Annotated in this window: 119 protein-coding genes and 1 tRNA gene (1 of these 120 running past the window's edge); 58 read left to right on the top strand and 62 right to left on the bottom strand. The window is 62.1% G+C overall.

Annotated features, from left to right (window positions below; genetic code table 11):
* The first annotated feature begins 41 nt into the window (after positions 1–41).
* From F812_RS0104850 to F812_RS0104835, 4 genes are all read left to right on the top strand, one after another.
* Positions 42–404 carry a copper-binding protein gene (locus F812_RS0104850; RefSeq protein ID WP_020084835.1) on the top strand — a complete coding sequence of 121 codons (363 nt, stop codon included), beginning with the start codon at positions 42–44 and terminating at the stop codon, positions 402–404.
* A gap of 98 nt (positions 405–502) precedes the next feature.
* Entirely contained in the window at positions 503–1,282 is a 780-nt protein-coding gene (locus tag F812_RS0104845) for a response regulator (protein WP_020665363.1), read from the top strand.
* Positions 1,283–1,303: 21 nt separating this feature from the next.
* Complete coding sequence (locus F812_RS25965) at positions 1,304–2,641, top strand: ATP-binding protein (protein ID WP_083929073.1); 1,338 nt, start codon at positions 1,304–1,306, stop codon at positions 2,639–2,641.
* A 188-nt stretch (positions 2,642–2,829) separates the two neighbouring features.
* The gene (locus tag F812_RS0104835) at positions 2,830–3,021 is read left to right on the top strand and encodes a hypothetical protein (RefSeq protein ID WP_020084832.1); all 192 of its coding nucleotides are present in this window, start codon (positions 2,830–2,832) and stop codon (positions 3,019–3,021) included.
* A gap of 201 nt (positions 3,022–3,222) precedes the next feature.
* On the opposite strand, the gene F812_RS0104830 is transcribed toward F812_RS0104835, so the two are convergent.
* The 6 genes from F812_RS0104830 to F812_RS0104810 form a co-directional block, all read right to left on the bottom strand.
* Positions 3,223–3,540 (bottom strand): H-NS histone family protein, encoded by a 318-nt coding sequence (locus F812_RS0104830; RefSeq protein ID WP_020084831.1) that lies wholly within the window; start codon positions 3,538–3,540, stop codon positions 3,223–3,225.
* A 334-nt stretch (positions 3,541–3,874) separates the two neighbouring features.
* Positions 3,875–4,306 carry a hypothetical protein gene (locus tag F812_RS26960; protein WP_020665362.1) on the bottom strand — a complete coding sequence of 144 codons (432 nt, stop codon included), beginning with the start codon at positions 4,304–4,306 and terminating at the stop codon, positions 3,875–3,877.
* Between the two features lie 30 nt (positions 4,307–4,336).
* Positions 4,337–4,855: a hypothetical protein gene (locus F812_RS26955; RefSeq protein ID WP_020084829.1), complete on the bottom strand. Its 519-nt coding sequence runs from the start codon at positions 4,853–4,855 to the stop codon at positions 4,337–4,339.
* A gap of 44 nt (positions 4,856–4,899) precedes the next feature.
* Complete coding sequence (locus tag F812_RS26950) at positions 4,900–5,373, bottom strand: DUF411 domain-containing protein (protein WP_020084828.1); 474 nt, start codon at positions 5,371–5,373, stop codon at positions 4,900–4,902.
* Positions 5,370–5,894 carry a signal peptidase II gene (gene lspA, locus F812_RS22585; protein ID WP_020084827.1) on the bottom strand — a complete coding sequence of 175 codons (525 nt, stop codon included), beginning with the start codon at positions 5,892–5,894 and terminating at the stop codon, positions 5,370–5,372. The genes F812_RS26950 and lspA overlap by 4 nt, the downstream gene beginning before the upstream one ends.
* Positions 5,891–8,065: a heavy metal translocating P-type ATPase gene (locus tag F812_RS0104810; protein WP_020084826.1), complete on the bottom strand. Its 2,175-nt coding sequence runs from the start codon at positions 8,063–8,065 to the stop codon at positions 5,891–5,893. Before F812_RS0104810 ends, lspA begins: the two co-directional genes overlap by 4 nt.
* Positions 8,066–8,132: 67 nt before the next feature.
* Between F812_RS0104810 and F812_RS0104805 the strand changes: the two genes are divergently transcribed.
* The 3 genes from F812_RS0104805 (at position 8,133) to F812_RS25265 (ending at position 11,581) form a co-directional block, all read left to right on the top strand.
* Entirely contained in the window at positions 8,133–8,549 is a 417-nt protein-coding gene (locus tag F812_RS0104805) for a MerR family transcriptional regulator (RefSeq protein WP_020084825.1), read from the top strand.
* Between the two features lie 556 nt (positions 8,550–9,105).
* Positions 9,106–9,876: a hypothetical protein gene (locus F812_RS0104800; protein ID WP_156827262.1), complete on the top strand. Its 771-nt coding sequence runs from the start codon at positions 9,106–9,108 to the stop codon at positions 9,874–9,876.
* A gap of 298 nt (positions 9,877–10,174) precedes the next feature.
* Positions 10,175–11,581, top strand: coding sequence for an AAA family ATPase (locus F812_RS25265; RefSeq protein WP_020084823.1), 1,407 nt, complete (start codon positions 10,175–10,177; stop codon positions 11,579–11,581).
* Positions 11,582–11,599: 18 nt separating this feature from the next.
* Here F812_RS25265 and F812_RS0104790 read toward each other — a convergent pair whose 3' ends face one another.
* On the bottom strand, positions 11,600–12,157 hold the full coding sequence (locus F812_RS0104790) for a hypothetical protein (RefSeq protein ID WP_156827261.1): 558 nt from the start codon (positions 12,155–12,157) through the stop codon (positions 11,600–11,602).
* Between the two features lie 54 nt (positions 12,158–12,211).
* The gene (locus tag F812_RS0104785; RefSeq protein ID WP_020084821.1) at positions 12,212–13,855 is read right to left on the bottom strand and encodes a PDZ domain-containing protein; all 1,644 of its coding nucleotides are present in this window, start codon (positions 13,853–13,855) and stop codon (positions 12,212–12,214) included.
* A 261-nt stretch (positions 13,856–14,116) separates the two neighbouring features.
* Here F812_RS0104785 and F812_RS0104780 point away from each other — a divergent pair, with 261 nt between their 5' ends.
* The gene (locus F812_RS0104780; protein WP_020084820.1) at positions 14,117–14,473 is read left to right on the top strand and encodes a DUF6915 family protein; all 357 of its coding nucleotides are present in this window, start codon (positions 14,117–14,119) and stop codon (positions 14,471–14,473) included.
* Positions 14,470–15,606 (top strand): DUF6878 family protein, encoded by a 1,137-nt coding sequence (locus tag F812_RS0104775; RefSeq protein ID WP_020084819.1) that lies wholly within the window; start codon positions 14,470–14,472, stop codon positions 15,604–15,606. Before F812_RS0104780 ends, F812_RS0104775 begins: the two co-directional genes overlap by 4 nt.
* 178 nt (positions 15,607–15,784) lie before the next feature.
* On the opposite strand, the gene F812_RS0104770 is transcribed toward F812_RS0104775, so the two are convergent.
* The 7 genes from F812_RS0104770 to F812_RS0104740 form a co-directional block, all read right to left on the bottom strand.
* Positions 15,785–16,330: a hypothetical protein gene (locus F812_RS0104770; protein WP_156827260.1), complete on the bottom strand. Its 546-nt coding sequence runs from the start codon at positions 16,328–16,330 to the stop codon at positions 15,785–15,787.
* An 88-nt stretch (positions 16,331–16,418) separates the two neighbouring features.
* Complete coding sequence (locus F812_RS0104765; RefSeq protein WP_156827259.1) at positions 16,419–17,546, bottom strand: hypothetical protein; 1,128 nt, start codon at positions 17,544–17,546, stop codon at positions 16,419–16,421.
* Positions 17,547–17,860: 314 nt separating this feature from the next.
* A complete protein-coding gene (locus F812_RS0104760) occupies positions 17,861–18,181 on the bottom strand; it encodes a hypothetical protein (RefSeq protein WP_020084816.1) in 321 nt (106 codons plus the stop codon).
* Complete coding sequence (locus tag F812_RS0104755; RefSeq protein WP_020084815.1) at positions 18,181–19,890, bottom strand: type IV secretory system conjugative DNA transfer family protein; 1,710 nt, start codon at positions 19,888–19,890, stop codon at positions 18,181–18,183. Before F812_RS0104755 ends, F812_RS0104760 begins: the two co-directional genes overlap by 1 nt.
* A 76-nt stretch (positions 19,891–19,966) precedes the next feature.
* Positions 19,967–20,692 carry a hypothetical protein gene (locus tag F812_RS0104750; RefSeq protein ID WP_020084814.1) on the bottom strand — a complete coding sequence of 242 codons (726 nt, stop codon included), beginning with the start codon at positions 20,690–20,692 and terminating at the stop codon, positions 19,967–19,969.
* A gap of 160 nt (positions 20,693–20,852) precedes the next feature.
* Positions 20,853–22,232, bottom strand: a complete 1,380-nt coding sequence (locus F812_RS0104745; protein WP_020084813.1) for a hypothetical protein — start codon at positions 22,230–22,232, stop codon at positions 20,853–20,855.
* A 59-nt stretch (positions 22,233–22,291) separates the two neighbouring features.
* Entirely contained in the window at positions 22,292–22,639 is a 348-nt protein-coding gene (locus F812_RS0104740; protein ID WP_020084812.1) for a hypothetical protein, read from the bottom strand.
* Between the two features lie 330 nt (positions 22,640–22,969).
* Here F812_RS0104740 and F812_RS0104735 point away from each other — a divergent pair, with 330 nt between their 5' ends.
* The 3 genes from F812_RS0104735 (at position 22,970) to F812_RS0104725 (ending at position 25,072) form a co-directional block, all read left to right on the top strand.
* On the top strand, positions 22,970–23,905 hold the full coding sequence (locus F812_RS0104735) for a hypothetical protein (RefSeq protein ID WP_020084811.1): 936 nt from the start codon (positions 22,970–22,972) through the stop codon (positions 23,903–23,905).
* A gap of 303 nt (positions 23,906–24,208) precedes the next feature.
* On the top strand, positions 24,209–24,784 hold the full coding sequence (locus F812_RS0104730) for a hypothetical protein (RefSeq protein ID WP_156827258.1): 576 nt from the start codon (positions 24,209–24,211) through the stop codon (positions 24,782–24,784).
* Positions 24,785–24,844: 60 nt separating this feature from the next.
* Positions 24,845–25,072 carry a hypothetical protein gene (locus F812_RS0104725; RefSeq protein WP_020084809.1) on the top strand — a complete coding sequence of 76 codons (228 nt, stop codon included), beginning with the start codon at positions 24,845–24,847 and terminating at the stop codon, positions 25,070–25,072.
* 83 nt (positions 25,073–25,155) lie between these two features.
* Here F812_RS0104725 and F812_RS0104720 read toward each other — a convergent pair whose 3' ends face one another.
* Positions 25,156–25,602 carry an ankyrin repeat domain-containing protein gene (locus tag F812_RS0104720; protein ID WP_342446739.1) on the bottom strand — a complete coding sequence of 149 codons (447 nt, stop codon included), beginning with the start codon at positions 25,600–25,602 and terminating at the stop codon, positions 25,156–25,158.
* A gap of 139 nt (positions 25,603–25,741) precedes the next feature.
* Positions 25,742–25,888 carry a recombinase family protein gene (locus F812_RS27260; RefSeq protein ID WP_083929072.1) on the bottom strand — a complete coding sequence of 49 codons (147 nt, stop codon included), beginning with the start codon at positions 25,886–25,888 and terminating at the stop codon, positions 25,742–25,744.
* A 707-nt stretch (positions 25,889–26,595) separates the two neighbouring features.
* Here F812_RS27260 and F812_RS22575 point away from each other — a divergent pair.
* Together F812_RS22575 and F812_RS0104710 are read left to right on the top strand one after the other, a co-directional pair.
* Positions 26,596–26,949, top strand: a complete 354-nt coding sequence (locus tag F812_RS22575) for a plasmid mobilization protein (RefSeq protein ID WP_020084807.1) — start codon at positions 26,596–26,598, stop codon at positions 26,947–26,949.
* Positions 26,946–28,358 (top strand): relaxase/mobilization nuclease domain-containing protein, encoded by a 1,413-nt coding sequence (locus F812_RS0104710; protein WP_020084806.1) that lies wholly within the window; start codon positions 26,946–26,948, stop codon positions 28,356–28,358. The genes F812_RS22575 and F812_RS0104710 overlap by 4 nt, the downstream gene beginning before the upstream one ends.
* A 65-nt stretch (positions 28,359–28,423) precedes the next feature.
* Here F812_RS0104710 and F812_RS0104705 read toward each other — a convergent pair whose 3' ends face one another.
* On the bottom strand, positions 28,424–28,780 hold the full coding sequence (locus F812_RS0104705; protein ID WP_156827257.1) for an ankyrin repeat domain-containing protein: 357 nt from the start codon (positions 28,778–28,780) through the stop codon (positions 28,424–28,426).
* Positions 28,774–29,988, bottom strand: coding sequence for a hypothetical protein (locus F812_RS0104700; protein WP_020084804.1), 1,215 nt, complete (start codon positions 29,986–29,988; stop codon positions 28,774–28,776). Before F812_RS0104700 ends, F812_RS0104705 begins: the two co-directional genes overlap by 7 nt.
* Positions 29,989–30,020: 32 nt before the next feature.
* Between F812_RS0104700 and F812_RS0104695 the strand changes: the two genes are divergently transcribed.
* Positions 30,021–30,884 (top strand): sigma-70 family RNA polymerase sigma factor, encoded by an 864-nt coding sequence (locus F812_RS0104695; RefSeq protein WP_020084803.1) that lies wholly within the window; start codon positions 30,021–30,023, stop codon positions 30,882–30,884.
* Here F812_RS0104695 and F812_RS0104690 read toward each other — a convergent pair.
* A complete protein-coding gene (locus F812_RS0104690) occupies positions 30,881–31,270 on the bottom strand; it encodes a helix-turn-helix domain-containing protein (protein ID WP_083929070.1) in 390 nt (129 codons plus the stop codon). The genes F812_RS0104695 and F812_RS0104690 overlap by 4 nt on opposite strands.
* 330 nt (positions 31,271–31,600) lie before the next feature.
* Here F812_RS0104690 and F812_RS26365 point away from each other — a divergent pair, with 330 nt between their 5' ends.
* Positions 31,601–32,092 (top strand): hypothetical protein, encoded by a 492-nt coding sequence (locus tag F812_RS26365; RefSeq protein ID WP_156827256.1) that lies wholly within the window; start codon positions 31,601–31,603, stop codon positions 32,090–32,092.
* A gap of 398 nt (positions 32,093–32,490) precedes the next feature.
* On the opposite strand, the gene F812_RS0104685 is transcribed toward F812_RS26365, so the two are convergent.
* The 3 genes from F812_RS0104685 to F812_RS0104680 form a co-directional block, all read right to left on the bottom strand.
* Positions 32,491–33,039 carry a hypothetical protein gene (locus F812_RS0104685; protein WP_156827255.1) on the bottom strand — a complete coding sequence of 183 codons (549 nt, stop codon included), beginning with the start codon at positions 33,037–33,039 and terminating at the stop codon, positions 32,491–32,493.
* Positions 33,040–33,203: 164 nt separating this feature from the next.
* Positions 33,204–33,467 (bottom strand): hypothetical protein, encoded by a 264-nt coding sequence (locus F812_RS26360; protein ID WP_156827254.1) that lies wholly within the window; start codon positions 33,465–33,467, stop codon positions 33,204–33,206.
* A 214-nt stretch (positions 33,468–33,681) separates the two neighbouring features.
* The gene (locus F812_RS0104680) at positions 33,682–34,236 is read right to left on the bottom strand and encodes a hypothetical protein (protein WP_020084800.1); all 555 of its coding nucleotides are present in this window, start codon (positions 34,234–34,236) and stop codon (positions 33,682–33,684) included.
* Positions 34,237–34,280: 44 nt separating this feature from the next.
* Between F812_RS0104680 and F812_RS26355 the strand changes: the two genes are divergently transcribed.
* The 12 genes from F812_RS26355 (at position 34,281) to F812_RS26350 (ending at position 42,370) form a co-directional block, all read left to right on the top strand.
* Complete coding sequence (locus tag F812_RS26355) at positions 34,281–34,928, top strand: hypothetical protein (protein ID WP_156827253.1); 648 nt, start codon at positions 34,281–34,283, stop codon at positions 34,926–34,928.
* Between the two features lie 91 nt (positions 34,929–35,019).
* Entirely contained in the window at positions 35,020–35,382 is a 363-nt protein-coding gene (locus tag F812_RS0104670) for a type II toxin-antitoxin system RelE/ParE family toxin (protein WP_020084798.1), read from the top strand.
* Complete coding sequence (locus F812_RS0104665) at positions 35,379–35,714, top strand: helix-turn-helix domain-containing protein (protein WP_020084797.1); 336 nt, start codon at positions 35,379–35,381, stop codon at positions 35,712–35,714. Before F812_RS0104670 ends, F812_RS0104665 begins: the two co-directional genes overlap by 4 nt.
* 308 nt (positions 35,715–36,022) lie before the next feature.
* Positions 36,023–36,703 (top strand): transcriptional repressor LexA, encoded by a 681-nt coding sequence (gene lexA / locus F812_RS22570; protein WP_051113768.1) that lies wholly within the window; start codon positions 36,023–36,025, stop codon positions 36,701–36,703.
* Positions 36,704–36,707: 4 nt separating this feature from the next.
* Positions 36,708–37,658 carry a CBASS oligonucleotide cyclase gene (locus F812_RS0104655; RefSeq protein WP_020084795.1) on the top strand — a complete coding sequence of 317 codons (951 nt, stop codon included), beginning with the start codon at positions 36,708–36,710 and terminating at the stop codon, positions 37,656–37,658.
* Positions 37,655–38,155, top strand: a complete 501-nt coding sequence (locus tag F812_RS0104650; protein ID WP_020084794.1) for an HORMA-1 domain-containing protein — start codon at positions 37,655–37,657, stop codon at positions 38,153–38,155. Before F812_RS0104655 ends, F812_RS0104650 begins: the two co-directional genes overlap by 4 nt.
* A complete protein-coding gene (locus F812_RS0104645; protein WP_020084793.1) occupies positions 38,152–39,054 on the top strand; it encodes an AAA family ATPase in 903 nt (300 codons plus the stop codon). The genes F812_RS0104650 and F812_RS0104645 overlap by 4 nt, the downstream gene beginning before the upstream one ends.
* A complete protein-coding gene (locus tag F812_RS0104640) occupies positions 39,051–40,217 on the top strand; it encodes a hypothetical protein (RefSeq protein WP_020084792.1) in 1,167 nt (388 codons plus the stop codon). The genes F812_RS0104645 and F812_RS0104640 overlap by 4 nt, the downstream gene beginning before the upstream one ends.
* Complete coding sequence (locus F812_RS0104635) at positions 40,211–40,771, top strand: 3'-5' exonuclease (RefSeq protein ID WP_020084791.1); 561 nt, start codon at positions 40,211–40,213, stop codon at positions 40,769–40,771. The genes F812_RS0104640 and F812_RS0104635 overlap by 7 nt, the downstream gene beginning before the upstream one ends.
* Before the next feature lie 33 nt (positions 40,772–40,804).
* A complete protein-coding gene (locus F812_RS25945) occupies positions 40,805–41,086 on the top strand; it encodes an ECs_2282 family putative zinc-binding protein (protein WP_020084790.1) in 282 nt (93 codons plus the stop codon).
* A 5-nt stretch (positions 41,087–41,091) separates the two neighbouring features.
* Complete coding sequence (locus tag F812_RS0104625) at positions 41,092–41,559, top strand: hypothetical protein (RefSeq protein WP_026867848.1); 468 nt, start codon at positions 41,092–41,094, stop codon at positions 41,557–41,559.
* A gap of 250 nt (positions 41,560–41,809) precedes the next feature.
* Entirely contained in the window at positions 41,810–42,370 is a 561-nt protein-coding gene (locus F812_RS26350; protein ID WP_156827252.1) for a hypothetical protein, read from the top strand.
* 1,029 nt (positions 42,371–43,399) lie between these two features.
* On the opposite strand, the gene F812_RS22565 is transcribed toward F812_RS26350, so the two are convergent.
* The gene (locus F812_RS22565) at positions 43,400–44,032 is read right to left on the bottom strand and encodes a recombinase family protein (protein WP_020084788.1); all 633 of its coding nucleotides are present in this window, start codon (positions 44,030–44,032) and stop codon (positions 43,400–43,402) included.
* Between the two features lie 147 nt (positions 44,033–44,179).
* Here F812_RS22565 and F812_RS0104615 point away from each other — a divergent pair, with 147 nt between their 5' ends.
* Complete coding sequence (locus F812_RS0104615) at positions 44,180–44,563, top strand: hypothetical protein (protein ID WP_020084787.1); 384 nt, start codon at positions 44,180–44,182, stop codon at positions 44,561–44,563.
* Here F812_RS0104615 and F812_RS0104610 read toward each other — a convergent pair.
* On the bottom strand, positions 44,541–45,368 hold the full coding sequence (locus F812_RS0104610) for a hypothetical protein (protein WP_156827251.1): 828 nt from the start codon (positions 45,366–45,368) through the stop codon (positions 44,541–44,543). The genes F812_RS0104615 and F812_RS0104610 overlap by 23 nt on opposite strands.
* A gap of 126 nt (positions 45,369–45,494) precedes the next feature.
* On the opposite strand from F812_RS0104610, the gene F812_RS25940 reads away from it, so the two are divergent.
* Complete coding sequence (locus F812_RS25940) at positions 45,495–45,770, top strand: type II toxin-antitoxin system ParD family antitoxin (RefSeq protein WP_083929069.1); 276 nt, start codon at positions 45,495–45,497, stop codon at positions 45,768–45,770.
* A 763-nt stretch (positions 45,771–46,533) separates the two neighbouring features.
* Positions 46,534–47,112: a hypothetical protein gene (locus F812_RS0104600; RefSeq protein WP_020084784.1), complete on the top strand. Its 579-nt coding sequence runs from the start codon at positions 46,534–46,536 to the stop codon at positions 47,110–47,112.
* Positions 47,113–47,131: 19 nt separating this feature from the next.
* On the opposite strand, the gene F812_RS0104595 is transcribed toward F812_RS0104600, so the two are convergent.
* The 9 genes from F812_RS0104595 to F812_RS0104555 form a co-directional block, all read right to left on the bottom strand.
* Positions 47,132–47,656 (bottom strand): GIY-YIG nuclease family protein, encoded by a 525-nt coding sequence (locus F812_RS0104595; RefSeq protein WP_020084783.1) that lies wholly within the window; start codon positions 47,654–47,656, stop codon positions 47,132–47,134.
* A gap of 253 nt (positions 47,657–47,909) precedes the next feature.
* Positions 47,910–47,987: transfer RNA gene (locus F812_RS0104590), tRNA-Pro, on the bottom strand.
* 37 nt (positions 47,988–48,024) lie between these two features.
* Positions 48,025–48,768 (bottom strand): 4'-phosphopantetheinyl transferase family protein, encoded by a 744-nt coding sequence (locus F812_RS22560; RefSeq protein WP_156827250.1) that lies wholly within the window; start codon positions 48,766–48,768, stop codon positions 48,025–48,027.
* A gap of 188 nt (positions 48,769–48,956) precedes the next feature.
* Positions 48,957–49,508 carry a MerR family transcriptional regulator gene (locus F812_RS25930; protein WP_020084781.1) on the bottom strand — a complete coding sequence of 184 codons (552 nt, stop codon included), beginning with the start codon at positions 49,506–49,508 and terminating at the stop codon, positions 48,957–48,959.
* A 635-nt stretch (positions 49,509–50,143) separates the two neighbouring features.
* On the bottom strand, positions 50,144–50,464 hold the full coding sequence (locus tag F812_RS0104575) for an integration host factor subunit alpha (protein ID WP_020084780.1): 321 nt from the start codon (positions 50,462–50,464) through the stop codon (positions 50,144–50,146).
* 188 nt (positions 50,465–50,652) lie between these two features.
* Complete coding sequence (locus F812_RS0104570) at positions 50,653–51,630, bottom strand: beta-ketoacyl-ACP synthase III (protein ID WP_020084779.1); 978 nt, start codon at positions 51,628–51,630, stop codon at positions 50,653–50,655.
* Between the two features lie 43 nt (positions 51,631–51,673).
* Positions 51,674–52,732, bottom strand: coding sequence for a phosphate acyltransferase PlsX (gene plsX / locus F812_RS0104565; protein ID WP_026867846.1), 1,059 nt, complete (start codon positions 52,730–52,732; stop codon positions 51,674–51,676).
* 214 nt (positions 52,733–52,946) lie between these two features.
* Positions 52,947–53,477 (bottom strand): YceD family protein, encoded by a 531-nt coding sequence (locus tag F812_RS0104560; protein WP_020084777.1) that lies wholly within the window; start codon positions 53,475–53,477, stop codon positions 52,947–52,949.
* A 20-nt stretch (positions 53,478–53,497) separates the two neighbouring features.
* Positions 53,498–53,980, bottom strand: a complete 483-nt coding sequence (locus F812_RS0104555) for a ubiquinol-cytochrome C chaperone family protein (RefSeq protein ID WP_198011137.1) — start codon at positions 53,978–53,980, stop codon at positions 53,498–53,500.
* Between the two features lie 264 nt (positions 53,981–54,244).
* On the opposite strand from F812_RS0104555, the gene F812_RS0104550 reads away from it, so the two are divergent.
* Positions 54,245–54,670 carry an outer membrane protein assembly factor BamE gene (locus F812_RS0104550; RefSeq protein ID WP_026867845.1) on the top strand — a complete coding sequence of 142 codons (426 nt, stop codon included), beginning with the start codon at positions 54,245–54,247 and terminating at the stop codon, positions 54,668–54,670.
* Positions 54,671–54,672: 2 nt separating this feature from the next.
* Positions 54,673–55,041, top strand: coding sequence for a bleomycin resistance protein (locus F812_RS0104545; RefSeq protein WP_020084774.1), 369 nt, complete (start codon positions 54,673–54,675; stop codon positions 55,039–55,041).
* A 74-nt stretch (positions 55,042–55,115) separates the two neighbouring features.
* Here F812_RS0104545 and F812_RS0104540 read toward each other — a convergent pair whose 3' ends face one another.
* The 6 genes from F812_RS0104540 to F812_RS26345 form a co-directional block, all read right to left on the bottom strand.
* Entirely contained in the window at positions 55,116–57,272 is a 2,157-nt protein-coding gene (locus tag F812_RS0104540) for a sodium-translocating pyrophosphatase (RefSeq protein ID WP_020084773.1), read from the bottom strand.
* Positions 57,273–57,784: 512 nt separating this feature from the next.
* Positions 57,785–58,126: a hypothetical protein gene (locus F812_RS0104535; RefSeq protein WP_026867844.1), complete on the bottom strand. Its 342-nt coding sequence runs from the start codon at positions 58,124–58,126 to the stop codon at positions 57,785–57,787.
* A 226-nt stretch (positions 58,127–58,352) separates the two neighbouring features.
* Positions 58,353–58,700: a RidA family protein gene (locus F812_RS0104530; protein ID WP_020084771.1), complete on the bottom strand. Its 348-nt coding sequence runs from the start codon at positions 58,698–58,700 to the stop codon at positions 58,353–58,355.
* Positions 58,701–58,798: 98 nt separating this feature from the next.
* The gene (locus F812_RS0104520; RefSeq protein ID WP_020084770.1) at positions 58,799–59,377 is read right to left on the bottom strand and encodes a GDYXXLXY domain-containing protein; all 579 of its coding nucleotides are present in this window, start codon (positions 59,375–59,377) and stop codon (positions 58,799–58,801) included.
* Positions 59,374–60,471, bottom strand: coding sequence for a DUF2157 domain-containing protein (locus F812_RS0104515; RefSeq protein ID WP_020084769.1), 1,098 nt, complete (start codon positions 60,469–60,471; stop codon positions 59,374–59,376). The genes F812_RS0104520 and F812_RS0104515 overlap by 4 nt, the downstream gene beginning before the upstream one ends.
* 410 nt (positions 60,472–60,881) lie before the next feature.
* Positions 60,882–61,097: a hypothetical protein gene (locus F812_RS26345; RefSeq protein ID WP_020084768.1), complete on the bottom strand. Its 216-nt coding sequence runs from the start codon at positions 61,095–61,097 to the stop codon at positions 60,882–60,884.
* A 194-nt stretch (positions 61,098–61,291) separates the two neighbouring features.
* Here F812_RS26345 and F812_RS0104500 point away from each other — a divergent pair, with 194 nt between their 5' ends.
* From F812_RS0104500 to F812_RS25250, 4 genes are all read left to right on the top strand, one after another.
* Complete coding sequence (locus F812_RS0104500) at positions 61,292–62,689, top strand: cytochrome ubiquinol oxidase subunit I (RefSeq protein WP_020084767.1); 1,398 nt, start codon at positions 61,292–61,294, stop codon at positions 62,687–62,689.
* A gap of 4 nt (positions 62,690–62,693) precedes the next feature.
* Complete coding sequence (cydB, locus tag F812_RS0104495) at positions 62,694–63,707, top strand: cytochrome d ubiquinol oxidase subunit II (RefSeq protein ID WP_020084766.1); 1,014 nt, start codon at positions 62,694–62,696, stop codon at positions 63,705–63,707.
* 102 nt (positions 63,708–63,809) lie between these two features.
* The gene (locus F812_RS0104490; protein ID WP_156827248.1) at positions 63,810–64,520 is read left to right on the top strand and encodes a hypothetical protein; all 711 of its coding nucleotides are present in this window, start codon (positions 63,810–63,812) and stop codon (positions 64,518–64,520) included.
* On the top strand, positions 64,517–66,106 hold the full coding sequence (locus F812_RS25250; protein WP_020084764.1) for a sensor histidine kinase: 1,590 nt from the start codon (positions 64,517–64,519) through the stop codon (positions 66,104–66,106). The genes F812_RS0104490 and F812_RS25250 overlap by 4 nt, the downstream gene beginning before the upstream one ends.
* A gap of 12 nt (positions 66,107–66,118) precedes the next feature.
* On the opposite strand, the gene F812_RS22540 is transcribed toward F812_RS25250, so the two are convergent.
* The gene (locus F812_RS22540) at positions 66,119–66,523 is read right to left on the bottom strand and encodes a response regulator (protein WP_083929068.1); all 405 of its coding nucleotides are present in this window, start codon (positions 66,521–66,523) and stop codon (positions 66,119–66,121) included.
* A gap of 139 nt (positions 66,524–66,662) precedes the next feature.
* Here F812_RS22540 and trmFO point away from each other — a divergent pair, with 139 nt between their 5' ends.
* The 3 genes from trmFO to F812_RS0104465 all read left to right on the top strand — a co-directional run bounded on the left by trmFO (position 66,663) and on the right by F812_RS0104465 (position 69,829).
* On the top strand, positions 66,663–68,075 hold the full coding sequence (gene trmFO, locus F812_RS0104475) for a methylenetetrahydrofolate--tRNA-(uracil(54)-C(5))-methyltransferase (FADH(2)-oxidizing) TrmFO (RefSeq protein ID WP_020084762.1): 1,413 nt from the start codon (positions 66,663–66,665) through the stop codon (positions 68,073–68,075).
* A 51-nt stretch (positions 68,076–68,126) separates the two neighbouring features.
* Positions 68,127–69,281 carry a GNAT family N-acetyltransferase gene (locus F812_RS0104470; protein ID WP_020084761.1) on the top strand — a complete coding sequence of 385 codons (1,155 nt, stop codon included), beginning with the start codon at positions 68,127–68,129 and terminating at the stop codon, positions 69,279–69,281.
* A 122-nt stretch (positions 69,282–69,403) separates the two neighbouring features.
* Entirely contained in the window at positions 69,404–69,829 is a 426-nt protein-coding gene (locus F812_RS0104465) for an HIT family protein (RefSeq protein ID WP_040497955.1), read from the top strand.
* Between the two features lie 10 nt (positions 69,830–69,839).
* Here F812_RS0104465 and F812_RS0104460 read toward each other — a convergent pair whose 3' ends face one another.
* Positions 69,840–70,337 (bottom strand): hypothetical protein, encoded by a 498-nt coding sequence (locus F812_RS0104460; protein ID WP_156827246.1) that lies wholly within the window; start codon positions 70,335–70,337, stop codon positions 69,840–69,842.
* A gap of 125 nt (positions 70,338–70,462) precedes the next feature.
* Entirely contained in the window at positions 70,463–71,896 is a 1,434-nt protein-coding gene (locus F812_RS0104455; RefSeq protein WP_245257631.1) for an alpha/beta hydrolase, read from the bottom strand.
* Positions 71,897–72,167: 271 nt separating this feature from the next.
* On the opposite strand from F812_RS0104455, the gene F812_RS22535 reads away from it, so the two are divergent.
* The gene (locus tag F812_RS22535; protein WP_020084757.1) at positions 72,168–72,839 is read left to right on the top strand and encodes a pyroglutamyl-peptidase I; all 672 of its coding nucleotides are present in this window, start codon (positions 72,168–72,170) and stop codon (positions 72,837–72,839) included.
* 35 nt (positions 72,840–72,874) lie between these two features.
* The gene (locus F812_RS0104445) at positions 72,875–74,263 is read left to right on the top strand and encodes a TIGR03808 family TAT-translocated repetitive protein (RefSeq protein WP_020084756.1); all 1,389 of its coding nucleotides are present in this window, start codon (positions 72,875–72,877) and stop codon (positions 74,261–74,263) included.
* Positions 74,264–74,464: 201 nt separating this feature from the next.
* On the opposite strand, the gene F812_RS0104440 is transcribed toward F812_RS0104445, so the two are convergent.
* Positions 74,465–75,136, bottom strand: coding sequence for a hypothetical protein (locus F812_RS0104440; protein WP_020084755.1), 672 nt, complete (start codon positions 75,134–75,136; stop codon positions 74,465–74,467).
* A gap of 273 nt (positions 75,137–75,409) precedes the next feature.
* On the opposite strand from F812_RS0104440, the gene F812_RS0104435 reads away from it, so the two are divergent.
* From F812_RS0104435 to F812_RS0104420, 4 genes are all read left to right on the top strand, one after another.
* On the top strand, positions 75,410–77,554 hold the full coding sequence (locus tag F812_RS0104435; protein ID WP_020084754.1) for an AsmA family protein: 2,145 nt from the start codon (positions 75,410–75,412) through the stop codon (positions 77,552–77,554).
* Between the two features lie 195 nt (positions 77,555–77,749).
* Positions 77,750–79,291 carry a M23 family metallopeptidase gene (locus tag F812_RS0104430; protein WP_156827245.1) on the top strand — a complete coding sequence of 514 codons (1,542 nt, stop codon included), beginning with the start codon at positions 77,750–77,752 and terminating at the stop codon, positions 79,289–79,291.
* Positions 79,292–79,352: 61 nt separating this feature from the next.
* The gene (locus tag F812_RS0104425) at positions 79,353–83,435 is read left to right on the top strand and encodes a M4 family metallopeptidase (RefSeq protein WP_083929066.1); all 4,083 of its coding nucleotides are present in this window, start codon (positions 79,353–79,355) and stop codon (positions 83,433–83,435) included.
* A gap of 70 nt (positions 83,436–83,505) precedes the next feature.
* Positions 83,506–84,495: a hypothetical protein gene (locus F812_RS0104420; RefSeq protein ID WP_020084751.1), complete on the top strand. Its 990-nt coding sequence runs from the start codon at positions 83,506–83,508 to the stop codon at positions 84,493–84,495.
* A gap of 230 nt (positions 84,496–84,725) precedes the next feature.
* Here the strand turns inward: F812_RS0104420 and F812_RS0104415 are convergent, their stop codons facing one another.
* On the bottom strand, positions 84,726–85,472 hold the full coding sequence (locus F812_RS0104415; protein WP_020084750.1) for a bestrophin-like domain: 747 nt from the start codon (positions 85,470–85,472) through the stop codon (positions 84,726–84,728).
* Positions 85,473–85,676: 204 nt separating this feature from the next.
* Positions 85,677–86,450: an SDR family oxidoreductase gene (locus F812_RS0104410; RefSeq protein WP_026867840.1), complete on the bottom strand. Its 774-nt coding sequence runs from the start codon at positions 86,448–86,450 to the stop codon at positions 85,677–85,679.
* A gap of 116 nt (positions 86,451–86,566) precedes the next feature.
* On the opposite strand from F812_RS0104410, the gene F812_RS0104405 reads away from it, so the two are divergent.
* On the top strand, positions 86,567–87,469 hold the full coding sequence (locus tag F812_RS0104405; RefSeq protein WP_020084748.1) for a LysR family transcriptional regulator: 903 nt from the start codon (positions 86,567–86,569) through the stop codon (positions 87,467–87,469).
* A 34-nt stretch (positions 87,470–87,503) separates the two neighbouring features.
* Here F812_RS0104405 and F812_RS0104400 read toward each other — a convergent pair whose 3' ends face one another.
* The 3 genes from F812_RS0104400 to arfB all read right to left on the bottom strand — a co-directional run bounded on the left by F812_RS0104400 (position 87,504) and on the right by arfB (position 89,182).
* Positions 87,504–87,860 (bottom strand): cupin domain-containing protein, encoded by a 357-nt coding sequence (locus tag F812_RS0104400; protein WP_020084747.1) that lies wholly within the window; start codon positions 87,858–87,860, stop codon positions 87,504–87,506.
* A gap of 93 nt (positions 87,861–87,953) precedes the next feature.
* Entirely contained in the window at positions 87,954–88,736 is a 783-nt protein-coding gene (gene otnI, locus F812_RS0104395) for a 2-oxo-tetronate isomerase (RefSeq protein WP_020084746.1), read from the bottom strand.
* 23 nt (positions 88,737–88,759) lie between these two features.
* Positions 88,760–89,182, bottom strand: a complete 423-nt coding sequence (arfB, locus tag F812_RS0104390) for an alternative ribosome rescue aminoacyl-tRNA hydrolase ArfB (protein ID WP_020084745.1) — start codon at positions 89,180–89,182, stop codon at positions 88,760–88,762.
* A 150-nt stretch (positions 89,183–89,332) separates the two neighbouring features.
* On the opposite strand from arfB, the gene F812_RS0104385 reads away from it, so the two are divergent.
* The gene (locus F812_RS0104385; protein WP_020084744.1) at positions 89,333–89,677 is read left to right on the top strand and encodes a hypothetical protein; all 345 of its coding nucleotides are present in this window, start codon (positions 89,333–89,335) and stop codon (positions 89,675–89,677) included.
* A 9-nt stretch (positions 89,678–89,686) separates the two neighbouring features.
* Here F812_RS0104385 and rfbD read toward each other — a convergent pair whose 3' ends face one another.
* The 7 genes from rfbD to F812_RS0104350 form a co-directional block, all read right to left on the bottom strand.
* Complete coding sequence (gene rfbD / locus F812_RS0104380; RefSeq protein ID WP_020084743.1) at positions 89,687–90,574, bottom strand: dTDP-4-dehydrorhamnose reductase; 888 nt, start codon at positions 90,572–90,574, stop codon at positions 89,687–89,689.
* Between the two features lie 131 nt (positions 90,575–90,705).
* Positions 90,706–91,110: a hypothetical protein gene (locus F812_RS0104375; protein ID WP_020084742.1), complete on the bottom strand. Its 405-nt coding sequence runs from the start codon at positions 91,108–91,110 to the stop codon at positions 90,706–90,708.
* A 155-nt stretch (positions 91,111–91,265) separates the two neighbouring features.
* Positions 91,266–92,471: an ABC transporter permease gene (locus F812_RS0104370; RefSeq protein WP_020084741.1), complete on the bottom strand. Its 1,206-nt coding sequence runs from the start codon at positions 92,469–92,471 to the stop codon at positions 91,266–91,268.
* 1 nt (position 92,472) lies between these two features.
* Positions 92,473–93,177 (bottom strand): ABC transporter ATP-binding protein, encoded by a 705-nt coding sequence (locus F812_RS0104365; protein ID WP_026867839.1) that lies wholly within the window; start codon positions 93,175–93,177, stop codon positions 92,473–92,475.
* A gap of 34 nt (positions 93,178–93,211) precedes the next feature.
* The gene (locus F812_RS0104360; protein ID WP_020084739.1) at positions 93,212–94,531 is read right to left on the bottom strand and encodes an efflux RND transporter periplasmic adaptor subunit; all 1,320 of its coding nucleotides are present in this window, start codon (positions 94,529–94,531) and stop codon (positions 93,212–93,214) included.
* A gap of 296 nt (positions 94,532–94,827) precedes the next feature.
* Positions 94,828–96,441 carry a phytoene desaturase family protein gene (locus F812_RS0104355; protein WP_198011136.1) on the bottom strand — a complete coding sequence of 538 codons (1,614 nt, stop codon included), beginning with the start codon at positions 96,439–96,441 and terminating at the stop codon, positions 94,828–94,830.
* A 45-nt stretch (positions 96,442–96,486) separates the two neighbouring features.
* Positions 96,487–96,771 carry a hypothetical protein gene (locus F812_RS0104350; protein ID WP_020084737.1) on the bottom strand — a complete coding sequence of 95 codons (285 nt, stop codon included), beginning with the start codon at positions 96,769–96,771 and terminating at the stop codon, positions 96,487–96,489.
* 179 nt (positions 96,772–96,950) lie between these two features.
* Between F812_RS0104350 and F812_RS0104345 the strand changes: the two genes are divergently transcribed.
* Positions 96,951–97,886, top strand: a complete 936-nt coding sequence (locus F812_RS0104345; RefSeq protein WP_020084736.1) for a YiiG family protein — start codon at positions 96,951–96,953, stop codon at positions 97,884–97,886.
* A 403-nt stretch (positions 97,887–98,289) separates the two neighbouring features.
* Here F812_RS0104345 and F812_RS0104340 read toward each other — a convergent pair whose 3' ends face one another.
* On the bottom strand, positions 98,290–99,186 hold the full coding sequence (locus tag F812_RS0104340; RefSeq protein WP_020084735.1) for a branched-chain amino acid aminotransferase: 897 nt from the start codon (positions 99,184–99,186) through the stop codon (positions 98,290–98,292).
* Between the two features lie 196 nt (positions 99,187–99,382).
* Between F812_RS0104340 and F812_RS0104335 the strand changes: the two genes are divergently transcribed.
* The 4 genes from F812_RS0104335 to F812_RS0104320 all read left to right on the top strand — a co-directional run bounded on the left by F812_RS0104335 (position 99,383) and on the right by F812_RS0104320 (position 102,601).
* The gene (locus F812_RS0104335) at positions 99,383–99,979 is read left to right on the top strand and encodes a MarR family winged helix-turn-helix transcriptional regulator (RefSeq protein WP_020084734.1); all 597 of its coding nucleotides are present in this window, start codon (positions 99,383–99,385) and stop codon (positions 99,977–99,979) included.
* A complete protein-coding gene (locus tag F812_RS0104330; RefSeq protein ID WP_020084733.1) occupies positions 99,979–100,707 on the top strand; it encodes a response regulator in 729 nt (242 codons plus the stop codon). Before F812_RS0104335 ends, F812_RS0104330 begins: the two co-directional genes overlap by 1 nt.
* Positions 100,708–100,710: 3 nt before the next feature.
* Entirely contained in the window at positions 100,711–102,150 is a 1,440-nt protein-coding gene (locus tag F812_RS0104325; RefSeq protein WP_020084732.1) for an ATP-binding protein, read from the top strand.
* A 166-nt stretch (positions 102,151–102,316) separates the two neighbouring features.
* Positions 102,317–102,601 (top strand): hypothetical protein, encoded by a 285-nt coding sequence (locus tag F812_RS0104320; protein WP_020084731.1) that lies wholly within the window; start codon positions 102,317–102,319, stop codon positions 102,599–102,601.
* A gap of 389 nt (positions 102,602–102,990) precedes the next feature.
* On the opposite strand, the gene proC is transcribed toward F812_RS0104320, so the two are convergent.
* From proC to F812_RS0104305, 3 genes are all read right to left on the bottom strand, one after another.
* On the bottom strand, positions 102,991–103,815 hold the full coding sequence (proC, locus tag F812_RS0104315) for a pyrroline-5-carboxylate reductase (protein ID WP_020084730.1): 825 nt from the start codon (positions 103,813–103,815) through the stop codon (positions 102,991–102,993).
* Between the two features lie 68 nt (positions 103,816–103,883).
* Complete coding sequence (locus F812_RS0104310; protein WP_020084729.1) at positions 103,884–104,381, bottom strand: type III secretion system chaperone family protein; 498 nt, start codon at positions 104,379–104,381, stop codon at positions 103,884–103,886.
* 757 nt (positions 104,382–105,138) lie between these two features.
* Positions 105,139–105,420 (bottom strand): accessory factor UbiK family protein, encoded by a 282-nt coding sequence (locus F812_RS0104305; protein WP_020084728.1) that lies wholly within the window; start codon positions 105,418–105,420, stop codon positions 105,139–105,141.
* Positions 105,421–105,695: 275 nt separating this feature from the next.
* On the opposite strand from F812_RS0104305, the gene lgt reads away from it, so the two are divergent.
* The 5 genes from lgt to F812_RS0104280 all read left to right on the top strand — a co-directional run bounded on the left by lgt (position 105,696) and on the right by F812_RS0104280 (position 110,929).
* Positions 105,696–106,547, top strand: coding sequence for a prolipoprotein diacylglyceryl transferase (lgt, locus tag F812_RS0104300; RefSeq protein WP_020084727.1), 852 nt, complete (start codon positions 105,696–105,698; stop codon positions 106,545–106,547).
* Positions 106,544–107,686, top strand: a complete 1,143-nt coding sequence (locus F812_RS0104295) for a class I SAM-dependent methyltransferase (protein ID WP_020084726.1) — start codon at positions 106,544–106,546, stop codon at positions 107,684–107,686. The genes lgt and F812_RS0104295 overlap by 4 nt, the downstream gene beginning before the upstream one ends.
* A 44-nt stretch (positions 107,687–107,730) precedes the next feature.
* A complete protein-coding gene (pgeF, locus tag F812_RS0104290; RefSeq protein ID WP_020084725.1) occupies positions 107,731–108,504 on the top strand; it encodes a peptidoglycan editing factor PgeF in 774 nt (257 codons plus the stop codon).
* Between the two features lie 203 nt (positions 108,505–108,707).
* Positions 108,708–109,811, top strand: coding sequence for a YML083C domain-containing protein (locus F812_RS0104285; RefSeq protein ID WP_020084724.1), 1,104 nt, complete (start codon positions 108,708–108,710; stop codon positions 109,809–109,811).
* A 185-nt stretch (positions 109,812–109,996) separates the two neighbouring features.
* Complete coding sequence (locus F812_RS0104280) at positions 109,997–110,929, top strand: ribose-phosphate pyrophosphokinase (protein WP_020084723.1); 933 nt, start codon at positions 109,997–109,999, stop codon at positions 110,927–110,929.
* Between the two features lie 30 nt (positions 110,930–110,959).
* Here F812_RS0104280 and F812_RS25245 read toward each other — a convergent pair whose 3' ends face one another.
* Both F812_RS25245 and F812_RS0104270 read right to left on the bottom strand, forming a co-directional pair.
* The gene (locus F812_RS25245) at positions 110,960–111,457 is read right to left on the bottom strand and encodes a septal ring lytic transglycosylase RlpA family protein (protein ID WP_198011135.1); all 498 of its coding nucleotides are present in this window, start codon (positions 111,455–111,457) and stop codon (positions 110,960–110,962) included.
* A 120-nt stretch (positions 111,458–111,577) separates the two neighbouring features.
* Positions 111,578–112,264, bottom strand: the 3' portion of a protein-coding gene (locus F812_RS0104270) for a P-loop NTPase (protein ID WP_020084721.1). Its footprint extends 831 nt past the window's final position; the window shows 687 of its 1,518 coding nt (coding positions 832–1,518); its start codon lies beyond the right edge, outside the window; it ends in the stop codon at positions 111,578–111,580.

The raw sequence follows: 112,264 nt of genomic DNA, 5'->3' as shown, positions 1-112,264 counted from the left end.
TCGAACGCTACACGATCCATTCAAACGAAGGAGTTCAAGACATGAAAATCGGATACGCACTGGCCGTTGCGACCTTGCTTCTCGCCGGACCTCCGGGCGTGGCGAGCGCAGGTGATAATCATGACCCCGCGATGCATCAGGCGGCGGATACGACTGCTGCAGAAAAGCCGGCCTCGTCCCTGCCGCAGGTCAGCGGCACCGTGACGAAGGTTGATGAGGCCGCCGGCAAGATCACGATCGATCATCAGGCCATTCCAAACTTGGAGATGGATCCGATGACCATGGTTTTCAAAGCATCGGATGCTGCGCTCTTAAAGGCTGCAAAGGCAGGTGACGCCGTGAAGTTCACGGCGGATAAGGTCAACGGTCAGCTGACCGTAATGAGCCTCGAAAAAGGGAAATGATCGATTGCGCAGCCCAGGTCGACCGAGAGACGCACAACCGGCCTGGGCTGTTATACTATGATCTGCGGAATAAAGATGTTGCCCCGGCGGAAACACGCATGTCTCCCTCAGATCTTCCAGCCTCAGAGCGCGATGAGCGCGATGCCAGTGCGCCGCCGGCCTCGATCACGGATGCCCATGTTCTGATTGTCGATGACGACGGCCAGCTTCGCCAGCTCGTCGCCAAGTTTCTTCGCGGTCAGGGTTATCGCGTGACGGGCGTCCGCGATGGGCGTGAGATGAATGATACCCTCAAGCTCGTGGTATTTGACCTCATCATCCTCGATGTCATGTTGCCTGGGCCTTCAGGCCTCGACCTCTGCCGGGAACTGCGCAAAACATCCTCGACCCCCATCATGATGCTGACAGCAAAGGGGGATGAAACGGATCGGATTGTCGGCCTGGAGCTTGGCGCTGACGATTATCTCGCAAAACCGTTCAGCACGAGGGAATTGCTCGCGCGAGTTCGTGCCCTTCTCCGCCGAGCTTCCGTGTCCCCGCACATCGTTCAGCCGCTGAGCGCTGGCGCCTACGCCTTTGAGGGGTGGGTTTTAGATACGCGCAAACGGCAACTGCTGAACCCCGAAGGGATCGTGATTGATCTCAGCACGGGCGAGTACGATATGCTGCTAGCCTTTGTCGAAAGCCCGCAGCGTGTTCTGACGCGGGAACAGTTGCTCGACCTTTCGCGCAACAGGGTCGCAACGGGTTTTGATCGCAGCATAGACGTTCAAATCAGCCGCCTGCGGCGCAAGCTTGAAAGTGCGGATGAAGGCGGAATGATCAAGACGGTACGCGGCGCTGGCTACATGTTCGTGCCAACCGTAAAGCGCGTCTGATACGCCTGCGGCGGAGGTCGCATGAGACTTTTACCTGACACTATTGCCGGGCGCACGATCGCGGTTCTTTTACTCGGGCTCATTGCACTGCATTTGGCCAGCATATGGGCCTACCAGCTAGGTCTTGACTCGGAAGTGGGATTGACGAACGCCGCGCGAACGGCAGAGCGGCTCGTCTCAATCAAATCGACGCTAAGCTGGCTTCCCGCTGAAAAAAGAGAGGAAACCGCCCATACTCTTTCCGGTGGCGCGTTGGAGGTTCACTACAGCACGGTCCCGTTGGCTGTTGCCCCTCCGGTGATGACAAGTTCAGCCCGCGCATTGCAGTCTGAGATCGAAAAACGCACAGAAACCCATCGGGACGGCGGCCTCATCGTCGGGACGCCTGCGCAAGGAACAGGCACCCGCACCGATCCGCATTTGACCCTTGTTTCGATGCGATTGCCAGACGGCGGGTGGGTCAACACCAACATCGCAGTGCTGGACGGTGCGCATAATTCCACGAGGGCCATCATTGTATCAACGGCTCTGATGGCGCTTGGAGTTTTGGGTATCGCCCTTGGCATGGCCCGGAGCGTCACACATCCTATCCGTAAATGCGCCGAAGAGGCCAAACGCGTCTACGTCGCGAGCGAACCACAGCCGATCCCGGTCGACGGCCCAAAAGAAGTGCGCGAGCTGGCAGCTGCTTTCAATGAAATGCAACTGCGCGTCAAGAAACTCGTTGACGAGCGCACCCTCATGCTTGCAGCGATTTCCCACGACCTGAAGTCACCGCTAGCCCGGTTGCGCTTGCGGTTGGAGGATGTTGCCGACGAAGACGTGCGCCGCGCCATCGAAACCGATTTCGATGACATGCTGCAGATGATCGGCTCGTCTTTGGAATTCCTGCGCAGCGATCATACCGGCGAAGAGCGCCAACGGCTCGATCTTGGTGCAATTGTCCGGACGATCTGCGATGACTACGCCGATCAGGGTCAGGCGGTGACACTCGAACGGCAAGACAAGGCAATCTTTACCGGCCGCCGCCTTGCGCTCAAGCGTGCATTCGCAAATTTGATCGGAAACGCCTTGAAGTACGGTCAAAGCGCAACTGTTCGCGTGCTGGCCACGTCGCAGAACATCACTTTGGAGATTGAGGATGAGGGTCCGGGCATTCCCGAGGATGAACTGAAGAAAGTTCTCACGCCCTTCTATCGCATCGAAGCCTCTCGCAGCCGCGATACCGGCGGAACAGGGCTGGGTCTTACGATTGCGCACAGCGTCATCGAAAGCCACGGCGGTACACTAGAGCTCAAGAACCGTCCCCAAGGCGGCCTCTTTGTGAGAGTGGTGTTGGCTAGAGCGGAGCGCTCCTAGGCCCTTAAGGCTGTGCCGGTTTCCGCGAGTTCAAAATTTTCACGACCGTCCCTGCAATCAAAGGAAACATTCGCGAAATCTCGCGGTAGCACCCTTCACCTAACTTCTGTGCATCGGACATCGCAAACGAGACCGATCTCGCTGCCGAGCGTCTGAAGACATCTAACTCCATTGCACAGGAGAACAACATGAACCGGATTATTCTCGCCTTCGCTGCCGCTGCAATCAGTTCCGCAACACTCGTTGGCGGCGCTCAGGCCAATACGATCTGGCGTTACCCTTACAAGAGCACGCCCTATGCCGTTCCTCATGACCACGCGCAGCCGCCTGCTGGCAAAGTTGCCGCCGGCAAGCCCGTTAAGCGGCATGTGCACCGGTGAGACCCTCCGTCGTCTCGTCAAACAGGCCAGCTCATCGGCTGGCCTGACCGTCGCTCGCCCGCAGCGACATGCTCGCGAGTGGCCAGTGAGCTTTTTGAGCTATAGCCGCGAGACCGGCCGCGATCGCGCGCGAAGAGACCAGGTTGTCTGGATAAGAAAAAGGGCCGCGAAGACGCCTTCCGCAACCGCCGGACATGCGGCCTAAACGGAAAAGCTTTCCATCTTTACGCCCGGCTTTTTCAGTGCGTTGACCAGCCAGTTGGGTTTCCGTCCGCGCCCCGTCCACGTCTCGGAGGGATTGTCGGGATTGCGGTACTTCACGGCGACACCCTTGCCCTTGCCGCGCCGGCCGCCGAACAGATCGTCCATGCTGAAGCCGCGCTTTTCGGCCATATCGGCAATGGCCCGCTTCACGTCCTCACGATCCTCCTTCCGCTTCTCCTCGATCTTGACGTCAAGCTTCTCCCGCAGGTCCAGGAGTTGCTTCAGCGACAGTCCTTCCAAATCGATCCGAGCCATCGTCCACTCAGTCCTCTTTCCGCCTCGCATGCGCCAGCATGATCCCGGTCCGCCAAGACTCCGTAAATCTTACTTTCCGCAAAACGGCAAGGCATTCCCCAATTATTGTTATCTTTGCCCCCGGCCGGGCCGCTTTTCGCCCTTTGTTCTGCGCGGCTACTACATTACGCTGTCCGCCACTGACTTGCACATTTTCAGGCGACCGCTGAAAGTCCCCACTTCACAAGAATGGTGATGCACCGCCCGGGTTACTTCTTAACCCACCATCCCGAGGCGGTAGACCGACCTCGTACATGACCCTGCGTCCGGCCCAGGACACGCTCTTCGCAACGTGTTACCCCATTCTGCTCACGGGTCTGGTGCAAAGCCGTGGCATGACCCGAATATAGATGAGCTCGGCCATAAGCTCGACGAGCGTTTGCGTGACGATGACCGCCGGGATGACTGGCATTGCTCCTGGTACTGCCAGCGCAAGCGGAAGAACCACAAGCGAGTTGCGGGTCGCTGTACTGAATGCGACAGCCCGGCCTTGATCGACTGGGAGCGAAAATGCCCGCGCCACCAGCCATCCAGCGATGGGAGCCATGACGGCGAAGGCAACATAAATCGGTGCCACCCGGAGCACGCTGCCGCTCGCAAGGCCGAGCTGCGGAACGACCGCGCAGATCACAACAAGCAGTACAAGGGCCGTGGCCGGGACGGGGAGGATGCTGATCAGCTTAACGGCCGCCTCAACCGGCTTTGCTTTGCTGGCAAGCAGCTGCAAAACACCCGCCAACAGCAGCGGCCCTGCAATCTACACCACGAAGGCATGCATGAAGGGCCCCGCGTTTACTAACCCGGCCGCCTCATCTCCGATCAACATTCGGAGATAGAACGGCAAGAGCGCCATCTGCGCCAGAAGAAGAAGTGGCGTCGCCGCGAGCAGCGATTTCGCGTCACTGCGGCCGAGATGCGCGAACGTCACGACGTAGTCCACGCACGGGGTCGGCAGCACAAACAAGACGCCGATAAGGAGAAGCGGATCGGCGGGCAGAAACAGGCTCAGGCCCGCCACCAGAAGCGGGACAACCACGAAGTTGCCAACCATCAATGCCGATAGAAAGCGGATATCCGTGAAAGCCCGGCCAAGGTGGGAGAGCGGGACCTGGAGGAAGGTGACGAACAGCATCAACGCGAGCGCCGGATTGATCAACGGTTCGAGTGTACCGCTCCCCGGCCAGACATACGACACGGCAGCCGCAGCGACGACAGCGAAGAAATAGATGGCGACCTGGTTCCGCTCTAACACCTTGCGGACGGGCTCAAGTGTCATAAGCAGCGTCAATCCCCTCGATTCACCTGCCCCGTTCGATATAGTCACTCGGGTTGTGCGTCATAGCGGGCAAACACTTCCGTGCTGCCATCCTTCTTCAACAGCAGCACCTCGTAAGGCTCTCGCTTGTTGCCTGACTCCATTCCGGGGGATCCGATCGGCATTCCCGGCACAACGAGACCTAGAGCGTCCGGGCGCTCGTCAAGCAGCCTGCGAACGTCCCGCTCGGGAACGTGCCCCTCGATCAAATATCCTTCGACTTTAGCGGTATGGCAGGCCGTGAGGGCAGCGGGAAGTCCTGCATCGAGCTTCATCTTCATCAGCTGCCCCATCGCAAGGTCTTTCACGACGACCTCGTGTCCGGCCTCCCGTAAGTGGCGAGCCCACGCGTGACAGCACGCACAGCCCCCGGTCGTCATCATTTCCAGGGACGCCGAAAAAGCGGCAGCCGGAAGCAGCGTCATGGCCAGCGTAGCCAGCCAAACGGGACGAAGCGAAGACGAAGTACGCATCATCATGGTGATGTCTCCTCTGATATTTGGCCGGGACGATTCCCGATGAAGGTTGATGCGACGAGCGCCATGGCGCCGATGACAATTGCCGAATCCGCGAGGTTAAAGGCAGGCCAGTGGAAGCCCCAGACGTGGAAATCCAGAAAGTCGACGACAGCACCGATACGCAGGCGGTCGAGGACGTTGCCAAGCGCTCCGCCGATAATCAAACCGAGCGCGACGGCTTCCAGCCGCGTTGTTGATCTGACCAAAAGAAGCCCGAGGAGCGCTGTCATGAGCAAGGTTATGCCGGCAAGCATAAGCGGCCGACCCGTGAACGTCTCGGTGAACAGGCTGAAGGAAATGCCCTCGTTGAAGCTGAGGCGCAGATTGAAGACCGGGAGCACCGCGAAAACCTCGCCGCGCCCGAGCGCCGCCAGTGCCCATAGCTTTGTCGCTTGATCCAGTAGAAAGGCCCCGAGAATTGCCAACAAGCCGCTTAATCTCGTTGCGCGTGTCGTCAACGGCGTGAGCGTGCGACCGTTCATGCACTTTCTCCGGGAGATGCCGCTGTTGTTGGACGGACGCGAAGCAGGCGCAAAGCATTTGCGGTCACCAGCACAGTGGCTCCTGTGTCCGCGAGGATGGCCATCCACAGCGAGCTGATGCCGAGCAGCGTCGTCATGAGGAAGATTGCTTTCAGCCCGAGTGCGATGACGATGTTCTGCCTGATGTTCGACAGGGTCGCCCGCGCAAGGACGACGAGTTCGGCGACGCCGCCAACCCTGTTGCTCAGCAGGGCCGCGTCCGCCGTTTCGAGCGCCACATCCGTGCCCCCGCCCATCGCTATGCCGACCGACGATGCCGCAAGGGCTGGCGCGTCGTTGATGCCATCGCCGACCATGGCCACCGGACCATGGGCTTTGAGTTGGGCGATCGCGTCGAGCTTGGCATCGGGCAGCAGTTCAGCGCGCACATCGAGCCCAAGCACGTTTGCAATAGCCTGACCGGTCCGCCGGTTGTCGCCGGTCAGCATGATGGTCTGGAGGCCTAAAGCCTTGAGGTCGCGTATGCCCGCCGCCGCATCCGGGCGCGGCTCGTCGCGTAAAGCGAGCAGACCTAACGCGAGATCTTTCGTGGCCACGATGACAACGGTTTTTCCCTCGCCTTCCAGCTTTTGGACCTGATCTGATAACGTGTCAGGTAACAGGTTCAGTTCGCTCGCATGGCGCGGTGAACCGACCGATACGAATCCATCGCGCAGTCGGGCGACAACAGCCTTGCCGGGGACGGCTGAGGCGCCGCCGAAGGTTTGCGGTATAGCAAGCCCGCGCGAGCGCGCCGCGGCGATGATCGCAAGCCCAAGCGGATGGCTGGAGCCCTGCTCGACCGCAGCAGCCTTCGCCAGCATGTCGTCCTCATCGCCTTCGATCGCGGCAACGTCGGTCACCTCTGGCTTGCCGACGGTCAGTGTGCCGGTCTTGTCGAAAGCAACGGCCGTGATCTTGCCCAGAGTTTCAAGCGCCGCCCCACCTTTGACTAACAGTACGCGACGGGCTCCGGCAGCGAGGCCGGACGCGATGGCGGCGGGCGTCGAGATGACGAGCGCGCAGGGACACGCGATCAGCAGGGTGGCGAGGCCGCGATAGATCCAAGTTTCCCAATCCGCTCCAAAGATCAGCGGCGGCACCACGATGATCAAGACGGCGGCGGCCATCGACGCGGGCGTGTAGTAGGCGGCGAAATTGTCTATGAAGCGCGCCGTCGGGGCTTTGGACGCTTGGGCGTTTTCGACCAGATGGATGATGCGGGCGATGGTGTTATCGGCCGCGGTCTTAGTGATGGATATCCTCAGCGTGCCGTTGCCGTTGATGCTGCCGGCATAGACGAGGGCTCCAACGGTTTTGCTGAGGGGCACCGACTCGCCAGTGACAGGCGCTTCGTCGAGCTCCGACAAGCCCTCGATGATCTCGCCGTCGGACGGGACACGGTCGCCCGGTCTTACGACAGCCACATCGCCGACGCGCAACTGTTCAACCGGCACTTGGCGGATTTCGCCGTCTTGCTCGATTTGGGCGACGCGTGGCACCAGACCGATCAGCGCTTTGATGCCCGCGCGGGCGCGGCCTGCCGCGACGTTTTCGAGAAGCTCGCCGACAGCAAAGAGGAAGATCACAACCGCTGCTTCTTCGGCCGCGCCGATGGTGATCGCTCCCGCAGCCGCAACGCTCATCAAGGTTTCGATGCTAAAGGGCGTGCCGGACATCGCACCGGCGAGAGCCCTACGGGCAATCGGCACCAAGCCTACGAGGGCTGCGGCGACGTAGGCGTAAAACGATAGGGACGGCGCCACCCAAGCCACGCCGAACGCGACCGCCAGCAAAGCCGCGGTGATGAGGACGAGCCGGCTCTTTCGGGTTTGCCACCAGGGCCGGTCTTCTTGTCGGCCGGTGTCAATTGGGATGGCGATCTCGGCTGCCGCTGGCCGCGGTGTGTAGCCCAGATTGCGAATCTTGTCCTCAATCACCTGGCGCGAGGTCCGACCGGCATCGTGATTCAGCGCCAGCATCTCCGTCCCAAAGTTGACGTTGATGTCGCTGACACCTGGCAGGCGCTTCAGGGCACTCTCAATCTTGAGAGCGCAAGCGCCGCAATCCATGCCCTCAACGCGCAACTTCAGTGTGTGGGCCGCCACCTTTCCATACTCGCTCGTGTTCATACTCTTCTAGACTTCCTTTCGGTCACCGCCCATACTGCACCCTGTAGTCACTACAGGGTCAAGCGATATGAGTGCAGGCGTCCGAACTATTGGGGACCTATCGAAGGTCACCGGCACCAAGGTCGAAACCATCCGATACTACGAACGGATTGGCCTGCTCGCGGCGCCGCCGCGAACCGCCGGCAACTATCGCGCCTACGGGGACGCCGCACTTGGCCGGTTGAGTTTCATACGCCGCGCCCGTGATCTGGGATTCGGTATTGATCAAATAAGGGCGCTCTTGAGCCTTTCGGAGAAGAAGAAGCGCTCCTGCAAGGCGGTCGATGCCATCGCACGCGAGCATCTCGCCGAAGTGGAGGGCAAGCTCGCCGACCTCATGGCGCTGCGCTGCGAGCTTGACAGCATCATCCGCCAATGCGGCTGCGGCACCATTGCGGATTGCCGGATCATCGAAGCGCTGGCTCCGGTGAACACGGGTCGCTGATCCCTGCAATGGGGTAAGGGCCGAGCGTGTTCCTGCGAGACCAACGCCTCGTCGTTTCCTGTGTCCGTCTTCCAGGCGCAGGCAGACACATGGGGCGGCTCCCTCCCTGCGGTCGGGCCACGCCCTATCGCGCGTTATGCGCGACCGAGCCCGCAAGCGGTCTCGGCCCGTCCGGGTTGCGGTCGTTGCCGCAAGTGAAGCGCAGCCCAGTGGGAGTGAGGTGCCGCCACCCTACGATCGCGTGTCCGAACAGGCATTCCTGCCCTGCGATTAGCCACAACAGCGCCAGCGCGCCGGAAGACCGCGCTTCATGCCTTACCCAGCCAGCTTGTCGCATGACTGTGATCGGAATCGCGCGCAACCTCGATTGCAGTACCGGAAACTCGCACGGTTTCACACCGGGCCGTAAGCGCTGCACTGACCACCAGGGCATCCAATTCGGGATTCCACGGGAATAAGCCGATATATAAAAATCTGCGCATTTTACACTTAAACAATTCTTATGTTTTTAAATGCTATTATCTATTTGAAATACAATAACCAAAAAGAGACGAGAATGGCTGATCCACGCACTGAATTCAATTCCGCTACTACTTTCACCATTGAAAGCTTTGATGACCTTCAATCGCTCAAAAATATTCCCCTGTCTGCCCCTGGTCAAACCGTCCATGTGCGCATCACCAAGGACGCCATTCTGGAAAAGTTGAGCCAGGACTTTGCCGCCGAACCGTTTGCCCCGATGGTAAAATACCTGCCCTATACGCTTGAGGATCAGGTCATCACAGTGCACCCCGGACAGCCCCTGACCCCGCAAAACATCCTTCCGCAACTGACGGATCTCGACCGCGGCCTTCTCTCCGCAACGATCCTGGGTGCGCTCGACAGGGACTTCGACACCTATCCCCTCGATATCCACGCGCCATACAATCCCCTCGCTGTGTTGCGCGATATTCTGGAAACAGAAGGCACTACGCTGGAAGGACCCTTCGCGAACGCGTTCAACGTACCGCTCCTGAGCCCTGACGATAGAGCCTCTTTCGTCCAATTCCTGGCCGACGCCAGCGCCGATGGCAAAGTCAGCAAGGAAGAAACACTCGATTTCATGATTCTTGCGAGCCGTACCCGTGGCGATGCCGAGCCCGACCCGTCGCTGACTGAAGCCGCACGCCACTTGCTGGAAGACAAGGCAATCGAAGCGACGCCCGAGCGCGCCAGGGCCTTGGCAAACCACATCGAACGGGCGACGGCTGTCCTTACCGTCATGCCCCCACTCGAGCCGCAAAAACTCGAATTCAGATCACAAGACCGCCTGGGTATGGACCTCTAACCCGACAGGCTCCCCAAGAAAGAGCTGCCCAGGGTCCGGACGAAACGCCGGACCATAGAGAAGCGTCCGCGCCGGACAGGACCCTTCGCGACCGAGCAATATTCGCGCGACCGCTGAGAAACCCGGCGCGCCTGCTTGCCTTCAAAAGATCGAATGCGGCCGCCCAAGGGCAAGCCCGGGACGGCTGAGAGCAGAGTCTTCTCCTGCTTTCGTTTTGCGCAGAATTTCGCGCTTTTTATTGCAAAATTTTTCTCAATTCCCTATTATGTCGTAAAAACAAAAAACAATAGAGGTGTGCATGACAACGGAGTTCGAAGCTCTCTTGAGTCGTGCAATTGTCGGAGATGCCAAAGAACGCAAGGACTTTGCCGATTATTGCCGCTCGAATGAAAGATATATCCTGGCGCTCGAATGGTATCGCCGCCTGGCCGATGCAGGAGATGCCGAAGCCCAATACCAGGCCGCCCTTCTCTTCTACGACGGCAAAGGCTGCCCCATTCCCAACACCGACAAGGCCGTCGAGCTCCTGACCCGCGCCGCGCAATCGGGTTATCAACCCGCCGCCCGCAAGCTCGCAGAGATCACCGGCGTTGCGCCCATTGACTCCACGAGCGAAGGTCCCACCGATCCCGATCCGATCAAGCCGCTCACATTCCGCGACGTCGCGTTCAAGCCGACCAACGATGGCTCGTTCTGTTCCGAAATCGTCCCTCACGAGCGCCTTACGGCCTACTACAGCTCCGACACTCGGGGCGACCAGCCCGATGCCGAGCAACCGTCCAACGATCCCAGCTACGACTATGACCGCGGTCACTACGCCAACACAGCGCTTAGAATTCATGAGCCGGACATGGACCCGGGAACGGACCAAGACCCGTATGCCCGGCTCGACAGCCTGATCGGCCTGTCAAAGCTTAAAACTCAACTGCAAACCATCAGAGCCGCGGCACAATTCCAAAGACGCCGCATCGAGGCTGGCCTCGCCGCCTCGGCCGCCAGCCATCATTTCGTGTTCGCGGGAAGCCCCGGCACGGGCAAGACCGAAGTCGCCCGCGCGCTCGGTCGCATCTTCCTCGATTGCAAGCTCCTGACCCGCGGCCATGTGGTCGAGGTCGACCGCTCCGATCTCATCGCCGGCTGGGTCGGTCATACCGCCCTCAAGACCGAAGCCGTACTCGAGCGCGCCTTGGGCGGCGTCCTCTTCATCGACGAAGCCTACAGCCTGGCCCACGGCTCAAGCTACGACTTCGGCGACGAAGCCCTGACCACCATCCTCAAATTCATCGAAGATCACAGAACCGATCTCATCGTCGTGATGGCGGGCACCCCGGCCGAGATGGACGCCCTCCTCGCCTGCAACCCCGGTCTCTCATCGCGCTTTCGTCACAAGATCGTCTTTCCGGATTTCTCCCCTGACGAGCTCTGCCGGATCTTCGACAAGTTCTGCCGCGAGGGCGATTACATCCTCCACGGCGATGCCTGGCCCGCACTTACCGCGCTGTTCCGCGACGCCCACAAGCACATCACGCCCGAGCTCGGCAATGCCCGCTTCGCGCGCAACGCTTTCGAATTCGCCATCGAGAACATGGCTCGCCGCATCATCCGCCACGATGACCCCGATCTCAAAACGCTCTTTTTCAGCGATATCCCAGTCCTCTCCGATCTGATGACCGGCAAGACGCGCGCGCCCACACTTCTGCTTTGATGCGCCGCGCCGACCGCTTTATGGCTTGGGACCATCCTCGGAAGCGCTGCCGCCGCCGCGCTTGCGCCCTGATAAAGTTGCACCCGCTTCCCGGTTGAATTCCTGCTTAATCTCCCTCTTCGGGCGGATCGCCTTGTCCGATGCCTTTTCGACAGGCGGAGCCGCCAGCTTCTGCTCCTGCGGAGCCGCAGCAATCGGCGTCTTTTCCTTGAACTCCTGCCGTTCCCGCAATCTCTTCTCCTCAGCCGCCTTGTTCCGCGACCGGATCTCCTCCAGAGATTTGTTGCTCGCGCCCTGCCGCCGAATGCTCTCCTTCGACTGCAGCAGCTTGTCACGCGCCTGCGGCGACACATCGGCCGGAATATCGACCTTCGGCGTCACCACCTTTCCGCGCGAGGCGGCGCCGGCTGCATCATCCAGCGATTTCTTCGCGTTCTGCTCGGCCGCATTGTCGATCGCTTTCTGCGGTGGAGGAGCCGGCGGTGCAGGTGGCACTTTCGGCGGGTCCGGCGTCGCCACCTTGCGAAACGTGTCCTTCACTCGACCGGCCGAAGCCGTATCGACGGTCCAAGCCATCAAGCCTACCGCAAGAAGCGGCACAAGCCCTACGATCCGCATGTTCGCTCCGCTCTATTGAGGGCGCTTATACTTCGCCTTGCTCGCCTGCGCGCTCATCAACGTACCCCCAGCGACCCCAAACCCCACGGCATAAGGCAAATCGCTGCGAACCGAGGTCATACGTTCCTGCAAGCTCAGCCCCGGCGGGCCGGCACTGAAGCTCCAAAGTGACGTCTCCACGACCTCCGCCATCATCGAGGACGCCAGCGCACGACCCGCCCCGCGTTTGATCACACCCTTGCCCATGCCCCTTAGTAGCGGTTTGCTCAAATAAGACCCGACCCCGGTCGGCAAAAGGATCCCAAACATTTCCGCCTGCGCGTAGTAGTGCTTTTGCGTCTGCCGCGAGAGCGCCGCCCGCTGCTCATTCTCCCAAATGCACAAATCGATTTCCTCGGCCGTGCGGGGTTTCATTAATTCCGCGTTGTTCTCGTTGTATTGCCGCTCCTCGCGGATCGCGTTGAAGACTTCCCGGAACGCGCCGAAAATATTCACCCCGAGCTTCCCGAGTTCGCTGCCCACGCAGCTCACCCAAGTTGCCTGGCCGTAGAGGAAGGCGTTGCTCACCCCCCAGGCCATCGCCTCGCCTTCGCTGGCCTGCCCGGAATAGCCTTCGTTGAAGAAGTAATAGACCGGCACCGTGCAGGTTTCCGGGCACGCATCACCCACGATCTTGAGCGAGATCTCCTTGTTGATCCCGCGCTTGATATCCATGGCATGACGCTGGATCTCGGCTTCCAGATCGATGATCGCAAACACCGGCTTGCCATTGATCGCCAGGATGGTGTCACCCGCGCTGATCTTCTGCGCCGCGCCGAAAATATCTTGCGCCATCGCCGTTTCGATCTCGACCCCAGGACTCAGGGGAGAATTGCTGTCGACAATTTTCGCGCCGAGATAGCCGACGATCGTCCGCCCGCCCAGCTCCCGCGCTTCTTGCATCTGATGCTCGATAGCCTTCCGCAGCGCTTTGAGCTGCAGTTGCGCCAGCTTGACCTCCTGCAACGGAGCCGTGACGCTCCCTTGCAGCAGCGGCCAGTTCGGAATCTCGAACCCGTAGGCCCACTCCCGCGATCCACCGCTTGACCGCGCAGCAAGCCCGTACCCGTGAAGCTGTCCGTTCTCGCAGGACTCATCGCTCGCAAAAGGCCGCCCCTTTGCTCCTTCCTTCACGGCGCTGCAATAAATCACATCCGCCGTGCCGTGGTAGTAAACGGTATCGTACTGACTTTCGATCACCACGCGGTCGTCTGCGGCCAGCGCGTTGCCGAAAAACGCATTGATCTTCCCGTTCGCCTCCACCGCGACCTCGTCATGAGCACCGGAATGCCCATGCACATAAATCTCACCGAAGCCTGACCGGTGCACGAGCGTCCGCCGTTCACAATCGCCGCTCTTCAGATGACCACTCCTCAACCGCGCCCGATCCTCGCTGACACGCACGGCGGCGGTCCACCACAAGGGAAACAGCGAAAGATTGCACACCGTCAGATGGGCCTCCTCGATCTTCGCCCCGAGCGTGTCGAGCTTGCGCTGCAACTCCTGCAACACCGCGTCCTGAGCCGTGATGCGCTGATAAACGAAGTACCCGCCCGCCAGAAGTAGACCGAGCAGCAGGACTTGCGACCCAACAACCCATCTCAAAGTGCGATCCATGCCGACCCCCGCACAAAAAACCCAGGCATTGCGCCCTAGACAAAAAGACGTGTTGGAAGAAATCAAGCGCAGATCAAGGGCAGCCCGCGCTCAATCTTTCAGCACACCACACTACAATGCTTGGATGACACCACCCTCTCAGTAAGCCCTTGCTGACAAAAATTCCGAGACACCCTCCCTCGGCAAAGAGCCCGAGAAGGGCTTCCCCACGGGCGAAGCCCGGGGCAGAATAGAGAAGAGCTCCGGCAGAAAGGAGCGCAAATGACCCATCCGCACTACCACGCCGTCTCATCCGCCAAATTGTTCGGAGGCGCAGCTGAGGACTATCTTCCAATCCACAGCTGGTTTGATGCCACCAAGGAGAGCTTCCCGGATTTCCGCCACCGGGCTCTGCGCCACCACGCCGAAGGGATCTTCGAGGCCGAACGCGTTTTCGGCATCACCATCATCAATTCGGGCGGCAAACAGGTGCCCGTGCGCTACATCGGGGAACAGCACGTCATGGAGGACTGCGGCAAGATCCCAACCGTCGCCGAATGGCTGAGCCGCATCAAACCTGAGCCCTGGATGCAGCGCGCCACCAAAGTCGGTGCTCAAACCCGGAGGACCGCAGCATGACAGAGCAGCTCTACACGCCCAGCATCGAAACCCGGCTCGCCCTGCTCCCGCGCAAAGCAGCCGAGCCCTTCCGCCAACTCCTTGCCACGGGCCAGTTGTCTGAAGACGTGGTCGGCATCGTTCTCGACGCTGGCGAGCAATCGGGCGACACCAACCGCCTGATCGCCTTCGCGGCCGGATATTTCAGCATGCGCCTCAAGAACGTGCCGGTCCACGACGTCATCGCCATGGCCCGCAAAAATCACCGGCGCATCAATCTGGCCTGGTCGCCATCGCGCTGGAAAGACGAGCACGATAAGCTCTCCCGCCTCGAAGCCTTGAAGCGCCTGGCCGAGGACAACGTCACCTACGACGTTTCGGCCTTCGCCCGGCATCTCCCCACCTTTTTCCCCGGCTATATCATCCGCACCAGCCGCAAGCTCGGCATGGAAGGCCTCCGCCAGCGCCATTGCATTGCCGCCTACCACGACAAACTCAAGGCCGGCACCTGCGCCATCCTTGCCATGCTGATCGATGGCCGGCGCTTCACAACCGAGTTGCAGCTCACCGGCCAGCCGGACGCTCCGCTCCGCATCGCCCAGATCCGCACCCGCTTCAACAGACTCCCAGACGATGCCACCAGAGCCCAGATCCATGCGCTTCTCGGCATCGCACAGCCATCCAGCGCTCTCAGCGCCAACCCGCTGCATGAAGACCTTCACCACTACATGGACAACCTGCGCGCCGTCCTTCCCGTCCTGCGCCGCCATTGCATCACGGCCGCAACCGTGACCTTCAACGGCGGCGGCGACGAAGGCGCGATCGAAGACGTAGGCCTCACACCGGCAAGCAATGCCGAAGCCATACTCAACGAACAAGTCACCGTCCTCCAGCGAACAAGCGTCTTCGACGACGGGCAATGGATCTATCAGACCCAACCCGTGGCCTGCACGCTCTCGGACGCCATAACCGCCATCACGGATGACTATCTCGCGTTCACGGATATCGATTGGTACAACGATTCAGGTGGGTTCGGTGAGCTGGAGATCAATGTCGAAGCCGGCACCGTCTTGCTCGAGGTCAGCACCCGCTACGAGGAATCGACCACCGAATATTCCGCCGAGCACGACATAGAAACTGGAGCCGAGCTTTGAGTGTTGCGCAACTGAGCCTTCCCCCGTTTGGATAAAAAAAGACCCCGGATTGCTCCGGGGTCAGTTATAGAACAGGGAAAGGTAAGAGGTGTGCCTCACCTTAAAGGGAAAGCCGCCCCCGGGCATTCCCAGAGGCGGCTTTCTACGCGCGCGGCTGTGCAGCCCGCTGACCTGCCATCTAGGCGGCCATTTCCAAACCGAAGTGCGGGATCTGGTGCATCCCCCCTGGCACCTCGATATCTGCCACCTCCATTTTCGGCACCCGCGCCCGGTTCAACAGTTTCTTCTTTATCCGCTCGAGCATCTCGGCCTGATCGTCGAGGCGATCCTGCTTGCGCTGCGCATCGGCCAAGCGGCCCTCCAGCTCATGCAGCGCAACCATCGAGCTCAGTACGCCGTTGAACCCTTTCAGCCAGATAACGCGATAACGCTTGCCTTCAAATTCCTCGGGGCTGGTGTTCAGCTCCTCAACGTTCCGGACCGGCACGTAACGGTTGGCTCCGATATCGACAAAACCTTGACGCTCCATCACCGTTTCAAACGACACCGGCGTTACGATCCTCCCTTTGCTCTTGTCCCGCAGCACGATCACGGCTGCGTTGCGCGGCGCATCAATCGGACCATCCCGATCCTGCCCCAGAGCTTCATTCTCACGCACCTTGCGAACATACAGAATGTCACTTGTGCGCACCTTCATCGATTTATTCAGACGTAAGTATTCCATTTTTTTATCCTCCACACAGTGGGGGCAGAAAGGCGCCGCCTGACGATCGGCCCCGCAAGCGGCGCCCCGTTTCTGCTCCTCCTTATCGTTACGCCATGCCCAGCTCAGGCGGCTCTTCCGACGCTGTCGTTGCGCCCCCCGACGTGCCCAGCGCCTTCTCGCACCGCTGCCTGATCTGCTCCGGCGTGGCAGGGCTCAACGCCATGCCATTGATCAACGCCACGGACGACTTCCATGCACGCTGCACATCGTAGCCCGCTTGCGAAAGCGACGATTTCTCATCCTTTGTAAACGCGGCGACCCTGTCCTGTGCGATGTTTGCCGCCGGCACATAGCGGTCGTACCCGATATTGACGGCCCTCAAGGCCGTCTTCAGCTCATCCACGCCAATGGTCGAGAGCACAGTGCCGTTGCCGTTCGCCAGCGTGAATTTGGTCACGAAGCGCTCAGCGTTGATCCCGGAATGCGCCGCACGCGCCTTATCCTCCTCGGTAAAAGGACCGAAGAACTTGATGTTCTCGCGCACCACCGTATCGCCCTCGCCAATATCCACCAGATCCAAGCCCTGCGACCTGAATTCAACCAGCGAAAGGCGCGAAACCTTCGGACGGTCCTCACCCTGCAGCGTCACCTGCGTTTGGAAACCGCTGCCATCGATATTGTATTTCGCCGAAATCCTCTGGCGATCATCGTCCTTGAGTTCGCCCAGCTTCTTGATGTTCATCGCATGAACGGCTGCTCCATCGCCGATGCTCACGAAACGAACCCCGCGCTCGTTAAGCTCCGCAATCGTCTTGGTCGCCCAGAACGAGCCAAGCTCCCTGGTCAGCACCACCCGGGTCCGGAACTTCGAGGTATCCGATGCATTCGCCTGCTCCGCAAAAATCTTCTTCTGCTCAGGCGTGATCGGCTCCAGGCGCATGATGTTGCCACGCACCGCATACTTGCCGCCGCCCACATAAACGAGCTGAAAATCGCTCGAGCGCAGATCCTTCACAGATTCGCGGGCGTAGGTAGGATCGATTTTACCCGCCTCGTAGATCTTGCACTGAAACCCGCCCGACGAACCATCCGCATCGCCGCCTTTGAGACCATTTACGATCTGCAGGTAACGAATGCCGCTGATCTGAACCGAGCGCTGCGAGCCCTCCTCCAATGTCACTGTAATGGCCTTGGCTTTCGTACTGTTATTAATGTTGTTTGCGTTTGTATTCATAATTGGATACTCCCTTTTTAAGTTGAATTAGATTTAAATATGTACAGTGATATTTTCATAATCAACCATAGATGGTCAATTATTTGATTTTAAGACTTCATTTATTGGCTGTTTTCTGCGCATTTCGAGATGAACACTTTTACATATCAGATAAGTATACTTGCAACTTTGAGACGCAATTCTCGGACAATTAGGAAATGTAATTGTCGGCGAAACATCCAAATGCTAAGAAAATGATCGTGGACTTCCGGTCCCCGCGTCACACAAGCGCCCAGCGCTTGCCCCACAGGCCCGGGCTCCCCTTGCCAACGCGATCAGTATTTCGGCCACTCCCGCCAGCGCATCAGGGGGCAATTGGGGCCCAAGGTCCGGAACGGATCCAGCCCGAGATAATCGCACCGCGTATAGGTCCGCGCCGCGCCGGTCCCCAAATAGGCATAGTCATAGAGAATGTGCGGATTGCCCCACACATAGAGCATCCAGCCCAAAGCACCGAACACCACCAGCCGGCCGTTCAGGCTGATGTTCGACTCCGCCAAACTCTGCTTTACAGTTCGCCACAGCGCTCTTTGCACCGCGCCCTTGGGATTGCGTGGATCATCAGGCTCCGGAAACGGTTTCACGACATACGCCATCAGAACACCACCTCCTTGGGTCCTTTGAACCGCTTGTTCCCGTAGCGCCGATTGACCGCATATTTAGAGCGCATCGGTTCGCACCGCTCATAACCCGGCAGGCTGACCAGCATCACCCGTTCCTGCCGATACAGCACAATCGCCCGCTTCTCGCGCCGGACCATCTCCGGCGTCAGCACCGGACGTTGTGAAATCGAGCGGTTTTCACCAACCCCATCGCTCGCCGCATGGCCCAGCGCATAAGATGGCGAAAGAATATTCTGGGTCCCGCAAAGCTCGCTGACCTTCTTGGCCTCCTCATCGGTCGAGATCGCGAAGAACAGCTTCAGATCCGAGTTGTCGAGGATCATCTGCTCACCTTCCGCGCCCCAGGTCGCCCGCATCTGCGCCCGCGACTGACAGACATTGATCACGTGAACATTGCCGTCTGCGCGTAAGATCGTCAGCTGCTTGGGCAGATCCTTGACGACGAAGTTTGCCGCCTCATCATTCATGAAAACCACACGCTGCGGGCATGGATCGCGCTGAAGCTCAAGCAGCATGCACGCGTTCAGCATCGCCCCGAACGGCTCGAACACCACGCGCCGCGAGCTGTCGAAATGGTTGTAGATCGTGAGATGACGCCCCCGCGCATCCTTGTATTTTAGATCGCGATACCGGAACGTCGATTTCTCGGTCAGCTTGTGCAGGATTCCCGACTTCGCATAGGGCATCATCGCCTGTTTGGCGACGTTGATGTATTCCTGCAGACCGCCCGTTTTCTTGTCGTTGACCATGCCGATCATGCCGCGGGCCATGATTGCTAAATCGCCCTCCAGCGCGCTGTCGTATTCCACCTCCTCGCACAGCGCGAGGAACATATTCAAATCCGTCACGATTGCCTGAATCGCAGAAAGACTGGCGTTCTGCGGATCCTTGACGCAAAGACCGATCATCGCAATCGTGATCACGTCACGGCCGCCTTGGCGCCAATAGGAATTGCGCTCGTCCTTGGGCTCCGGCACCAGCGCCAGCGCGATCGTCCGTGCATCGGTCAGCACGTCCCCACCGCCGGCCGCAAGGCCGTCCTTGATCAGATCCAGGGGATTGTAAGCTTCCGATCCGCCGACCCCGAGGCGAATGACCCGCTGCCCGAAGCGCCGCGCCCGGTATGCCGATGTCACCTCGAAGTTCTCGCCTTTGACATCCGTCACCACGCAAGGCTGATCGATCAGTCCCAAAAAAATGAACACCAAATTCCGGTTCTTGCCTGCGCCCGAAGGTGCAACAATCAGCATATGGACGGCTTCCAGAAGCAGAACCTTGCGACCCACCACCCCGGCATAAAACGCCACCTTGTTCTTCACCGAACCAAACAGCCTGGCAAACGAGCCCTGCTCGACGCAGATCCCGGAGTCCTCGATATCCTCGACGGTCGCGATCCGCGCCGAATGCGTCGATTCCTTCGGCCGCTCGGCATCCAACGCCTTTCTGAAGCGCAGCCGAAACCGCAGCGCCGCCAGCACAAGCTGCAGAACGCAAAACCCAGCCACGACCATAAATCCAATGCGCGCCTGTTCCGCAAACTCTGGCGGCACATACTGCCAGGCCCAGCCGTCCTTCAGCGCGTAATAGAGCCCACCCAGCACAATTACGGACTGCAACGCCGGCGACGTCTTCTTGCGCGCCTCCTGCCCCTGCCCGTTAGCTCCGCTCTTGCCGCCAGCCATCGCTCCAACTCCCGGCTCTGGTCAAAAAATTGCGGGGCACGCCTTTGCGCAGCCCCGCCACCACGCTCACCCGCCATCACGAACTCTCGCTCGGAAACGAGCACAAACCCGTGGCTTCTTCCATTTCAGCGGCCGTGAAACGGATCTGCGCCAACTCCGCCGCAGAGATCGTTTCCTTCATCACCGCCTGTCCCGGACGCTTTCTGGCCAGGTCCACTTTGATCGTCACACCCTGGTCATTCGGCACCTGGACGTAGCACCAGGAAGAGGTCCATTCCTGATTCCGGACGAACGACTTGTATTCAACGCCGGTTTGGACATTGATCCCGCGCTTGAACGCGTTGCTTTTGAACAGATTGAACGAGGTAGAGGCTTTCTCCAGCGCCTCCAGCTTGGCGAGTTGTTCGGAAAGCTCCGCCCGCTTCTGATCCAGTCCCGCTTTCTCGTCCTCAAGCGCCTTGCCGCGCCCTTCAAGCCCGGCAATCTCCTCGTTCCGCTTCTTGATCATGAGATCGAGATCACGCTCTCGAAGATCGAACGCCTTCTGCCGCTCCTGCAACTCCAGCTGAAAGGTTTTCTCCATCGTCGACAGGCCTTCGCTCAGCTTCTTGTCGAAGCATTTGTCATCACCCTGGAACGAAATTCCGGCGACGCATCGCATCTCAGACCAGATCGGATCATCAGGAAGAGAGCGCGAGATGTTGAATGCGACTAGCAATCCAATCGACCCCGTCACGCAACCGACCACGCAAACCGTGCCAAAATCCAAGATCCCTGCGCCAACATCACCCAGCTTGCCCATTGTCCTTCCTTTCCTTAAAAACGCTCCGATTTCGCAACCTCAATCGTTCGTTTCAGTCTTCTATCTCGGTGTTGGGAACCGTCTCCTGCACCTCAAGCGCAAGATCTGTCTCTCCGTGAAAATTCCTCTCTCATTTGCTATTTTGCGGAAAAGAGCGCGCTTACGCGCGCTCTCTCTTCTTGCCAACCGGCGCTGCAGCACCCTTTTCCGCCCCCGGCAAGGCAATCTTGGCCAGCACATCCGGATTGAGCAGCTCCTTGCCGACCACGTCATCGAGCTCAAGCAGCCCGCGCACGCGCGCTTCCCGCTTTTCCCGGCGCCGCACTTCCTCGAGCCCATGCAGACCCAGGAAGACGAGCGCCCAGACAGCGAACAGATCGATACCTATCGCGAGCGCCAGGGCGGGCTTGAACTTGTGCTTGAACTCCCAGACCACCTCCGACATCGAGACCGACTCCACCAGCGAACCGCTGACGGCTTCAGCGCCGGAGAGCTCATCGATCAGCGTTCTCAGCTTGCCAGCGATCTCCGCCATGTCCTGGCGGGTCTGGTCGATCGCCGCCGCCTGCCGCGCGCCAACCTTGGAGCCGTCGGTCGGCATGGCCGATACCGCCGATTCCACCGCTGCCAGCGACGAACGCACCATCTCGCCAAGACCGGCCGAGTTCATCGCTCCGATCATCGAGCGAAGCTCCGACGCACCCTTTACGAACACGCCCTCTCGCTCGCTCATCTTGAGATCGCGGTTGTTTACAGCCACCGAGATCTCGGCCAGCTTGGCGCGCATTTTCACGGCTTCCGCATCGGCCTTCTCGATCGCGCCACGGATTTCTTCCGAACCCGTATTCAGAACCGCTGCTGCACCTTCAAGAGACTGCGACAGCGGACCAGCGCCGCGGGCTCCGGTCGCCCCGCCGCCGGCAGCCTCCGACGTTCCGCGCGCCGAGAAACCAGCGGCCTTCGCCGACATTGCCGTCGGGATGCCACGCGCGTTCTTGATCTGCGCCGTAGCACTGGCAACGGCCTTCTCAAGCTTGTCGGTTGCAGCGTTGAGATGCATCTCCAGCGCCGGGATGCCGGTCGTCGACATGAACGCGTACCAGCTGCTTGTTCCAACAGCCCAGCAGCAGAACAGGAATATGCACACCCACCCGCCGATGAACGCGGATGTGCGATCCATCGTCGTCGAAAGCTTCGAGGCCTTGAGGAAGCCGATATAGATACACATCGAAAGCGTCATCGCGACGCTTAGCGCCATCAGCGAGTTGTCCAGCGTTGCACCCAGCGAGCGCGCCAGCTCGTAGTTCAAGCCCTTGTAGACCATCTCGCAGGTCAGCAGCGCAGCCGCGATCACGGCAAGCTCCGCCAACTTGGCTGAGACCGCGTGCGCCCGACCGCGCTTTTTATTGCGAACGATACGGCGCTGGCCTTCCTCAACCTCCTCCTTCGTCGGCAGGTTCATATCCCAGCCGAACGCCGTTTCCTTTTTCGCTCCGAGCTTGCCCTTGGTCCACTCGAGCAGACGCTTGAAAATCTTCATCGCTAGTCCTTTCGCCTTAGTTTCTTTGGCACATCAAGCCGCGGAACCGCGCGGCCGGCTCACACGTCGCCCAGTCCGAGATTGAGCTTCGATTTGCGGGCCCAGTTTTCGAACCCGCGCACCTCGGCACGCTTTTCCTTGATCATTTGATCGAGCAGATAGCCCATGCTCAAATGCACGCCGGCGCGCAGCGCCAGCTTTTCGATATCGGCGACCGCCACGTCCGGCTGGATGTAGCTTTCGAACGACCGCTCCATGATCAGCGGAACGGGAAGCCCCATCCCCAGCTTGGTGCGGTTGAGGATCACCCCATCGCCAAACATCCGCGCAGAAAACGCGCCGTAAAATGCCGTCCGCATGTAGAGAGGGTCGTCCAGCACATCGAACTGAGAGCTTGCGTTTGACATCGGCTTTCCTTTCCCAACGGCGACATCGCATTGCGCGTCACACAAGCCTTGGAAAAGCTCCGGCCCCTCTCAATCACCCCTGCCGTTGCGAAATTCGCGGTGATCCTGCGCTCCCATTGCAGCCAGCGCTGCTGGAACCAAACAGCGCCCATTCTCAAGCCCCTCGCGCGCACGCTCCGGCGATTTTTTCGCTATTGAAGCCCTCAACCGGGTGACCCGGACACCTCACGCGAGGCCCGAGCACCTTTGAGCAGGCCCGGCACTTCAAACCGCCACCCAACAGCGATACGCTCCGGCTTCGGAATTTTTTTGGGGGGAGTCACCGATCACATGACCTTCGACCCAACCAGCCTGCCGCAACGGCTCTATCTGGCCGAAGCCATCCGCTGCTACATCAAGGACAAGAACATTCCTCTGGCTTTCAATAAAAAGCCCGACGGAGATCCCATCGATTGCCTGCAGACCCGTCTTAAGACCTTCAAGACCGTCGACCGACCGGGCGGCGTCCATATTGACCGCAATGCCATTCGCGAAATCGCCTCGCCGACGGAGGACAAGCCCAATCCGCACCACGCAGCCGCCGTGGCCGCGTTCTTGGAACAGGAAGGCTACTGGCCCGTCCCCCTTCATCACGCCATGCTCATGCTGCCCAGCTATTTTGGAGCGGTGACGCCGGCCAACGAGCGCATCCTGCGTCGTATCGAAGGAGATTATGTCAGCTATCAGTATTCCAGCCGCGAACCGGACCGCATCCTGATCGGGCACACGACAATCCGCATCGCCAAAGACTGGGGTTGCGGCGTTGTCATGAACACCATCCGCACCACCACAACACCCGGCGTATCAGCTGCCTACAAAGGCGTCATCTTCGCTGACCATGATGCGATCCATGCCCTGATGCGTGCCGAAGACGAAGACGCTGGATTTCCCGCCTTCATGCATCTCGATCCCGGCGCAGCCCCCGAAGTCCTGAACGGATGCTGGCTTGGCAACGCACGCACCGTGCAACGGCATCTGAGCTCCATCACACTGCACAACGCCCCCTATCCGGAAGACGACAGCCCCATTCTGCCCGCACACCGGGACGTGCGTATGCCTGAGATCGTCCGCCGCCACATGCTTTGCGTCTTGAAGCACGGTCCGAGCAATTACCCGCCGGAGTACGTCTATCGGAACCCAATCGAAACCAAACCACCCACCTTTGATCAGGCCGAGCCCACCCCCTTGAAAACGCCCATGGGTTTCATCCCTCGCAACGAAGGATAGCCTAGGCACCGAAAACAGGTCTCTCAGATCGGCGCTTTTGTTAGCGTCTGTTTGAACCGTCACGCCCCGCGTTTCACGATTTCTCTGAAATTTTTCCCGTCAGAACCAGCCAGCCTTACCAGCACTTTTATCCGACGCGTCCGGCAAACCGCGCGACGTCATGATTTTCGGTCGCGCTTGCAACGACCTTCCGCACCAGCACCGCGAAGGTCGTTGCATTTCCGGCCCTATGCGCCGGATGGGCAAAGTGCATGGCTGGATGGTCCAGCCAGAAAAAACTCCTAAGAAAGGAAACTTACAATCATGACTACTCAAACAACAAATAAAGCACCTATCTACGAACTTGGCTTTTGCGCCAAGAAAGGCACGGACGGTCGCGGAAGCGAAATCCTCGGCTCCATGGTCCGCTTGGCCGCCGTATGGGAACGCAAGGATGCCACCAAAGGCGGTCTAGTCGATTTCTATACCAAAGCCGCATCCCCGTTCGGAGCTCTGGGCGACGGCGTCGTCTTCCTCCTGCCGCCCAATCTTCCCGAGCAGCGCGATCCGGACAAGCCCTACCCCATCTACGAGCTGGGTTTCTGCGCCAAGCGCGGAAAAACCCAGTCAGGGCAGGATATCCTGGGTGCCATGGTCCGCGTCGCGACTGTCTGGCCCCGCAAGGATGTCAGCAAGGGCGGTATCGTAGACTACCACCTGGATCCCGCTTCCCCCTTCGCCAATCTCGGCGATGGCGTGGTGTTTCTGATTCCCACCGAAACCAAGGGCAGCACTCCCCAGCCTGCCCATCAAGCAAACGAGCCGTATGATCCGGCGACGGGCGAGCTGAACGGCCACCTCGTCGACACCTATGCGGCTCCCGCCCTCGAGCAAATCTAAGCTCAAAAGGCCCGCCCCTCGCAGGGCGGGCCTTTCTCTTTCTACCAAACGAAAGGACCGATGATGAACACTCTTCGATACAATTATCTTCTGTCGGTGATCCGCAAGCTCGAGATCGAAACCCAAACGGCCGATGCGATCGCCGCACGCATCCTCAAGAACGGCGATATCTCTGCGCTCACGTCATTCGATGTTCAACAGCTTGGCCAGGCCGTCCAGACCAGTGCCATGCTCGCCCACGAAGCCGCAATCCAGCTCCCTCACGTTGCGGAGGTGCGATATGACTAGCCATCCCCACGATCTCAAATATATGGAGAGGCCATCCGACCGGCCGGTACATGGCAATCGTCCGGCTAAAGTCGCGGGCGGCGTCAGGACATATCCGGTGCTGGTGCCTGAGCTGTCGATGGTATAGCCGCCGGCAACCTGTCCTTCAGCGCCGCGTTCAAAATGACGTCGAAGACCTTACCCTTCCCCGAAGCCACATGCATCGCGGCTGCTCTTAGAGCCGCATAGTCCTGTGCGTCCACCTTCGCACCCGATCGGATTAGAAGGCTCGCCATATCCTCGTTGGCGTGATGGGCAGCCGTCAACAGCGCCCGGCCATCGCAGGCATTCACATCCGCTCCGGCCTTAATGAGAGCCTGAGCCAATAACAAGAAATTAGTGTCAACAGCGTTCCATAGTGCGAGATCGTTCTCGGCATGAACGTCCACTCCGGCATCCAGCAGCTCGATCATCGAAAAGTACTCTCCAGAACGCGCGCCCCTTACCAGTGCCCTTTCTCCAAAATGTGAACTTAATACGATAAGTTTCATAATTGTTTTTCCGTTTCTCATTGTATTTTATATTCTATCTATGGATTACATAGTGTACTGACACAAATCAAATAGAATTGCTCTCGCGTACCGAAGTGTTTTTATTACTTTTGGCGAGCGATATGATTTCCACTCTTTTTCAGTGCAGATGCTGGCGTCGCAGTAGTTTTCGTGCGGGCGCCGTCTGCTTGCCGCCCGAAACACCATGATCCTTGAAGATTTGATTGCACTGCGCACTTTCAGCCGCATCAAGCTGCACGCGAAGCTTCTGATCTTGGGTGGAAATCCTTGCCGCTCCTGTATTTCATCGGGTGGGCGCTTTCTTTCCAGATAGGCCGCCACCTTTTGGGCTTTAAGGCGGCCTTGGGCGGCGTGCGTAAGCCGCCGCTCCACATGCGGGCATACACCAAGGATGCGCTATGGCCGAGCGTAAGCAGGGCTTACCCGCATACGTGTGTGTGTTGCCCCGCGTCCTATGCTAGAATAAGTATCGTGGCAACGATTCCATATTCAGCCGGCGATTTATTTGGCTTCATTTCGATATATGAATAAATCGACGGCAGCTTTTAATTCCCATAATCGAAAATTCTTGCATTTTTTCTCCGAGTGAGGCCTAATATAAAGGCCGAACGAGGAGCGAGATGTGTTTTTGGTACCCAAAAACCCTCCCATTCGGACGTAAAACGGGGCTTCGCCACCGTTTACGTTTATCCGAATGGTCGGCATCTCGTGAGGAAACCGTCCCGGTTTCCCTCAACCCATCCAGGGTCGGGCATGTGCCCGACACCACACCGGGGCAACGGCCGCCCCGGACCCCGGCAAGCGGATAGCTTATCCCCTGACATAAGCTAACGGCTCGCCATCCCCCCACAGCGCACGGCCCGCGCACACGACACCCGCCACGGCCTTATGGCCGGGCAGGGTCATGCGCGTTCCGGCTTTAAGCCGGGCCGCCACTTCACAACACAGTCAAAACAGCTATGGAGGATCCTATTGAGCAACATCACAGGTCGCGGCGGCCGTCCCATCAAGCAGAAGGACGAGCTGCGCTGCATTCAGATCAAAATCCGCATCACCATTGCGGAAGACCACTATTACCGGCAGCAAGCCGCCCAGGCGGGACTCTCCGTCGCCGAATACCTCAGAAGGGCCGGACTGAATCTCGTGATCTCGGTTCCGCGCCCCATGGCAGACGCGCAGCTGATCCGCGAGGTCAACGCCATCGGCGTGAACATCAACCAGATCGCGCGTGCCGCCAACCGAGGCCAGGACGAGCGCGACTTCTGGCGGACTCTCGCCGACAAAGTGGCCAACACCCTCGATGAACTGGTCAAGAGGTCGGTTTGAACCCGCGCATCCTGCATGGGCGCTCGTTCAAAGGCGCCGCCGCCTATCTTTTGAAAGGATCCAAGCACGAACTCAATGACAAGCGAGTTGCGTGGACGATGACGCGCAACCTGGCCACCCAAAATCCGGAAACCGCCTGGCGCGTGATGGCCGCCATAGCCATCGACGCTCCGCAGCGGAAAAAAGAGGCCGGAATTCCCTTAACGGGCCGCAAGCAGAAAAACATCGTCAAGCATCTCGTGCTGACGTGGCACCCCGAGGAAAAGGACACCCTCACGCGCGAAGATATGGAGGCCGCCATCGAAGGCGCGCTCAAAGCCTTGGGCGCCGATAATCAGCAGTCGCTGATCATCGCCCACAACGATACCAAGCACCCCCACGTTCATATCCTGATCAACCGCACCCTCGACAATGGCACGCTGCTCGACGATTCCAACGAATGGAACAACCTGTCGGCCTGGGCGCTCGAATACCAGCGCCAACGCGGTCAGCATTATTCACCTCAGCGCGAATTGAACGCCGAGGCCCGCGCCCGCGGCGAGAAAACCAAATATCGCGCGGTCCCGCGTCACATCATTGATGCTGAGAAATTCATCCGGCATTCGGTCAACGACAACCCCGATCGCCGCATCGAGCTGCGCCACAAGCACCATGCGCTGGCCAAAGAGCAGGCCAACCGCTCGCACAAGCTGAAAAAGCGCCACAAGACGCAATGGGATACCTTGCAGCAAGACTTCCTGCAAAGCCGCCATGCCATCCGCGAACAAGCCCGGAAAGGGCAGGCGGCGGCGCGTGTGCAGATCATCGAGACGTTCCGGCCCCAGTGGCGAGCCTTGAAAGAGGCAGAGATCGCCGAACGAAGACAGTTCGAGGCGCGCGAAAAATCCACTTTCGGGCGTCTTTCGAACCTCTTCCGCAATGTCGACATCGCCCACTCGGCTGCCGACGGCCCGCGCCCTTCCATCCTGACCCAGCTCTGGCGCGGGATCGGAAACGCGACCGAGCGACAGGCCATGTTCGACAAGCAGCTCTCGCAGCGCCGCCAAGAGCTGGATATGCGCCAGCGCAAGGCCATCAGGGCAGCCATGCTCCCTGTCGTCGCCGCCTATAAGATGGAATCCGAAACCGCGGTCATCGAGTACCGCCGCGCGCGCGCAGACCTTACATTCATTCAGCGGGGCGAACTCGCCAAGAACAAGGCAGAATGGCACCAGCTCATCGAGCGCCGCAAAGCCGACTTCGAAAAGCTGGCTCTCTCGCTCGATCGCACCCAGGACTTCAAAAAGGCTGCTGACCCGCAGACCTTCATGGACAAGCTGCGCAACCGCGCCGCAGATTTCCGCTCCGATCGTGACCGCGATCCGCCAAGGCCGTTCAATGACAATGACCAAGACCAGGAGATCGAATGATCCCGCCAAATCTCTTCGTGTCAGACAGCTAAAACGCGCAATAGCACAGCAGCAAAGACGTGTAGTCACTCGGGCTCTGCCAACGGCACCGCCCCGCCGGGATACATGGCCTCGTACAGCAGCCTGGAGATTTCATAGTCCCGACGCGCGTCCGCATGATCAATCGCAAGATAGCCCTGATGGTCTCGCAGCCACGGATTGGCCGAGTGGTGACGCAACGCTTCACGAAGGTAGTCCCCGCTCCCATTGAACGCAGCCGTATGCAGCGGCGTAAACCCGTCCTCGAAGTCGACTTCGTCTAATTGCTTGCCGGCCGACAGCGCCTCGCTCAATTCGACGATGTCATTTGCCCGAGCCGCTGTGAACAGGTTCGGATCTTTCCGTCTCGGCCCCTCTTTGGATTGTGCGCGCGGCTTCAGCACGGGCGATACCCAATGGCAAACTTGTCCCGCAATTCCAGAAGCGATCCATATTGCGGGCCTCTCTCCGAGACCTGCACGAAGCCAGCCAACGGATCTGAACGCGGCCGATCGATCCAGTACGTCGATGACTGAGAAATAATCTCCACGCCCAGCTGCCTAAAGAGATCCCCTCCATCAACCGGCCAGGCAATGGCCGCGTTCACCGGAATGGCCGCGTCCTGCTCCTCGGCGGCTGTGGGGAACAGGAAAACCCGCGGATTGAAATGACGCGGCAGGAACGAGGTCAGCATCGACTGCGACACGCCTGCCCCCGACGGATTGCTGAGAGTAAGGCTTGCCGAAACCCCCGTGGTCCTCATTGGAGATGCGAGCCCGAAACGCTCCAGCACGATAAACCCGGAATAGAGGTAGATGAGCCGCGACGACAGCGTATCGAGGCGCCGCAAACACTCCAGTGCTGTCGTTTGCACGGTTCCAACCCGCAACGGCCCGGCTTCGAGGCTTGGCGGGATCACGCATGCGATGACATCGACCGGGCTAATATTGCCCTTGAACGCATGGCAGAACAGCAACAGCAGATATTGCCTTTCAAAGGACGGGTCATCGGTCTCAGGCCGGCAATAGGCCACGAACATCGTGCTGTCCAAAATCCTGGCCAGCTCGCCTTGGTGGGTAGCAGGCTCGTTACCCTGAAATGCTTTCTGCGGCTGATAGAATATCGCCAGACACTCGCGATGATACTCCCGCTTCGCGTCCGACGCCGCGCGCTCAACTTCATCCAGCAAGCCCTCCGCCCTCAGCCCACGAATATAGCGGTCGATGTACTGGAACTTCGGGTCCGATGGCAGATGGGTGTTTTGGGGATTGAACCAACCTTTTAAGTCATCGAGCTTCAGCAAATCGCTGCGCGGCCGGTCGACCGTAACGTCCACTCCCAACCGACGCTTCTCTTCTGCCTCCAGCGCATCCTCCCGCGCCATCATCTGATCCCGGATCGCCTGCCAACCGACACGCTTCCGGCTCTCCTGCGCAAGCTGCTTTTTGTACCGCAGCAACAGATCCATGTAGTGCTGCTTGAGCCCATCCGGAAAATAAACGAGCGCCGGATCGACCGGCTTTTTCCCCCCGACTTTTCCCCCCTGCCCGCTCCGAAGGGTAACAACCTTACCCTTCGCGCCGGAGCCCTTCGGCCGTTCACTCGCCGTCATCGATCTCGCCTTTTGCGAAGGAAATCAGATTCATGACGCGCAAGCCCCTTCCGGTTCCGGCACCCGTTTTCGACAAGGCTCAGAACCTGTCGCTGGCCGCACAGTACCACGCAACGCGCGCCCCCCGCCTCCTGGACCAGTTGGTCAAGAACCACCAGGGCCTGGTCTATAGGTTAGCCAAAACCTTTGGCCGTTACGACATCGCGCTGGACGACCTCATCTCCGAAGGCACCCTGGCTCTCGTTCAGGCCATCCACAACTTCGACCCCGCCAAGGCCGGCGACGCCTCCTTTGCGACCTACGCCACCTATTGGATCCGCACCGCCATCAAAGATTACATCATGCGAAACCACAGCATAGTGGCCGTCACCCCCACCGGCGACACCAAGCGCGCCTTCTTCCGCGTCCGCTTCGAGCGCAACAAGCTGGCTGAAGCGAACGCCGGCGTCCTGCCCCACGATTATCAGAAAACGATTGCAGACAAGCTCGGCATCTCCATCGCCACCGTCGCCCTTGTCGAAGCACGTCTTGCCCGCGACGTGTCCGCAGACGCGCCCCTGCTTTCCGCGGAGGACGGGACTCTCGTGGAAACTTTCACGTCCTCCGATCCCGTCCTCGAGCCTGCCCCAACGCCCGAAGATCTCGTTTCCCAAATCCAGGAGCGAGACTATCTGCGCAAGCTCGTCAAAACCCTGACCCACCGCGAGCGTCAGATCGTCTGCGAACGTGTGCTCGCTCCCAATCCGCCGACGATCGCGCGCCTGGCTGAAAAGCTCGGCATCACGCCGCAGCGTGTTCACCAGCTCGAAACTCGCGCCCTCAAAAAGTTGAAAGCGGCCTCGACCGGCATGATCCCGATCGGAGATCCGGCTGCGGCAGGGGAGACCGATGCCTAAGTATTAGCGCCCATGCCCACCGGTAACTTCGAGCCCAGCATCCCGGCGTGAAACTCCCGGCCGCTGCCCCGTTTACGCCCGGGTGTGATGCGCGGGCCTAGATCGAGCTCGCGCTCCTGGGCGAAGCGATCGACGATCGCAAACACCTGCGGACGCAGCTCTGTGGGGACCACCATCAGCTCGCAATCAAGCGCTTTGCTCATGTCCAGAACCAGACCCAAAGATAAGCCTGTTGTCCCGACCTCGATCCGCGACAGCTGCGCCTGCGCCGACCCCACGTCACGGCACAGGTCCTGCTGCGATTTTTTGCGGATCACCCGCCAGCGGGTCAACGAATTGACCAGTTTCGTCCGTTCTTTTACGGCTCTTTTTTTCCATGCACTCATTATGATTTCCCTCAATTATTGGTTGTACATTTTTCCATGTTACCAGAAAATGGCATTCGACTTCAAATAGACACGCCTTTGTATGTCGCGCATTCAAAAACAACTATAAATTGACATCAATAAAAGCGAATGGGGCTGGCCGCGCTCGAGTCTTCCGAGTTTCCCCAAGAAAGCAATATTGTTACCCTCTCCACCTCAGCTTCGCAAATCGCAGAAATCGCAGCTCGCAGGCGCCAACCAAACCAGCGGCAGTCGCGGTAATTTCTATATAGAGAAATAGCTCAGCGAGCTTTCACGGCTTTGCCGATAAATGCAGAAAAGAGTTTTTTCTTGCATTATCGTAATAAATTATGCAATACCAGCCAATTATCAACAATTACGGAGACGATCCAGAAAGAAACCACCGTTATGTCCAAGCGACTTTTTATTTCATCACTTGCTGCCACATTTTCTTTTGGCGCAGCCGTTGGGCTGGCAATTGACGAGTTAATCTCAAATACAAGCAGCGATTGCCCCTCCTCCAGAAATCAGACTGACAGACAATTCCCACCACTCAACGATTGGGACGCGCCAGCCACTGAAAATTCAGAATCCGGAAATCAGGCCGACAATCACTCATACCGGCTCAACAAACCGGAAGCAAAAACGCCCGACGCCCCCAGCGACGACCTCGAATGCCGGGAAACCAGCCCTGGTGTGTCTCGCTGCTGGCCCAAAGACCTTGCGCCCGCCCCCGACCAGAAGTTGACCTGCATCGAATCCGGCAACGAAACCCTGTGCTATCCCACACCCGCAGCCAAGAGCCCAAAGCTCGACCTTTAAGACTTGCAGCCCGTGCTCTCAAAGCGCACGGGCCGCTTCCTTCGGACTACGCGGCTCGGGCTCCTGCGCACCCTTGACGCCGGCTCTTTCGCGGCCTCACTCGGAAAACCGTACCCGCCGTCCGGGTACATGCGTCGAATAGCAAGCTCATAGCTTCCCCATCTCGCCGCACTTCCGCATGATCCATTGTCGGCATTCGTTGTTGTCCCGCACTCAGGGATCGACGTGCTTCCTCGAGAAACGGCACGTTCCCGTCAGCACGGTGGTGCGTCCGGGAACGGCTTTCCGGTTCTCCACACTCATGGATCAGCCCCCTAATCCCGCCTCTCGCCAGCAGGCCTTCCAACACTTAAAATCTTCCCGCCAACGGAAGCCTACGCGCATGCCCGGCGCCGGCGCTAGCGCTCCATCTCAATGCCAGGTTTCGGCGCGTTCTCAACCTCGGCCACGCGTTCGAGGGCCCGCGCCCGAAGCCGCGTCATCAAGGTGTCAGACACGTTGCTCTGATGTCCCGTGAAGCGTTCCAAAGCAGGCCGCTGCTGACCGACAGGGCCGATCCGCTTCATCTCCTGCCGCTCTACCGCTGTCAGGACATCGCGCGTCAGCACCATTCGCTGTCGCCACAGCCCGTCATTGCGCGCTGAAAACTCATCGACGATTACCTGCCGCTCCCGCGCATAGGTATCGAGCTTCGTATTGGCCTTTGAAAATGAACCCGCAACGCCGCCCGGGGCGATCTGCGTCTGCAGATCCGGCTCATACCGCCTCTCGAGCACGGACAGCTTTTCACGCGCCTCGGCCTTCAGCTGCTCGGCGATGTTGTTGATCTTCGAAAGATGTTCATCCGCATAACGGATCTTTGGATGGCCCGGCAGCGCCGCGCGCGCGCCGTCCATCCAGATCTTGAGCTCGAGCAACATCGCACTGTCATCAAGCTCGCCAGCCATCCCGCGCTCCTGCATCGCCGCCGATCTCTTCGGCCTGCCAATACACAAGCGTTGTAAACCCCGATCTTGTTTTAAAGCTCCCGCCGCTCAACATCAGACGAGGTATTCGCCTCCGGTTCACCAATACCTTGTATCAGGCGCCCATCAGCGGGAGGCATTCGTCTCTAACGAACGTGCTCCAGACCACTCTCGCGCTTGCCAGCGTCCCGTAAATTCAACGCAAGTTGTATCCTGGACACTAGCGCCCTTGGAGCCTCCCCCTGACCGAGCGCCACGATCACATCTTCAGGCATTGCCCTCTTCGCAACCAGCGTTTCAATCTCCCGCTGGATAGGCTCAATCTGCCCGGCCGAAAGCTCCTGCCCCCAACGATTTCCATACTCATCTCGATCAATCGCTTTGCAATTAAAATATTCCGATTTACTCACAATGACTCCTATTTTTGTTTAATTTTTATTATTGCCACCAAACGGCATTTCATTTCAACTATTTACTCAGTACTCCGTCGAGCGCTGCACGCCTCATGGGTATTAAGCTGCTCCTTGTAATTTCAAAATTGTACACCCCTGACATTGCGTTCTGGCCTGCACAACAACACCCAATCAAATCCCCTCCCATGACCTTGCTTTTTGGGCGCGACCTTCAAAATCCCGGCAGGAATGGCGTTGCGCCGTGATTCAAAAATAAAGCGTCGATGCGATTGATGGCAGAACGCAGCTGCTGCGGGCTCATCAACAGCATCCCATCCTGATGACCGAATTCTGAACGGGGAGCCGGCTGCGTATAAACCCGCTGCAACTCACGGCGACAATCGTGCAGCACGTCCTCGGCCGGCCGCTTGGATCGCTCGGGATGCAAATCTCCGATGTCCACCATGGTCACACCATTCTCCGTCCACACATTGGCGATATGCCGGACTGGAACCCACATTCGGGGACGAACCTGAACGAGGCCGTGCCGCATCTGCAGATCTGCCAATGTTGTCGAGCTGGGCGTCAGATTAGCCCTTTGCTGCCAATAATCCTCCTGCGCCGCGCGGCGATTAACACTAAAACAGGTCTCTTCACCGTCCACCCATTCATCGTCCCAATACAAATGTGAAATATCGGCAATATCTTTAAGATAATACGATTTCTCGTAGGGTTCTTCATCGTCAATGTCATAAAATACCACTATCTCATTCTCGGCAATCTTCATAATAGACACTCGTTTCTTTTTGTTTTTACGTTATGTATATTAACATGAAAATTTTGCAAAATCAATTTTTCGATATGGGCGTTTCAAAATATACCCATCCGCCGAGAAACGCGCTTCTCCAGAAAAAAGCTAGCTATGGTCTCAACCCAAAGGCTGACACGCACTCCCGCAGGTCATCACCAGCTGCTGTGACAAACTTCCATCACATCCAAATCGTCTACCCGCCGGCAGCGGCACTCCCGCCGGCGCTTTCAATAGCCCTGCCTGATGTTATTTTGGCAAACTCCACCACTGGAGCAGCGATCTCAATCTCTCGATTTCATCACAGAGGATCCACCATGTTCGGCACTCCTCGTCTTCCCTACGAAACCTATGCCATCGACAATCTGGAATACATCGCCCGCTATTCGCCCGATGCCTCGGATGCCTTCCATGCCGCTACAGGCCGTCCCCTCGCTCATCTCGAGCTGACCCTTGCTGTCATCAACCCCGACCGGCCCGGCACCATCACTCTCAAAGCTGACCACTACTATGACCCGCCGCCCTTTCGTACGGCCGAAGAAGCAGGCCGCGCGATCGCCACCTTCCTCGAAGATCGCCAAGGTCCTCGCAATCCCTATAGCTTTCCAAGCCTGCGCGATTCATCGGGAACCGCTTACGAACTTCCGCCACCCCTGGACCCGACGAATTAAATCGCGGCGCATACCGAGCTTGCCTTATTGTCGCTGTCCCAGGCTCGAAGCCTCAATAAGCTTGACATTATAATTATAATCTTGGTATTATATGGCGTGGGACGTAGAGCACACCGACGAGTTTGAACTCTGGTGGCATCAGCTCGCTGAAGGCCAACAGGACGACATTACCGCCGTCGTCGAAATTCTGATGGAGAAAGGACCACAACTGCCCTTTCCGCATTGCTCAGGCATCGAAGGCTCGCGCCATTCGCACATGCGCGAGCTACGCGTCCAGAGCGGCGGGAACCCGATCCGGATCTTTTATGCGTTCGATCCACGCCGTTGCGCCATCCTTCTCGTTGGAGGCGACAAGACCGGCAACGACCGTTTCTACAACGAATACACACCGCGCGCAGACGCGCTGTACGACACCCATTTGCAAGAGCTCAAAAAGGAGGGCTTGATAACATGACCGGACGCCGCCCCTTCAAGACCCTGACCAAGGCTTTCAGCCCCGAGCGCCGTTTGCGCATCGACAGGACTAAAGCCGAGCTTCTGGCCGGCATCGAACAAGCCACCCTGGCAGATCTCCGCGAAGCCCTCAAAGTATCGCAAGAGCAGCTGGCCTCCGCGCTGCAGCGTTCTCAGCCTGCCATCGCCCAGATGGAAAGCCGCACCGACATGAAGATATCCACCCTGCGCGAAACCATTGAAGCCCTCGGCGGCAAACTGGAACTGCTTGCCCATTTTCCATCCGGCGATATCAGTATCACCCGCCTCGGCGAAAACCCTGACCGTCAGTAATCCTGACCCGCCCCTTCCACCTTACCGGATCAACGCCGTACTCAGGCAATCGCCTGCAACCCAGATTTCGATACAAGCGAGAGAGTTCAGTGACGCGCCGGCTGACTTGGCGCAAGTGCTTCTTTGTAACGAGAGTTGTCTTGCCGCCGCCGAGACAATTAAAGCGCAGGCTCGGTTCACAAGAGCCTGCCGCTCGCGCAGCGAGCGGGACGCCGTCACCGGTGTGAGAGCGCGCTCCGAAGAAAATTTGTGAGCAATTTAAATCTACATCTTGTGTCCGGTAAACACTGGTATACACTACGTGTGCCATGATCAAAAAGATTACCGATTCGCCGCTGAAGTCGACCGAACGCCAAGCTTTGACGTTTGTGCGAAACCGAATCATGCACACGGGTGAGCCGCCGTCCGTACGCGAGCTCGCGAAAGAGCTCGGCTTCTCGTCACCAAGATCAGCCGTGCTAGTCATAAACAGTCTGATCGAGCACGGATATTTGAAGCGGCGCGAAGATGACAGGTCGCTGCAATTGCTCCGGATGCCGCAGGCAACAGCGGACAGAGAGTCCACCGTAGACGTGCCTCTCGTCGGAAGCGCACCGTGCGGCGCTCCGCTACTCGCCCAGGAAAACCTCGAGGCAATGATCCAGGTTTCGACCACGCTCGCTCGGCCCGGGCGCAAGTATTTCCTTCTCCGCGCAACCGGCGATTCGATGGACGGGGCCGGAATAAGTGACGGATCGTTGGTGTTGGTGCGTCAGCAAGATACGGCGAACGACAAAGAGATCGTGGTCGCGTTGGTTGATGATGAGGCCACGATCAAGGAGCTGCGTCGCTCAACCGACGCCGTAGCCCTCGTCCCAAGAAGCTCAAATTCGGCACATCGTCCGATCGTCTTGCGCCGTGACTTTCAGGTTCAAGGTGTCGTGATAGCCACGCTACCGGATGTTTCACCGAGCACGCCGCAAGGCGAAACCAAGAAGCGGAGGGGTTAGAACGATGCCACTGACCAACTCCGAGATCAGATTCTACGACAGCAACGTTCTCCGGCTGCCGGCCGACAAACGCAAGGAGTATCATGCGCAGGTTGACCGCCTCATCACCGAGCTGAGCCGCAGCATTCGCAATCAGACAGAGATACAGATCACGAAGGTCGTCAAAGCGGGCTCCTTCGCCAAGTTCACGATTCTGCGCAAGACCTCGACGGACCCCGTCGACGTGGACGTGGTCTTTTATATCTCAGGCAAAAATATCGACCGGGACACGCTGGAGAGCCTTAACAACACGATCCATGCCCTGCTGCTCAAGGTGTACCCCAACAAGCATGTTGAGGATTTTGAGATTCAGCGGAAGGCTGCAACGGCATCATTCGTGGGCTCGGGCCTCAGCGTAGACATCGTTCCCGTCATCGAAGACCCGTCTCGCCCTGGATATGGATGGCAATTCGATATCAAAGATGGCACGGCGCTTCAGACCTGCGCGCCGTGTCAGATCAAATTTGTTCAAGTGCGCAAAGACAATGATGCCGACTTCCGCACGCTCGTGCGTCTCGCAAAAAGGTGGCGCAACTTTTCTGAGCTCAGCGCTCTCAAGTCTTTCACCATCGAGCTCATCATGGCCTATCTGCTGGACCGCGATGGGGCCAACGGAACGATAGAAGAGAAGTTCCGCAAGTTCTTGCTCTACATCGCCCAGTCCGGTCTCAAGGAGCTGATCGCTTTCCCCGAGAACGCTAGGCCCCTCGGGCAATTTTCTAACCCGGTCGTGATCATCGATCCGGTCTACAGCCACAACAATGTAGCGGCACGCATCACCGAGCAAGAACGTCAGGAGATCGTATCGGCTGCGCAGGCCTCATGGGAAGCTGCGCACTTTGCATCAGCGGAAAACGACAATGAGGTCTGGAAGGAGATCTTCGGACCACGCTTCAGGATCGAGGATCAAGCATGACCTACACCACATCGAACTCTCACACCTATACGTATTCTACCACCGATATCGAAACGGTTATGCGGCGCTTTACGGCCGATCTCGTGATGATCGCCCAGAGCTCGGGTGGCATGACTGAAGCTGAGGCGCGCAAATATGCTCACGACATCGAGCTCCTCGCGAAGCATGGCTATCTGAAGAAGGTGGACATCACTCTGCTGAGCAACTCCCAGGAGATCAAGGCGACACAATACGTTGTCAACACGGACTCCGGCGCCCTTACGACCAGCCGTCCCGGTGGCGTCCTGTGGCCGAAGCTGCCGAACCCGCATCTGCGCATACTCATCTGGTACACCGATGCCTACGATACAGCCGCCAGGCAGTCGCTGCTAGGAAGGCTCCTCATCTCGTGGACAACCCTCAATGTCGATGCGAGCCACTCTACCCTGAAGCAATCTGGAGGTCGTGACTACACGAGCAACGGTTGGGGACTTCAGAGATTGGACTTCGCGGCGTGACACAGGGGCAAGTCAAGATATTCGATAGCGAGACGGTGCTGCCAGACGAGGGTTTGGCTGCGAAGGAGAAGACGTTACTCGGCTTTGAATCGCGATACGCGCGGATACGTGATCAGCTCAGGCTGTTGCTTAGCATCAGCGAACTCGGCAATTGGAACAAGAAACATCACGGGGGCCGCCTCAGTCTATGCGGCCTAGTCTCTGAGCAATATCCGCTCGTCATTTTCTACGGCGACGTTGGAACCGGTAAAACCGCGACGGCGGAGTGCATCGCAAATCGGCTGGTGAGCGAAGCGCGGGCAGAGGACTCCATCCTGTTCAAGCTAAGCAACCGCGTGAGAGGTTCCGGGAAAGTTGGAGAGATGGGCACCCTGGTAGCGGAGGCCTTCGAGAAGGTCACGCAGGCCGCTGGTAGGGGGCGACGCGCCATCTTGATCATCGACGAAGGCGACTCGCTGGCCGCAGCAAGATCGCAAGATCACAGCCACCATGAAGACAAGGTGGCCGTTAACACCCTCATCCAAGGGATAGACGATCTGCGTCGCTTCGGGGGACGCGTCGTTACGATCCTGTGTACCAACCGCATTGCGGCAGTCGACCCTGCTTTGCAGCGACGTGCCGCGATCATGGAGGAGTTTCGCCGGCCGACGGCGGAGGAGCGCAAACAGCTTTTCGCAATGGACCTAGCGGCGCTTCCCATTCGGGACAACGAATTGGAGCAGCTCGTTGCAATGACCGGAGCTGGCGACGGAAAGCCGACTTGGACCTACTCAGACATCCGTACGCGCCTGTACCCCGCAGCGTTGGCGCTCGCCTTTCCCCACAGAGAGCTGCGGTTTGACGATCTTCGAAAAGCGGCAGGGGAGGTTAAGCCCTCGCCCGTTGTGGAGGATCGATGAGCAATCGCTCTCCGCTGTTCGGCCGCCGAATTCACATCACTGGCAGCATTGCTGCAGACGCGGGCATTGCGCCTGCAGGCGATGTTGATCAGGCGCGAGCCGTCGTGGATGGCCTTGTTCGTGAGTTGGTCAGGAAAGGCGCAACGTTCGTCGTTCCGGTCGACGCAGAGAAACTGCGTTCAGGGGATAACCGCCCCATTTGTTTCGATTGGCTCGTTTGGCAAGCACTCAACGCGACACTAGCGCGCCGGCCGTCTGGCGCGCCCACCCCGCTGGCCGTGGCCGTGCAGCATCATAAGACCGAGGCGCAAATACCGGCCGAGTTCGAAGGGTTGTGGGACGAGTTGCGTGGCTCTGACCTGGTGCAGATAGAGAACGTGTCTCATTGGAACATGAACAGCAAGCGGATGGAGGCGCAAGCTAAGGCCGGGGACATTCTGATCACGCTCGGGGGGTCGGAAGGAGTCTTATTCCTGGCCAACCTCTACCACGATGCGGGTAAGCCGGTTGTGCCTCTGAACTTCCCCCTCGGGGCGGAAGACACCGGTGCGAGAAAATTGTTTGCGATGGGTCTTTCGAGCTCTCAGGCGAGCAGGCTTTTCCGCTCAACCAGCCAGAGCGCTCATCATTGGATCAATCGCATCAACTTCACTCAGCGAGCTACCACGACTGAGCGAGTAAGGGGGATCATCGAGTTGCTGGAGGCGTTGGAGAAGCCGCGAGCATTCGCCGTGAGGCTTTTGAATCCTAAGCACGAAGACTATGCAGCAGTGCAGGATTTCTTCGACATCGTCGTCCAGCCAGTGGTGGAAAATGAACTCGGTTTCAGCATGACCGTCGTGGATGGCGAGCAACCGTTCGAGCATGGCTTTTTCGATCAAGAAATATTCGCGAAGCTTCATCGGAGCAGTGTCGTAGTGGCCGACATCACTGGGTCGCGGCCAAACTGTTTCCTGGAGCTGGGATACGCGTTGGGACGTTGCCATCCGACAATGCTGACAGCGAAGGAAGGTACCTTCCATCCCAGCGACATCCAGGCGCTCGGCGGCCTCCATTGGAGTGCTACTGGCACGGTTGATAGACGGCGAGAAGCGTTCCGCAAGCATTGGAACGCGATCCGCACTCGCCCACCCCTCGTACCGATGGAGCCTCTGATATGGTGATCGCTCGGCGAGAGATATTTGTTTCGGTCGATGTAGAAACCTCGGGTCCAATCCCCGGCGAGTACAGCCTGCTATCGATCGGCGCATGCGAGGTCTACAACGAAGAGCAAACATTTCTCTGCGAACTCAAGCCGATTTCGCAAAAGGCAGACCCCGAAGCGCTGCGGGTAACCGGGCTTTCCCTCGAAAAGCTGGAGCAGACCGGCCTCGCTCCTAATGATGCCATGCGCAGATTCGCAGATTGGTTGGAAGGCCTTGCCGGCCAGGAGGACGCGCTCGTATTCGTTGGCCTAAACGCGCCCTTCGATTGGTCGTTTGTGAATTACTACTTTCATCGTTTCTACGGCAAGAACCCGTTCGGGTTCACGGCCTTGGATATTAAGGCCTACTACATGGGTGCGACGGGGTGCAGTTGGCAGGATACCCGTTCAAGCAGCATGGCGTCTGTCTTGAGGCCTAAAGGCAAAGGCGACCACAATGCGCTGCATGATGCGCAGTATCAGGCTGAGTTGTTCAGGCTGGCGCGGGACGCAAAGTCTCGTAGCAAGGCGTAAGGCGGATCGGGATTTTCAATCGTGAGGAATATTATGAAGGAAGATAAGTACCTGAGAGAGATTGAAATCGTTTGCCCCGTTTGTGGCTCAAGCAGCTTTGAAGTGAACGCGGCTGTCGATGGCTTAGTCGAGATGACGAAGTGTGCATCATGCGGACGAGAGGCTACAAAAGATGAGCTCTTGCGAGACAGCAGCGAAAACGTAGCCGAGCACGTAAAGGAGATGGGTTCGGAGATCTTAAAAGATACAGTGGCCGAGATGAGAGCGTCGATGAGGAAGGCGCTCAGTGGCAGCAAGTACATTAAGTTTAGGTGACGCTCGTGACGGTATCGTTAGAGGCCATTTTCGCCGGGCTGGCGTTTCTTTTATCTTGCTACGCAACGTTCGTGACGGTCCGGTTCAACCACCGTCAGAAAGCACTAATTGAAAGCCAAGAGCAGCTAAACGCCATGCTGCTCAGACAAGGTCAGCAGGAGGCGTCGAACGCCGGACGTGCTGACCTCGGCGCGACGTTCGTCAAGCTTGGTAGTAGCAAAGTTCGGTTGAAGATATGGAACAAGGGCAAAGCTCCGGCCCGCAACGTGCGCATCGAGATTGCGGATGCCAGCGACATTTTCATACCGTCGGAAATCGCTGAGAAATTTCCACTCGAAACGCTTGAGCAGCATCAGTCGGTTGAACTGATCGCATCCCCGCACATGGGCAGCAAGCTCAAGCACGCCGTTCGACTCATGTGGGAAGATGATTGCTCATCGGACAACGACAAGACTGTCTATCCGACGCTCTAGCGTTCTTGGCCGGGGGGATGCAACGGGGGCGCGTAGCGGGCCCCCTTGCCGAGGCGGGCGGAAGACCGCTGAGCAAGCTGTGGTGTCATACACCACACATCTTGCGAACATCTGAAGGCATCTTTTGAGTTCCGGTCGTCTCTAGCGCACACCGCAATAGCAATTAAAAAACTTTGCTGTTTAAATAAAAAAACCACCTGTGCGACCGCGCGACTTTGCAGTTTACGCTATTTTCTGATACAATGTAATTATGAATTTCGGAAAACTGACTGACAAGTTTCTAGCGACCTTACCCGTAATAGGCCCTCACGCTGGCATCGAAGCGGAGCTACTTCTTGCAAAAAGAAAGCCGATTGGCGGCCCCTTTTTGATTGCCGATGACTCCGATCCCAAAAAAATGTGCCGATCAATTCTTAAGGCCAGCCTAGATCGCATCAGGCTTGATGAGGCTGTGGAAAATGGCAGATTATCCAGTGTCGATCTGAACAGTGACGGGCTTACATTCCGCTACTATTGTCAAAGCGATCAGCACGAGCAATTAAAAAATTCTCTTGAGAGAAACCAATATGTATTTGGAGAGGAATTTGGCTACCGGCCTAGAGACATTAGATTTTTTGAATGGTACATTCAACTGCCCGACTGGCTGGGATCAGTTGTTAGAAGCTTAAATGCACCAATTCAACATGCCTTCCTAAACACCGCCCTTCGTGATGCTGGGATCGATGATCCCAAAAGGCATTGGGAAGAACTACGAAATCGTCTCAAAGTTCACGAAGCCACCAACGCTGTTGCTGATCAGCCTGAGCCTTAAATCTCACCTATTTAAACAGTGCGCCCAAAATCGCCAGGCCAAGGACGGCTCCCATGCACCACATAAGAATAGTTGCAATCCCCCCTGAACCCGTACCCCCCAAACGGGATCTGTCAATGTATCCGGTTCCATTACATTTCATACAAGCGTAAGTGTCTCCGCCGGCGGTCCGGCAGGTACCTTTTTTGCATGCAATATCATCGCATTCAACTTGCGGCATCGAGGTCCCCCAAAATCGCAATCATGCGCAATGTGAATTAACCAACTTTACTGGTAAGCTTAAGAGTTGTTGCGAGCATAGCCGGAACTCAACTTGACCTCAATACCGGCGTCGCGCACGGCGTCGCGCCAGTTCATCTGATGCGGGGTGGTCGATTGTCTACTCGCCCGAGATCAAGCTGGTTACGTAACTAGGCATATATTCCTGGCTATATAAAAAATTGATATTGAGAATTATTATCATTATACAGATGATAATAAACCAATTGCTATTTGGAGATATAATGACAAATGGAAATGTATTCGGAATTGTTTCTGCGGCGTTCATAGCGGTGGCTGTGTTCGCGGCTACTAAAAGTACTGGAGACGCGTGCTTGCAAGATGTTGATCACGGCGTTGGGCATGCGCCGACGGAGCAACCGCATGTAACGCTTGACGATTTGTAATGCTAGGGCGCGCCAAGCGCCTGCTTACACACGTCCCTCGCGCGGCGGAGAATGCGGTTCGCGCGATCGTCGCGCCGCCACTTAGTACCTAGTAAGGCGTTCGATCGCGGAGACGCCGGCTCTAAGTTCTACGTCTGCGTGAGCAATGGCCCGCGATTGACGCGGACGATTTGCTCAGGAGAGACCGCCCGATGATCAACCAGCTGCATAGGCGCTCACCACAGCGCAAGGCCGGGCGCGCAATTGTCATGCCGCCGGACCATGTGCACCTGACGACAGCGGAAAAAGAGCTCTGTAGCATGCGCATTGTCTGCTTGTCCATCATCTCGCCATCGGGCAGACCGGCGCCGCATCAAGCGGCGGGTTAGCGATACTCAGCCACCTCCCTGCCGATCAAATTACGCTCGTAAGGATGAGCGACGAGGCCGAGCCGCCTAAAGCCTCGCTCGAGCGTTATCGGAGACACGCGCAGCAGCGCCGCAACATAAGGCGGCGGATAGCCCGTTTCATCGATGTAGCTGTAAGCATCCGCGACAACCTCGTCGGATAGCCTGCGGGGGCGGCCTATCTGCGCTCCTCTCATACGTGCCGCCATGATCCCCTCGCAGGTTCTCCGGCGAAGGATACGGCGCTCGAACTGCGCATAGGCCGCAATAATCGTATAAAATAGCTCGCCTTCCGGCGTCGACGTGTCGATGTTGAGGGACATGATGTGCATGCCGACCTTACGAGCCTTCAAGCTCTCGGCCGTCAAGATGGCGTCCAGGGTAGATCGGAAGGCACGGTCGAGGTCCCAGACCACGAAGGTGTCGCCGGCGATCAAACGAGAGAGAGTTTCGTCAAAGACAGGGCGGCGCCCCGCCACGGCGGAGAGTTGCTCGAGATACAGCTCGTCGCAGCTCTCTTGCAGGCCGATGCACTGCCGGTCGAGCCGCTGGTCCGACGTGGAGACCCGCATGTAGCCGATGCGGCGACCGTTGGGGCAGAGAGTGGTCATGACACCACCTCGTCAAAAATGATCCTTTTTGTCGAGATGTGTCGGGGTCTGGAGGAACTTCGCCAGATTGGCGGATTTCCGCGGTCTTGCAAGTGGAATGTTATCAATTTCTCGCTAGTCTGATCTCCTCTACAATAACGATCATTTATGTTGAGCAGAAAAGCACTGGCTATCGCAAGCCTAAGGACCATCGTATGCAGTCAAGTTGTATTTACGGCAATTTTCACCACTCCGGCCATTGCCGCCGATGTGCTGACTACTAAAAAATTCTTTGACTGGAGCCCGGAGGCACAACGCAACTTCATCATAACGACCACGATGATGGGCGGCTTAATTGCCGCGAAAAACCGCGAAGGCCAAGCCGAATGCATCGACGCCTGGAATGCCACGCATCAAAATGATGGCTTCAAACCGGTGATCGACGCGATGAAAAAGCTCCCCGACTATCACCCTCTCGCCATCGTAAGCGCTGTTATCGAGAAGGCCTGCGGTGACTTTAAGTACACCACTAAAGCTGCGGCGCTGCCATAGTCGCCGTCGATACGCTGTGCTGCTCTTCCTTCTTTGGATCAACCGTTGCTGAGACCGACATCTTGCGCTCAACATACGTGTGGTTCTCCTGAGCCCGCTCCTTAATTTCACCGAGCTCCGTCTTGTCCGCTTCTTTTTGCTCCATCGAGAGCGGATTGTCCTGATCCGTATTGCGTTCGCGGATCTCGCCGACACGCACCCTGTCGCGGCGGTTGTGTCCAGCCCTTTCGATCGCGTCATCGAGCGGCTTTCTGCGTTCCCGATATTCAGCGGCCGATATCTTACCCGTGAAGTCTATGCTGGCAGCGTCTTCTGGAGTCACAGGGTTGTCGCTTTCATCCACGAGGAGATCGTTGCCCTGCGCATCCTTGCCGACCTTGAAGACAAAGCGCCCGTCCGGCAGCTTGGCCGCGTGGATCTCAAGATATGCTCGCAGAGCTTTTGTTTCGCGGGCTACGATCTCATCCAGCTCATCCTGATTGTCATCGAGCAGATTTTCTGTCTCCGGCAACTGCGCCATGATCTCTTCATGCATAGCCCGATAGGCCGCGTTGGTCGCAAGGAGAGCCGTCAGCGTGAGGTTCTGGTAGTCACGGCCTTTGCGGTCTCTCTCTTTAGTCTCCTCCCGCACATGTGCCAACGGGCTCAGAGGATTGCTCTCAAACTCCAGCTCGAGCTTTTTCTCACGAACAATCTCGTTGAACTTGTGCTTTATGTAGCCGGGATTGAGAGGGCCGAAGACCAGGCCTCTGACTGCTTCAAAAGCCGCTTCCAGATCGGGAAATCCAAGAAATTCCTGTTTCAAAAACAATGCACCCCGTATTATGGCTATATTTTAGCGCAAATAGGTTTAATAAATTATTACCAATTACGGTTTCGGTTTTTGACAAATATTGCTATTTCCTCCTGCAATTCAGGAAGTAGTTTTAAAATGGCCACAATGAATATTTCGCTGCCCATTCCCATGAAGGAATGGGTGATTGCCCAAGAAGCAGCCGGAAAGTATAGCACCGCTTCAGATTACGTTCGCGAGCTTATTCGCCGCGATCCGGAGTATGCCGCCCAGACAGCTCGGTTACAGGCGCTTGTCACAGAAGGCATCGAGAGCGGGATCTCTGACCTCACGGCCGAGGAAGTTCTTGCTCGCGCCGATGAAGAATATAAACGCCAAAATGCGCTACTTGCTTATCGCGGCTGCGGCCCGTGACCTGTCGGACATCCGCGAGGAAGGCCGAAAGCAGTTCGGCTTGCCGCGCTCCGATGCTTATATCGCCGGCCTACTCCAAGAGCTTGGCCGGGCTCGTAGCGAAATCAACCCGCCCGTCCGCGTGCACCCGCACAGATCTCCTGTCATACTATACAAATTCGACGACAACCGCTTGCCCCTGATCCTGCGCATCCGCCACGCTCACGAAGCATGGTGCGATCCTGCCCATTGATCCCAGCGAAGCCCGCGTGCTCACCGTGGGGGAAGCACGGCGAGCGCGCAACGTACGACTTGCACCGAGGCGTGGCAGCAGTGCCGTCCGGGTGCGCACAAATGGCGGTCAGCCAGCTGGTTGAAAAGACTGTGTAGCAGGCAGTGGAGTTGCTGATCGGTGCAGGCGGCAGCGAACTCGCGGGTGATTTTCTTGCGCATGGTGTTTCTCTCCGGTTTGGAGGCTCCGAACATCGAAGCCTTTCGCCCCGCCCCAGAAGGCTTCGCATGGACGAGACGACAGACACCGTAGAAAGACATCGCCATCTCGAGAGACGCCCGCGTATGATGCGGACGATTGCAAAGGGTCAGAAACGACAGTGATGCTGCTCAGGACTTTTGACGAGAAGCGCTGAGCGCCAACACGCAGCCGGCACTGCCGGCCGACCGAAGGACAATTGCGGAAGAGTTCTAGGCTTTGCTCTACCGAGCGGGCCGGCCGCTGCAAGCGGCCCATTCTTCGCCACCCATCACATTGCAACGGGACTTAGGCATGCTGCTGAAGGATTTTGAACAAGAGCTCCAGGACATCGCCCGGCCGGGCCGCAACGACCGCAACGCCTGCCACGGTCAGCTGCTGTCAACATTCGAAAAATCGGGCCTCGCGAGCGAGGAGGCCACCCAGCACGCGCGCCACCTCGCCCTGGCCATGGATCTCTGGCCCCAAGCCGACAGCAAACCGCTCTATTTTTGGATTGATGATCGCCTGACCTACCGCCACCCCGACAGTGGCTTTCCCTATGACATAGGCTTTGCCAGCTTTCTGATCGCCAGGCCCGACGGTTCCTACCTGGTCTCAATCTGGGAATTCGCAGAGCGCAACGACCGGATCAATCTGCTGCTCCATCACCAGGATCTGCCCGCACCCTTTGCGCAACACACCGCCCTAGGGGATATCCTCCGGGCCGAGCCGCCTAGCCACCGCCTCTATCAAGACCAGCGCTTCGTGCCCTTCACCTACAAACCCGACACGATTGCCCCGCTCGAGTGCTTCGAAGGCAAACCTGATTTCTCAGCCCAAAGCCGCTATCTGAAAAAATACTTCAGGATCGACCCAGCACCCGGCAGATGAAACCCCGCTCGGCGAGCCTTTAGACCGCTTTCTGCGACAGCCGCGCCTCTATTGCGGCTACCGACCGCGACAGCTGATCGGCGATCTCGAACTCGGATTTTCCTTCCCGCTTCAGCCGACGCATCATCTGGTCTTCCTTGCGCGACCAGCGCCGCCCTTCCCTGACCGGACGGCCATTCGCAATCGCCGCCAGCTGCTCTATGCAGGTTTCGGCTCCCAGCTCGCAGCGCAGCCGCCGCTTTTGCTCGGCCCGGGCGCTGTAACCATCAAACGCCTGGTTGTTGGTCAGCGCTATGCCGCGCCCGCCGAACAGGTCGATCCAGAAGATCTCCGCCATCAACGCGGCACGCTCGCTCTCACAGTCCTGGAGGATGATGAACTGCGGCTCTTGCCCTGCCGTCACGATCTCCCGAATGCGAAGACCGCAGATGGTTTCTCCCGCGTCCAGATGCTGCTCGCTGCGCAGGTCCAGCCGCGCGGTATGCCCAACATAAAAAACCTTCCGGCAGCGGGGATCGGCGATGGCGTAGATGACGAAACTCACCCTTCAAGTTTACCGCAACCCGCCCCCGGAAAGCCATTTGAGCCATACGCTGGTATGTCGCGCACAACCAACGCCACCAACGCCAAGACACCATAGCGCCTCGGCTGGTAAAGAGCGCTCGCGGCTGCTAAAAGAGGACTGGCAACAACGGTCCGCGATCATCTCGCAGCTGTTAGAGGCCAACACAAACCGTCCTAGAACCGTCCTAGTAGAAAAATCGGACTTGTTCGCGCGGCTAAGCTTTTGAAATGATTGGTCGGAGCGAGAGGATTTGAACCTCCGACCCCCAGTCCCCCAGACTGGTGCGCTAACCAGGCTGCGCTACGCTCCGACTTCGGCCCCCCTTATGTCTGGCCTTGGGCCTCCGGTCAACGCCTCGTTCCGCTTCCAGGCTCAAGAAGCGCCTCAATTTTTGCCGCAGCTTCGGGAAGCACGCCGAGAGGTGGCGGGCTTTGCCCCGCGGGAAGGGCCACGGCGGCGAAAAGGTCTCGGGTCGCCGCTACATCGTGGGCCACGATCCGGCGTTGCTCAGCGCCGGGCAGACTCACGTGTTCCGCGCTCGTGTGAGGGGCCTCTCTCCCAGGCCTCAGATGCTCCAGAAGCGGCCCCACGCCCTCACCGAGCGCTTTCGCCACCGCCTCGATGCGGACCCAGGCCCGCAGAAAGCGCGCATCCGCGTCCGCATCGCCGAGCGGCGCGCCGGCCGCGAGCGCCACGGCCTCCCTCTCGATGGGGGCTCGGCGTGTCTCGGGCATGTGCACGGCCCGCATCAGCTCCAGATCGACGCCGAGCGGCATTCCCGGTCCCGTGCCGATGAGGGCCAGCCCCTTGGTGTGAGCGAGGCTGAAGCTCACGCCATCATTGGCGAGAGCGGGCTTGCCGGATGCGCCGATGACAAAGGGCGTGCCGCGCACGGACGGACCGAGCTGGCGTTCGAGAAGAACACGCAGCGCGATGTGCGCCCGCATCCGCTCCCGGCGGGTGGCCTCATCCTTGATGGCGGCGAGGCGGGTGAGGACATCGCTCGAGAGACGCGGCGACGATGCCTCCAGCGCTTCGAGCGCCTCTCCCGATTTATGAAGATCTACGAGCCAGAGTTCCGTCTCAACCATCTGCATCCGCCTGCGCCGCTTCCGCCCGCGGCAGAGCCAGCCGACGCGATCACAGCGACTATACAGGACGACGGGCAGCCATGGAGCTTATGGCGTGCTTCCCGGCAAACGAAGACCGGTGACGCGCCAGCGCGTCACCGGTCCAATCTCTCGCATTCCTCTGCCGCAGACGTACCTAGCGCTGCCGGCTAGGCGCCCACGGCGCGCGCGCGGCGCGGAGCGCGCAACGGCTCGTTCTTGCCGAGCGTCTCGAGCAGGATCGAGCGGCACTGCTCCAGCTCCTTGATCGCAGCCTCGATAGCGGCCAAGTGCTCGATGGCGTTGCCCTGGTTGCGTGCCACCGCGCGGCGCGCCGACACGGGCACCGGCCCACGGCCACGCCCGCCCGTCGCGGGGACGTTCGCCTGCATCGCGCGCGCATCGGGAATGCCGCGCCCTGCAGCGGGAGCACGCGTCTCTGCCTCGCCCGGAAGGCGGCCGTGCTGCTTCACATGATCGATGCCCTGCTCGCGAAGGATCTTCTGCACGCCCTTGATGGTATAGCCCTCGGCGTGGAGCAGATGACGGATGCCGCGCAGCAGCTCCATGTCCTCCGGCCGGTAATACCTGCGCCCGCCGCCGCGCTTCATGGGCCGGACCTGCGGGAAGCGTGCTTCCCAGAATCTCAGAACATGCTTCTGGACATCGAGCTCATCAGCCACTTCGCTGATGGTTCGAAAAGCCTCCGCTGCCTTGCTCATCGTTACCCCTCGATGCCTTGGCCCAAGACGCGCATTGAACGGCATTCGCCGTCACGTTGTCTGCTGGCGCGCGCCGACCGCCCCTCAATTACACTCGCGGTTGGAATCAAGTTCCATGCCTGCCTCTCCTTCTCAGACGAAGAGACGTGCAGTTACTCGACGCTACAGCTTGCGGGCGCGATGATACCGTCAACGTCTCGCTGCGTCTCGACCAATCGGATCATTCGGTCACAGCTTTTTTCGCAATGAGACCAAGCGCAGCGCGATATCGTTTGTGCGTGCGTGCCTCATGTCGCGCGCAGGTGCGCGCTCTGCACGTCTTCTACACGCCCGCCCGTCGCGATGTCTTCGCGTTCGCCGACACCACGCTGCGACGAACACGCGCGCCTGCCGATTGTCGGCGCACGCCTTGAACACGTTGTCGTTTCTGGGCCGTTTCTGGAGGGCGCTTTGCGGAGACCGGATCAAGCCAGCGGTCTCGACGCGATCGGAGCGGCTTTGAAAAAGCACGCGCGTAACAAAGCGCGCATCTGCGCGCGCTCGCACGGGCCGTGCAAGAATTCACAGCCCGTTTACGCGCAGCATCCGCGCATCGATGCAACGCGCTCACGCACGACGTGCGGCAATCGCAGGGATTACTCGGCTGCCTTGGGGCGGCGCGACCGACCGGAGTTGATCCGATCCTTCATGATGTTGCTGGGGCGGAACACCAAAACTCTGCGCGGAGTGATGGGCACTTCCTTGCCGGTCTTGGGATTTCGACCGATGCGCTCGCCTTTTTGACGGATTCCAAACGAACCGAATGACGAAAGCTTCACCTGCTCTCCGCGGGCGAGACTCTCGGAGATCTCGTTGAGCACGAGCTCGACAAGCTCCTGCGATTCGTTTCTCGGCAGGCCGACTTTCCGGACCACTGCCTCGGCCAGATCGGCACGTGTCAGTGTCTTGCCGCTCATGCGCTTTCGCCTCCCCGTCGCTAGGTATTTTCCCTTATGCTACCGAGGGTCGCGTCGGCGGTCAATCACCCATCTCAACAAGCAACTGAAATATCACGTAGATTTAGCTAACGCCGAGAGGCCCGATTTTCAGACGTTCCGACGTCGGATTTGTGCACTGCACCCCCTATTTTCTCGCTTTTGCGAGATCACCAGCGGGCGAGTACCGCGCCCCAGGTAAATCCGCCTCCCATGGCTTCCATGAGCACGAGGTTACCCTCGCGCAGGCGGTGGTCCTCAAAGGCCATATTCAGAGCGAGCGGGATCGACGCCGCAGACGTATTTCCGTGCTTTTCCAATGACATAACGATCTTGCTCGGATCAACGCCCAGCTTCTTGGCTATGCCTTCCAGGATGCGCACGTTGGCCTGGTGGGGGACGTAGAGGTCGATCTCGTCGGCGGCATAACCGGTGATGACCAGAGTTTCCTCGATCACGCCGGAGATTTTTTGCACTGCATGACGGAACACCTCGCGGCCATTCATGCGCAAATGGCCAACAGTTTTCGTCGAGCCGGGGCCGCCGTCGACGTAAAGCAGGTCCTCGAAACGGCCGTCGGAGCGGATGAGGGTCGAGAGGATGCCGCGGTCCTCGCGCGTGCCGTGCTGGGGCTGCGCCTCGAGCACGACGGCGCCTGCGCCGTCGCCGAAGAGCACGCACGTCGAGCGATCCGTCCAATCCAGAATGCGCGAAAAGGTCTCCGCGCCGATGACGAGCGCGCGGTGGGACTGGCCGGCCTTGATGAAGTTGTCGGCGATGGTCATCGCGTAGACGAAGCCGGAGCAGACCGCCTGCACGTCGAACGCGGCGCCCTTGGTGATGCCGAGACCGGACTGGATACGAACCGCCGTCGACGGAAACGTGCGATCGGGCGTCGCCGTCGCGCAGACAACGAGATCGATATCGACCGGATCGATGCTCGCGCGCACCAGCGCCTGGCGCGCAGCGGCAATGCCGAGGGTGGACGTCAGCTCGTCATCGGCTGCGATGTGGCGCTGGCGGATGCCGCTTCTCTCGACGATCCAGTCGTCGGTGGTATCGACGATCTTCGCCATATCCGCGTTGGTCATGACGCGCTTGGGAAGATGGGCGCCCACACCGCGGATGACCGATCGAATGACTGCCAAGGTGTCCTCTTATCTGCTTCCGGGGTCTTGAGCCCCTTGTCCCCTATTGGGGAGCCGATTGCGGATCCTGGGACACGGTCCCAAGACGATGATGGAAAGTCTCGAGATCGGCAGCCAGCCGCTCCAGGAGGCCGCTCTCGGACATTTCGTAGCCGAGATCGACCGCGCTCGCAAAGCCCAGGGCGTCCGTGCCGCCGTGGCTCTTCACCGCCAGCCCGTTGAGGCCGAGGAACGTGCCACCATTGACCCGCCTGGGGTCCATTTTTTCCTTGAGAACACGGAAACCGCCACGCGCGAGCAGGGCACCAATGCGCGACAGCCACGTGCGCATCATGGCGTCCTTCAGATACTGGCCGATCTGCCGCGCGGTCCCTTCAGCGGTCTTCAAGGCGATGTTGCCCGCGAAGCCTTCGACGACCACCACGTCGACCTTGCCCTGGCCGATCTCGTCGCCCTCAATGAAGCCGCGATAGTCGAGCGGAAGCTCGACCGCTTTCAGGAGTGCGTGGGCCTCCTTCACTTCCTCGGCGCCCTTGATGTCCTCCACGCCGACGTTCAGAAGGCCCGCGGTCGGACGCTCGACGTGGAAGAGCGCGCGCGCCATGGCCGCGCCCATGAGTGTGAAATCGGAAAGCTGGCGCGCGGTGGCGCCGATGTTGGCGCCGACGTCGAGCACGATGCACTCGGCCGTGATGGTTGGCCAGAGCGCCGCGATGGCCGGGCGCTCGATACCCTTCATGGGGCGCAGGATGAGCTTCGCCATGGCCATCAACGCGCCAGTGTTGCCTGCGGAAACGGCGGCGTGCGCCTCGCCCTTCTGCACGGCTTCGAGCGCAAGCCACATGCTGGAGCCTTTGCCACGGCGCAGGGCCTGGCTCGGCTTCTCGTGCATGGCGACGACTTGCGTGGTGTGAACGATGCGTGAGCGGGCGGCGAGCGCCGGATGCGCGGCGAGAAGCGGCGCGATGCGCGCTTCGTCACCAACGAGAATGAAGCTCAACGCCGGATGGCGCTCAAGGGAGATCGCGGCGCCCGGGATTACCACCTCGGGTCCATGATCGCCCCCCATGGCGTCGAGCGCTAATGTCCGCGGCTGAGCCATCTGGCGCGTCTTGAACCTGTCGAACGAGCTCGGTGCTTTGTCTTCGAGCCAGCTCCATACCCCCGGGAGCAAGCCGTCGGGAAAATACCCGTTTGCACCTGCGAAACAACCAATTTCCGCCAATCCGCGGGGGAGAACCCGAGCGGCTTGGAAATTCTCTGGCTAGCGAGCCACTTGCGATGCGCTTCGGGCCGCCTGCCAGATTGGCCGCAAATTAAGATCGCGGCTTCAACTTGGCCAATGCGGCAAACGGACTTGCCCCGTCCGGGTCGGCCGCCGCTTTGGGGTCCACCCAATCGAACTCCGCGTTCTCCTTGCGCGGATAGGAAGGTAGGGCTGCGGAAAGCACAGCGAAAAGAATGGTCCCCACCTCGATGCGTCCCTCCTCGATGGGCTCCACATCCGGGATGCTGGACACCTCGCGATCGCCCTCGACGGCTGGCTCGTCTCCCAACTCCTCGGCCGGGCCGAGCTCGATGGAGAAAGCTTCAGAAATGACAGCGGGAACAGGCTCGAGGCTCACGACGCACGCCTGCGTCACCTCGGCGTCGAGCGCGCCCGCGAACAGATAGCGGCCCTTTCCGTGGGGCTTGATCTGGTAGGCGACGCGCAAGCTCTCGCAAGACGGAATGTCGAGCTCGCGCGCCAGCTCGATGCGCTCCTCCTCGGTCGCGACGCGCTTTTCGTTGAGCGTGCGATCGCCGATGTCGGAGACGAGATGGAGCCAGTCGCGAAGGGCGGTCATGCGATTTTTCCAGGTTGAACTCAGGAAACGGCCGTGGCGGCCGGATCGGGAAAGGTGATGCGGCCGCCTGCAAGCGCGTCCGTGGACGTGCCGGCGAGTGCGGCGCGAGCTGCCAGCACATAGCGGGCGAGCGCGCTGGCGCCTTCGGGGTTGGCGTCGAGGCCGGGCAGCGTCGCTGCCAGCTCGCCCGCGAGTGCGGGAGCCGGCTCGGGTGTTTCTGCCGCAGTGCGGTAGGCGAGGCAGCGCTCGCCCAGCGCCTGGGCCGCGCGCTTCACCTTCTTCGGCACCGACATGTCGCCGACGCCCATCTCGCGCAGGCAGTCGTCGATGTCCGTGACGAAGGTTTCGCTCAGGAAGCGAGCCGAGCGGCGGCCATGCTCTCCATCCGCCTGCAGCCGCTCCAGAACAGGGAAAAGCAGCAGGATGATCACAGCGGTACGCCCTTCCGGCGTATCGAGGACACCATAGCGCTCAAAAAACGCCGGCTGCCGAGCCTGGGCCACGATCGCGCCATAAAGGTCGATTGCTGTGCGCCGATCTTGGGCTCTGTTTCTAAACCAGGAGAGCACGCAGGTTTTCCTGTCCTTGACGTTAGGGGATGACGGGGACCACGCCGTTGCTTTGGGGGCTCCTTTTAGCTAAGGGCGGGACATGAGCACAGGGAATTCATGAGTCTCCGAGGGGGGCGTTACAATATGCGTCGTCGGGATGCGTCGCGCCAGGGCGCGGAACGCTGCAGGGCTGCACTCCGGTCTTGCCGAGCGGCCGTGCCTGCTGTTTTGCTGATGACGCTCTCGCTCGCCGCCTGCAGCGAGCAAATCACCAAGCACGGGCACTTGTTCCGCGAGACGGACATCGCACAGGTGCAGCCCGGCATGGGCCAGGAGCAGGTGCGCATGATCCTCGGCACACCGACGACCACGACCACCTCCGGTAACGGGTCCGTCTACTACTACATCTCGAGCACCGAGAAGAAGACGGCGTTCCTCAAGGGCGACGAAGTGGACCGCCAGGTGCTTGCCGTTTATTTCACGCCTGCTGCAACGGTGGACCGCGTTGCGAACTACGGCCTCAAGGACGGCAAGGTGTTCGACTTCGTGTCGCGCACGACGCCTGCTCCCGGCGGCAAGGAAGATGGCCTCATCAAGCAGCTCTTCCGCAACCTCGGCACCAAGCAGATCTTCGGCGAGTAGCAATGGCGGTCGAGGATCCGGCGATCACGATCCCGGTTCTCGCGTCTCTCGATCTCGCGGAGACCGAGCGCTTCTATCGTAACGCGCTCGGCTTCGCTGTCGACAGGATCGACGACTATCTGATCGCGAAGCGCGACCGGATGGAGATCCATTTCTGGCTCGCGGCGGATCGCATCCATCCCGAGCATACGTCCTGCTACATCCGCGGCGGGCAGATCAGCGCGCTCTACGAGGAGTATAGCGCGAAGGGCGTACCCACGCTTTCCGATTTCGCCGTGCGTCCGTGGAACATGAAAGAGTTCTACATCCGCGATCCGCACGGAAACCTGCTGCGCTTCGGCGGCGCGCCGGAGGAGCTGGACACGCACTGAGCTTTCACACCCCCAATAAAAAAAGCCCCGGAGCCGAGCTCCGGGGCTTTTCCTTTTTATCGATCGCGGATCGCTTAGCTGTGCGCCAGGACGGCGAGCAGCAGGAGCGCCACGATGTTGGTGATCTTGATGGCCGGGTTCACGGCGGGGCCAGCGGTGTCCTTGTAGGGATCGCCGACGGTGTCACCGGTGACCGACGCCTTGTGGGCTTCCGTGCCCTTGACGTGCTTCACGCCGTCCTTGTCGACGAAGCCATCCTCGAACGCTTTCTTGGCGTTGTCCCAGGCGCCGCCGCCCGAGGTCATCGAGATGGCAACGAAGAGACCGGTCACGATGACGCCGAGCAGCATGGCGCCGACCGCCGAGAATGCCGCGCCGCGACCACCGATCTGCTCGATCACGAAGAAGAGCACGATGGGCGACAGCACCGGCAGGAGCGACGGGATCACCATCTCCTTGATCGCGGACTTGGTCAGGATGTCGACTGCACGCGCATAGTCGGGACGCTCAGTGCCCTTCATGATGCCGGGCTTCGCCTTGAACTGACGGCGCACTTCCTCGACGATCGAGCCGGCGCAGCGGCCGACTGCCGTCATGGCGATGCCGCCGAACAGGTACGGGATGAGACCGCCGAGCAGGAGGCCGACCACGACATACGGATTGTCGAGGCCGAAGTCGATCTCGACGCCCTTGAAGTACTGATAGGACGTGGCACCGGCTTCGTTGGCCTTGGCGATGAAGTACTGGAGGTCATAGTTGTAGGCGGCAAACAGCACCAGCGCGCCGAGACCGGCCGAGCCGATTGCGTAGCCCTTGGTGACGGCCTTTGTGGTGTTGCCGACTGCGTCGAGGGCGTCCGTCGAACGGCGGACTTCCTTCGGCAGGCCGGACATTTCGGCGATGCCGCCGGCGTTGTCCGTCACCGGGCCGAAGGCGTCGAGCGCCACGATCATGCCGGCGAGGCCGAGCATCGTCGTGGTTGCGATCGCCGTGCCGAACAGGCCAGCAATGTTATAGGTGAAGAGGATGCCGGCGACGATCGCGATCGTCGGGAGCGCAGTCGCCTCGAGAGACACCGCGAGACCCTGGATGACGTTGGTGCCGTGGCCGGTGACGGAGGCCTGGCTGATCGAGCGTACCGGGCGGTAGCCGATGCCGGTGTAGTACTCCGTGATCCAGACGATGAGGCCGGTCAGCACGAGGCCGACGAGACCGCACAGGAAGAGACCCTGGCCGGTGATCGAAACGCCATTGGCGACACCGACCTCGCCGAAGCCGCCGAGAACGTACTGGGTCGCCGCATAGAGACCAGCGATGGACAAGACGCCCGAAGCGATGACGCCCTTATAGAGGGCACCCATGATCGAGTTGTTGGCGCCGAGCTTCACGAAGTAGGTGCCGACGATCGAGGTGACGATGCAGGCCGCGCAGATGGCGAGCGGATAGATCATCAGGGGTGCGAGGTTCGCCTGGCCAGCGAAGAAGATGGCCGCGAGAACCATGGTCGCGACGACCGTCACCGCATAGGTCTCGAACAGGTCGGCCGCCATGCCGGCGCAGTCACCGACGTTGTCGCCCACGTTGTCGGCGATGGTCGCCGGGTTGCGCGGGTCGTCCTCGGGAATGCCAGCCTCGACCTTGCCGACGAGGTCGCCGCCGACGTCCGCACCCTTGGTGAAGATGCCGCCGCCGAGACGGGCGAAGATCGAGATGAGGGACGCGCCGAAGCCCAACGCGACGAGCGCGTCGATGACCGTGCGGTCACCCGCGCCGTAGCCCATAAGATCAGTGAGAACATAGAAGTAGATGGCGACGCCGAGCAGGGCGAGACCAGCCACGAGCATTCCCGTCACGGCACCAGCCTTGAAGGCGATGTCGAGACCCTTGCCCAGCGAGACCGTTGCGGCCTGAGCGGTGCGCACGTTGGCGCGAACCGAGACGTTCATGCCGATGTAACCGGCGAGGCCGGAGAGGACTGCACCGATCAGGAAGCCGACGGCGACGAGCGGTCCCAGGAGGAACCAGGCGAGCGCGAAAATCACCGCGCCCACGATGCCGATGGTCTGATACTGGCGGTTGAGATAGGCGCTCGCGCCCTCGCGGATCGCGGCTGCGATCTCCTGCATCTTCGCGTTGCCCGCGTCGGACTTCATGACCGACTGAATCGTGACAACCGCATAAAGGATCGATAACGCCCCGCAGGCGATGATCCCCCAAACTATTTCCGTCATTGAATTCCCCTATATGGCCAGTTCGTTGGCTGCGACCTCGCACGTGTCCGTGCTCGCGACAACCGGTGAGCGTGATCGTTCCTGATTGAAATCAATCAACAACGTGAGCAACGCACTTCATCGCAAGTGTCGATCACGGATTACGCGCCGAGCCGGCAAAGCCCGAAGCGGTCTAGTCCGCGTTTCCCCGTCCCCTCCCAAAGCAGAGACGCGCGACCATGCCAAAAGACCCTTTGCGTTGCAATACAGGCACAAAGGGTTATCGCGTAGGGAAACAGACCTGCTCCCATCACATGCGACTTCAATTTTTCTTTTTTATTTCAGTTACCTACGCTCGCTCTCTCCGGTTTAGGAAGCCGAGATCGCGGCTGTGGTCTTTAGGCGGACATGACCGCCTGAGCCTCTTTAGCGTGCACTCCGTGCACGGCCCACATACGCAAAAGAGCAGACGACGCCCCGCGCGGGCGTTGCCTGCTCCCTATCCAGAAGGCCGTCGCGGCCGCGTCGGCGCCTTACTTACAGGGGCGCGCCTCGATCTGGCAGTCGAAGCTCCCTCCACCGCCGCCGGAGCACGTCATGCCCTTGCTGGCCGCACGAGAAAAACGAGCCCAATCACTGCCGTACTCGAAATCGGTGAAGCTTGCCCAAGAGCCGATCGCAGCCTTCTGAGCGGCCGCCTTGGTCGGCCCGCTGCCGCTGCCATAGTGATAGTGGTCCGTGAAGCACGTCCGGCCGCCTTCCTTGCGGAGATCGTGCATGTAGGCGAAGCCCGAATCATCCGCCATTGCAGGCGCTGCCACCGCGCTCATCACGGCCGCAGCCGCTATCGCCCTGAAAATCCTCGTTGCCGACATTGGAGCCTCATTTCGCATTCAGCTATTGAGGCGCGCAGTCTGCCCGATTCACTTAGGGGGCTCGATAGCGCCAGATCAGTGTCCGGCCGAATCGGCTGACGGCGAGGCAAACACGTCACACGGGTAGAATGTTAAGCGAGCAGCTCGGAATAACTGCGAGGCAGAACCCGCTCCGCACATAGCGAAACAGACCCTGCCTCGTGCTCGCTTTCGTATCGTCGCGCGCTTACTTCGCGGCAACGACGCTGATCTCGACCAGCATGCGCGGATCGACCAGCTTGGCCTCGACGCAAGCGCGGACGGGCGTGTTCTTGCCGGCGGTCCAAGCCTTGTAGGCCTCGTTCATCTGCTCGCGATGGCGGATGTCGGCAAGCCAGATGGTGGCCTGGACGACCTTATCCTTCGACGTGCCTGCGAGAGCCAGAAGGCGGTCGATCTCCTTCAGCACTTCCTCGGTCTGGCCTTTCACGCACCGCGAAAGATCGGACGGCACGATGCCCGCCGTGAAAACGAGGCCGCCTGCTTCGGCAGCCTTGGAATAGATCTCGTTGGACTCGTGGCGAACGATGGTCATGGTCGGCGGGGCTCCAATTCAAACAAAAAGGTGCGCCCGCTTAGCAAAGGTTGGCGCGCGGCGCCAGGGTCCGCGCGTCGCCCCCGCCCTGCCGAGGCTCAGAGCCAGGGCTGTTCCGCCACCCTCTTGCCGTCGATGACGAGGGCCTTGATCGCCACGTCACCCGATCGTCCAACAGCGAGGACCACCGAAATCTTCTTTTCACGGACCTGATTTTCCAGTTCGCGGCCCGTACCCTCCGGCACGAAATAACTTTCGATGCCATAGCGGACGGCGGCCTTCGGCAGCTCACCCGGGACGGCGCTGCCGGACACGTAGGAGACGATGCCCTTGAGGACGACCGTCTCGGCGCCCATGCCTTCGCTGGGATAGGTGCCGGAGGCGGAGACGACGTCCCACTGTCCAGGCGCCGCGGCGGGCTTCAGGGTCACGTAGACGGTGTCTCCCTGAACCGTGCCGGCGGGAACCGGAACCTCGGCGCGGCCGAAGCCGTAGCCGAGAATGACGTAGTCGCCGCGGAAGATTTCGCGCGGATCGACGGGGATCACCTCGGCGACGATCTCCCGGCCGTCCCGAAGCAGGGTCACGCGGCCGTAGACCATGCTCGCGAGCGCGACGGTCTGGAGAACCGCGACGATGGCAATCGCAAGCCAGGAGGTGGGCGACAACTTGATCATGACAGGGCTCCCTTAGCCTGCGCCTCGCCACGGGAATGAAGCCGGTAGGCCATTGCGGCCAGCGCGGAGACGATCAAGCCGGCGACGAGGAAGAAGAGTGACGTGTTGAGCAGTGTGCCGATGGTCTCGACGTACACGGCCAGGATCTCGACGGAGAAGCCGGCATAGCCGAGCCACAGCGCGCCGCGATTTCCGGATTTGAGACCCCAGAAAATGGCCGCGATGAGCAAGGCGAGCGCGAGCACCGCCAGCAGCGTGAAGACATCGAGCGGCGGGTTCTCGAAGAACTGCAGCGCCCAGAGCCCGGCGAGCACGATGACAAGGCCATAGTTGAACGAGCCCGACCACAGAGCCGGCAATTCCGGCTTGAGGCGCTCGCCCGCCATGGAGGCCGCCATGATGCCGAGCCCCATGGCGACGACGAGGCCATGGGCGTGTCCGTCGTTCAAGCGATAGCCGAGGCTCACCACAAATCCCGTCAGCGCAAGGCCGGCGAGATGAAGGCCGGGCCGCCAGCGCTGCCAATAGAAGGCAGCCGACACCAGGGCCCACGGCAAGAGGAAGAGCCAGAACACCTTGTCGAGCCGCAAGGCTTCCATGGTGCCCCAGATGGTGACGAGGATCATGGCGAAGGCGAGCGCGGGGTTCGACCTCAAGACGACGCCAGCCAGCAGAGCGCCTGCAGCCCAGAGCAGCACGGCGCCGGCCGGGTTGCCGTCCATGTGGTACATCTGGGAGATGAGCATGATGCTGCCGCCGAAGATGCCGACGCCAAGAAGAATGGCGGCATGAGAAAATCCGGCCATGCCGCGGCGGGCGAAGAAGCCCGATAGTCCGTAGGACGTCCACAGCGACGCGATCAGCAGCCCCAGGCGCAGCACGCGCGGCATATCCTGCCAGTTGGAGGCGACGAAGCTCATGACCGCGAAGCCGATCAGGACCGCGGAGAGAATGGCGAGCGAGTTGGCCAGCCCCAGCGTGCGGACGCCCCTCTCTGCGTCATGGCGAATGGCGGCTTCGTTCTCCGGCGTGATCCAACCCGCCTCGCGCCATCGCACGAGGTCGCGGTCGAGACGTTTGCGGTAGCTCCACATGGGGGGTCCTGATGTTCCGTTTAGGTGAGATCCGGTCGCGGACGGGGCGTTCGCGCGGGCATGGGTCCGGTGAAAAAAGCGACTTGGGCAGGCGCAGGCAGTCACGTGGGGAACACGGAGCGACAAAACCTTGCGCCGCTTCGTGCTTTTCCGGCTTCCGGCCGCGATCACGATCTCCGGCGGCTCGCCGTCCGTTGATCTCTACCGAGAGCAATGAGTCATCGCGAAATTATTATGTCACAAGCGTGACGTGCCCACGCGCCGGGATCAGCGCGCGAGCCTCGCCGCGCTTATGGGACATGCGGCGTTAAGGTTGAGAAACGCCAAACGCGGCGCACACAGAAATCTCCGGAAAGCTTCTCTCGCCTCCAGGGGCATTTCTCAACCTCACAGGCAGGGTCGCCGCCAGGTTATTGCGGCGCAGCAGGAGGAGGTGTCTCGGGAGCCGGGGCCGGCTCTGGCGCGGGGGTGGGAGCTGCGGACGGCGCTGGTGCCGGCGCAGGAGCGGGTGCGGTTGCTTCGGGTGGCGTGGCGGGACCTGTCGCGGGCTGCGGCGTGAAAGCGGTGTAGGCGATCACCGCCAGCGCAATGGCCGCGGCGATGGCAACAATGACCTTCGTGTCCATGTGCGTCCTCCGTGCTCCTGAAAAACACGAGCGGCCCTCTTAGCACGCTTTCCGCCATCAAGCCAGGAACGCTCCCCTTTGCCTGCGTCCAACGGGGGGCTCGACGGCACGGCCGACGCACGCCAGTATGCTGCGGACGTCCGGGTGTCCCGGCGCTCGCTTTTCGCGCTCAACCCTTATCGAGATGGCGGTCCATGGATCTCGACGCAACCTTTCTGGCGCGTATTCAGTTCGCATTTACTGTCTCGTTCCACATCATCTTCCCGAGCTTCACGATTGGGCTCGCGGCTTTCATCGCGACGCTGCTCGTGCGCTGGCGCATGACCGGGCGGGAGCACCTGCACAGGCTTGCCCGCTTCTGGACGAAGATCTTCGCCGTGAGCTTCGCGATGGGCGTCGTGTCCGGCATCGTGCTCTCCTACGAGTTCGGCACCAACTGGAGCGGCTTCTCGCGGATCGTGGGCAACGTGCTCGGGCCGCTGCTCGGCTACGAGGTGCTCACCGCCTTCTTCCTCGAGGCCTCCTTCCTCGGCATCATGCTCTTCGGCTGGAACCGGGTCTCGCCCAATCTTCACGTGACTGCGGCGGTTCTGGTCGCGATCGGCACGTCGCTGTCGGCGTTCTGGATCCTGGCGGCCAACAGCTGGATGCAGACTCCGGCCGGACACGAGGTGCGCGCGGGCATCGCCTATCCGGTGAGCTGGTTCGAGATCATCTTCAACCCGAGCTTCCCCTACCGCTTCTCGCACATGTTCACGGCGGCCTATCTCACAACATCGCTCGTGGTGGCGGCGGTGGGCGCGCGCTATCTGCTGGCCGGACGCTTCATCGAAGAATCCAAGACGATGCTGCGAATGGGCATCGGCATGGTGGCGCTGCTCGCTCCGCTCCAGCTCGTCATCGGCGACATGCACGGCCTCAATACGGCGAAGCATCAGCCGGCGAAGGTCGCGGCGATGGAGGCTCATTGGGACGGCAGCAAGCCAGCCGATCTGGTGCTGTTCGCCATCCCCTCCGAGACGGAGGAGAAGAACCATTTCGAGATCGCACTGCCCAACATCGCGAGCCTCATCATCACCCACGAGTGGGAGGGCCTGTTCAAGGGCCTCAAGGACTTCGCGCCTGAGGACAGGCCGCCAGTGAAGCCCGTGTTCTTCGCGTTCCGCATCATGGTGGGTCTCGGCCTACTCATGATAGCCGCGGGCGCGATCGGCGCATTCCTGTGGTGGCGCGGCGCGCTGTTCCACACACGGTGGTTCCTATGGCCGCTTTCGATCTCCTGGCCTGCCGGCTTCATCGCCATTCTCGCCGGATGGTGGGTGACCGAGACGGGGAGGCAGCCTTGGCTCGCCACCGGCATCGTGCGCACGGCGGAGGCAGCCTCACCCGTTTCCGCCGGGGCCGTGCTGACCACGCTGGTGCTGTTCGTACTGATCTACTCGGTCGTCTTCTCGATGGGCATCTACTACATCAACCGGCTGATCGAGAAGGGACCTGCGGGCGCCTCCGTCAAGCCGCCAGAGGGCGTGCCGTCACGACCGCTGTCGGCGGCCGAGGAAGCAGCCCACGAAGCCATCGAAGGGACGAGGTGAGCCCATGGAAGACACGTCCTATTGGCTCCCGCTCATCTGGGTCGCCATTCTCGGCGTCGCGGTGGCGCTCTACGTGGTGCTGGATGGCTTCGACCTCGGGATCGGCATCCTGTTCCCGGCGAGCCCGGAGGAAGCGGACCGGGATCAGATGATGAACTCGGTCGCGCCGTTCTGGGACGGCAACGAAACGTGGCTGGTGCTGGGAGGCGGCGGGCTTCTGGTGGCCTTTCCGCTGGCCTATTCGATCATCATGCCAGCGGTCTACCTGCCGGTGATCATCATGCTTCTGGCGCTGGTGTTCCGCGGCGTGGCGTTCGAGTTCCGCTGGGTCGCCAAGCCTCACCACCAGATCTGGGATCTTGCGTTCGCGGGGGGCTCGATCGTCGCCTCGTTCATGCAGGGCATCATTCTCGGCGCGCTGCTCGAAGGGCCCACGGTGCGCGACGGCGTATTCGCGGGCGGGACATTCGATTGGCTTTCTCCGTTTTCGCTGCTCACCGGCGTTGCCGTGGTGGCGGGCTATGCCCTTCTCGGCGCGACCTGGCTCGTCATGAAAACAGACGGCGAGGTTCAGACGCAAGCGCGCGAGCAAGCGAAGCGCATTCTTCCCTTGGTGCTGCTTGCTCTCGTGATCGTGAGCCTTTGGACTCCGTTCGCGGTGCCGCGCATCTTCGAGCGCTGGTTCACGCTGCCGAACTTCCTGATTCTAGCTCCCGTGCCGCTCTTGACGGCGTATGCGGCGTGGTCGTGCTGGTCGGCGCTTCATGCCGGGCGCGACACGGCTCCCTTCGTCTCGACCATCGCGCTGTTCCTGCTCGGGTTCATCGGCCTCGCGGTCTCGAATTTACCTTACATCGTGCCACCCAACGTGGACGTCTGGCAGGCGGCCGCCCACCCGTCGTCGCAGTTGTTCATGCTGATCGGAGTTCTCATCCTGCTGCCCGTGATCCTGGCTTATACCGTGTTCGTCTACTGGACGTTCCGCGGCAAGGTGAGAGCCGGCGAGGGGTATCACTGAGCGTCGCCGTGCGGGGCGCCCCCACACGCGGCCACGTCGCGAGAGGGCCTGTTTCGAGCTCGGATGAAGATCATGTGCGTCTGCGCCTCACGCGCTCAAACCATGGCAGCCGGGGTGCTGCTCGCGCCGATCGCGGCTCTTGTTGCGATCGGCTGTTTTACGTCTGACGCCGTGGCCGGAGCCCGGCTACGCGTCGCCGTGGAGAACGGCAACGTCGTGCTGTTCACGGGCAACAACCGCAAAACGCTCACCAGCCAGCAGCGCGACAGCGAGGCCGTCATCTCGCCCGATCAGCAATGGGTGATCTATACGCGCTCGGCAAAGCCAGCTTCCAAAAGCCCCGACGAGGACGATAGCGGCGACTGCACCGCGCTCAGCGCACCGGACGAGTTGCGGCGCGTTCGCATCGACGGCGCCGGTGACGAGTTGCTGATCCGAGGGCACGCGGGATCCGAACCCAGCCAGGCTCTGTGCGCGTTTCAGAACAAGCAATTCTCCGCCGACGGCGAGACGCTTTTTTTCCTCTCGCCTGCCTGGGCCACCTCCTCGGCGCTCCATGCATTCACCCTCAAATCGCGAACCGCGCGCTATGTGATGCCGGCGAACGATTTCGCGATCCTCTCGTGGTGCACTTCCGACCTCAAGGATTCCATTGTCGCCCAGCAGCACCGCTATCTCCGTTTCGGGGGCAGCTTCGATTGGTATTGGCTGTTCGATGCGAGCGGCGCAAAGGAGATCGCGCCCGTCGGCGAGTTCGACTCCTTCGACGCGGTAAAGGCCGATCTCGACGCGAGCGGACAGTGCGCGTCATGACACGCGCGCCGCTCTTCCTGAGGAGCGAGTCTGCGACCTCCGCCGGGCAGGAGAAGCGGGGCGAGGCCGAGCGAGGCGCGGGCGGCGCGGTAAGCCTAGAGCGTGTGGGGATAGGCGTTCTCGCCGCAACGCTGATGACGGCCTCCTACTATTTCGCCGCGCGCTATGGGCTCGCATTGCTCGCCCATCCGAGCGGGGTCGCCGTGTTCTGGCCTGCCTCGGGCATCGCGGTGGGTGCACTGCTCGTCTTCGGGCGGGCGAGCTTCGTGCCGGTCGCAACCGGCGTGGCCATCGCAACGATGGCGGCGAACATGGCCGCCGGGCGGATCTATGCATTGGCGCCCCTGTTCGCTTTCGCGAACGTGGTCGAGTGCCTGACGGTGGCGTGGCTTGCCGAACGGTTTCTCGGCACGGACCTGCGCTTCGACAGCCTGCGCCGGGTGTTCGGCATTTTCGTCGCCGCGACCGTGGGAACAGCGCTCGGCGCGGCCATCGGGGCCGTGACGATCAAGATACTCGGCGAGGCCAAAGGCCCGCTTCTCACGCACTGGCATCTCTGGTTCCGCTCAGACCTGATCGGCGTTATCGCCATCACGCCGATGATTCTAGGGTTGCGCACGCTCGCCTCTCGCGAGATCCCGGTGCGCGATCATATCGAGGGCCTGCTTCTGATCGGCCTCGTCTCCGCTACGGCGACGGCGCTCTATCCGGGCGCAATCGGGCAGCACGGCGCGGAGCTGCGCATTCCGGTCGCCATCCTGTTTCCGCCGTTGCTGCTGCTCGCCATCCGCCAGCCGCTCACCTATTCGCCGATCGGAGCTTCGCTCGTTGCGTTCATCCTGGTGGCCTGCGTCGTCGCGCAGCGGGGCGACATCACGGACGTCGACATCATGTGGTCGCAGATCACCATCGTGTCGATGGTCGCCTGCTCGCTTTCGCTTTCGGCGCTGATCGCGGAACGAAGCGCGGGCGAGGAGCGGCGAAAACTGCTCGTCCGCGAGCTCGATCACCGCGTCAAGAATGGGCTGACGCTCGTGCAGGCCGTGGTGGACCGCTCGCGCGAGAACGCATCCTCGGTCGAGGATTTCTACCTGGCGCTCGGCGGGCGCATCCGCTCCATGGCGCGCACGCATTCGATGCTGAGCCGGGAGAAGTGGCACGGGCTCGAGCTTGCGGAGCTCGTTCAAACCGAGCTTGCGCCGTTCCAGGACGCAAGCGCCGACGCGCTCACCGGCCCGCGCATTCTGTTGCGGCCGGCGCTTGCGCAATCCCTAAGCCTCGTGTTGCACGAGCTTTCGACCAACGCGGTCAAGCATGGCGCGCTGTCACGGCCGGAGGGCCGGGTTTTCGTCACCTGGCACATCGAGAGCACAGAGCTGCCGGACACAAAAATTCTCGTGATCGAGTGGCAGGAGCGTGGTCTTCCGCTCACGGGCGAGATCGGGCCGGAAGGGTTCGGCACGAGCACCATCCGCGATCTCTTGAAGTATGAGGCGGATGCGATGGTGACACTGACGTTTCCGGAGCATGGCGCAAATTGCACCATCTGGCTGCCACTCGCGCCTGCCGACCTGACGCTCACATGACGGGGGTGGCGCTCAGGCGTTCGCCTGACTGGCGCTGAAGTCGCGAATGAACTCCGCGATGCGATCGTGATCGAGCGGCTTGCTCATGCGGGCAAGCGCCTCGCGATCGGCATTCGAGGGCAGCGCTTCGTAGGCGGTTATGATGGCGTAGGCGATGCCCCGCTCGATCAGCACATCCACCAGCGGATCCGCGAAACCGTCCCTGAGGTTCATGTCGACGAGCACGAGGGACACAGGCTGGTCATCTATGACCTTGAGGGCTTCGGCTACCGAGGGCACCGGTCCCACAACCCGGGCGCCAGCCTTTTCCACGATGCCCTTCAAGGATTGGGCGACGTTCCAGGAATCCTCGACGACCAGCACGTCCACTTCGGCCCTGCTACACGTGATGCTGTCAGGTTTCGGGATGATGGACATGGCCGATATTAAGGCTCCTAGTGAGCATGTTCCGTGAATTTTTATGCGCCAGAAATACCCATATGTCCATTCCAGGCTGGCGGACCGGCAAAGAGGCAGCTTGACGAACGGCCGTTAAGGTTGTGATAGGCTCGGCGCCATGACAGAACACACACCCATTCACGTAATCGGCGGCGGCCTCGCGGGCTCGGAAGCGGCTTGGCAAATCGCATCCCAGGGCGTCCCGGCCGTTCTCCACGAAATGCGCCCGGAGCGCATGACGGATGCCCACAAGACGGAAGGCCTCGCGGAGCTGGTCTGCTCCAACTCCTTCCGGTCCGACGACTGGGAAAACAACGCAGTCGGCCTGCTGCACGAGGAAATGCGCCGCGCGGGCTCGCTCATCCTGGCGGCGGGAGACCGGCACAAGCTGCCGGCCGGCGGCGCGCTGGCGGTGGATCGCGACGGCTTTTCGGCCGAGGTGACGGCACGGCTCTCCCAGCATCCGCTGGTCACGATTGAGCGCGGCGAAGTGGCCGGACTGCCGCCAGCAGACTGGGACAGCGTGATCGTCGCGACCGGGCCGCTCACATCTCCCGCGCTGAGCGAGGCGGTGAAGACGCTCACGGGCGAAACCGAGCTTGCCTTCTTCGACGCCATCGCTCCCGTGGTGCATCTCGAGAGCATCGACCAGACGATCGCCTGGAAGCAATCGCGCTACGACAAGGCGGGACCCGCCGGAACCGGGGCTGACTACCTCAACTGCCCGATGTCGAAAGACGAGTACGAAGCTTTCATCGACGCTCTGCTCGCGGGCGAGAAGACCACTTTCAAGGACTGGGAAGCATCAACTCCCTATTTCGACGGATGCCTTCCGGTCGAGGTGATGGCGGAACGAGGCCGCGAGACTCTGCGTTTCGGGCCCATGAAGCCCGTGGGTCTCAGTGATCCCCGCACGGGGCGGCGGCCCTACGCCGTGGTGCAGCTTCGGCAGGACAACGCGCTCGGCACGCTCTGGAACATGGTGGGCTTCCAGACCAAGCTCAAGCACGCGGAGCAGGTGCGCGTGTTTCGCATGATCCCGGGGCTCGGAGACGCGGAGTTCGCGCGCTTGGGCGGCCTTCACCGCAACACGTTCCTCAACTCGCCGAAGCTGCTCGACAGCTCTCTCCGGCTCAAGGCCGAGCCGCGGCTTCGCTTTGCCGGTCAGATCACCGGGGTCGAGGGCTACGTGGAAAGCGCGGCGATCGGCTTGCTCGCCGGACGTTTCGCGGCTTGGGAGCGGAAGGGCGAGCCTCTCTCTCCGCCTCCGCCCACGACGGCGCTCGGTGCGCTGATCGCCCACATCACAGGCGGGCATCTTCTCGATGCCGGCGCCTCCGCGCCGTCGTTCCAGCCTATGAACATAAACTACGGGCTGCTGCCTCCGCTCGACGACGCGCCGACGTCGGGGGCGGACGGACGTCGGCTCAAAGGCAAGGAGCGCGGGGCAGAGAAAAAGCGCATCATGTCCCGGCGTGCGCTGAGAGAGCTGGAAGGCTGGCTTGCCGAACGCGCGCGGGTGGACGCTTAGGTTTCGAGCCTCGATAGGAGCAGGACGCTGGGCGACGCGGAGCAGAGACTCGTGAAAGTCGTGCCGCGCATCCGCGACATCGCGGCCGATGCGTGGGACGCTTGCGCTAACCCGGATGCGGCGACGTACAATCCGTTTCTCTCGCACGCGTTTCTCGGCGCGCTCGAGGCGGCCGGGACCGTCGGCGAGCGAAGCGGATGGCATCCCCATCACCTCGTGCTCGAAGGCCCGGGAGACGCAATTTCCGGCGTGATGCCGCTCTATGCCAAGACGCACAGCCAGGGCGAGTACGTGTTCGACCACGCCTGGGCCGACGCGCTGCACCGCGCGGGAGGACAGTATTATCCGAAGCTGCAGGGCGCCGTGCCATTCACGCCGGTTCCGGGGCGCCGCTTTCTCGCGCGGCCTGGCGCAAAGGAGGCCGAGACGGAACTGCTGCTCGCCCGTGCGGCCATTCAAGTTGCAGATCGCATCGGCGCATCCTCGGTGCACGTGACGTTCCTGACCGAAGGCGAATGGACGCGGCTCGGCGGCGAGGGCGGCTTTCTGAGACGCACCGGCCAGCAGTTCCATTGGCACAACGCGGGCTATCGCACCTTCGACGATTTTCTTCAGACGCTCGCCTCTCGCAAGCGCAAGGCGATCCGCAAGGAGAGGGCTGACGCGCAGGCCGCCGTCGAAATTTTCTCGGTCACCGGCGCGGAAATCACGGAGGCCCATTGGGATGCGTTCTTCGCGTTCTACACGGATACCGGATCGCGCAAGTGGGGACGGCCGTATCTCAACCGCACCTTCTTCTCACTTCTCGGTGCGGCCCTCGCGGATCGGTGTCTGCTCGTGTTCGCGCGGCGTGACGGGAAGCTGGTGGCGGGCGCGCTGAACCTCATCGGCGGAGACTGCCTGTTCGGGCGCTACTGGGGCGCGATCGAGCACCATCCGTTCCTGCATTTCGAGCTCTGCTACTATCAGGCCATCGACTATGCGATCGCGCACGGGCTTCCCCGTGTGGAAGCGGGCGCGCAAGGAGAGCACAAGCTCGCGCGCGGCTATCTCCCCGAGACGACGTACTCTCTCCACTGGCTCGCCGATCCGCGCCTCGAGGCGGCGGTGGCCCGCTATCTCGAGGAAGAGCGCAGCGAGGTGGCCGAGGTCAACGAGCTTCTGCGCGAGCACGGACCATTCAAGCGGGACGGCAACGGACAATAGGGCGCGCCGTGGGGAACCCGCTTCATCCGCATGAGATCAAGGCAAAGCTCGTGAGGGCTTGCAGAATGGCAAAGGCGATGCTCATAGAAGGCAGCATCAGACCTGAGATTGGGGTGAGCACGATGGCCTACGACACCAACAACGTCTTCGCCAAGATCCTGCGCGGGGAGATTCCGGCCCACAAGGTTCTGGAAGACGACGACGTGCTCGTCTTCATGGATGTGATGCCGCAGGCGCCGGGGCACACGCTCGTGGTGCCCAAGGCGGCCGCGCGCAACATTCTCGATGCCGATCCCGCTTCGCTCGCCAAGCTGCTTCCGGTGGTGCAGAAGGTGGCCCGCGCCGTCAAAAGCGCATTCGCGGCCGACGGCGTCAGCATCTTCCAGTACAACGAGGCGGCCGGCGGACAGAGCGTGTTCCACCTGCACATTCACGTGGTGCCGCGGCACACAGGCGTGCCGATGAAACCGCATTCGGGAAAGATGGAGGATCCCGCCGTTCTGGCCCAGAACGCGGAGAAGATACGCGCCGCGCTCGCTGGCGGCTAAGGGCCGCTGCTCAGCGGATCGGCGAGAGCTTGTCGCGCGGGGCTGTCGTCTGAACGGAGGTGGACCATTCTCCGACCGGGGATTCGGGATAAGCCTCGAACGCGTCTCCCTCACCTCCATAGCACCCGGCCACACAGGCGGCCGCATTCGACGAAAGCACCGCGCCGGGTGCGGCGGCGGTTTCGCCGTTGTCGGATGTGGGAACGAGCAAACCTTGCGTCACCGTCTTGGCGGCCTCGGCATGGCGCTTTGCGTAGACGACCTCAGGCTTGCCGATGGTCGTGCACCCGGCTTCGCATACCACAACGTCCATGCCCGGATAGGACGCGGCCAGCGGATGCGGTTTCTCGATACTGCTCTTCTCGGCTTCCAGGATCGACTTGGCGCGGCGCGTATAATAGTCGGCCTGCGGCGGCGCGTCGGCCTTTGCCTCGGCTGAAGCTGCCGGCGTGTCTTCAGCGGCAGCGGCGGGAAGTCCGGCCATCAGCATGACCGCCAGAGCGCTCATGCCCGCTTTCAGAGCCAACCGGCTGCAGCCGGCCATTCCAACGCCACGCATCGTTTCACACCCACGCTACGACAACACCGCGATCCCGGACTGTCGCAAAGCGGAGTTAACGAATCCTTCCGCCCTCAACGCGCGGCAGGGTAGCGCCAATAGACGCCGCGGTCCGTCGTCACCTCCTCCAGGCTCGGGGTGCGCAGCTTCGGCGGCCGGGTACCGCTGGCGATCAGCGCGGCGATGTCGGAGAGAAGCGCGTTGTTCTCCGCGTAGCCGGAGTGATTGAGGCCGAGGCTGTCCATGCTCGCGGCGGTCACGTCGATCGTGTCGATGCCCGGCAGGATCAGCGGCCCCGTGGCCGGCACGTCGCCCGCGCGCGGAATGCCGCCGTAGAAATTGCGCGAGACGCGAAGGGCGCGATCGTTGCCGGCGGCGTAGAGCGTGACGCCGTCGGCGAGACCCTTGATGGAGCTTGCGATGTTCTCGAAGTTGTCGCGATCGACATCGGGCGCGGCCAGAATGATCTGGCTGATCTGCACGCCTTCTGGCTTGGCGTAACGCAAGTCGCGCAGCACCTGTAGCGTCGGCTGGTTGCCCATGCTGTGGGCGATGATACTCACGGACTTCGCGCCCGTCTTGTTGATCACCAGCTCCATGAACTGCTTGAGATAGGGCTCGGACTGTCCGGAGCTCTCGCGATCGTAGGTGTAGCTCGCGAGCCCGCCGCCCGACGGCCAGCTGTAGGCGAAGGCCGCGCCGTCGAACTTCAGATCGTAGGAGATCTGCGCCGTGCGGTAGATGGCGTAGTCGAAGCTCGTGTTGTAGCCGTGCACGAAGATGAAGGCGTGATCCTTATAGCGCGACGAGGCGGCGAGCCGCTCGCGCACGGCGGCCAGGAACTCCTCCTCCGAGAGCGTCTTGATCTCTTCCATCGTAAAATGGCGATTGGGGTCCTCCGCCTCTTCGTAGAGCGTGACGTTGAAGACGCGGATGGCCCAGGGCCGCTCGATGGACGGAACCTTGTGGGCCTTGGGAACGGTGACGAGCGCGCGGCCGAGCTCCAGGCGCCGCCCGCGCTCGCTGCCATAGTCGAGCCGCTTGTCGTTCGGCGTCTGGGCGCGATCCGTACCGTAGTAGACAGGCACGACATCCCACTCGCCCGGAGCGGTCTTGGCCTCCTCGGCGGCCGGTGGCGGCGGCGGCGCAGGTGCGCCGGGCGCCATCGCGTCAGGGGGCGGCGCGCCGCTGCCCACGGGCTCGGGCGCGGAGGACGGAGCGGGGGCCTGCGGTTTCGCAGCGGCAGGCGGACGCGCCGCGGCTCTTGGGCGCGCTTCCTCTTCCCCGGCCGCGGGCGGAGACCCGCCGGCCGGTGCGCCATCGGTCTCGCTCGGAGCCTCGGCCTTGGGCTCGGGTGCCGACGGCGCGACCTCGTCCGTCACTGGCGGCGGCTCGGCCTGGGGCGCGGGCGCGGTTGCAGGCGGCGGACTGCCGCTCTTGGGAGCTTCTCCGCACGACGCTAGCATCAGCGCCGAAAGACAAGCCGCGATCACACCGAAGCTACGCAAGGTCGCCTCCCCCAAAATGCAGTCCGCATCAGGTATCCGCCATTGAAGGAACGGCACGGCGTTCCCAAGTCTCGCAAGCGGCCCTGCAAAATCGGGCGAGAGCGTAATTCCGATCCGGCGCCATTTCAAACGGGATCACGCCAATCGCCGCCAGCGCTGCTTGCGGTGATGAAGCCTACCGCCGATTGCGATAAAACACGGATAGGCTTCGACTTCGTGACACGGGCTTCCTCCGTCAATACGCCCAATCCAGGGGCAATTTCTTGAGGCAATGCGTCAGCGAGATACCATTCTTCTGACGGGCTTCGGCCCATTTCCTGGTGTCGCCGAGAACGCCAGCCAACGGTTCGTGCCCAAGCTCGCCCATCTCGCGGCACGCCGTTTCAGCGCGCACCGGGTGGTCTCCAGGATCCTGCCCACGGAATGGGAACGAGCGCCCGGCCGGCTCAAGACGCTCTACGAGCGGGAGCGGCCGAAGCTGGTGTTGCATTTCGGCGTATCGTCCAAGGCTACTTGCTTCGTGATCGAGACGCAGGCGCACAATCTGTGCCGCTCTGCAGAGGATGCCGTGGGCGCGCTGCCGAGCGACACCCACATCGTCCGCGGCGGGCCTGCGACCCACGCGACGCACGTTCCCGCCGAAGAAATCAAACGCCGCCTCGCCGCGTTGCGCGTTCCTGCCGAACTCTCGGACGATGCGGGCGGCTATCTCTGCAACGCCATTTTTTACCACTCGCTGCTTCTGGCGGAGCAAGGTGAGCAACCGGCGACTGTCGGCTTTTTTCATATTCCCCAGGAAATTCAGCCTGCGTTGCTCAAGTCGCGGGCCGATCCCAAGGCGATGCGGTTCGACTGGGGGACGGCGCTCATCGGCGGGCTCGAGATCATCCGGACCTGCCTCGGCCGGCCGCCCCCCTCACGCCGGCACGTTAAGGTCCTTTAACCGGGGGTGTGCATGATGGGCGTCCGGAGCCTCTCATGCCCCTCGATCGCCGCACCCTTCTTTCGACCGGACTGGTCTCGACCGGCCTTGCCGCCGCTGGGTTTTCCGCCCAGGCCGCAACGGGCGCGGGAGGCGAGGCGGGACCGCGTGCGCACTCGAAGGCTTCCGCATCATCCCTGCCATTTGCCCTCCTGCCGAAAGACGGCGTGGAGCAGACGGCAGACTTGCAGGCCGCCATCGACAGCGGGGCCAGCCAGGGTCTCCCGGTCACCCTTCCGCCGGGACGCTTTCGCATCGGCGCGTTGGCGCTGAGGCCCGGCACGCATCTCATTGGAACATCCGGACGCACCGTTCTCGAATTCACGGGCGGAGGCAGTTTTCTCTCAGGACGCAAGGCGGCGGGCGTCCGCCTCGAAGGGCTCGTCCTCGACGGTAATCTGCTCGGCATGGACGCCAATCAGGCGACGGGCCTCGTCTCGCTCGATGATTGCGAGGGGTTCACGCTGTCCGGCCTCGACGTGCGGCGCGGGTTGCTCAACGGCATCGCGCTGACCCGGTCGGCAGGGACGATCACCGACTGCACGCTGCGGGAGATGTCGCAGGCTGGCCTCTTCAGCCTTGATGCGCGCGGGCTCGACGTGAGCCACAACGCGATTTCGGACTGTGCCAACAACGGCGTGCAGATCTGGCGGAGCAGCCCCGGCGAGGACGGCAGCCTCGTTCAGGCGAACCGCATCGAGCGGATCGCTACCAAGGGCGGCGGCAGCGGGCAGAACGGAAACGGCATCAACGTGTTCCGCGCAGGCGGCGTGCTGGTCTCGGGCAACCGCATAACGGACTGCGCCTATTCCGCGATCCGCGGGAACGGAGCGAGCAACATCCAGATGGTCGGCAATGCGTGCCGCACGATCGGCGAAGTGGCGCTCTACGCGGAGTTTGCGTTCGAAGGCGCGCTCATCTCGGGCAATGTCGTAGACAACGCCGCGAGCGGCATCGCCGTCACCAACTTCAACGAGGGCGGACGGCTCGCCGTGGTGCAGGGCAATCTCGTCCGCAATCTGTTCCGGCGCGAGCACGAACCTGTGGATAAGCGCGGAGTGGGCATCGGTATCGAGGCGGACACCACGGTGACCGGCAACGTGATCGAAGGCGCGCCGACGGCGGGCATCCTGGCCGGGTGGGGAGCCTATCTACGCAACGTGGCGATGACCGGAAACCTGATCCGCGACGCGGGCGTGGGCATCCTGATCTCGTCAGACCCGGCTGCGGGCGCGTGCCTCATCAGCGCCAACATGATCACCGGGGCCCGCGACGGTGCGATCCGGGCCATGGATCATGGAACGCCGCTCGGACCTGACCTTGCCCTGGCGGATGCAGCTCCGCGTGGCGGGCGCCTCGCGATCAGCGGCAATCTCGCGGTGTAAACGCCGCGCCGTTCGATGCGCTCCCGAGCAGCGATGGATTGGCCCATTTCTGGCGTGTCTGGCCCCTGGCCTTCGCCAGGGTGACGAGGAAATTGAGGCAAGCCGCCTCCACACGTCAAAACCGTCACACCGGCGCAGGCCGGTGTCCAGATACGTGTGGACATACGGGCAATCCAGGTGCGACCCGCTCGGTAATTCTCGCTAGGGCGTCGTCGCGGCGGGGGGCGTGGCGCGGATCAGCTTCAACAGCTCGCTGTCCTTCGAGATCTGGCTCGTATCGCGGCACTGATCCTTGGCTTCGGCTGTGCATTCGACCGTCACCGTGTACGGCACGCCGAACTTCGTGATCGTGTACTCCGCGAGGAGGCCTTCCTCGCCACCTTCGTTGCGATCGTCGAACACGGAGACCGTGGGTCCCGCCTGGGGCGCGGCGCCCCGGCTCTCGTTCTGATAGATGGGGTAGCTCGCCGGGAACTCGTGCTGCACGCGCAGATCCGCCGACACGGAAACCGTCACGTCTCCATAACGTTCGACGATCTGGTACCAGACAGGCTCGGCCTCATCCATGACGACATCGCGCTCTGTCGCCGGGCGCGGACCGATGCGGAACGTGTTCTCCGCGACCCCGGGCGTCGCCTCGAAGGCGAGCACCGGCAGCTTGAGCTTGCCGAGCTGATCGTCTGCGGTGGGGCCGAGAGAACGGGGCGGATTGGCCGCCGTCGCGCTGACGAAGCTCTTGATCTCGGGATCGGACCACTGGACCGCGATGAGCTTGCCGGCGGCCGCGGCCAGCGTACTGGCCGACAGGAGCATGACGACCGCCAGTCCCGTCGCGGGCCGGTACGCACGAGCGGACACGCCAACAATCGTCATGCGGACATTTCCTTGTCTACTCAAGACATACCTAAGCGCTCAGCGGTCCGCCAAGCGGGGCCGGGCCATTTGGGTGCGAACCTTACCCGGGCGGCCCGTCCACGATCAAGTCCGTCAAGACCCGGCGTCTCCTCCGCGCAACGCCTCTGAGCACAAGCGCGTGGCAGGCGCGGCACGGGTTGAAGGAGTGCGCGCCAAATAGTATGCCGCTTGCATACTGGCATGGTGCGCATCCGGCATGATGTCAGTCCCGTGTGTTGCGTGGAGACCCGCATGCCAGCAGATCCTGGAACGCCCTCCGAGGCCGAGGCGCCGCGCAAGACGGGTCGAACCGCGTGGCGGCTGTTCCGCACGCTGCTGATCGGCGCCATCGTTGCGATCGCGCTTCTCGTCATCTTCCCGCCGCTAGGCCTCATCAAGGATCAACTCGCCAAGAGCATCGGGGATGCGTATGGCCGCAAGGTGACCATCGGGGCCATGCGCATTCACATCCCGCCCAAGCTCGAGCGGCCGAAGCTCGACGTGGAATTCGACCAGGTGGCCGTCTCCAATCCTGAGGGAATGCCGGAGCGCAATCTCTTTCTGGGCGACACCGTGAAGACCACGGTCGATCTGTTGCCGCTGCTCAAGGGCCGCGTGCGGATGGAAAGCCTGCAACTGATCAAGCCGAACATCACGCTCGAGGAAGATGCGAACGGCACCCGCAACTGGGTGTTCGGCACGCCTGCTGCGAGCGTGGCGGCACAACCGGCAACCTCGGCGCCCGTGGCCGCTTTCTCTCCGCCGCCGATCATCACGATCGGGGACGGCGCCCTTAGCTTCCGGAGCGGGAAGACGGGGGCCATTCGCGCGGTGAGCGCCATAAACTCCGCGCAGACACTGGACACCGTCGGAGGCGGCGCGACCTCAAAGGGAACGCTGGTGGCAGGTGGCGAAGCTGTCGCGTTCGACATCGTGCTCGGCGATTTCGATGCCATGGTCGCGGGCGGATCGTCGACCCTAAAGGCGAGCATCGACGGGCGTCCGTTGCGGGCGGCACTCGAAGGTGACGCGCTTTTCTCGGCCGCCGCCGAGTTCAAGGGCGACGTGACCGCATCCACGCCCTCTCTCTTCGATCTCGCGCGCTGGTTCGGCGCGGACACGACCGCGACCGGCGAGCCGCTCAAGACCTCGCTCGAAGGCAAGGTGCTGGCCACCACGCGCGACGTGACGTTCACCGAAACCGACGTGATGATCAACACGACGAGCAGCCGCTTCGACGGCAAGCTCGATCTTGGCGGCGTGCGGCCGAAGCTTTCTGGCACGATTGCGAGCGAGCATGTCGATCTCGGCCGGATCGCGGGCAAGGGAGGACGCGCATCGCTCGCACCTGAAGCGTCACCCGTTACAGAGTTCGAGCCGCAGGTGACCGCGGGCTGGGAGCAGCTTCTCAACGATCTCTCGACGCTGGAGCGCGGCCCGCAAGCGGCCGCGCAGGCCGAAGCTGCGTCCGCCACGGCCTCCTCGGCGCCCGGATGGAGCGAGCAGCCGTTCAATCTCAAGGCACTTCGGGCTTTCGATCTCGACGTGCTCGTCAACGCCGCCGCGATCACCTATGGCGCGCTCGATCTCAAGCAGGGACGCGTCAAAGCCGCGATCACCGACGGGGTGCTGGATGCCCAGCTCGAAGAGCTGGCCGTCGGCGCCGGCAAGGCAACGGGCACACTCAACGTCGACAGCCGCGCCGCGCCGCCCAAGGCCGCAGTGGTGCTCACCATGTCGGATGTCGCGGCGGAGCCCATCATCACCGAATTGACCGGAAAGCCGCTTCTTTCCGGCACATCCAACGTCGAGATCTCGGCGACGGCCGCTGGGCAGAACCAGAGCCAGCTCACCTCCACGCTCGAAGGGAAAGCGCATTTCCGCATGGGACAAGGCGCGCTGCGCGGCTTCGACGTGCGCCGGATGATCTTCGAATGGTGGAAAAGCTGGAAGTTCGACCTCGGCCTCAAGACAGGCTTCGAGCGCCTCGAAGCGCAGTACGACATCAAGAAAGGCATTCTCCGGAGCCAGCCGGGCCTCTCGATGGGCGGCTCTGAGGTGGAGATCAACTCGGCGGGAACTGTCAACGTACCGAGCAAGCGGCTCAACCAGGAAATCCGCGTGAAGGCCATCCCTCCGCCGACGGCGTTCCCGATCCCGGTGCGCATCTCGGGCGATTGGGCGAAACCGTCGATCGGCATCGACTGGGGCGGGCTCTTCTCCGCGGCGCCCGGCCTTGGCGGCCCGCAGGCGCTGGCGGTCGCACCGGAACCGGCACCCGCAAACGTGCAAGCCGCAATCCGCCGTGTTCTTGCTGCAGATCTGCCGGAAGATCGCCTTTCGCCGGAAGCCCGCGCGATGCTGCAATCTCTGCTTCCGGCGGAGAGCGCTCCTTAGGTTTTGCTCCGCACGGCCAGGGTTTTCCTGCTCGCACGGCAACGGTACAAGCTGTTGGTTTTTATATTGTTTCCACAAGCGCCCGCCAGAAGGCGCACTGCCGGGGGTTCCGTTGCCAGGGTCCAACTCTTTGGGCATTATCCGGCGAGGGATCCACATGCACTGTGAAACTGCACTGGATACGGGGGACGTCGCGTGAGGATTGCTCGTGGAGTTGCGTTGTGCGTCATTCCCGCACTCGCGGGTGCCGGCTTCGCAGGGTTCGCCCATCTGCCAACTCAGGATCGCGCGTTCGCGGCTGGGCCTTCGCCTCTTCTAGGGCGCGACATCGCAACATACGCGCTGGTGCAAAGCTTCGCGGCGCCGAGCATGGCACCGGCCTTCAATGGCGTGCGCACGGCTCCTCAGCGCGGTTTTACGCCGTGTGTTGGCGACGCCGGTGTGCAAGGCAACGATCTCGTGCAGCTCGCGCGTTGCAGCTTGCTGCCACCGGCTGATGGCTCGACGCCACCCGTCACCGGCGGCGGGACGACCACACCGGGGACTGATACGGGCGCGGGAAGCGGAACGGGGCAGCCTGGCACAGGTCAACCGGGTACCGGTGGGGGCACGGCCACGCCTCCGGCTCAAGCAGGCTTCGCCTACTATCCGCCCGGAGACCTCTTGGAGAAAGACAAAGGCCGCGGACGCGCGGACCGTCGCGTCTATGCGCCCGACATTGTCTTCCCGCTGAAACTCGGCCCCGGCCTTTTCCCGCACATGAACTCTCAGATCTGGGGCTATGGCGGCGGCGGCTGGAACGGCAAGGGCGCGGCCGGCGGCAGCGACAGCGATCCGCGCAACTACGACCCGATGAAGCAGCGGGACAACTACTGCGAGGTTCGCGGCTGGGACATGCCTCTTTGCCCCGGCGGCGCAGGCCATCAGGGCCAGGACATCCGTCCGCCGAGCTACAAGGACAACACGTGGGAAGTGGTCGCGGTCGCGGATGGCACGATCGTCAACGTGACCTCCAACACCACCGTGCAGCTCAAGACCAACGACGGCACCGACTACTACTATCTTCACATGCACCCGCGCTCGATCACCGTGAAGACGGGCGCGAAGGTGAAGCAGGGCCAAGTGCTCGGCAAGGTCTCGAAGTACATGGGCGGCAAGCCCGCCACGAGCCTGCATCTGCACTTGAACGTGCGCCAGCGCATCAAGGTCGGCGACAAGACCTTGCAGGTGTACGTCCCCGTATTCACCTCGATGATCGCCGCGTTGCGCCGCGCCAAGGGCCTCGATGCGGGCATCGATGCGGACGGCAATCTGATCGTCGATCCCGTGGTGGAGATCGGCGCGACGGCACCTCCGGCACCGACACCCACGCCGACACCTCAGCCGACGCCGCAACCTACGCCGACGCCTGCTCCCACGCCCGCGCCGGAGCCTGCGCCAGTGCCCGCACCGGCACCCGAACCCACGCCTCAGCCTGAGCCCACGCCTGCGCCCGAGCCCGCGCCGCAGCCGGAGCCCGCGCCTCAACCCGAGCCGGCGCCCGTTCCGCCTCAACCGGAGCCGACACCGACACCTGCGCCGACACCCGCTCCGCAGCCGGAACCGGCTCCCGCACCGGCGCCAACGCCTCAGCCCGCGCCGCAACCCGAGCCTCAGCCGGCCCCTGCGCCCGCGCCTCAGGAGCAAGGGTGGTGGGACTGGATCAAGGGTAAGTGGAACAATTGGTGGGGAAGTTGAGGCACGAGACCTCTTCACCTCCCCACGTCACGTCAATTTTGTCGAGTTAGGAGCAGCAACGATGCCGAGACATACGCCAGCAATTGCCATGGCGGTGCTCATGGCGCTCACCGTGCCGATGTTCTCGACAGCCGAAGCGCAATTGCCGCCGTCGCAATACGACAGGCTGCAGCGCTCGCTGGAGGAAAAGTTCGCGCCGAAAACGAAGCCTGCGCCCAAGCCCGGCCAGCCGGGAAGCAGCTCCGGCAAGGACGACTTCATCTACATCGAGCCGGATGAGAAGGCCTCGAAGAAGTCCAACGACCCGAATGCCAAGCGTTCGAGCGTGACGTGGAGCGAGTCCGTCTTTGCGTTCCTTTCCGACAAGCTCGGCACGGAAGCGGCTCCGGCTGCGGAGAACCAGCCGAAAGGCGCCTTCAGCGAAGCCTCCGAGGCCAGCACCTCGCGGCCCAGCCTGTTCCGCACGCTGTTCGGCCGCCGCGGCCGCACGCCCGCGGGCGAACCCGTCGAGGTCGCCGCGCGCAAGGTGCCCGTGGCCAAGCCCAACAGCTACGTCATTCAGCTCGCACCTACCGCGACCGACGCGGACATCGAGGCGCTGCTCAAGAAATACAATCTGCGTATCACCAAGATGATCGCGCCGCTCGGCGTGATCACGGTCGAGGTGGACGGCAAGGCGCCTGCCCCCGTGGGCGCGGCCCCGGGTGCCGCGCCCCAGGATCGCAAGGCGCAGCTCCAGAACATCCTCGAGCCTCCGCTCATCCGCGATCTCAGAAACGAGCGGATCGTCGAGGGCGCCTTCGTCAACTCCACGATGGAAGCCAAGCATCTGCCGAAGGGCGCGGGCGCCACCATCACGGTGGGCGACCAGATCTATAGCTGGCGCTGGAATGCCGGCGACGGCCAGGACGGCAACTGGGGCCTCAAGGCCATCCGTCTGCCGCCGGTGTGGAGCGTGCTCGCGCAGCATCGCAAGGCCAACCCGGATGCGAAGCGCCCGAAGATCGGCATCATCGACGGCGGCTTTGCGACCAATCCGCTGGTGCCGTTCGCTTCGATGGAGAACGTGAAGCCGCTGGTCTACCACACGGCGGGGTGCGGCACGCATCACGGCATGCATGTGGCCGGCATCATCGGCGCGCGGCGCGACGACCAGCCGGGCATCGACGGCATCATTCCCGACGCGCGCATGGATGCGATCGCGGTGGACGACAAGATCGTCGGCGACTCGGGCCACGTGGGCGTGGACGAAGGCTGGCAGGTGCACGCGCTGCTGTTCGACGACGTGCTCGCCAAGACGCTCGACTACGTCTACGCAAACCTAATGCAGCCCGACAATCTTCGGGTGGTGAACATCAGCCTCGGCTACAATTTTGTGGCCAGCAACCTGCTCGGCGACGAAGATCCGGAGGAGGTTCCCGGTCTCGCGCTGCACGTGATGCACCAGGCCAACCTGATCCGCCTGATGGCGAGCCGCGTGAAGGATCATGTGCTGTTCGTCGTCGCGGCGGGCAACGATTCCGACGACCGCGCCGTGCCGATCGACGCCAAGTGGGCCTCGCCGTTCGCGTGGGCGGGAACGCAGGAGTCCGCCACCGGCGACAGTCCGCCCAACATCCTCGTGGTGGAGGCCGTGGACCGTAACGGCGCGCGCGCCGAGTTCTCGAACATCGGCGGTCATCTCGCAGCGCCGGGCGTGGACATCATGAGCACGCTCTCGCCCGACAAGCTGCCGCTCGGCGTTTGCAGCGGCACCTCACAGGCCGCGCCGCACGTCGCCGCGCTGGCCGCCATCCTGTTCGAGCTCGCACCCGACAAGACGCCCGCCGAAATCGCGGAGATCCTGAAGGCGAGCGCAACGCCCGCCAAGCAGGGCGAGACCCACGCTCCCGCCATCGACGCGCTGGAAGCCGCGACGCGGCTCGTTCCCGAGGAGGTGCGCCTGCTCGCCGATCTCGACGGAGACGGCGCGGTGGGTCCGAGCGATCTTGCCGTGTTCTCGCGCCAGCTCGCGACCCTCTCCGGTGCGGCCACTCAGAATGCCGCCTTCACCGAGGACCTCAACGGCGACGGCGTGATCGACGACAACGAGTGCTTCTGGCCGCGCATCGACCTCAACGGCAGCGGCTTCGGCGCACTTTCTCCGAAGGATGCGCGCAAGCTCGGCGGCAGCGACCGCACGGATCTCGCTGCCATGGAGTTCCTCTGGTCGGATCCGGCGACGCCGTTTGGAACTGCAGTCGCCAGCGCCGGGCTTTCCACTCCGCCCGAGATCTACGCGGTTGCCGAGGCGTCGCCCGAGCCGATCACGAAATGCCGGCGGCTCGTGAGCACGACCACGGTCGCAAGCAACGCGACTGGCGCCGGCTCGCAGAACGGCGAGCAGGCCACGCCTCTGGTCACGGCCGCGCCGAGCGGGACCCAACCGGCAGCAGCGAGCGATCCAGCGGCCGTGAAGGCCGAAGTAGAGCGCGCGGTAGAGGAATTGCGCAAGACGCATCCCAACCTGCGCGTCACCATCAATCCCGCGACAGGACTGCCGACGACCGTGATGGGGCTCTCGCCGCAGCCGGGCTCGGGTGCGCCGTCGCTCGGGGCCAACGAGGGCGGCCGCGAGCAGACCGAGGAGGAAACGAAGCGGGCGGTGGAAGCCTATTTCGGCACCGGCGGCCTCAGCTCGCTCTATCCCTCGAAGAACAAGAGCGCGAAGCCGGAGTACATCGGACGGCGCAAGGATCCGGATTTTCCGGACCGCTACGTCGCGCAGGTGGAGCAGCGAGTGGACGGTATTCCCGTGTTCGGCTCCACCGCGAAGCTCAACGTCGACCGTTCGCTCGGCGTGACGAAGTTCAGCGGCACGATCTCCAACGTCGCGCTCGATGACACCAAGCCCAAGATCGCCGAAGGCGAGGCCATCGCCGCCGCGCGGGCCAAGCTCGCGGATGTGCTGCGCAGCGCGCCGGACGCCTCACGGGCCTTCCCGCTGGCGCCGGACCCGAGCAAGGCCGAAATCAAGAAGCCTGATCTCACCGTGTTCGATCCGGCTCTCATCGGCAAAGCGAAGTCGGGGCCGACACGGCTCGCGTGGCTGGTCACCATCGATTCCTTCCGCATCTTCGTGGACGCGAACACGGGCGAGGCCTTCTACTATTATCGCGATCAGCCTTCGGGGATGCTGCGGCGGGTGTACGATCTGGCCCAGGCCACGACCTTCCCGGGCTCGCTCGGCATCGACGAGGAGACGCGCAAGCGCATCGAGAAGCTCGCGCCGGAAGCGCTGGTCGCGTTCCGCAATGCAGGCATCGTACGCGACTACTTCTTCCTGACGTTCGGCCGCGACGGTTTCGACGACAACGCTGGACAAGGCGGCTCGCCGCTCGAAGCCTACGTCCGCCATGGGCGCACGCAGAATGCCTACTGGTGCACGAGCAAATCCTACGACTGCCCCAAGGCGAACGTCATGGTGTATGGCCCGGGCTATGCGGGCGCGCTCGACATCGTGGCTCACGAGATGACGCATGGCATCATCGCGCATGAGAAGAACCTGCTCTATCTCAACGAGCCGGGCGCGGTGAACGAGTCGCTCGCCGACATCTTCGGCGCGCTGATCGAGTTCGACGCGAGGGGCGACGGCGGCAACTGGCTGATTGGCGAATCCTCTCCCGGCTTCTCGATCACGTCGCCGCTGCGCAGCCTCGCCGATCCCAACCTCAAGGACGCCAACAACAAGTCGATGTTCGACCGCGCGGCGCGCTTCTCGCTCGCCAATCGCGGACAGCCCGACCACTACTCCGACGTGCTGACGCCCGACGATCCCCAGTGCGGATCGACCGCTTATCAGGACAACGGCTGTGTGCACTTCAACAGCGGCATCCTGAACAAGTTCGCTTATCTGATCTCCGAGGGCGGCACGCATCGCGGCGTGACGGTGCAGGGTATCGGGCGTTACAAGCTCGCGCGCATTACCTATCGCGCGATGACGGTAGGCCTCAATCAAAGCTCGACGCTGGCGCACGCGGCGAATGCCTTCGTCGAAGGCTGCTTCGAGCTCGCTGGCGCGGAGCTCGGCGGGCTCATCCCTTCCGATTGCGATCAGGTGGTGGCCTCGCAAAAGGCCGTCGGTCTCGAAGTGCCGTCGAGTTGAGCATCCTGACTTTTCGCCGTCCCGTTTTCGGGTCGCGGATAGCCAAACGAAATGTGACGAGGGAACGCGTATGAAACGGGTCCAAATCGACCGCCGGCAGCTTGGAAAGGGCCTTGCAGCCGCAATGGCGCTTCCCCTCGCGGGCGGCATCGGCAGCCTTTCCGCCCGGGCCCAGCGCTATGGCGGCACGTGGTCGTCGCTCGCGGGCCTCTCCGAAGAAGCCCAGCGGCTTGGGCTTTCCGTGCCTCGCATGGGCCTTGCGCCTTCGTCCTCCAGCGAGGACTTTACAGAGATCCAGCCGGCCATCGTGGACTTCATGGACAGCGTCAGCGCGTCGGCTCCCGACGCGCGGGGCGTAACGTCAGCCGACGTGGACAGCCTGCTCGATCGCGCGTCCGAGCTTCTTCGCACGGCGCGCAACGCGGAGCGGATGCCGCGCGACATCCCCGAGGGCCCGCAGGCGCAGGCGATCACTGCGCCCGCCTTCGACAGCATTGCCGAGGACTACCGGCGCCTGTTCGCCACGTGCGAGATCCGCTCCGAGAAGCGCTCGGAGGTGATGTGGTACGTCTCGAAGATCACCGATCCCACGCGGCGCAAGGCCTACGACCAGGTGTTCGAGGAAACCTGCGTGCCGTGGTATTTCGTGGCGATCATCCACGGCATGGAATGCGGCTTCGACATGCAGTCGCATCTCCACAACGGCGACTCGCTCAAGAAGAAAACCGTGCAGGTGCCGAAGGGCCGGCCCGCGCAATGGCTGCCGCCATCAGACTGGGTGTCGAGCGCGGTGGATGCGCTCCGCTACGACAAGCTCGACGAGAAGCCCGACTGGACGCTGGCGCACATGCTCTATCGCTGGGAAGCCTACAACGGCTGGCGCAGCCGCCTGCTCTACAAGATCAACACACCGTATCTGTGGAGCTTCTCGAACCACTACACGAAGGGCAAGTTCGTTGCCGACAACGTGTGGGATTCCAACGCCGTTTCCAAGCAGTGCGGCGCGGCCGTGATGCTGAGGGGACTGGTGGAAGCCGGTCACGTCGCGGCGCCCGCGTAAGGAAGAGTTGCACGAAATTTCGCGCTGTCATCGTTCAATTATGAGGCGTTGATCGAGATCAAAGCAACTTGCCGTGCGCGTGCCTCTTCATACAGGCGCGCGAACGGTCGTGCTGCCCACTCTCCCCCTCGGGGCAGCCTTCAGCTTTCCCCACCCCCACATAGTAAGCTGCGTCGCGCTTCGAGCCCCCGGCTTAGTCCGGGGGCTCCTAATTTCGCGAGACGCGACGCTCACTGCATCGCCGCCAGAGCTTCCACGAAGCTGTTGCCGGTCACCCGGATAATGCCCATCCCCGGATAGTCGAGGTCGATCGTCATCCACAAGGCAACCGCGAGGACGGCCCCGTAGACGGAGTCGAGGAGCGAGAAGCGCCGGTTCACGCGCCCGTTGCCGAAGCCGATCAGCGCCACGCCGATTGCCGTCGTGCCCAGCAGAGCTCCCATGATCGGAATGGGCAGGTGACGCCTTGCCATGGCGAGGTGCGTCGCATGCAAATCAATGACCTCGTTGACCGGGGGAAGCACGACGGCCATGAGGGGCGCATTGTCCTGCGTGCCCGTGATGGCCGCTTGCCACATGCGTTGGTGCAGGCCGCCGACCTTGGCGAGCAGCGTCTCGATCTCTTGGCGCCCGGCGCCGCTCAACATAGTGACTCGATCGCCCGTGTACTCCTTCAGCGCGGATTTGAGATCGCCGCGGTATGGATCGGCAAGGGTATCGGCACGCAGATACGCCGTTCCAAGCGCATTGGCTTCGGTGACCATGATGTCCAACCGGTCGATGAAGCGCGAACCGGCTCCCGAGAACGCAAAGCCGATCAAGAACGCGACCAGCGCGCCCGTGGAGTTCCGGACGAGCGCCACTTGGCGGTCCAGGGTCGCATCGGCGGATCGCGACCTGAGGCCCAATCTGAAACCGATTTCATGGGCGGCTATGACACCGGCGACGAGTGCGGCAGCGACGAGCAACTCAGCCATGGCTGCACCTTCCTCCGCAGAGCATCGCACCAGACCTTCGGGCCTGGACGCGAGAAAGGGCGTGTGATCGTCCGACGTCGAATATTAGCCGAAAAGCTTCTCTCTGCGAAGCGGGGCCGGACCGGCAGCAGCCCCCGCCATTCAAACAGAACGGGCGCCCGTGCGTGCGGGCGCCCATATCTTGTCGCGCTCACGGGGCGCGGATCATTTCGTCGTGTATCCGCCGTTGACGAGGATCGTCTGTCCCGTCATCCACCAGCCGTCCGACACGAGGAAGCGAATCCAGGGGACGATGTCCTCGATGTGCGTGAGGCCGGTGGGCGTGAAGGGCGATAGCGCGGCGGCCGTCTTGTGATAGGCTACGGCATCGGCGCCTTCCGCGGGATAGAAGAACGGTGTGTCCATCGGGCCCGGACCGATCGCCGTTACGGATATTCCGCGCGCGCCGAACTCCTTCGACGCCGCACGCGTGAAGTGCTCAACCGGCGCCTTGGTTCCGGCATACGAGGAGTAGAACGGCGTATATGCGCCGAGGAGCGAGGTCACGAGCGTGCAGACTTTGCCGTTGTCGTTGACGTGCTTGCCCGCCTCCTTGAGGAAGAAGAAAGCCGACTTGGCGTTGACCGCGCTCATCTCGTCGTACTCGGCCTCCGTGATGTCCACCATCGGCTTCTTCAGCACCTTGCCGACGGTGTTGATCGCGATATCCGGCTTTCCGACGGCGCTCACGGCATCCGCAAACAATTTCTCGACAGCTCCTGCCGACGTCAGGTCGGCTTGAAAGGCCACGCATTGTGCGCCCGCCGCCTTGACCGCTGCGACCGTTGCCTCGGCCTCGGCCTTGCTGGAGGGGCTGTTGTAGTGAATGGCGATGGCCTTGGCGCCTTGAGCCGCCAAGTCTTTCGCTATGAGACCGCCCAGGTTTTTCCCACCACCTGCGATGATGGCTGTCTTTCCCTTGATGCTGTGATCGACCATGATCTCCTCGTTCAACTAGCCTTTTCGCCATCGAGCATATCGTCTAGTTTCCATATATAAATATGGCCAATCTGGCATCACATGTCAGAAACGCCGAACAATGGAGACGCTTGCCGGTGGACCGCATCGAGCTGTTTCGCATCTTCGCTCGCGTGGTGGACTGCGCGAGCTTCACCCGGGCCGCGGACACGCTGGGGCTGCCGAGATCCTCGGTCTCCGCGGCAGTGCAAGACCTGGAAACGCGCCTCGGCACGCGACTCCTCAACCGGACGACCCGCAAGGTTGCGCCGACAAATGACGGGCTCGCCTTCTATGAAAGATGCCTGCGGCTGCTGGCGGACGTCGAAGAAGCCGAGACGCTGTTCCGCAAATCGGCCGCACGTCCCTCGGGAAAGCTCAGGATCGATGTGCCGGGCCGCATCGGGCGCGTCACGATCGCGCCGGCTCTGCCCGCCTTTCTCGATCGCTATCCCGACATCACCGTCGAGCTCAGCATGTCGGATCGAACCGTCAACCTCGTCGAGGACAACGTCGACTGCGCCTTACGCGTCGGGCCTCTGCGGGATTCAGGGTTGATCGCGCGGACTGTTGGAGAGCTGCGGCTGATCAACGTCGCCAGCCGTTCCTACATCAAGCGTCACGGCCGGCCGCGATCTCCCGAGACGCTCGATGCGCATTGGGCCGTGGGCTATGCCTCTCCCTCGACGGGGCGCGTCGAGGATTGGGAGTGGGTGGAAGACGGCGAGCTACGCTACCGCTCCGTGCGCGCGCGTGTGACAGTGAACAGCGCCGAGGGCTACATCGCGTGCTGCCTCGCGGGTCTGGGGCTCATCCAGATACCGGCCTACGATGTGAAGACCCATCTCGAGTCGGGTGAGCTCGTGGACGTGATGCGGACACACCCTCCCGCTTCGATGCCAATCACTTTGCTCTATCCGCATCGCCGGCATCTCTCGCATCGGCTTCAGGTCTTCACCGAGTGGCTCGAAACGGTGCTGAGAGCGGACGTGCTGGTCTAGGATGACGCTCGCGCGAGACGGCACGGAAGCGCCTTCAAGCGCCCAGCTTTTCGAGGCGTGCGTTTTTCATCGGTTCGCCGGCCGGGTTGGGGCCATAGATCCCCAACATGCGCGCGTACTTCGGTGCGAAGTATTTTCCGATGCTGCCAGCGGGCACACAGACCATATCACCCTGGCTGGCTTCCACGGTCACGCCGTCGCTTTCGACAAAGAGCTGGCCTTCGAGAACGTAGGCGAACTCGTCGTGCGCGTGCTCGTCCGTCCACGCCTCGCCCGTCAGCTCCCATTCGCTGATGATCGGATCTGTCCAAGTGCCGCGGGGCGGCCCCGTCAACCAACGGGCCTTGGGTTCGCCAACGAGTGGGGCCTTGGGAATTTTTCTGGGTGCCATCTCTTCCTCGCTCGGTAGCGGCTTGCGTGGGTATCTGGGATGAGCAGGCACTTTCCGCAACCCGGCTTCAACGAAGCCCAGGCCGGACGCGCATCATCCCAGCGTGACACCGCAGGCGGCAGGCCAGCCGAGGCCGGCCGATGTCTCCCCGCGCGGCTTGTATTCGCAGCCGATCCAGCCCTCGTATCCCGAGGCGTCGATCAGGTTGAAGATACGCGCGTAGTCGAGCTCACGCGTGCCGAGGCCCGGCTCGCCGCGATCGGGCGGGTCGGCACACTGGAAGTGGCGCGCGAGTGGACCGAACTCTGCGAGCGCGCGCTCCACGCCGCCCTCCTGGACGTGGCGGTGGTAGATGTCGAACTGGAGCCCGATGTTTGCTTCGCCCACCTCGGCAATCACGTCGCGAGCGTCTGCGGTGCGCGTCAGGAAATAGTCCGGCATGTCGCGCGTGTTGATCGGCTCGATCAGGATGTCGATGCCGAATGGCGCGGCCCAGTCCGCTGCCATGCGCAGGTTCGCGACGTAAGTCTCACGCGTGGCGCCATGCGTCGCAAGGCCCGCCATCACGTGCAGGCGCGGGCAATCGAGCGCCTCGGCGTAGGTCAGCGCGAGGTCGACGGCAGAGGCGAACTCGTCCTCCCGGCCGGGCAGGGCCGCGAAACCGCGCTCTCCCTTGTCCCAATGGCCGGGCGGCAAATTGAAGAGCACGAGCGAGAGGCCGTTGTCGTCGAGGCGTGCGCGAATGTCACCCGCCGGCACGGCGTAGGGGAACATGAACTCGACCCCCTTGAAGCCAGCCTTCGCGGCCGCCTCGAAACGATCGAGGAAGGGCAGCTCCGTAAAGAGGAAGCTCAGGTTCGCGGCAAAGCGGGGCATGGATGCTCTCGATGGCGGAAGGATCAATCGTGGGAGGGGCGGGACTGGCGCAGCTTCTTCACGTTGCCGCGTTTCACCTTTGTGTCCACGCGGCGCGCCCTGGCGGCACGGCTCGGCTTGGTGGCAACGCGCTTCTTGGGAACATGGAGCGCGCTGCGCACGAGCTCGACGAGGCGGGCGCGCGCATCCTCGCGGTTTCGCTCCTGCGTGCGGTGGCGCTCGGCGCGGATGACGAGCACGCCCTCGTCGGTCATGCGGCGGCCGGCGAGGCGCACCAGCCGGTCGCGCACCGCAATCGGCAGGCTGCCCGAATGGCGCACGTCGAAGCGCAGCTCGACCGCGGTCGAGACCTTGTTGACGTTCTGTCCGCCCGGTCCGGACGCGCGGATGAAACGCTCCTCCAGCTCACGCTCGTCGATCGATATGTCTTGGGTGACTTCCAGCATGGCGCGGGTTTAGCAGAGATTTGGCCGCTGTGCAGCGGGCTCAGCGGCCGCGCTGCCTGTTTCGGCTGGAACTGACGGCGGCGCGCGCGATGAGCAGGGTGCGTCCCATGCCGGATTCCGCATCCCGGCGGGCTTAGGCCGGAGGTTCCCATGATCACGATCTTCACCATATTGGTTCACGGCTTCGTGGCGCTGGTGGTTCTGCCGCTGGCCGTGCTTTCGCTCCTCGGCGGCTCGAAGCCGCCCCAGGGCGGGTTCCTCACCAAGTATTATCTCGCCGAGCCGCGCCTCATGCTGGCGAGCAACGTGTTCCTGCTCGCGGTCGGCGCGACGGCGCTTTCACGCCTGGCCGAGCATTTCGGCTTGGTCGGCACCGAGACCGCGAGCCGGCTCGACGTCTGGATCGGCGTGCCGGTCATGCTGCTTCTCGTGGTGTTTCTCGGCCTCTTCAGCCGGGCCTTTCTGAAAGTGCGCCGCGCCGAAAGGCAGATCTAGATCGCCGCCTCAAGGCTGCAGGAGGCGTCCCACACAGTCCGCGACGCCGTCCTGCCAGGGCGGCAGACGCAGTCCGAACGCGCGTTCGAACTTCGTGCAATCGAGCTCGGAGTTGAAGGGCCTCGGAGCCTTGGTCGGATAGTCGAGGCTGACGATAGGCTCCACCGGCACCTCCGGGCGACCGAGCCGTGTGGCGCAGCCCACCACCTCGCTCGCGAAGCCGTGCCAGGACGTGGCACCCGTCCCCGCCGCGTGGTAGGTGCCCCAGATGGAGGCATCCCTCTCGTGCTGCGTGAGCTGGCGCGCGACCTCCAGGATCGCCAATGCCAGATGCGGCGCGTAAGTGGGATTGCCGTGCTGATCGGCAACGATACGCAACGGGTCCTCGCCGGTCGCGAGCCCGAGAATCTTGGTCACGAAGTTCCGCCCCACAGCCCCGAACACCCAGCCGGTGCGGATGATCACGTGATGCGGATTGGCTTCGGCCACCGCGCGCTCGCCTTCGAGCTTCGAGCGTCCGTAGATCGTGAGGGGGTGCGGCTCGTCGCTCTCGACGTATGGCTCAGGCTTTCCGCCGTCGAACACGTAGTGGGTGGAAAGATGGATGACCGGCACGTTGCGCCGCGCGGCGGCGCGCGCAAGAACCCTAGCGCCCTCCTGATTGAGCGCGAAAGCGGCGTCCGGCTCCGTCTCGGCCTGGTCCACACCCGTGTAAGCTGCCGTGTTGATGACGATGCCGGGCTCAATATCGCCGAATGCGCGCTCGACAGACTTGGGATCGCGCAGATCGAGCGCCGGTCTTCCGGCCGCCAGCGCCTTGACATGCGGCGAGGCCGGCGCTGCCTCGATGAGCGCGCGCGCAACCTGTCCATGCCAACCTGCAATCAACAGCCGCATAAGCTCTCAAAACCCAGCATCCCGGCTCTGTGATGGCAGGGTAGCAAAAAGAACGCGCCACGTCGCTTCGGAACACGTCGTTTCGAGACGTGGCGCGCTTATCGGTGCCGTCCTGAATTTCTCCGCGCTTCCTAAGCGCACACAGCGAGGCGGACCGTGTTTCCGTCTGCGGGCTGCGCAGGCTGCTGGGGCTCGGCCGCTCGCGCGCGCAGGGCCTGTAAAGTCTGAAGCGCCGGGTTTCCGCCCAGGGCGCCGCCCACGATGTCCTGATCCATGCCGTGCTCCAGGCTCTCACGCGCGAGGTCGTGAGCGTATTTGAGGAGAGCCTCGTGCACGGCGCTGTGGAGCGCTTCGGCGAAGGCCGCACGTGCGCGACTGCCCGCCACGAAGCCTTCGGTCGCCTGCAGATCGATGGTGTAGTCCGTTCCAGAGATGCGGGTGACGCCGAGAATGAGATTGCGCACCGCCCTCAGCTCACGCTCGAACTCGAACGCCAGATCCCGTTTCATCGCCATGAAAACTGCGAGCTTGCCCATATGGAAAGTCCCCTTTCGAAGCGTTGTCTCCTGCACTTCGGAGGCTCGATTTATTCGCTTTACAAAAGGTTAATCCGGGTGACGGATTCTTAGTTTTTTCGTTTAAAAACATATGGTTGATAACTGGCCTCCGCTATCCTTCTAAGGAGTGCGGACTACTCGTGACGCAGCGCCTCGATGGGATCGAGGCGGGCGGCGCGGCGGGCCGGGAAATATCCGAAGACGACGCCGACGAGGGCCGCGAAAGCGAAGGCCACCAGCACGATGCCGGTGCTGACGATGAACGGCACGCCGAGCGCCATGGTGGCGAGCAGCGCCAAGGAGAGCCCCAGGATCACGCCGAGAATTCCTCCGAACACCGAAAGCGCGACCGCTTCGATCAGGAACTGCATCAGCACCTGGCTTTCCAGCGCGCCGATGGCGAGGCGAATGCCGATCTCGCGCGTGCGCTCGGTGACCGAGACCAGCATGATGTTCATGATGCCGATGCCGCCAACGAGCAGCGAGACGGCGGCCACCGCGCCGAGCAGCCCCGTCAGCATGGCCGTGGTTCCGGCTGTCGCTTGCAGGATCTGCTTCATGTCGTGGACGGAGAAATCATCCTCCTTGCCGGGCGCAATCTTGCGGCGCTCGCGCAGAAGCCATTCGATGTCGCGCTGGACCTTGGCGGTCTCGCCGCCGTTCTTCGCGGACACGAAGATGCGGCTGATGTTCGTGTTGCCGGCAAGCCTGCGATGCAGGGTGCGGATGGGCATGATCACGACGTCGTCCTGGTCGCTGCCGAAGCTCGATTGCCCCTTGGCCTGCAGCACACCGATCACCTCGCACGCCACGCTGCCGACGCGCAGGCTGCGCCCGACCGGCGCCTCGCGGCCGAACAGTTTGCTGCGCACCGTCTCGCCGATGATGCAGACGGCGCGTCCGCCCCGCATCTCGCCATCGAGGAAGGTGCGCCCGGCGCTCAGGTCCCAGTCCTGGGTCAAAAAGTAGTCGTTGCTCGTTCCGATCACCGTGGTGCTGCGATTTTCCGTTCCGTAGATGACGGTCGCCGTCTTCTGGGCCAGCGGCGCCACGGCTCGCGCGCCGAGAAGCTGCTGCTTCATGGCCTCGACATCGCGATAGTTGAAGGGCTTGGCTTCGGAGCTGGCGCGGCCGGGGCCGAACTGGCCGGGATTGACCGACAGCAGGTTGGTGCCGAGCTTGGCAAGATCGGCCGTCACCTTGGCGGTGGTGCCGTTGCCGATGGTGACCATGGCGATGACGGCGCCGACACCGATGACGATGCCGAGCACGGTGAGGACGGAGCGCAGCGCGTTGCGCCGGATGGCCTGGACGGCGAGCTTCAGCGTTTCGAAAAACATGTCACGCCGCCTCCCGGTTGACCGTATCGCTATCGATGCGGCCGTCGACGAAGCGAATGACACGACGCGCGTAGGCGGCGATATCGGCTTCATGCGTGACCATGACGACCGTGATGCCCTGATCGCGGTTGAGGCTCACGATCAGATCCATGATCTCGCGGCTGGTCTTGGTGTCGAGGTTGCCGGTCGGCTCGTCCGCCAGCAGCACGCGCGGGCTGGTGACGATGGCGCGCGCAATGGCGACGCGCTGCTGCTGGCCGCCGGAGAGCTCGGAGGAGCCGTGATCGATGCGCCCGCCAAGGCCCACGCGCTCCAGCGCCTTGATCGCGAGCTTGCGGCGCTCCACAGGAGCCAAGCCGCGATAGATCAGCGGCAGCTCCACATTCTCGACGGCCGTGGTGCGCGCGAGCAGGTTGAAGCCCTGAAACACGAAGCCCAGGAAATGACGCCGCAGCCGCGTGCGCTGGTTGCGCGAGAGCGTGCCCGTATCCACGCCCTGGAACAGATACTGGCCCGTGCTCGGCACATCGAGGCAGCCGATGACGTTCATGGTCGTGGACTTGCCGGAGCCGGAGGGGCCCATGATGGCTACGAACTCTCCCCGCTCGATGACGAGATCGACGCCCGCAAGGGCGTGCACCGTCGCGGCGCCGGTGCCGTAGGTCTTGGTCACGGAGCGAAACTCTATCAGGGGCGTTTTCGGGATTGCCTTTTGCATGGCGTCTTACGGTTGCTTCCCGTTACTGCGCGGCCGTCGTTTCGTCGATGATGACCGCCTGGCCCACCTCGAGCTCGCCCTTCACGATCTCGGTGACCTTGCCGTCGCTCGATCCGATCTCCACCGGCACCGATTGCGGCGCGCCATCGCGCATGACCCAGATCGTCCGGCTCGCCCCCGTTTCCTGCCGCGCGCTCGGCGCACGGAAGCGCGGCGGGCCGGGCAGGATGCGGCGCAGGAGGCTCGTCTGCTCCGCGGGGGCGTTGGATGCCTGCGGCGCGTAGCGCAAGGCCGCGTTGGGAACGAGAAGTGCATCCTTGACCTCGGTGACGGTGATCTCGGCCGTCGCCGTCATGCCGGGACGCAGAAGCAGCTCGGAGTTATCGACTCCCAGAATGGCCTTGTAGGTGACGACGCCTTGCACGACTTCGGAGGCATAGCGCAACTCCTCGATGGTGGCGGGGAACTTGCGATCCGGGAATGCATCGACGCTGAATTCCGCTTTCTGCCCCGTCTTCACCTTGCCGACGTCAGCCTCGTCCACATCGACCTGCAGTTCCATCTTGGTCAGATCCTCGGCGATGGAGATCAGCACCGGGGCCTGAAGCGAGGAGGCCACAGTCTGGCCCGGCTCGACAGCGCGCGACAGCACGACGCCGCGGATGGGCGACACGATGCGCGCCTTCTCGAAATTGGTTTCGTTGATCTTGAGATCGGCTTCCGAGACGCCGAGATCGGCGCGTGCGCTATCGAGGCTCGCGATGGCGCGATCGTAGGCGGCCTGCGCCGTATCCACATCCTGGACTGACGCCCAGCTTTTCGTGACGAGGGCCTTCTTGCGCTCAAGCTCGGCCTTCTTCTCGACGACGGTTGCCTCCGCGTCGCGGATCTTCGCCTGGCTGGCCACCACCTTGGCGCGCGAGCTGTCGAGCGTGGCCTTGAGCTTGTCGGTATCCAGCTCGACCAGGAGATCTCCGACCGCAACATGGGAGTTGTAGTCCACCATCACGCGGCGGACCGTGCCCGAAAGCTCGCTCGAAATGTCGACCTGATTGGTGGGCTGGACGGAGCCTGTCGCCGTGACGAGCACCGTGAGATTGCCGCGCGTCGCCGGCTGCGTCGTGTATCGCGTGCGCTCTCCCGATCCGGACGAGAGCGCGTACCAGGCCGCGAGCAGAACGAGCGCCGCAATACCAGCGCCGATCCACGGCCAGCGCCGCCGCGGCTCTCCTTCGAGACCGAGTGCTGCGGCGATGTCGTCCGGCGCCTGCTCGACAGGCGGCAGCGCGCCCTTCTGCGGTTGAGCCTCTTGAAGCGGCTTTGCCGCTGTGGCCGATCTCATTCGTTCACCCCGTTGGGCACCGCCGCGGCCCCAGTATCGACTGTCGGCGGCGCACCATTCCCCTGATCACGATCATCCCGATCGGCGGCCTCACTTCGTGCGACGGGGAAACGTCCGGCCGGACCTCAATCCGTCGCATTCGAGCTCTCCTTGGACGAAGCCGGAATATCTTTGTGCTACAGGGGGAAAAGCCGACTTTTTGTGGCGGGGAAACACTTCGTTACACGATGCGACAAACTGCGACGCCTCACCGCGCCGTCAGGCTCGTCCGACCCGGTGGTCCTTGAAGCGCTCCGTCATGCCCGGCCTTTCCACCAGCCCTTCCTGTCGCGCAGGATCTCGCGTGCCGCGTTGTGTCCGGGGACGCCCGTCACGCCGCCGCCGGGATGAGCGCCGGAAGCACACAGGTAGAGGCCGGGCAGCGGCATGCGATAATCGGCATGGCCGAGAACCGGCCGCATGGAGAAGAGCTGATCCAGGCTCAAGGCGCCGTGGAAGATGTCGCCGTCGATCAGGCCGAAGCGTTGTTCCAGATCCCAGGGCGAGAGCACCTGGCGGCCCACCACGCTCGCCTTGAAGTTCGGCGCATGCCGCGTCACCGTATCGATCACGAGATCGGCGAAGGCTTCCTTCTCATGCGGGTTCGACCAGGCGCGCGGAGCGGGTAGATGCGGCGCGACGTGCTGCACGAAAAGGCTCGCCACGTGGCGGCACTTGGGGGCCAGCGTGGCGTCCAGCATGGACGGAATGAGAATCTCGACGACGGGCTCCTTCGACCATCCGTCGCGCCGCGCGTCGAGATAGGCGCGCTCGAGGTAGTCGAGCGTCGGCCCGATCACGATGCCCGAGGCGAGGTGGTCCGTGCCCTCGCGGTTCGGACGGCAGGTAAAGTCCGGAAGCTCCGACAGCGCGACGTTCATGCGGAACGTGCCGGAGCCGGACTTGAGGCCCGCGAGCCGCTGGTGCAGGCCGGGATTGACCGCGCCTTCAGGGACCAGGCGCGAGAAGAGCAGCTTCGGCGGAACGGCCGCCGCCACGGCACGGGCGCGCACGGTTTCTCCCGAGGCGAGCACCACGCCCGCCGCGCGGCCGTTCTCGACCAGGATCTCGCGCACGGGGGCATCGGTGCGGATCTTCGCGCCCTTCTCACGCGCGGCTGCGGCGATGGCCGCGCTGATCGCTCCCATACCGCCCACCGCGTGACCCCAGACACCCGGCTTTCCGTTCACCTCGCCGAAGCAGTGGTGCAGCAGCACATATGCGGTGCCGGGCGTGGTTGGTGCTGCGTAGGTGCCGACGATGCCGTCGAACGCGAATGCGGCTTTCACGGTCTCGTTCTCGAACCAGCGAGCCAGAAAGTCTGCGGCGCTTTCGGTGAACAGCGCCGCAAGGTCGCGCTGTGCCTCGAGCGGGAGCTTCTGGACCGAGCGCGAGAGGCGTGCGCCCTTCCATAGCTCGCGCAGTCCGCCGCCTGCGTTGGGCGGCGTTTCCAGGAGAAGGCCCTTGAGCACGCTGGCTGCGCGATCGAGCGCGGCGTCGTAAGCGGGCAGCCGCGCAGCGTCCCGCTCGGAGAACGCGGCAATCGCGCGCTGACGCGCCGCGAGACCGTAGGGCATCACGAGCGCACGCCGGTCATCGACGGGCCAGAAGTTGGCGATCGGACGCTCGACGATCCTCAGTCCATGGCGAGGCAGATCAAGATCGCGAATGACCTTGGGGTTGAGGAGGCTCACGGTGTAGGCCGCGACCGAGTTGCGGAAGCCGGGATGAAACTCCTCGGTGTAGGCGGCGCCGCCGACGTTGGCGTTCTTCTCCAGCACCACCACATCGAGGCCGGCCGCAGCCAGATAAGCCGCCGCGGTGAGGCCGTTGTGGCCCCCGCCTATGATCGCAACGTCGTGCAAACCCAATCGCCCTCTCGCAACGCCCTGCGCGCCGAGACGACGACATCGGGCTCAGCCCCACGTGCAGCGCGACTCGTAGCAGGATTTCCTCGCCCCGCCGATGGTGCAGCTCGACCGCACGAACCGGCAGACCCGACAGCTATAGGAGGACAGGCATCCGCGATAGCTCCCGCCTTTGCGAAATTGGCAGGTGGTTATCGTCTGGCAGTCGCGGCCGGGATTGATGGCACCGCCCGGACCTTCCTGGGCAAGGCCGCGACCTGCGGAGAACGCGGCGGCGGCGAAGATCAGCGTCAAGCTCGCGACGCAGATGGTAGCTTTGCGCAACGTCGACATGGCTTTGGCCTCGTGGCTTCATCCATGCGCCAATTTTCTGCCACAATTGGGCTTCTGGCAACCGGGATGATCCGCTATCCCTACCCCGGCGGGTCCAGCAAAGATCCCAATGCTGAAATTCTGCCGTAAACACCTGCAATTCTTATATTTTTCAGAACCCTGTCATGACGAGAAACATCATGCATTCCATCTCTTTGCGGATTTTGGCTGTGGGCGCGGCCGTGCTTCCCGGACTGCTTGCGGCCGGCGGCGTCCGCGCAGAGACCTCTTCACTCACCGAGAAGATCAACGCGTATGTGGGCTGCATCAACCGGCTCTCGGAACGCGCCTACGACTCCCGCGAGCGCTACTTCAGCTGGGTGGGCAAGAAGGGTCCGACGGGGAAAGAGCGGATCATCTACGGCACGTACACGATCTACGACACGGCGGACTGCAAGAGCGGCGTCGAGAAAGCCAACACGCTCGACCCGCGCAATGCTGAGCTCGAGGCGGCGGCCTCAACCTATGTGGACGCGGTGGTCGCGCTCGAGCCTCTGCTCAAGGACGCGGACGACTATTACTCTCAGGAGAACTACAAAGACGACAAGATGGCCAAGGGCAAGGCGCTGCATCCCCAGCTCGTAGCCGCGTGGACTGCGTTCGCGACCGCTGACGCGAAGCTGCGGTCTGGCATCGATGTCGTGCAGGACATGCTGGCTGCGGAAGACCTCGTCAACATCGAGAAGGAGGAGGGCCGCAAGGGGCGCTATCACATCCAAGCGCTCATGATGCATGCGAAGCGGCTTATGCGCGCCCAAAGCACCGACAAGCCGGATCTTGCAAAGATCACGGCCGCCCTCGGCGAATACGAAGCGGCGACCAAGGCGGCCGACAGCTATGCCGAACAGAACAAGGACAGCAAAATCGGATCGAGCTTCGTCAGCTCCGCCAAGTCGTTCCTGGTCACGAGCAAGCAGCTGATGCGCCGCGTGCGCGACAAGGTCCCCTACAGCGACGGCGAGAAGATGATCCTCAACTCCGGCGGCGGCGGCTGGATGGTGGAGGGCTCGCCCGACCGGCTCATGCACGACTACAATCAGCTCGTCGAAAGCTACAACCGCGGTCCTGGCTTCTGAGGCTCGCCGCGTCCTATCCGGCAGGCGCGCTGCGTTATCATCACGGCGCTATGCGCAAGATTGCAGCGTGCCTGGATCCCGACCTTCGTCGGGATGACGTTCCTTTTTGGATGCCTAGGTTGCCCCAATTCAACGTCCGCCGGCTGCATGGCGCAGCCATGCCGTGGCTTCGCATGGACGGCCGCGATGACGCTCTTTTTTGTCGATCCGGCTGCCTCAATTCAACGTCATCCCGGCGCAGGCCGGGATCCAGACACGCCGGCGCGGTGCGCTGACCGAGAGTGAGTTGCGACCCGCCAACGGGCAATGGGCCACGCGGAAGCTGGCCACGCCTGCGTGGAGAAACCGCGTGCCGTAACCTGCGGCGCGGCAAGACGGAAGCGAGGCGCAGGCCGTGCTTCGCCTACTCTGCGGCGACCTTTTTGTTGGGCTGAACGAGCGTCATGTAGTCGTTGAGCAGCGTCTCGGAGATCTGGGCAGGCTTGAACTTGAAGTCGCCGATCTCGGAGACGGGCGTCACCTCGGCGGCGGTGCCGGTGATGAAACACTCCGAGAAGGTTGCCAGCTCGTCGGGGAGGATTGCACGCTCCCGCACCTCATAACCGCGCTTCTTCGCAAGCGCGATCACCGTGCGGCGCGTGATGCCGTCCAGGAAGCAGTCGGCCTCGGGCGTGTGGATCACACCATCCTTCACGAAGAAGATGTTGGCGCCGGTGCACTCGGCGATGCGGCCGCGATAGTCGAGCATGAGGGCATCGGCATAGCCGGCCCGCTCGGCGCGGTGCTTCTCGATGGTGCAGATCATGTAGAGACCGGCGGCCTTGGCCTTGGTGGGCGCGGTGGCCGGATCGGGACGGCGATACTTGGCGAAGCCGATGCGGATGCCCTTCAGCCGCTGCTCCATCGGGAAGTAGGAGCCCCAAGTCCAGGTGGCCACTGCGAGGTGAATCTTGGTCTGCTGGGCGGCCACGCCCATCTGCTCGCTGCCGCGCCAGGCGATGGGGCGGACATAGCAATCGACGAGGTTGTTGGCAGCCATCGTATCGCGGCACGCCTGATCGATCTCGGCCACGCTCTGCGTGATCTCGAATTCGAGGATGCGGGCGCTCTCGACGAGGCGCTCGGAATGCTCTGTCAGCTTGAAGATCTCGCCGCCGTATGCGCGCAGGCCCTCGAACACCGCGCTGCCGTAATGCAGCGCATGCGTCAGAATGTGAACATTGGCCTCGCGCCAGGGCACGAGCTTGCCATCCATCCAGATGAAACCGTCACGATCGTGGTAGGGAACGATCTCAGCCATGATGACGTCCTATTGGGTTCCGCAGTTCGCACTCGGCATTGGGCTCGTCGTCCTGCTCGACCGCCGAGACGGGTCTTCCGGACGGGTCCGGCCAGGTCGCTCCCCGCAATCGAGGTTGCGGGGCGGCAGAAAACGGAGCAATGCGCCCCGTTTCGGCATGTGACGGCCGCTTGAAAATGACTTGCCAGAAGTACCAATGGCATTCAAATATGTCAACATGGCTGACATAACTCGTGACCCCTCCGGTGCCCGACGCCAGAACCTGACGCGTGACAGCGCCCAGGACGCGCCCTCTTCAGCCAACGGACGAGCCGACCTCATCACGCACGTGGAGCTGTTTTTTTTCGCCTATCGTGATTTCACGGGCGATCCGGACGCGGTGCTGGCGCAATACGGCTTCGGGCGGGCCCATCACAGGGTGCTGCATTTCGTCCATCGCAATCCCGGCCTCAGAGTTGCCAACCTTCTCGAGATTTTGAAGATTACCAAGCAGTCGCTTGCGCGCGTGCTGAAGCAGCTCATCGGCGAGGGCTTCATCACGCAGAGGGCCGGAGCGGAGGATCGCCGCGAACGGCTGCTCTATGCGACCGTCAAAGGCACGCGGCTCGCTGAAAAGCTCACCGCCTTGCAGGTGAAGCGCGTGGAGGCGGCCCTTGCGGCCGCGGGACCCGAGGCGGAGGCCGCAACCAAACGCTTTTTGCTCGCCATGATCTCCGAGGAAGACCGGGCGCAAGTGGAAGCTCTTGTCCGCGTCTCACCGGCAGGCGACAAGGCCAGCGGGGAGAACCGTTGATGACCTCGTTATCAGACCGACGCTCCGAGCCGCTGCCGGACGATGCTCCGCATGTGCTGATCGTCGACGACGACCACAAGATCCGCGATCTGCTCGCGCGCTATCTCTACTCACAGGGCTTTCGCGTGACGACGGCAGCCGACGCCGAGATGGCCCAGGCCTCGCTCCGGGGACTCGATTTCGACATCGTGCTGCTGGACGTGATGATGCCCGGCATCAGCGGACTCGAGCTCGCACGCCAGATCAAGGCGGTGCGCGACATTCCGATCTGCATGCTGACAGCCCGCGCGGAGCCCGAGCAGCGCATCGAGGGGCTCGAGATCGGCGTCGACGACTACGTGCCGAAGCCGTTCGAGCCGCGCGAGCTTCTGCTGCGCATTCGCAACATCCTGAAGCGCGGCCAGAGTGCGCAGGCCGTTCAGGCGCCCCCGGTTTCCGACGAGGTAAGGATGGGAACCCTCGTGTTCCACATCGCGCGCGGAGAGCTCAAGCGCAACAACGAGACGATCAAGCTCACCGAACGTGAACGGGATCTCTTGCGCCAGTTCGCGCAGAAGCAGGGCACTCCCATACAGAGGCATGAACTGGCGACCGACGAGACGACCGGAAACGACCGGGCGATCGACGTGCAGATCAATCGCCTCCGCCGCAAAATCGAAACCGACCCCTCGAACCCGGTCTACCTTCAGACCGTGCGCGGCAAGGGATACATCCTGTACGTGGATTAGAACGTGGACCTTCTCGGCCCCTTCACCAGCGCGTCCGAACGAGCCGGGAAGGCATTCCGCTTCTTTTCGGAAAAATCCGCTCCGGCTCTCAGCCGGCTCAAGGGGCTGCACCAGAGCTTCGTGGGCCTGTTTGCCGAGCTGATGCCGAAGGGCCTCTATGCCCGCGCGCTCATCATCATCATCGCACCGATCGTCGTGCTCGAAGGCGTGATCGCGTTCGTGTTCATGGAGCGGCACTGGCAGAACGTCACGCGCCGCCTCTCCGAGACGACGGCGCGGGACATCGCGGCGCTGATCGACATCTACGAAGGCTCGCCGCCGGGCAAATACGACGAGATCATCCGCATCGCGCGCGACCGGCTCAATCTGTCCATGCAGATCCTGCCGCCCGGCGACCTGCCGGAATCGCGGCAGAAGCCGTTCTTCGATCTGCTCGACCGCGCACTCTCGCGCGAGATCTCGCGGCAGGTTCAGCGGCCGTTCTGGATCGATACGGTGGGACAATCGCGGCACGTGGAGATCCGCGTGCAGCATGCCGACTCCATCCTGCGTTTCCTCGCCGTGCGCACGCAGACCTATGCGTCCAACTCGCACATCTTCCTTCTCTGGATGGTCGGCTCGTCGGTGATCCTCTTGACCGTCGCCATCCTGTTCCTTCGCAACCAGATCCGCCCGATCCTGCGTCTTGCCGAAGCGGTGGACGCTTTCGGAAAGGGCCGCCCCGTGCCGGACGATTTCCAGGTCCGGGGCGCGCGCGAGGTGCGCCAGGCGGCGGCAGCCTTCCTCGAAATGCGCAACCGCATCCGCCAGCACGTGGAGCAGCGCACGACGATGCTGGCGGGCGTGAGTCACGACCTGCGAACGGTGCTGACCCGCTTCAAGCTCGAGCTCGCGTTCATGGGCGAAGGGCCGGACGTCCAGTCGCTCAAGGCGGACGTGGACGAGATGCAGCACATGCTGGAGGACTACCTCGCGTTTGCGCGCGGCGACGGCGGCGAAGAGGCGAAGCCCACGAACCTCACCGAGCTGCTCGAGGAAATCCTGGAGGAGTCGCAAGTCTACGGCACGGCAATCGAACTCAAGCTCCGCAAGCGGCGCGGCGACGTGATCCTTCCGCTCAAGCGGCAGGCCTTCAAACGCGCCATCACCAACCTTGTCTCGAACGCGGTGCGCTACGGCGATCAGATCGTGATCCGCGCCGCCACCGAAGGGCGATGGCTGCGTATCGAGGTCGACGACAACGGACCGGGCATCCCGGCATCTGAGCGGGCGAATGTGTTCAAGCCGTTCTACCGGATCGACAGGTCGCGCAACCAGGACGACGGCAACAGCGGCCTCGGGCTCGCCATTGCCCGCGACATCGCGAAAAGCCACGGCGGGGACATCACGCTCGGCGAGAGCTCCATGGGCGGGCTTCGCGCCATCATCTCCGTGCCGCTCTAGAGGCCGCTCTCTCCCCGTAATCCGCTGGTCTGCCTCGGGGTTTTTCCGCTCTCGCCGCCTCACGGGATGTTGAGTTACGTTACATCCCGTCTAGACGTAACGTTATTTCATGAATGTCCCGATCAGACGGGACTTGTTCCGTTCCTTCATTGAGAGGAGAGGTTTCATGACCTCACCAACCGTTACGAGGATCACCGCACTTGCGGTCGCGTCCGTGTTCAGCCTGCCAGCCACTGCGGCCGACGCCGTCTCGCAGAAGCTTCCGGATGCCACCGCCTGCACCAAAACCGTCAACGCCATGGGCGCCAGCATGGGGCACACCAGCGAAACAGCACCGGACGGCCGGCCGATCTATCGCTTCGTGCTTCGCACCAACGGGCTCGACTACGAGGTGGTGTGCGATGCCGCAACCGGCGTCGTCGGCGACGTCTCGCCCCGCGCCACACACTGATCCTGATTTTGCTTTCAAATCAGCAGGCTACCCTCGGGTGGCCTGCTTTTTCGTGCCGATATTTTCCCGGCGATCCCGTGCTACACAAGTCCGTGATTGGGAAAAATGCCGCGTTGCGCGAACTGTTACAGTATAGCATAACCCTAGGGGTGAGGGTGATGCTGCACTTGCAGCGGCGTCGATACCCAAACGGCCAGAAAGCGGGACCGCCACCCGCCGATGGCATGGCACTCAATGCGGCGGCCGCGGACCCGACAGGCTATCCTCCTTGCTGCGTTAGGTCCCCGCCGCATCGATGTCAAAAGAACCCGGTCGCCGGAGCTTTCGGGCTCATCCGGGTTCAAACGAGGACACGTAGCCGCGGGCGTGCGCGATCTGACACGCCATGATCATTTCGCCAGCTCGCGGCTGCGCCCCTCTCCCGCAAGCACAGCTTTCGTCATCAGCTCTCCGAGACCACCTTCGGCCATCAGCACGCCGAGCGCCGCTGCCGTGGTGCCGCCGGGCGACGTCACGTTCTGGCGCAGGACGCTCGCGTCGAGATCCGAGCGGTGCAAGAGCTCGCCCGCTCCCGAGACGGTAGCCCTGGCGAGGCGCTTCGCCAAACCGGCCTCCAGCCCTGCGGCGATCCCGGCCTTCTCCAGACATTCGGCGAGCAGAAACACATAGGCGGGTCCCGAGCCGGAGACGGCCGTCACCGCATCCATCAGCTCCTCCTTCTCGACCCACGCGACCTCTCCCACGGCCGACAAGAGCGCTTCGCACAAGCCCTGTGCGGCAGGTGTCACGTGGGCGTTCGCAGCGCAAACCGTGATGCCACGGCCGATAGCGGCAGGCGTGTTGGGCATGGCGCGCACGACGGCGGCGCCTTGCGCCAGATGCTTTTCGAAACTCTGCAGCGTGCGCCCGGCCGCGATGGAGATCGTCAACGTCTGAGGTCTGGCGAGGCGGGCAACCGGCGGAAAGACGGCGTCCATCACCTGAGGCTTGACCGCGACGAGGATCACCCCCGGCGCCTCGGAGAGGCTTTCAATGCGCGGCTCGGCTGCAATGCCGTACTTGGCGAGAAGCGCTGCAACCTCGGACGGCGGAGACGGGTCCTGGACGCGGACGCGCTTGGGATCGAGGCCGCGCGCGATCAAACCCTCGATCAGGGCGCCGCCCATCTTGCCCGCTCCGACGAGAAGGAGGGGACCGTTGAATGTGAATGCCATTGTGCCGTGCCGTTCTGCTTCTCTGCGGGGACCGCCGCAGACGCAGCTCAGCTTTGTCCAGAGGCGGCTTAGGCTTGGCCCTCGGTCTGGAACATGGTCGAGACGAGCGCTTCCCGGCTCTCCTTACCCGCCCAAACGACGAACTGGAAGGCCTGATAGTAGCGCTCGCAGGCTTCGAGAGCGGCCTTGAGGATGGCTTCGCACTGGCCCGGCGTGATCACGGCGCCATTGAGCAGCAGGGCGTGGCGGAACATCACCAGGCCTTCCTGGGTCCACAGATCGAAATGGCCGAGCCAGAGCTGCTCGTTGATCTGGGCAATCAAGCGGTACATCTCGTTGAGGCGCGTCTCGGGCACCCGGAAATCGAACGCGCAGGCCAGATGCAAGGCCTCGAGGTCATCGCGCCAGTTGAGCGAGACGTGATAGTCGGTCCAATTGCCGCCCACGACCAGCGTCAGCTCGTCGTCGCCCGTGCGATCCGTCTGCCAGTCATAGTTCGCAGCAAGCTGCTCCACCAGATCGATCGGGTGAGTGATGCGCTGATTGCCCTTTTCGGACGATGCCATTCTGGCTCCTTCAACCTGCTCGGCGACCTCGTTCGGCTGCCGGCATTCCTGATCGCCGCACTGCACGCTCTGCCGATGACCTGATTGGGGCGAAACTCGACTTGTCCCCGGGTGCTTCGCGTTCTCAACGGCTGAGCAAAGGCACCGCAGCTCCCCTGTCGAGCCAGCCTCGCAACGGGGAAAATTGACCCGCGTTTCGAAGCACTCTGAACGCCGCAGACGAAAACAGAGGGGCGCACGAGTCGCAAGCCGATGGCGGTTTTGTCCACGAGCAAAGTGGGCAAAATGGTGTCGCGACGCTTAAGGCGCAGCGTTTGCGCAACTCGCTGACGCCAAATGTTGAAAAGTCGATTTTGCGATGTGGAAACGGCGGCCGCGCACTCGACAAGCGGAACGAAGCACCGAGGCATCTCGTGCCGAGACGCGCGAAGGGCTAGAGCCCGATCACTCCCGATCGCCGCTCAAGGCCATCAGTAAGATCGAAAATTCACGCTTCGGACTGATAGGGTCCGAAGCGATCATGGGACTTCAGTGAGACCGATGATTCACGCTTCGGACTGATAGGGTCCGAAGCGACCATGGGACTTCAATGAGACCAATGATTCACGCTTCGGACTGATAGGGTCCGAAGCGATCATGGGACTTCAGTGAGACCGATGATTCACGCTTCGGACTGATAGGGTCCGAAGCGACCATGGGACTTCAATGAGACCAATGATTCACGCTTCGGACTGATAGGGTCCGAAGCGATCATGGTCTAGACACCCGAGCGCGGCGTGCTGCCTTCGAGCGCGGCCACGCGGGCTTCGAGAGCGGTGATGAGACCGGCCAGCCGCTCGTTCTCGGCGCGAGCCTTCTCGGCCATGGCCTTCGCAGCCTCGAACTCCTCGCGCTTCACGAGGTCCATGCTCTCCAGCAGCCGTTCGGCCTGCGCGCGCATGACGCCCTCCACCTCGCGGCGGACACCTTGAGCGGCACCGGCAGCGTCCGTCATCAGCTTGGCGACTTCATCGAGCAGACGATTTGAGGTCTGGGTCATCGGGGTTCCTTCCGCTGGCGCGCCGGGCGACGCGCTTTTTCGTCTGATACTCCGCCGCCGCTGGCATGGGGAGCGTCGCAAGAGCCGCAGTCCGCTCGGGGCGCGTGCGGCCTGGGGTCTGCTGTCATCTGTCCGGACTATGGTGGTTCGCAGGGCACGGTTCAAGCGCCCGGGCGAGGATCGCTTGACTCGCTTGCCGAGACCCGGCAGCGTCCGCCCGCCGCTCCGGCTGGCACTATGAGCCATTGAACGCGAAAGGGAAATCCGCAAGCGCCATGAACCTTCTCGCCATTCCCTTTCCAGATTTCGATCCGGTTGCCATCTCCATCGGGCCGTTCGCCATCAAATGGTACGGCCTCGCCTACCTCGTGGGGCTGATCCTCGGCTGGATCTACGTCAGGCGGCTGCTGCAGCAGCCGCAGCTCTGGCGCAACAACACGCCGCCCTTCAGCCTCGAGAAGGTGGACGACCTCCTGCTCTACATCACGATCGGCGTCATCGCGGGCGGGCGGCTCGGCTATGTCTTCCTTTACGAACCCGGCACCTATCTCGCCGCCCCGCTCGACATCTTCGCGGTGTGGAAGGGCGGCATGAGCTTCCATGGCGCGCTCGCGGGGTGCGGGCTCGCGGTTTGGCTGTTCGCCGTGCGCAACAAGATCAGCGCGCTCAGCGCCATGGATCTCGGCACCGCAGCGGTGCCGATCGGGCTCTTCTTCGGGCGCCTCGCAAACTTCATCAATGGCGAGTTGTTCGGCCGCGTCTCGGATGTGCCGTGGGCAATGGTGTTTCCGCATGCCAAATGGCTCCACCCCGCGATCGAGCCCGCAACCCGCCATCCGAGCCAGCTCTACGAGGCGGCGCTGGAGGGTCTCGCTCTTTTCCTCGTGCTGAGGCTCCTCACGCACACGTTCGGCGCGCTCAAGTCTCCGGGGCTGGTGACGGGCGTGTTTCTCTCGGGCTACGCGCTCGCGCGCTCGTTCTCGGAAATCTTCCGCGAGCCGCACGCGGAGCACCTCTTCAACATCGGCCCCTTCACGGCGGGGCAGGTGTACTCCCTGCCGATGCTGCTCGGCGGGCTCTACCTCATCTGGCGCGCCCGCCAGCAGACCAGCGCCGCGCGGACATGACAGCCGAGACCACCAACGCGGAGACGCCGCTCGGCGCGAAGCTCAAGGCCCGCATCCGCCGCGATGGCCCGATCGACGTTTCGGCGTACATGCTCGCCTGTCTCGCCGATCCGGAGCACGGCTACTACAAGCGCCGGTCCGCGATCGGCGCGGCGGGCGATTTCGTCACGGCGCCCGAGATCAGCCAGGTGTTCGGCGAGCTGATCGGGCTGTGGTGCGCCGTCGTGTGGCAGCAGATGGGCTCGCCGGGCCGGGTCAATCTGGTCGAGCTCGGCGCGGGGCGGGGAACGATGATGCGGGACGCACTGCGTGCCGCGCGCCTCGTGCCGGCTTTCCGGAGCGCGCTGTCGGTTCACCTTGTCGACAGCAACGAGACGCTGCGCGATCTTCAGCGCGTGACGCTGGCCGAATGCGGCGTGCCCGTTCATTTTCATGGCGACGCCGTCTCAGCGCTCACGAGTGAGTCGCATATCCCGGATCATCCGACCATCGTGCTCGCCAACGAGTTTCTCGACGCGCTTCCGGTCGCGCAGCTCGTCTATGCAGAGGGGGACTGGCGGGCCCGCAAGGTAACCGTCGACGCCGGGGGCGCGTTGCAGTTCACGCTCGATCGCGGTGCCCGGCTGGACCCCGCCTTGCTCCACGAGACGCCGACAGCTCCCCGGGACGGGGATATTCTCGAAGTCTGCGCAGACCATGAGGCCGTGGTCGCCGCCGGTCTTCGCAGCCGCGCGAGCCTCGCGCCGCTCGCGGCGCTGTTCATCGACTACGGCCACACCGCAACCGGCTTCGGCGACACGCTGCAGGGCGTGGCGGGGCAGAAGCACGTTTCGCCGTTCCACCGGCCGGGGGAGACGGACCTCTCGGCGCAGGTCGACTTCCAGAGCTTCACCAAGAGCTGCGCCGCGGCCGGTCTCGCGGTCGATGGCCCCATGCCGCAAGCGGAGTTCCTGGGGCGCCTCGGCATCATCGAACGCGCTTCGCGGCTGATGTCGGCCAATCCGGCGATGGCGTCCGAGATCGAAGCCGGCGTGGCGCGCCTGATCGCGCCCACGGGCATGGGCTCCCGTTTCCTGGTGCTCGGCGTGCGCTCGCCCGCGCTTCCTCCGTTGCCCGCTTTCGAGCAGGCCGACGCATAAGGTATAAGCCGTTTCATCTGATCCCAATCAAGAACAGTGAGCCCATGCTGAGCCCCCTCGAGGCCGATAGCCTCTCCATCCTCCCCGGCATCCGTCACGGCTTCTTCACCCGGCAGGGCGGCACCTCCCGCGGGATCTACGCCAGCCTCAACTGCGGAGCGGGCTCCAAGGACAACGCCGTGTCGGTGATCGAGAACCGCTCCCGCGTGGCCCAGCATCTCGGCAGCTTTGGAGACGATGTTCAGACCATTTACCAAACCCACAGTGCGGAGGCGCATGTCGTGGACCGGCTCGTCCCGCGCGACGAGCTGCCCAAGGGCGACGCGCTCGTCACCAAGACGCGCGGCCTCGTGATCGGCATCCTGACGGCCGACTGCGCGCCAGTGCTGTTCGCCGACGCTGACGCGGGGGTCGTGGGGGCGGCTCACGCCGGATGGCGAGGCGCCCTCGGCGGCATTCTGGAAGCCACTGTGGCCGCCATGGAGGGCATTGGCGCTGATCGCTCACGCATTTTTGCCGCGCTCGGTCCCTCGATCGGGCCCAAGTCCTACGAGGTGGGCCCCGAGTTCGTGGCCGCGTTCGAAGCCGCGGACGCAGGCAACGCCCGGTTCTTTACCATTCCCAAGGGGCGCAAGACGCCCCACTTCGACCTGCCCGGCTATGTGATGCATCGGCTCGGCCGGCTCGGCCTGCGCCGCAGCGAGCAACAGTCTCCGTGCACCTACGAGAACGAATCGATGTTCTACAGCTTTCGGCGAGCAACACATCGAAATGAGCCCGATTACGGGCGCCAAATCTCCGCCATTGTTGTGGCCTAACTGCAAAATCCACAATCGCGTTGTGGATGTTGCGGACAGAATTAGCCACGACACCGTTTTCACCTCGATTCCGTCTGGACGCACGGCGGGCGGGTAGATACAGGACTCGGTAGAGGGTACCGGCAGCGTTTTAGGAGAAATGGCCGCAAAGTCTGTACGCCGGCCGCCGGAGAACAGCGGATCATTCACAGGGGGACGTCATCGTGACGACCATTGATGCTGCTGCGGCATGGCGTGGTAACAGATCAGTCGTGTTCGCAGTCTTCGCAACTTTCGTGGCTTTCGGCCTGGGTGGGTGCGAGACGGGTGCCAACCTGTTTGCGAACAACGCCGCCGACCCGAACGCGTCACTGTCCACTGGACAGCCGCCGGCGGCTTCCATCTCGCAGACTCCGAAAATCGCCATCGCTCCGGTGATCGGCGCGCCCGATGCGGTCGCAAAGCAGCTTCAGACGCAGCTCACGAGCGCCATCGAATCGCAGCGGATCACCGTTGCCAAGGGCGCGAACGACAAGGCTGAGTTCACTCTGCGCGGCTACGTGGTGTCGGCACGCGAGAAGGGACGCACGAAGGTTTCCTACATCTGGGACGTCACCGATCCCTCGGGCAAGCGCGTGAACCGGATCACCGGCGAGGAAGTGCTCGCGGGCGCTCAGTCCAAGGACCCGTGGGCCGCAGTGACCCCGCAGGTTGTTGATACGATCTCGAGCAAGACGGCGGGCTCGCTCGCCACCTGGCTGCCGACGCAGGGTGCATCCGCTCCCGTTGCCATGGGCGGCTCGACTACGGGTGCTGCGGTTTCCCCGCAGACGGCTCCGGCGGTCGCTGGCTCCGTGCAGACGGCTGCGACGCCGACGGCTTACGCTCAGCCGCAGGCGACGGCCAACCCCATTCCGCCGTCCGCGGCAGGCGGTCCCACCACCGGCAGCATCGCGCGTGAAGGCGCGGTGACGGCCATGGTGCCGAGCGTGACCGGCGCGCCCGGCGACGGCGGCGTCGCGCTTACCAGCGCGATCCAGCGCGAGCTGACCCGCAACGGCCTGGCTCTCACCGAGACGGCTTCGGCTCAGACCTACAGGGTCGAGGGCAAGGTCGTGGTGGGCGAGGGCCAGAACGGCAAGCAGCCGATTCAGATCGACTGGAACGTTAAGGATCCTCAGGGCAAGAAGCTCGGCACGGTGTCGCAGAAGAACGAGATTCCTCAAGGGTCTCTGGATGGCGCCTGGGGCAAGACCGCCGATGCGGCGGCCGCTGCCGCCGCCCAGGGCATCCTGAAACTGCTGCCGCCGCAGAGCAAAGTGAACTGATCGTTCGTAAGGTGGCGCGGCGTGAGGGGCGCTGGCCACACTTCAACAGAGTCTGCTAAACATGCCGGGCCCGGGTGGTTTACACACCCGGGCCCGCGCGTTAGAAGGCGCGTCATCGAAGTGTCGCATGAGGAGCGTCCATGCCATTCGATGCGCGTGGAGATAATGGCAGGGGCGGCCAGACCATGAAGATCGTTGCCGGAAACAGCAACCGGCCGCTGGCTGAGGCTATTGCACAGTATCTCAAGATCTCGCCTGCGAAGTCTCAGGTGAAGCGCTTCGCGGACATGGAAGTGTTCGTGGAGATCCAGGAGAACGTGCGCGGCCAGGATGCGTTCGTCATCCAGTCGACGTCGTTCCCCGCCAACGACAACCTGATGGAGCTGCTGATCCTGATCGACGCGCTGAAGCGCTCATCAGCCCGGCGCATCACGGCGGTCATTCCCTATTACGGCTATGCGCGGCAGGACCGGAAGCCCGGCCCGCGCACGCCAATCTCGGCGAAGCTCGTCGCCAACCTGATCGAGCGCGCCGGCGCAGATCGCGTGCTGACGCTCGACCTGCACGCCGGGCAGATCCAGGGCTTCTTCGACATCCCGACCGACAACCTGTTCGCGGCACCGGTGATGGTGCGCGACATCGAGGACCGCTACGGCAGCAAGAACGTCGTCGTCGTCTCACCCGACGTCGGCGGCGTGGTGCGCGCGCGTGCGCTTGCCAAGCGCATCGACGTGCCGATCGCGATCTGCGACAAGCGGCGCGAGCGGCCGGGCGAGTCCGAGGTCATGAACGTCATCGGCGACGTGCAGGGCAAGCTGTGCATCCTCATCGACGACATCGTCGATAGCGGCGGCACGCTCGTGAACGCTGCGGAAGCGCTGCTGGCCAAAGGCGCGACCGAGGTCAGCGCCTACATTACGCACGGCGTGCTTTCAGGTGGCGCCGTCTCGCGTATTCAGAATTCGCGGCTGAAATCGCTCGTCATCACGGATTCGATCCTGCCGACGGCGGCGGTGCAGGCTGCGCGCAACATCCGAGTGCTCTCGATCGCTCCCCTGCTCGGCGAAGCCATCCAGCGCACCTCGCGCGAGGAAAGCGTCTCGAGCCTCTTCTACTGAGCGAGGAAGACGAGCGGGCTCTCTTGGAGCCTAGCTCAGCGGGCCGCTGATCACGGTCACCTTCAGGCGTGCGATGCCCATCTTGGCGAAGCCGAGCTTTTCGGCCGTGGCGCGTGAGACGTCCAGCATGCGGCCTTTGACGTACGGCCCCGAGTTGTTGATGCGCACGAGCGCCATCGCTTCCGTCTTGGGGTTCACGAGCACCAGGATCGTGCCGTTGGGATAGACCGGGCTCGCGGCGTTGTCGGGAAGGTCGGCGCGCATCTCCTCGCCGGACGAGAGGATCGTGCAGGGATTGCCGGGATCGACCTTGCAGTCGTCGTAGAAAGAGGCCGTCACCACCTCCTCGAAGCCGACGAGCTTTTCCATCTCGGAGCTGGTTTTCACGCGATGGCAGACGCTGTTGTAGCAGTAGGTCTTGCCGGGCTTCTTCGCGTGGGCGGTCTCAGCGAGCGAGGCGAGACCGAGTGTTCCGGCGGCGAGCGCGATGGCCGCGCCGCAGACAATGCGGACCGAAGCAGATTTCACGTAGCGTCCCCCGACGTTCCCAGTGACAGGACGCAGAAAGTCTTCGATTCTTAGCAAGAATGTGGCCGTGCCGAAGTTATCTCCAGCCCGGCCCATTGGCGTTGCGTGGCTGCCGCACTCTCAGCGCGAGAGCTTCTTCGCCTTGAGCTCGGCGAGATAGTCGCCCCAGCGCTTGTCCTTCTGCAGCGAGAGCATGTGCAGATAGGACCACGTGTAGAGGCCGGTGTCGTGTCCGTCATCGAAGACGATGCGGACGGCGTAGTTACCCACGCCGCGCAGCTCGCGGATCTTAACGTTCTTCTTGCCCCCGACGGTGACGCGCTGATCCTTCGAGTGGCCTTGCACCTCAGCGGAGGGGCTCAGCACGCGCAGGAACTCGGCGGACAGCTCGTGATCGTCGCGCGTGGCGAAGGTCACGTGCAGGGCTTCGCCGCCGTGCACGATCTCGAGCTTCGGCGGCTTCATGCCACGGCCTGCGGCGCGCTCGAGCTCGGACCACGCCTTTGCGGCGATCTCGCGGAAGATCTGCGCGCTCGGGCTGTCGGGCGCTGTCGCTGTGACGGGCCGGCCGGAATCCGACGTCTCGCGCACCTCGATGGTAAGCGGCACCTCGCCGAGGAACGGCACCTCCAGCTTCTCCGCCTCGGCCTTGGCGCCGCCGTGGCCGAAGATGTCGTAGCGCGCTCCCGTATCGGGCGCGATGAAGTAGCTCATGTTCTCGACGATGCCGAGCAGCGGCACGTTGACCTTGCGGAACATGGCGAGACCCTTGCGGGCGTCGATCAGCGCCAGATCCTGCGGCGTCGA

The sequence above is a fragment of the Hyphomicrobium zavarzinii ATCC 27496 genome (assembly GCF_000383415.1).
Classification (GTDB): Bacteria; Pseudomonadota; Alphaproteobacteria; order Rhizobiales; family Hyphomicrobiaceae; genus Hyphomicrobium_C; species Hyphomicrobium_C zavarzinii.
Note: the sequence above shows the minus strand (reverse complement) of the source record. Positions and strands in the feature narration are given on the sequence as shown.

Coding starts and splice junctions, on each gene's coding strand:
- F812_RS0104850 (WP_020084835.1), top strand. CDS start 42: ATGAAAATCGGATACGCACTGGCCGTTGCGACCTTGCTTCTCGCCGGA.
- F812_RS0104845 (WP_020665363.1), top strand. CDS start 503: ATGTCTCCCTCAGATCTTCCAGCCTCAGAGCGCGATGAGCGCGATGCC.
- F812_RS25965 (WP_083929073.1), top strand. CDS start 1,304: ATGAGACTTTTACCTGACACTATTGCCGGGCGCACGATCGCGGTTCTT.
- F812_RS0104835 (WP_020084832.1), top strand. CDS start 2,830: ATGAACCGGATTATTCTCGCCTTCGCTGCCGCTGCAATCAGTTCCGCA.
- F812_RS0104830 (WP_020084831.1), bottom strand. CDS start 3,540: ATGGCTCGGATCGATTTGGAAGGACTGTCGCTGAAGCAACTCCTGGAC.
- F812_RS26955 (WP_020084829.1), bottom strand. CDS start 4,855: ATGACACTTGAGCCCGTCCGCAAGGTGTTAGAGCGGAACCAGGTCGCC.
- F812_RS26950 (WP_020084828.1), bottom strand. CDS start 5,373: ATGATGATGCGTACTTCGTCTTCGCTTCGTCCCGTTTGGCTGGCTACG.
- lspA (WP_020084827.1), bottom strand. CDS start 5,894: ATGAACGGTCGCACGCTCACGCCGTTGACGACACGCGCAACGAGATTA.
- F812_RS0104810 (WP_020084826.1), bottom strand. CDS start 8,065: ATGAACACGAGCGAGTATGGAAAGGTGGCGGCCCACACACTGAAGTTG.
- F812_RS0104805 (WP_020084825.1), top strand. CDS start 8,133: ATGAGTGCAGGCGTCCGAACTATTGGGGACCTATCGAAGGTCACCGGC.
- F812_RS0104800 (WP_156827262.1), top strand. CDS start 9,106: ATGGCTGATCCACGCACTGAATTCAATTCCGCTACTACTTTCACCATT.
- F812_RS25265 (WP_020084823.1), top strand. CDS start 10,175: ATGACAACGGAGTTCGAAGCTCTCTTGAGTCGTGCAATTGTCGGAGAT.
- F812_RS0104790 (WP_156827261.1), bottom strand. CDS start 12,157: ATGGCTTGGACCGTCGATACGGCTTCGGCCGGTCGAGTGAAGGACACG.
- F812_RS0104785 (WP_020084821.1), bottom strand. CDS start 13,855: ATGGATCGCACTTTGAGATGGGTTGTTGGGTCGCAAGTCCTGCTGCTC.
- F812_RS0104780 (WP_020084820.1), top strand. CDS start 14,117: ATGACCCATCCGCACTACCACGCCGTCTCATCCGCCAAATTGTTCGGA.
- F812_RS0104775 (WP_020084819.1), top strand. CDS start 14,470: ATGACAGAGCAGCTCTACACGCCCAGCATCGAAACCCGGCTCGCCCTG.
- F812_RS0104770 (WP_156827260.1), bottom strand. CDS start 16,330: ATGGAATACTTACGTCTGAATAAATCGATGAAGGTGCGCACAAGTGAC.
- F812_RS0104765 (WP_156827259.1), bottom strand. CDS start 17,546: ATGAATACAAACGCAAACAACATTAATAACAGTACGAAAGCCAAGGCC.
- F812_RS0104760 (WP_020084816.1), bottom strand. CDS start 18,181: ATGGCGTATGTCGTGAAACCGTTTCCGGAGCCTGATGATCCACGCAAT.
- F812_RS0104755 (WP_020084815.1), bottom strand. CDS start 19,890: ATGGCTGGCGGCAAGAGCGGAGCTAACGGGCAGGGGCAGGAGGCGCGC.
- F812_RS0104750 (WP_020084814.1), bottom strand. CDS start 20,692: ATGGGCAAGCTGGGTGATGTTGGCGCAGGGATCTTGGATTTTGGCACG.
- F812_RS0104745 (WP_020084813.1), bottom strand. CDS start 22,232: ATGAAGATTTTCAAGCGTCTGCTCGAGTGGACCAAGGGCAAGCTCGGA.
- F812_RS0104740 (WP_020084812.1), bottom strand. CDS start 22,639: ATGTCAAACGCAAGCTCTCAGTTCGATGTGCTGGACGACCCTCTCTAC.
- F812_RS0104735 (WP_020084811.1), top strand. CDS start 22,970: ATGACCTTCGACCCAACCAGCCTGCCGCAACGGCTCTATCTGGCCGAA.
- F812_RS0104730 (WP_156827258.1), top strand. CDS start 24,209: ATGACTACTCAAACAACAAATAAAGCACCTATCTACGAACTTGGCTTT.
- F812_RS0104725 (WP_020084809.1), top strand. CDS start 24,845: ATGATGAACACTCTTCGATACAATTATCTTCTGTCGGTGATCCGCAAG.
- F812_RS0104720 (WP_342446739.1), bottom strand. CDS start 25,602: ATGAAACTTATCGTATTAAGTTCACATTTTGGAGAAAGGGCACTGGTA.
- F812_RS0104700 (WP_020084804.1), bottom strand. CDS start 29,988: ATGACGGCGAGTGAACGGCCGAAGGGCTCCGGCGCGAAGGGTAAGGTT.
- F812_RS0104695 (WP_020084803.1), top strand. CDS start 30,021: ATGACGCGCAAGCCCCTTCCGGTTCCGGCACCCGTTTTCGACAAGGCT.
- F812_RS0104690 (WP_083929070.1), bottom strand. CDS start 31,270: ATGAGTGCATGGAAAAAAAGAGCCGTAAAAGAACGGACGAAACTGGTC.
- F812_RS0104685 (WP_156827255.1), bottom strand. CDS start 33,039: ATGGCTGGCGAGCTTGATGACAGTGCGATGTTGCTCGAGCTCAAGATC.
- F812_RS0104680 (WP_020084800.1), bottom strand. CDS start 34,236: ATGAAGATTGCCGAGAATGAGATAGTGGTATTTTATGACATTGACGAT.
- F812_RS26355 (WP_156827253.1), top strand. CDS start 34,281: ATGAAAATTTTGCAAAATCAATTTTTCGATATGGGCGTTTCAAAATAT.
- F812_RS0104670 (WP_020084798.1), top strand. CDS start 35,020: ATGGCGTGGGACGTAGAGCACACCGACGAGTTTGAACTCTGGTGGCAT.
- F812_RS0104665 (WP_020084797.1), top strand. CDS start 35,379: ATGACCGGACGCCGCCCCTTCAAGACCCTGACCAAGGCTTTCAGCCCC.
- lexA (WP_051113768.1), top strand. CDS start 36,023: ATGATCAAAAAGATTACCGATTCGCCGCTGAAGTCGACCGAACGCCAA.
- F812_RS0104655 (WP_020084795.1), top strand. CDS start 36,708: ATGCCACTGACCAACTCCGAGATCAGATTCTACGACAGCAACGTTCTC.
- F812_RS0104650 (WP_020084794.1), top strand. CDS start 37,655: ATGACCTACACCACATCGAACTCTCACACCTATACGTATTCTACCACC.
- F812_RS0104640 (WP_020084792.1), top strand. CDS start 39,051: ATGAGCAATCGCTCTCCGCTGTTCGGCCGCCGAATTCACATCACTGGC.
- F812_RS0104635 (WP_020084791.1), top strand. CDS start 40,211: ATGGTGATCGCTCGGCGAGAGATATTTGTTTCGGTCGATGTAGAAACC.
- F812_RS25945 (WP_020084790.1), top strand. CDS start 40,805: ATGAAGGAAGATAAGTACCTGAGAGAGATTGAAATCGTTTGCCCCGTT.
- F812_RS26350 (WP_156827252.1), top strand. CDS start 41,810: ATGAATTTCGGAAAACTGACTGACAAGTTTCTAGCGACCTTACCCGTA.
- F812_RS22565 (WP_020084788.1), bottom strand. CDS start 44,032: ATGACCACTCTCTGCCCCAACGGTCGCCGCATCGGCTACATGCGGGTC.
- F812_RS0104615 (WP_020084787.1), top strand. CDS start 44,180: ATGTTGAGCAGAAAAGCACTGGCTATCGCAAGCCTAAGGACCATCGTA.
- F812_RS25940 (WP_083929069.1), top strand. CDS start 45,495: ATGGCCACAATGAATATTTCGCTGCCCATTCCCATGAAGGAATGGGTG.
- F812_RS0104600 (WP_020084784.1), top strand. CDS start 46,534: ATGCTGCTGAAGGATTTTGAACAAGAGCTCCAGGACATCGCCCGGCCG.
- F812_RS22560 (WP_156827250.1), bottom strand. CDS start 48,768: ATGGTTGAGACGGAACTCTGGCTCGTAGATCTTCATAAATCGGGAGAG.
- F812_RS25930 (WP_020084781.1), bottom strand. CDS start 49,508: ATGAGCAAGGCAGCGGAGGCTTTTCGAACCATCAGCGAAGTGGCTGAT.
- F812_RS0104575 (WP_020084780.1), bottom strand. CDS start 50,464: ATGAGCGGCAAGACACTGACACGTGCCGATCTGGCCGAGGCAGTGGTC.
- plsX (WP_026867846.1), bottom strand. CDS start 52,732: ATGGCTCAGCCGCGGACATTAGCGCTCGACGCCATGGGGGGCGATCAT.
- F812_RS0104560 (WP_020084777.1), bottom strand. CDS start 53,477: ATGACCGCCCTTCGCGACTGGCTCCATCTCGTCTCCGACATCGGCGAT.
- F812_RS0104545 (WP_020084774.1), top strand. CDS start 54,673: ATGGCGGTCGAGGATCCGGCGATCACGATCCCGGTTCTCGCGTCTCTC.
- F812_RS0104540 (WP_020084773.1), bottom strand. CDS start 57,272: ATGACGGAAATAGTTTGGGGGATCATCGCCTGCGGGGCGTTATCGATC.
- F812_RS0104535 (WP_026867844.1), bottom strand. CDS start 58,126: ATGTCGGCAACGAGGATTTTCAGGGCGATAGCGGCTGCGGCCGTGATG.
- F812_RS0104530 (WP_020084771.1), bottom strand. CDS start 58,700: ATGACCATCGTTCGCCACGAGTCCAACGAGATCTATTCCAAGGCTGCC.
- F812_RS0104520 (WP_020084770.1), bottom strand. CDS start 59,377: ATGATCAAGTTGTCGCCCACCTCCTGGCTTGCGATTGCCATCGTCGCG.
- F812_RS0104515 (WP_020084769.1), bottom strand. CDS start 60,471: ATGTGGAGCTACCGCAAACGTCTCGACCGCGACCTCGTGCGATGGCGC.
- F812_RS26345 (WP_020084768.1), bottom strand. CDS start 61,097: ATGGACACGAAGGTCATTGTTGCCATCGCCGCGGCCATTGCGCTGGCG.
- F812_RS0104500 (WP_020084767.1), top strand. CDS start 61,292: ATGGATCTCGACGCAACCTTTCTGGCGCGTATTCAGTTCGCATTTACT.
- cydB (WP_020084766.1), top strand. CDS start 62,694: ATGGAAGACACGTCCTATTGGCTCCCGCTCATCTGGGTCGCCATTCTC.
- F812_RS0104490 (WP_156827248.1), top strand. CDS start 63,810: ATGGCAGCCGGGGTGCTGCTCGCGCCGATCGCGGCTCTTGTTGCGATC.
- F812_RS25250 (WP_020084764.1), top strand. CDS start 64,517: ATGACACGCGCGCCGCTCTTCCTGAGGAGCGAGTCTGCGACCTCCGCC.
- F812_RS22540 (WP_083929068.1), bottom strand. CDS start 66,523: ATGTCCATCATCCCGAAACCTGACAGCATCACGTGTAGCAGGGCCGAA.
- trmFO (WP_020084762.1), top strand. CDS start 66,663: ATGACAGAACACACACCCATTCACGTAATCGGCGGCGGCCTCGCGGGC.
- F812_RS0104465 (WP_040497955.1), top strand. CDS start 69,404: ATGGCCTACGACACCAACAACGTCTTCGCCAAGATCCTGCGCGGGGAG.
- F812_RS0104460 (WP_156827246.1), bottom strand. CDS start 70,337: ATGAGCGCTCTGGCGGTCATGCTGATGGCCGGACTTCCCGCCGCTGCC.
- F812_RS22535 (WP_020084757.1), top strand. CDS start 72,168: ATGCGTCAGCGAGATACCATTCTTCTGACGGGCTTCGGCCCATTTCCT.
- F812_RS0104445 (WP_020084756.1), top strand. CDS start 72,875: ATGCCCCTCGATCGCCGCACCCTTCTTTCGACCGGACTGGTCTCGACC.
- F812_RS0104440 (WP_020084755.1), bottom strand. CDS start 75,136: ATGACGATTGTTGGCGTGTCCGCTCGTGCGTACCGGCCCGCGACGGGA.
- F812_RS0104435 (WP_020084754.1), top strand. CDS start 75,410: ATGCCAGCAGATCCTGGAACGCCCTCCGAGGCCGAGGCGCCGCGCAAG.
- F812_RS0104425 (WP_083929066.1), top strand. CDS start 79,353: ATGCCGAGACATACGCCAGCAATTGCCATGGCGGTGCTCATGGCGCTC.
- F812_RS0104420 (WP_020084751.1), top strand. CDS start 83,506: ATGAAACGGGTCCAAATCGACCGCCGGCAGCTTGGAAAGGGCCTTGCA.
- F812_RS0104415 (WP_020084750.1), bottom strand. CDS start 85,472: ATGGCTGAGTTGCTCGTCGCTGCCGCACTCGTCGCCGGTGTCATAGCC.
- F812_RS0104410 (WP_026867840.1), bottom strand. CDS start 86,450: ATGGTCGATCACAGCATCAAGGGAAAGACAGCCATCATCGCAGGTGGT.
- F812_RS0104400 (WP_020084747.1), bottom strand. CDS start 87,860: ATGGCACCCAGAAAAATTCCCAAGGCCCCACTCGTTGGCGAACCCAAG.
- otnI (WP_020084746.1), bottom strand. CDS start 88,736: ATGCCCCGCTTTGCCGCGAACCTGAGCTTCCTCTTTACGGAGCTGCCC.
- arfB (WP_020084745.1), bottom strand. CDS start 89,182: ATGCTGGAAGTCACCCAAGACATATCGATCGACGAGCGTGAGCTGGAG.
- F812_RS0104385 (WP_020084744.1), top strand. CDS start 89,333: ATGATCACGATCTTCACCATATTGGTTCACGGCTTCGTGGCGCTGGTG.
- rfbD (WP_020084743.1), bottom strand. CDS start 90,574: ATGCGGCTGTTGATTGCAGGTTGGCATGGACAGGTTGCGCGCGCGCTC.
- F812_RS0104375 (WP_020084742.1), bottom strand. CDS start 91,110: ATGGGCAAGCTCGCAGTTTTCATGGCGATGAAACGGGATCTGGCGTTC.
- F812_RS0104370 (WP_020084741.1), bottom strand. CDS start 92,471: ATGTTTTTCGAAACGCTGAAGCTCGCCGTCCAGGCCATCCGGCGCAAC.
- F812_RS0104360 (WP_020084739.1), bottom strand. CDS start 94,531: ATGAGATCGGCCACAGCGGCAAAGCCGCTTCAAGAGGCTCAACCGCAG.
- F812_RS0104350 (WP_020084737.1), bottom strand. CDS start 96,771: ATGTCGACGTTGCGCAAAGCTACCATCTGCGTCGCGAGCTTGACGCTG.
- F812_RS0104345 (WP_020084736.1), top strand. CDS start 96,951: ATGCATTCCATCTCTTTGCGGATTTTGGCTGTGGGCGCGGCCGTGCTT.
- F812_RS0104340 (WP_020084735.1), bottom strand. CDS start 99,186: ATGGCTGAGATCGTTCCCTACCACGATCGTGACGGTTTCATCTGGATG.
- F812_RS0104335 (WP_020084734.1), top strand. CDS start 99,383: ATGGCATTCAAATATGTCAACATGGCTGACATAACTCGTGACCCCTCC.
- F812_RS0104330 (WP_020084733.1), top strand. CDS start 99,979: ATGACCTCGTTATCAGACCGACGCTCCGAGCCGCTGCCGGACGATGCT.
- F812_RS0104320 (WP_020084731.1), top strand. CDS start 102,317: ATGACCTCACCAACCGTTACGAGGATCACCGCACTTGCGGTCGCGTCC.
- proC (WP_020084730.1), bottom strand. CDS start 103,815: ATGGCATTCACATTCAACGGTCCCCTCCTTCTCGTCGGAGCGGGCAAG.
- F812_RS0104310 (WP_020084729.1), bottom strand. CDS start 104,381: ATGGCATCGTCCGAAAAGGGCAATCAGCGCATCACTCACCCGATCGAT.
- F812_RS0104305 (WP_020084728.1), bottom strand. CDS start 105,420: ATGACCCAGACCTCAAATCGTCTGCTCGATGAAGTCGCCAAGCTGATG.
- lgt (WP_020084727.1), top strand. CDS start 105,696: ATGAACCTTCTCGCCATTCCCTTTCCAGATTTCGATCCGGTTGCCATC.
- F812_RS0104295 (WP_020084726.1), top strand. CDS start 106,544: ATGACAGCCGAGACCACCAACGCGGAGACGCCGCTCGGCGCGAAGCTC.
- pgeF (WP_020084725.1), top strand. CDS start 107,731: ATGCTGAGCCCCCTCGAGGCCGATAGCCTCTCCATCCTCCCCGGCATC.
- F812_RS0104280 (WP_020084723.1), top strand. CDS start 109,997: ATGAAGATCGTTGCCGGAAACAGCAACCGGCCGCTGGCTGAGGCTATT.